Origin of the sequence: Nonomuraea sp. NPDC050022, assembly GCF_044460705.1 — a bacterium.
Classification (GTDB): domain Bacteria; phylum Actinomycetota; class Actinomycetes; order Streptosporangiales; family Streptosporangiaceae; genus Nonomuraea.
The window spans coordinates 55,041-166,966 of the sequence record NZ_JBITKE010000008.1 but is presented as its reverse complement, the minus strand read 5'-3'; the positions used below and the strand labels follow the sequence as shown (position 1 = coordinate 166,966).

General features: G+C 69.9%; 112 protein-coding genes (1 of these 112 only partly in view). 65 read left to right on the top strand and 47 right to left on the bottom strand.

Annotated elements, in window-relative coordinates:
• The 5 genes from ACIBO2_RS33125 to ACIBO2_RS33105 all read left to right on the top strand — a co-directional run.
• Nucleotides 1-182, top strand: the 3' portion of a protein-coding gene (locus tag ACIBO2_RS33125; protein WP_397301959.1) for an ATP-binding protein. It extends 3,070 nt beyond the left edge of the window; the window shows 182 of its 3,252 coding nt (coding positions 3,071-3,252); its start codon lies off the left edge, out of view; the stop codon is at nucleotides 180-182.
• A gap of 235 nt (nucleotides 183-417) precedes the next feature.
• The gene (locus ACIBO2_RS33120; RefSeq protein ID WP_358543507.1) at nucleotides 418-1,005 is read left to right on the top strand and encodes a CHRD domain-containing protein; all 588 of its coding nucleotides are present in this window, start codon (nucleotides 418-420) and stop codon (nucleotides 1,003-1,005) included.
• An 87-nt stretch (nucleotides 1,006-1,092) separates the two neighbouring features.
• Entirely contained in the window at nucleotides 1,093-1,527 is a 435-nt protein-coding gene (locus ACIBO2_RS33115; RefSeq protein WP_397301956.1) for an MEKHLA domain-containing protein, read from the top strand.
• 52 nt (nucleotides 1,528-1,579) lie between these two features.
• Nucleotides 1,580-2,464, top strand: a complete 885-nt coding sequence (locus ACIBO2_RS33110) for a helix-turn-helix transcriptional regulator (protein WP_358543513.1) — start codon at nucleotides 1,580-1,582, stop codon at nucleotides 2,462-2,464.
• A 101-nt stretch (nucleotides 2,465-2,565) separates the two neighbouring features.
• A complete protein-coding gene (locus tag ACIBO2_RS33105) occupies nucleotides 2,566-3,009 on the top strand; it encodes a Clp protease N-terminal domain-containing protein (RefSeq protein WP_397301953.1) in 444 nt (147 codons plus the stop codon).
• On the opposite strand, the gene ACIBO2_RS33100 is transcribed toward ACIBO2_RS33105, so the two are convergent.
• Genes ACIBO2_RS33100 through ACIBO2_RS33090 form a run of 3 tightly spaced genes read right to left on the bottom strand, consistent with a single transcriptional unit; the run spans nucleotide 3,002 to nucleotide 6,699 of the window.
• The gene (locus ACIBO2_RS33100) at nucleotides 3,002-4,786 is read right to left on the bottom strand and encodes a DUF2264 domain-containing protein (protein WP_358543516.1); all 1,785 of its coding nucleotides are present in this window, start codon (nucleotides 4,784-4,786) and stop codon (nucleotides 3,002-3,004) included. The two genes, ACIBO2_RS33105 and ACIBO2_RS33100, sit on opposite strands and share 8 nt — an antisense overlap.
• Nucleotides 4,787-4,812: 26 nt before the next feature.
• Nucleotides 4,813-5,895 (bottom strand): LacI family DNA-binding transcriptional regulator, encoded by a 1,083-nt coding sequence (locus ACIBO2_RS33095; protein WP_358543519.1) that lies wholly within the window; start codon nucleotides 5,893-5,895, stop codon nucleotides 4,813-4,815.
• A gap of 27 nt (nucleotides 5,896-5,922) precedes the next feature.
• Nucleotides 5,923-6,699 (bottom strand): sugar phosphate isomerase/epimerase, encoded by a 777-nt coding sequence (locus tag ACIBO2_RS33090; protein ID WP_358543522.1) that lies wholly within the window; start codon nucleotides 6,697-6,699, stop codon nucleotides 5,923-5,925.
• 192 nt (nucleotides 6,700-6,891) lie between these two features.
• On the opposite strand from ACIBO2_RS33090, the gene ACIBO2_RS33085 reads away from it, so the two are divergent.
• The 7 genes from ACIBO2_RS33085 to ACIBO2_RS33055 are packed head-to-tail and all read left to right on the top strand — an operon-like array spanning nucleotide 6,892 to nucleotide 14,459.
• Nucleotides 6,892-8,346 (top strand): extracellular solute-binding protein, encoded by a 1,455-nt coding sequence (locus ACIBO2_RS33085; RefSeq protein ID WP_358543525.1) that lies wholly within the window; start codon nucleotides 6,892-6,894, stop codon nucleotides 8,344-8,346.
• A 23-nt stretch (nucleotides 8,347-8,369) separates the two neighbouring features.
• Nucleotides 8,370-9,374 (top strand): sugar ABC transporter permease, encoded by a 1,005-nt coding sequence (locus ACIBO2_RS33080; protein ID WP_358543528.1) that lies wholly within the window; start codon nucleotides 8,370-8,372, stop codon nucleotides 9,372-9,374.
• A complete protein-coding gene (locus ACIBO2_RS33075; protein WP_358543531.1) occupies nucleotides 9,374-10,228 on the top strand; it encodes a carbohydrate ABC transporter permease in 855 nt (284 codons plus the stop codon). Before ACIBO2_RS33080 ends, ACIBO2_RS33075 begins: the two co-directional genes overlap by 1 nt.
• Nucleotides 10,229-10,232: 4 nt before the next feature.
• A complete protein-coding gene (locus ACIBO2_RS33070; RefSeq protein ID WP_397301947.1) occupies nucleotides 10,233-11,381 on the top strand; it encodes a hypothetical protein in 1,149 nt (382 codons plus the stop codon).
• Entirely contained in the window at nucleotides 11,381-12,367 is a 987-nt protein-coding gene (locus ACIBO2_RS33065) for a hydroxyacid dehydrogenase (RefSeq protein WP_358543536.1), read from the top strand. Before ACIBO2_RS33070 ends, ACIBO2_RS33065 begins: the two co-directional genes overlap by 1 nt.
• Nucleotides 12,364-13,332: a D-2-hydroxyacid dehydrogenase gene (locus ACIBO2_RS33060; protein ID WP_397301944.1), complete on the top strand. Its 969-nt coding sequence runs from the start codon at nucleotides 12,364-12,366 to the stop codon at nucleotides 13,330-13,332. Before ACIBO2_RS33065 ends, ACIBO2_RS33060 begins: the two co-directional genes overlap by 4 nt.
• The gene (locus tag ACIBO2_RS33055; RefSeq protein WP_397301941.1) at nucleotides 13,332-14,459 is read left to right on the top strand and encodes a mandelate racemase/muconate lactonizing enzyme family protein; all 1,128 of its coding nucleotides are present in this window, start codon (nucleotides 13,332-13,334) and stop codon (nucleotides 14,457-14,459) included. Before ACIBO2_RS33060 ends, ACIBO2_RS33055 begins: the two co-directional genes overlap by 1 nt.
• Before the next feature lie 21 nt (nucleotides 14,460-14,480).
• Here the strand turns inward: ACIBO2_RS33055 and ACIBO2_RS33050 are convergent, their stop codons facing one another.
• A complete protein-coding gene (locus ACIBO2_RS33050; protein ID WP_358543543.1) occupies nucleotides 14,481-15,173 on the bottom strand; it encodes a TetR family transcriptional regulator in 693 nt (230 codons plus the stop codon).
• Between the two features lie 135 nt (nucleotides 15,174-15,308).
• Here ACIBO2_RS33050 and ACIBO2_RS33045 point away from each other — a divergent pair, with 135 nt between their 5' ends.
• Nucleotides 15,309-16,514 (top strand): DUF3500 domain-containing protein, encoded by a 1,206-nt coding sequence (locus ACIBO2_RS33045; RefSeq protein WP_358543545.1) that lies wholly within the window; start codon nucleotides 15,309-15,311, stop codon nucleotides 16,512-16,514.
• Nucleotides 16,515-16,742: 228 nt separating this feature from the next.
• On the opposite strand, the gene ACIBO2_RS33040 is transcribed toward ACIBO2_RS33045, so the two are convergent.
• Nucleotides 16,743-17,546: an IclR family transcriptional regulator gene (locus ACIBO2_RS33040; protein ID WP_358543547.1), complete on the bottom strand. Its 804-nt coding sequence runs from the start codon at nucleotides 17,544-17,546 to the stop codon at nucleotides 16,743-16,745.
• A gap of 133 nt (nucleotides 17,547-17,679) precedes the next feature.
• On the opposite strand from ACIBO2_RS33040, the gene ACIBO2_RS33035 reads away from it, so the two are divergent.
• Both ACIBO2_RS33035 and ACIBO2_RS33030 read left to right on the top strand, forming a co-directional pair.
• Nucleotides 17,680-18,789, top strand: coding sequence for an aminotransferase class V-fold PLP-dependent enzyme (locus ACIBO2_RS33035; RefSeq protein WP_397301936.1), 1,110 nt, complete (start codon nucleotides 17,680-17,682; stop codon nucleotides 18,787-18,789).
• Nucleotides 18,786-19,205, top strand: a complete 420-nt coding sequence (locus tag ACIBO2_RS33030; protein ID WP_358543551.1) for a RidA family protein — start codon at nucleotides 18,786-18,788, stop codon at nucleotides 19,203-19,205. The genes ACIBO2_RS33035 and ACIBO2_RS33030 overlap by 4 nt, the downstream gene beginning before the upstream one ends.
• A 73-nt stretch (nucleotides 19,206-19,278) precedes the next feature.
• Here the strand turns inward: ACIBO2_RS33030 and ACIBO2_RS33025 are convergent, their stop codons facing one another.
• The 3 genes from ACIBO2_RS33025 to ACIBO2_RS33015 form a co-directional block, all read right to left on the bottom strand.
• Complete coding sequence (locus ACIBO2_RS33025) at nucleotides 19,279-20,091, bottom strand: class I SAM-dependent methyltransferase (protein WP_397301932.1); 813 nt, start codon at nucleotides 20,089-20,091, stop codon at nucleotides 19,279-19,281.
• 9 nt (nucleotides 20,092-20,100) lie between these two features.
• Entirely contained in the window at nucleotides 20,101-20,487 is a 387-nt protein-coding gene (locus ACIBO2_RS33020; RefSeq protein ID WP_358543555.1) for a hypothetical protein, read from the bottom strand.
• 230 nt (nucleotides 20,488-20,717) lie between these two features.
• Nucleotides 20,718-21,101 carry an Lrp/AsnC family transcriptional regulator gene (locus ACIBO2_RS33015; RefSeq protein ID WP_358543557.1) on the bottom strand — a complete coding sequence of 128 codons (384 nt, stop codon included), beginning with the start codon at nucleotides 21,099-21,101 and terminating at the stop codon, nucleotides 20,718-20,720.
• A gap of 35 nt (nucleotides 21,102-21,136) precedes the next feature.
• Between ACIBO2_RS33015 and ACIBO2_RS33010 the strand changes: the two genes are divergently transcribed.
• Together ACIBO2_RS33010 and ACIBO2_RS33005 are read left to right on the top strand one after the other, a co-directional pair.
• Nucleotides 21,137-21,466, top strand: a complete 330-nt coding sequence (locus tag ACIBO2_RS33010) for a hypothetical protein (RefSeq protein ID WP_397301929.1) — start codon at nucleotides 21,137-21,139, stop codon at nucleotides 21,464-21,466.
• Complete coding sequence (locus ACIBO2_RS33005) at nucleotides 21,459-21,833, top strand: nuclear transport factor 2 family protein (protein ID WP_397301926.1); 375 nt, start codon at nucleotides 21,459-21,461, stop codon at nucleotides 21,831-21,833. Before ACIBO2_RS33010 ends, ACIBO2_RS33005 begins: the two co-directional genes overlap by 8 nt.
• Nucleotides 21,834-21,837: 4 nt before the next feature.
• Here ACIBO2_RS33005 and ACIBO2_RS33000 read toward each other — a convergent pair whose 3' ends face one another.
• From ACIBO2_RS33000 to ACIBO2_RS32985, 4 genes are all read right to left on the bottom strand, one after another.
• Nucleotides 21,838-22,635 (bottom strand): MerR family transcriptional regulator, encoded by a 798-nt coding sequence (locus ACIBO2_RS33000; RefSeq protein WP_358543564.1) that lies wholly within the window; start codon nucleotides 22,633-22,635, stop codon nucleotides 21,838-21,840.
• 23 nt (nucleotides 22,636-22,658) lie between these two features.
• On the bottom strand, nucleotides 22,659-23,489 hold the full coding sequence (locus ACIBO2_RS32995; protein WP_397301923.1) for an alpha/beta fold hydrolase: 831 nt from the start codon (nucleotides 23,487-23,489) through the stop codon (nucleotides 22,659-22,661).
• A gap of 48 nt (nucleotides 23,490-23,537) precedes the next feature.
• Complete coding sequence (locus ACIBO2_RS32990) at nucleotides 23,538-24,479, bottom strand: RNA polymerase sigma-70 factor (RefSeq protein WP_358543569.1); 942 nt, start codon at nucleotides 24,477-24,479, stop codon at nucleotides 23,538-23,540.
• 189 nt (nucleotides 24,480-24,668) lie between these two features.
• The gene (locus ACIBO2_RS32985; RefSeq protein ID WP_358543571.1) at nucleotides 24,669-25,640 is read right to left on the bottom strand and encodes an NAD(P)-dependent oxidoreductase; all 972 of its coding nucleotides are present in this window, start codon (nucleotides 25,638-25,640) and stop codon (nucleotides 24,669-24,671) included.
• Nucleotides 25,641-25,768: 128 nt separating this feature from the next.
• Here ACIBO2_RS32985 and ACIBO2_RS32980 point away from each other — a divergent pair, with 128 nt between their 5' ends.
• Nucleotides 25,769-26,164, top strand: a complete 396-nt coding sequence (locus ACIBO2_RS32980) for a hypothetical protein (protein WP_358543574.1) — start codon at nucleotides 25,769-25,771, stop codon at nucleotides 26,162-26,164.
• Between the two features lie 148 nt (nucleotides 26,165-26,312).
• Nucleotides 26,313-27,545, top strand: coding sequence for a glycosyltransferase (locus ACIBO2_RS32975; RefSeq protein WP_358543577.1), 1,233 nt, complete (start codon nucleotides 26,313-26,315; stop codon nucleotides 27,543-27,545).
• 51 nt (nucleotides 27,546-27,596) lie between these two features.
• Here the strand turns inward: ACIBO2_RS32975 and ACIBO2_RS32970 are convergent, their stop codons facing one another.
• Entirely contained in the window at nucleotides 27,597-28,334 is a 738-nt protein-coding gene (locus ACIBO2_RS32970; RefSeq protein ID WP_358543580.1) for a helix-turn-helix domain-containing protein, read from the bottom strand.
• A gap of 319 nt (nucleotides 28,335-28,653) precedes the next feature.
• Here ACIBO2_RS32970 and ACIBO2_RS32965 point away from each other — a divergent pair, with 319 nt between their 5' ends.
• From ACIBO2_RS32965 to ACIBO2_RS32940, 6 genes are all read left to right on the top strand, one after another.
• On the top strand, nucleotides 28,654-29,883 hold the full coding sequence (locus ACIBO2_RS32965) for a serine hydrolase domain-containing protein (protein ID WP_358543935.1): 1,230 nt from the start codon (nucleotides 28,654-28,656) through the stop codon (nucleotides 29,881-29,883).
• 205 nt (nucleotides 29,884-30,088) lie between these two features.
• Nucleotides 30,089-30,379, top strand: a complete 291-nt coding sequence (locus ACIBO2_RS32960; protein WP_358543582.1) for a hypothetical protein — start codon at nucleotides 30,089-30,091, stop codon at nucleotides 30,377-30,379.
• A gap of 170 nt (nucleotides 30,380-30,549) precedes the next feature.
• The gene (locus ACIBO2_RS32955) at nucleotides 30,550-30,720 is read left to right on the top strand and encodes a tautomerase family protein (RefSeq protein WP_358543585.1); all 171 of its coding nucleotides are present in this window, start codon (nucleotides 30,550-30,552) and stop codon (nucleotides 30,718-30,720) included.
• Nucleotides 30,720-31,625 carry a DUF4331 family protein gene (locus ACIBO2_RS32950; RefSeq protein ID WP_358543588.1) on the top strand — a complete coding sequence of 302 codons (906 nt, stop codon included), beginning with the start codon at nucleotides 30,720-30,722 and terminating at the stop codon, nucleotides 31,623-31,625. Before ACIBO2_RS32955 ends, ACIBO2_RS32950 begins: the two co-directional genes overlap by 1 nt.
• Nucleotides 31,626-31,712: 87 nt before the next feature.
• Nucleotides 31,713-32,744 (top strand): nitronate monooxygenase, encoded by a 1,032-nt coding sequence (locus ACIBO2_RS32945; protein ID WP_358543591.1) that lies wholly within the window; start codon nucleotides 31,713-31,715, stop codon nucleotides 32,742-32,744.
• A gap of 131 nt (nucleotides 32,745-32,875) precedes the next feature.
• The gene (locus tag ACIBO2_RS32940) at nucleotides 32,876-33,196 is read left to right on the top strand and encodes a hypothetical protein (RefSeq protein ID WP_358543594.1); all 321 of its coding nucleotides are present in this window, start codon (nucleotides 32,876-32,878) and stop codon (nucleotides 33,194-33,196) included.
• Nucleotides 33,197-33,298: 102 nt separating this feature from the next.
• Here the strand turns inward: ACIBO2_RS32940 and ACIBO2_RS32935 are convergent, their stop codons facing one another.
• Nucleotides 33,299-34,375, bottom strand: a complete 1,077-nt coding sequence (locus ACIBO2_RS32935) for a LacI family DNA-binding transcriptional regulator (protein WP_358543597.1) — start codon at nucleotides 34,373-34,375, stop codon at nucleotides 33,299-33,301.
• A 148-nt stretch (nucleotides 34,376-34,523) separates the two neighbouring features.
• Between ACIBO2_RS32935 and ACIBO2_RS32930 the strand changes: the two genes are divergently transcribed.
• From ACIBO2_RS32930 to ACIBO2_RS32915, 4 genes are read left to right on the top strand one after another with little or no spacing between them, the layout of a single operon-like run.
• The gene (locus tag ACIBO2_RS32930) at nucleotides 34,524-35,885 is read left to right on the top strand and encodes an ABC transporter substrate-binding protein (protein ID WP_397301915.1); all 1,362 of its coding nucleotides are present in this window, start codon (nucleotides 34,524-34,526) and stop codon (nucleotides 35,883-35,885) included.
• A gap of 5 nt (nucleotides 35,886-35,890) precedes the next feature.
• The gene (locus ACIBO2_RS32925) at nucleotides 35,891-36,799 is read left to right on the top strand and encodes a sugar ABC transporter permease (RefSeq protein WP_358543601.1); all 909 of its coding nucleotides are present in this window, start codon (nucleotides 35,891-35,893) and stop codon (nucleotides 36,797-36,799) included.
• Nucleotides 36,796-37,620 carry a carbohydrate ABC transporter permease gene (locus tag ACIBO2_RS32920; RefSeq protein WP_358445907.1) on the top strand — a complete coding sequence of 275 codons (825 nt, stop codon included), beginning with the start codon at nucleotides 36,796-36,798 and terminating at the stop codon, nucleotides 37,618-37,620. Before ACIBO2_RS32925 ends, ACIBO2_RS32920 begins: the two co-directional genes overlap by 4 nt.
• A gap of 2 nt (nucleotides 37,621-37,622) precedes the next feature.
• Nucleotides 37,623-38,816, top strand: a complete 1,194-nt coding sequence (locus ACIBO2_RS32915; protein WP_358543604.1) for a glycoside hydrolase family 68 protein — start codon at nucleotides 37,623-37,625, stop codon at nucleotides 38,814-38,816.
• Here the strand turns inward: ACIBO2_RS32915 and ACIBO2_RS32910 are convergent.
• Nucleotides 38,800-39,591 carry an alpha/beta hydrolase gene (locus ACIBO2_RS32910; RefSeq protein ID WP_358543607.1) on the bottom strand — a complete coding sequence of 264 codons (792 nt, stop codon included), beginning with the start codon at nucleotides 39,589-39,591 and terminating at the stop codon, nucleotides 38,800-38,802. The two genes, ACIBO2_RS32915 and ACIBO2_RS32910, sit on opposite strands and share 17 nt — an antisense overlap.
• A gap of 140 nt (nucleotides 39,592-39,731) precedes the next feature.
• Here ACIBO2_RS32910 and ACIBO2_RS32905 point away from each other — a divergent pair, with 140 nt between their 5' ends.
• A complete protein-coding gene (locus ACIBO2_RS32905; RefSeq protein ID WP_397301910.1) occupies nucleotides 39,732-40,586 on the top strand; it encodes a helix-turn-helix transcriptional regulator in 855 nt (284 codons plus the stop codon).
• Here ACIBO2_RS32905 and ACIBO2_RS32900 read toward each other — a convergent pair.
• Nucleotides 40,577-42,151: a hypothetical protein gene (locus ACIBO2_RS32900; protein ID WP_397301907.1), complete on the bottom strand. Its 1,575-nt coding sequence runs from the start codon at nucleotides 42,149-42,151 to the stop codon at nucleotides 40,577-40,579. The genes ACIBO2_RS32905 and ACIBO2_RS32900 overlap by 10 nt on opposite strands.
• Nucleotides 42,152-42,266: 115 nt before the next feature.
• Between ACIBO2_RS32900 and ACIBO2_RS32895 the strand changes: the two genes are divergently transcribed.
• Nucleotides 42,267-42,929, top strand: a complete 663-nt coding sequence (locus tag ACIBO2_RS32895) for a response regulator transcription factor (protein WP_358543617.1) — start codon at nucleotides 42,267-42,269, stop codon at nucleotides 42,927-42,929.
• Nucleotides 42,930-42,997: 68 nt separating this feature from the next.
• Nucleotides 42,998-44,110, top strand: a complete 1,113-nt coding sequence (locus ACIBO2_RS32890) for a HAMP domain-containing sensor histidine kinase (protein WP_358543620.1) — start codon at nucleotides 42,998-43,000, stop codon at nucleotides 44,108-44,110.
• Between the two features lie 233 nt (nucleotides 44,111-44,343).
• Here ACIBO2_RS32890 and ACIBO2_RS32885 read toward each other — a convergent pair whose 3' ends face one another.
• On the bottom strand, nucleotides 44,344-45,309 hold the full coding sequence (locus ACIBO2_RS32885) for a site-specific integrase (protein ID WP_358543624.1): 966 nt from the start codon (nucleotides 45,307-45,309) through the stop codon (nucleotides 44,344-44,346).
• Between the two features lie 318 nt (nucleotides 45,310-45,627).
• Between ACIBO2_RS32885 and ACIBO2_RS32880 the strand changes: the two genes are divergently transcribed.
• The 9 genes from ACIBO2_RS32880 (at nucleotide 45,628) to ACIBO2_RS32840 (ending at nucleotide 53,039) form a co-directional block, all read left to right on the top strand.
• Complete coding sequence (locus tag ACIBO2_RS32880; protein WP_358543627.1) at nucleotides 45,628-46,386, top strand: urease subunit gamma; 759 nt, start codon at nucleotides 45,628-45,630, stop codon at nucleotides 46,384-46,386.
• A gap of 79 nt (nucleotides 46,387-46,465) precedes the next feature.
• Nucleotides 46,466-48,280, top strand: coding sequence for an urease subunit alpha (locus ACIBO2_RS32875; RefSeq protein ID WP_358543630.1), 1,815 nt, complete (start codon nucleotides 46,466-46,468; stop codon nucleotides 48,278-48,280).
• An 85-nt stretch (nucleotides 48,281-48,365) separates the two neighbouring features.
• The gene (locus ACIBO2_RS32870) at nucleotides 48,366-49,040 is read left to right on the top strand and encodes an urease accessory protein UreF (protein ID WP_397301902.1); all 675 of its coding nucleotides are present in this window, start codon (nucleotides 48,366-48,368) and stop codon (nucleotides 49,038-49,040) included.
• Nucleotides 49,041-49,086: 46 nt separating this feature from the next.
• Nucleotides 49,087-49,800 (top strand): urease accessory protein UreG, encoded by a 714-nt coding sequence (ureG, locus tag ACIBO2_RS32865; RefSeq protein WP_358543636.1) that lies wholly within the window; start codon nucleotides 49,087-49,089, stop codon nucleotides 49,798-49,800.
• A complete protein-coding gene (locus tag ACIBO2_RS32860) occupies nucleotides 49,797-50,609 on the top strand; it encodes an urease accessory protein UreD (RefSeq protein ID WP_358543639.1) in 813 nt (270 codons plus the stop codon). Before ureG ends, ACIBO2_RS32860 begins: the two co-directional genes overlap by 4 nt.
• 358 nt (nucleotides 50,610-50,967) lie before the next feature.
• Complete coding sequence (locus ACIBO2_RS32855) at nucleotides 50,968-51,753, top strand: transposase (protein WP_358543642.1); 786 nt, start codon at nucleotides 50,968-50,970, stop codon at nucleotides 51,751-51,753.
• 115 nt (nucleotides 51,754-51,868) lie between these two features.
• Nucleotides 51,869-52,249, top strand: coding sequence for a Mu transposase domain-containing protein (locus ACIBO2_RS32850; protein ID WP_358543644.1), 381 nt, complete (start codon nucleotides 51,869-51,871; stop codon nucleotides 52,247-52,249).
• On the top strand, nucleotides 52,225-52,545 hold the full coding sequence (locus tag ACIBO2_RS32845) for a hypothetical protein (RefSeq protein ID WP_397301897.1): 321 nt from the start codon (nucleotides 52,225-52,227) through the stop codon (nucleotides 52,543-52,545). The genes ACIBO2_RS32850 and ACIBO2_RS32845 overlap by 25 nt, the downstream gene beginning before the upstream one ends.
• A complete protein-coding gene (locus ACIBO2_RS32840; protein WP_358543648.1) occupies nucleotides 52,542-53,039 on the top strand; it encodes an ATP-binding protein in 498 nt (165 codons plus the stop codon). Before ACIBO2_RS32845 ends, ACIBO2_RS32840 begins: the two co-directional genes overlap by 4 nt.
• A gap of 22 nt (nucleotides 53,040-53,061) precedes the next feature.
• On the opposite strand, the gene ACIBO2_RS32835 is transcribed toward ACIBO2_RS32840, so the two are convergent.
• Nucleotides 53,062-54,051 carry a WD40 repeat domain-containing protein gene (locus ACIBO2_RS32835; protein ID WP_397301894.1) on the bottom strand — a complete coding sequence of 330 codons (990 nt, stop codon included), beginning with the start codon at nucleotides 54,049-54,051 and terminating at the stop codon, nucleotides 53,062-53,064.
• Nucleotides 54,052-54,504: 453 nt separating this feature from the next.
• Complete coding sequence (locus ACIBO2_RS32830) at nucleotides 54,505-54,723, bottom strand: hypothetical protein (protein ID WP_358543652.1); 219 nt, start codon at nucleotides 54,721-54,723, stop codon at nucleotides 54,505-54,507.
• Here ACIBO2_RS32830 and ACIBO2_RS32825 point away from each other — a divergent pair.
• A complete protein-coding gene (locus ACIBO2_RS32825; protein WP_397301891.1) occupies nucleotides 54,703-55,398 on the top strand; it encodes an MFS transporter in 696 nt (231 codons plus the stop codon). The genes ACIBO2_RS32830 and ACIBO2_RS32825 overlap by 21 nt on opposite strands.
• Before the next feature lie 94 nt (nucleotides 55,399-55,492).
• On the opposite strand, the gene ACIBO2_RS32820 is transcribed toward ACIBO2_RS32825, so the two are convergent.
• Both ACIBO2_RS32820 and pdxA read right to left on the bottom strand, forming a co-directional pair.
• Nucleotides 55,493-56,320, bottom strand: a complete 828-nt coding sequence (locus ACIBO2_RS32820) for a DeoR/GlpR family DNA-binding transcription regulator (protein WP_397301888.1) — start codon at nucleotides 56,318-56,320, stop codon at nucleotides 55,493-55,495.
• Nucleotides 56,321-56,357: 37 nt separating this feature from the next.
• The gene (gene pdxA / locus ACIBO2_RS32815) at nucleotides 56,358-58,700 is read right to left on the bottom strand and encodes a 4-hydroxythreonine-4-phosphate dehydrogenase PdxA (RefSeq protein WP_397301885.1); all 2,343 of its coding nucleotides are present in this window, start codon (nucleotides 58,698-58,700) and stop codon (nucleotides 56,358-56,360) included.
• A gap of 359 nt (nucleotides 58,701-59,059) precedes the next feature.
• Here pdxA and ACIBO2_RS32810 point away from each other — a divergent pair, with 359 nt between their 5' ends.
• Genes ACIBO2_RS32810 through ACIBO2_RS32770 form a run of 9 tightly spaced genes read left to right on the top strand, consistent with a single transcriptional unit; the run spans nucleotide 59,060 to nucleotide 67,980 of the window.
• A complete protein-coding gene (locus ACIBO2_RS32810) occupies nucleotides 59,060-60,586 on the top strand; it encodes an ABC transporter substrate-binding protein (protein WP_397301883.1) in 1,527 nt (508 codons plus the stop codon).
• 3 nt (nucleotides 60,587-60,589) lie between these two features.
• Nucleotides 60,590-61,525, top strand: a complete 936-nt coding sequence (locus ACIBO2_RS32805; RefSeq protein WP_358445935.1) for an ABC transporter permease — start codon at nucleotides 60,590-60,592, stop codon at nucleotides 61,523-61,525.
• Nucleotides 61,522-62,484: an ABC transporter permease gene (locus ACIBO2_RS32800; protein WP_358543664.1), complete on the top strand. Its 963-nt coding sequence runs from the start codon at nucleotides 61,522-61,524 to the stop codon at nucleotides 62,482-62,484. Before ACIBO2_RS32805 ends, ACIBO2_RS32800 begins: the two co-directional genes overlap by 4 nt.
• Nucleotides 62,481-63,350 carry an ABC transporter ATP-binding protein gene (locus ACIBO2_RS32795; RefSeq protein WP_358543667.1) on the top strand — a complete coding sequence of 290 codons (870 nt, stop codon included), beginning with the start codon at nucleotides 62,481-62,483 and terminating at the stop codon, nucleotides 63,348-63,350. The genes ACIBO2_RS32800 and ACIBO2_RS32795 overlap by 4 nt, the downstream gene beginning before the upstream one ends.
• Nucleotides 63,347-64,210, top strand: coding sequence for an ABC transporter ATP-binding protein (locus tag ACIBO2_RS32790; RefSeq protein ID WP_358543670.1), 864 nt, complete (start codon nucleotides 63,347-63,349; stop codon nucleotides 64,208-64,210). The genes ACIBO2_RS32795 and ACIBO2_RS32790 overlap by 4 nt, the downstream gene beginning before the upstream one ends.
• Nucleotides 64,207-65,166, top strand: coding sequence for an aldo/keto reductase (locus tag ACIBO2_RS32785; RefSeq protein WP_358543673.1), 960 nt, complete (start codon nucleotides 64,207-64,209; stop codon nucleotides 65,164-65,166). The genes ACIBO2_RS32790 and ACIBO2_RS32785 overlap by 4 nt, the downstream gene beginning before the upstream one ends.
• Nucleotides 65,167-65,226: 60 nt before the next feature.
• Nucleotides 65,227-66,045 (top strand): HpcH/HpaI aldolase/citrate lyase family protein, encoded by an 819-nt coding sequence (locus ACIBO2_RS32780; RefSeq protein ID WP_397301876.1) that lies wholly within the window; start codon nucleotides 65,227-65,229, stop codon nucleotides 66,043-66,045.
• A complete protein-coding gene (locus tag ACIBO2_RS32775) occupies nucleotides 66,042-67,274 on the top strand; it encodes an exo-alpha-sialidase (RefSeq protein ID WP_358543677.1) in 1,233 nt (410 codons plus the stop codon). The genes ACIBO2_RS32780 and ACIBO2_RS32775 overlap by 4 nt, the downstream gene beginning before the upstream one ends.
• A gap of 1 nt (nucleotide 67,275) precedes the next feature.
• On the top strand, nucleotides 67,276-67,980 hold the full coding sequence (locus ACIBO2_RS32770) for an SDR family oxidoreductase (protein WP_358543680.1): 705 nt from the start codon (nucleotides 67,276-67,278) through the stop codon (nucleotides 67,978-67,980).
• A gap of 40 nt (nucleotides 67,981-68,020) precedes the next feature.
• Here the strand turns inward: ACIBO2_RS32770 and ACIBO2_RS32765 are convergent, their stop codons facing one another.
• From ACIBO2_RS32765 to ACIBO2_RS32735, 7 genes are all read right to left on the bottom strand, one after another.
• Nucleotides 68,021-68,743, bottom strand: coding sequence for a carbohydrate ABC transporter permease (locus tag ACIBO2_RS32765; RefSeq protein WP_397301872.1), 723 nt, complete (start codon nucleotides 68,741-68,743; stop codon nucleotides 68,021-68,023).
• A gap of 85 nt (nucleotides 68,744-68,828) precedes the next feature.
• Entirely contained in the window at nucleotides 68,829-69,773 is a 945-nt protein-coding gene (locus ACIBO2_RS32760; RefSeq protein ID WP_397301869.1) for a carbohydrate ABC transporter permease, read from the bottom strand.
• Nucleotides 69,774-69,780: 7 nt separating this feature from the next.
• Nucleotides 69,781-70,182, bottom strand: a complete 402-nt coding sequence (locus ACIBO2_RS32755) for a hypothetical protein (RefSeq protein WP_358543689.1) — start codon at nucleotides 70,180-70,182, stop codon at nucleotides 69,781-69,783.
• 15 nt (nucleotides 70,183-70,197) lie between these two features.
• Nucleotides 70,198-70,854, bottom strand: coding sequence for a pyridoxamine 5'-phosphate oxidase family protein (locus tag ACIBO2_RS32750; RefSeq protein ID WP_397301866.1), 657 nt, complete (start codon nucleotides 70,852-70,854; stop codon nucleotides 70,198-70,200).
• Between the two features lie 142 nt (nucleotides 70,855-70,996).
• Nucleotides 70,997-71,719, bottom strand: a complete 723-nt coding sequence (locus ACIBO2_RS32745) for a CBS domain-containing protein (protein WP_358543693.1) — start codon at nucleotides 71,717-71,719, stop codon at nucleotides 70,997-70,999.
• Between the two features lie 5 nt (nucleotides 71,720-71,724).
• The gene (locus ACIBO2_RS32740; protein ID WP_358543695.1) at nucleotides 71,725-72,321 is read right to left on the bottom strand and encodes a CBS domain-containing protein; all 597 of its coding nucleotides are present in this window, start codon (nucleotides 72,319-72,321) and stop codon (nucleotides 71,725-71,727) included.
• Nucleotides 72,322-72,323: 2 nt separating this feature from the next.
• On the bottom strand, nucleotides 72,324-73,007 hold the full coding sequence (locus ACIBO2_RS32735) for a CBS domain-containing protein (protein ID WP_358543698.1): 684 nt from the start codon (nucleotides 73,005-73,007) through the stop codon (nucleotides 72,324-72,326).
• Nucleotides 73,008-73,218: 211 nt separating this feature from the next.
• On the opposite strand from ACIBO2_RS32735, the gene ACIBO2_RS32730 reads away from it, so the two are divergent.
• The gene (locus ACIBO2_RS32730; RefSeq protein WP_397301861.1) at nucleotides 73,219-74,205 is read left to right on the top strand and encodes an Acg family FMN-binding oxidoreductase; all 987 of its coding nucleotides are present in this window, start codon (nucleotides 73,219-73,221) and stop codon (nucleotides 74,203-74,205) included.
• A 9-nt stretch (nucleotides 74,206-74,214) separates the two neighbouring features.
• Here the strand turns inward: ACIBO2_RS32730 and ACIBO2_RS32725 are convergent, their stop codons facing one another.
• The 5 genes from ACIBO2_RS32725 to ACIBO2_RS32705 form a co-directional block, all read right to left on the bottom strand.
• Nucleotides 74,215-75,117 carry a universal stress protein gene (locus tag ACIBO2_RS32725; RefSeq protein WP_397301858.1) on the bottom strand — a complete coding sequence of 301 codons (903 nt, stop codon included), beginning with the start codon at nucleotides 75,115-75,117 and terminating at the stop codon, nucleotides 74,215-74,217.
• A gap of 106 nt (nucleotides 75,118-75,223) precedes the next feature.
• Entirely contained in the window at nucleotides 75,224-77,908 is a 2,685-nt protein-coding gene (gene fdhF, locus ACIBO2_RS32720) for a formate dehydrogenase subunit alpha (protein WP_397301856.1), read from the bottom strand.
• Nucleotides 77,905-79,581, bottom strand: coding sequence for an NAD(P)H-dependent oxidoreductase subunit E (locus tag ACIBO2_RS32715; RefSeq protein WP_397301853.1), 1,677 nt, complete (start codon nucleotides 79,579-79,581; stop codon nucleotides 77,905-77,907). The genes fdhF and ACIBO2_RS32715 overlap by 4 nt, the downstream gene beginning before the upstream one ends.
• A 169-nt stretch (nucleotides 79,582-79,750) precedes the next feature.
• Entirely contained in the window at nucleotides 79,751-82,276 is a 2,526-nt protein-coding gene (locus ACIBO2_RS32710; RefSeq protein ID WP_397301850.1) for a cation-translocating P-type ATPase, read from the bottom strand.
• 168 nt (nucleotides 82,277-82,444) lie between these two features.
• The gene (locus ACIBO2_RS32705; protein ID WP_397301847.1) at nucleotides 82,445-83,143 is read right to left on the bottom strand and encodes a DUF305 domain-containing protein; all 699 of its coding nucleotides are present in this window, start codon (nucleotides 83,141-83,143) and stop codon (nucleotides 82,445-82,447) included.
• A gap of 274 nt (nucleotides 83,144-83,417) precedes the next feature.
• Between ACIBO2_RS32705 and ACIBO2_RS32700 the strand changes: the two genes are divergently transcribed.
• Nucleotides 83,418-84,260: a universal stress protein gene (locus ACIBO2_RS32700; RefSeq protein WP_397301844.1), complete on the top strand. Its 843-nt coding sequence runs from the start codon at nucleotides 83,418-83,420 to the stop codon at nucleotides 84,258-84,260.
• A gap of 57 nt (nucleotides 84,261-84,317) precedes the next feature.
• Nucleotides 84,318-84,974: a CBS domain-containing protein gene (locus tag ACIBO2_RS32695; RefSeq protein WP_397301841.1), complete on the top strand. Its 657-nt coding sequence runs from the start codon at nucleotides 84,318-84,320 to the stop codon at nucleotides 84,972-84,974.
• A 33-nt stretch (nucleotides 84,975-85,007) separates the two neighbouring features.
• Here ACIBO2_RS32695 and ACIBO2_RS32690 read toward each other — a convergent pair whose 3' ends face one another.
• Entirely contained in the window at nucleotides 85,008-86,705 is a 1,698-nt protein-coding gene (locus ACIBO2_RS32690; RefSeq protein ID WP_397301838.1) for a GAF domain-containing protein, read from the bottom strand.
• Nucleotides 86,706-86,962: 257 nt separating this feature from the next.
• On the opposite strand from ACIBO2_RS32690, the gene ACIBO2_RS32685 reads away from it, so the two are divergent.
• The 3 genes from ACIBO2_RS32685 (at nucleotide 86,963) to ACIBO2_RS32675 (ending at nucleotide 89,006) form a co-directional block, all read left to right on the top strand.
• Nucleotides 86,963-87,487: a hypothetical protein gene (locus tag ACIBO2_RS32685; RefSeq protein ID WP_358543721.1), complete on the top strand. Its 525-nt coding sequence runs from the start codon at nucleotides 86,963-86,965 to the stop codon at nucleotides 87,485-87,487.
• 221 nt (nucleotides 87,488-87,708) lie between these two features.
• On the top strand, nucleotides 87,709-88,539 hold the full coding sequence (locus ACIBO2_RS32680) for a universal stress protein (RefSeq protein WP_397301835.1): 831 nt from the start codon (nucleotides 87,709-87,711) through the stop codon (nucleotides 88,537-88,539).
• Nucleotides 88,539-89,006 carry a CBS domain-containing protein gene (locus ACIBO2_RS32675; RefSeq protein WP_358543726.1) on the top strand — a complete coding sequence of 156 codons (468 nt, stop codon included), beginning with the start codon at nucleotides 88,539-88,541 and terminating at the stop codon, nucleotides 89,004-89,006. Before ACIBO2_RS32680 ends, ACIBO2_RS32675 begins: the two co-directional genes overlap by 1 nt.
• Nucleotides 89,007-89,020: 14 nt before the next feature.
• Here ACIBO2_RS32675 and ACIBO2_RS32670 read toward each other — a convergent pair whose 3' ends face one another.
• Nucleotides 89,021-89,680 (bottom strand): response regulator transcription factor, encoded by a 660-nt coding sequence (locus ACIBO2_RS32670; RefSeq protein ID WP_358543728.1) that lies wholly within the window; start codon nucleotides 89,678-89,680, stop codon nucleotides 89,021-89,023.
• Between the two features lie 167 nt (nucleotides 89,681-89,847).
• Between ACIBO2_RS32670 and ACIBO2_RS32665 the strand changes: the two genes are divergently transcribed.
• Nucleotides 89,848-90,504 (top strand): CBS domain-containing protein, encoded by a 657-nt coding sequence (locus ACIBO2_RS32665; protein ID WP_397301831.1) that lies wholly within the window; start codon nucleotides 89,848-89,850, stop codon nucleotides 90,502-90,504.
• 135 nt (nucleotides 90,505-90,639) lie between these two features.
• Here ACIBO2_RS32665 and ACIBO2_RS32660 read toward each other — a convergent pair whose 3' ends face one another.
• The gene (locus ACIBO2_RS32660; protein WP_358543734.1) at nucleotides 90,640-90,810 is read right to left on the bottom strand and encodes a hypothetical protein; all 171 of its coding nucleotides are present in this window, start codon (nucleotides 90,808-90,810) and stop codon (nucleotides 90,640-90,642) included.
• Between the two features lie 269 nt (nucleotides 90,811-91,079).
• On the opposite strand from ACIBO2_RS32660, the gene ACIBO2_RS32655 reads away from it, so the two are divergent.
• Together ACIBO2_RS32655 and ACIBO2_RS32650 are read left to right on the top strand one after the other, a co-directional pair.
• A complete protein-coding gene (locus ACIBO2_RS32655) occupies nucleotides 91,080-91,205 on the top strand; it encodes a hypothetical protein (RefSeq protein WP_397301827.1) in 126 nt (41 codons plus the stop codon).
• A gap of 1 nt (nucleotide 91,206) precedes the next feature.
• The gene (locus tag ACIBO2_RS32650; protein WP_397301824.1) at nucleotides 91,207-91,860 is read left to right on the top strand and encodes an ATP-binding protein; all 654 of its coding nucleotides are present in this window, start codon (nucleotides 91,207-91,209) and stop codon (nucleotides 91,858-91,860) included.
• A 22-nt stretch (nucleotides 91,861-91,882) separates the two neighbouring features.
• On the opposite strand, the gene ACIBO2_RS32645 is transcribed toward ACIBO2_RS32650, so the two are convergent.
• The 4 genes from ACIBO2_RS32645 to ACIBO2_RS32630 form a co-directional block, all read right to left on the bottom strand.
• Nucleotides 91,883-92,083 (bottom strand): hypothetical protein, encoded by a 201-nt coding sequence (locus tag ACIBO2_RS32645; RefSeq protein ID WP_358543741.1) that lies wholly within the window; start codon nucleotides 92,081-92,083, stop codon nucleotides 91,883-91,885.
• A gap of 89 nt (nucleotides 92,084-92,172) precedes the next feature.
• Nucleotides 92,173-93,651, bottom strand: coding sequence for an apolipoprotein N-acyltransferase (locus ACIBO2_RS32640; protein WP_397301821.1), 1,479 nt, complete (start codon nucleotides 93,649-93,651; stop codon nucleotides 92,173-92,175).
• A 135-nt stretch (nucleotides 93,652-93,786) separates the two neighbouring features.
• Nucleotides 93,787-94,449 (bottom strand): response regulator transcription factor, encoded by a 663-nt coding sequence (locus ACIBO2_RS32635; RefSeq protein WP_358543746.1) that lies wholly within the window; start codon nucleotides 94,447-94,449, stop codon nucleotides 93,787-93,789.
• Between the two features lie 4 nt (nucleotides 94,450-94,453).
• The gene (locus ACIBO2_RS32630; RefSeq protein WP_397301819.1) at nucleotides 94,454-95,578 is read right to left on the bottom strand and encodes a sensor histidine kinase; all 1,125 of its coding nucleotides are present in this window, start codon (nucleotides 95,576-95,578) and stop codon (nucleotides 94,454-94,456) included.
• A gap of 142 nt (nucleotides 95,579-95,720) precedes the next feature.
• On the opposite strand from ACIBO2_RS32630, the gene ACIBO2_RS32625 reads away from it, so the two are divergent.
• Nucleotides 95,721-96,122 (top strand): hypothetical protein, encoded by a 402-nt coding sequence (locus tag ACIBO2_RS32625; protein WP_397301816.1) that lies wholly within the window; start codon nucleotides 95,721-95,723, stop codon nucleotides 96,120-96,122.
• A gap of 10 nt (nucleotides 96,123-96,132) precedes the next feature.
• Here the strand turns inward: ACIBO2_RS32625 and ACIBO2_RS32620 are convergent, their stop codons facing one another.
• The gene (locus tag ACIBO2_RS32620; protein WP_397301813.1) at nucleotides 96,133-96,831 is read right to left on the bottom strand and encodes an NAD(P)-dependent oxidoreductase; all 699 of its coding nucleotides are present in this window, start codon (nucleotides 96,829-96,831) and stop codon (nucleotides 96,133-96,135) included.
• Nucleotides 96,832-97,143: 312 nt separating this feature from the next.
• Between ACIBO2_RS32620 and ACIBO2_RS32615 the strand changes: the two genes are divergently transcribed.
• From ACIBO2_RS32615 to ACIBO2_RS32605, 3 genes are all read left to right on the top strand, one after another.
• The gene (locus ACIBO2_RS32615) at nucleotides 97,144-98,574 is read left to right on the top strand and encodes a hypothetical protein (RefSeq protein ID WP_397301810.1); all 1,431 of its coding nucleotides are present in this window, start codon (nucleotides 97,144-97,146) and stop codon (nucleotides 98,572-98,574) included.
• A 107-nt stretch (nucleotides 98,575-98,681) separates the two neighbouring features.
• Nucleotides 98,682-99,176 (top strand): SRPBCC domain-containing protein, encoded by a 495-nt coding sequence (locus ACIBO2_RS32610; RefSeq protein ID WP_358543759.1) that lies wholly within the window; start codon nucleotides 98,682-98,684, stop codon nucleotides 99,174-99,176.
• A 40-nt stretch (nucleotides 99,177-99,216) separates the two neighbouring features.
• A complete protein-coding gene (locus ACIBO2_RS32605; RefSeq protein WP_358543761.1) occupies nucleotides 99,217-99,795 on the top strand; it encodes a dihydrofolate reductase family protein in 579 nt (192 codons plus the stop codon).
• On the opposite strand, the gene ACIBO2_RS32600 is transcribed toward ACIBO2_RS32605, so the two are convergent.
• From ACIBO2_RS32600 to ACIBO2_RS32575, 6 genes are all read right to left on the bottom strand, one after another.
• A complete protein-coding gene (locus ACIBO2_RS32600; protein ID WP_358543764.1) occupies nucleotides 99,767-100,225 on the bottom strand; it encodes a hypothetical protein in 459 nt (152 codons plus the stop codon). The two genes, ACIBO2_RS32605 and ACIBO2_RS32600, sit on opposite strands and share 29 nt — an antisense overlap.
• An 85-nt stretch (nucleotides 100,226-100,310) precedes the next feature.
• Nucleotides 100,311-103,628 (bottom strand): BTAD domain-containing putative transcriptional regulator, encoded by a 3,318-nt coding sequence (locus ACIBO2_RS32595; protein ID WP_358543766.1) that lies wholly within the window; start codon nucleotides 103,626-103,628, stop codon nucleotides 100,311-100,313.
• Between the two features lie 722 nt (nucleotides 103,629-104,350).
• The gene (locus tag ACIBO2_RS32590; protein ID WP_397301806.1) at nucleotides 104,351-104,647 is read right to left on the bottom strand and encodes an ArsR/SmtB family transcription factor; all 297 of its coding nucleotides are present in this window, start codon (nucleotides 104,645-104,647) and stop codon (nucleotides 104,351-104,353) included.
• Between the two features lie 45 nt (nucleotides 104,648-104,692).
• A complete protein-coding gene (locus ACIBO2_RS32585; RefSeq protein ID WP_397301803.1) occupies nucleotides 104,693-105,418 on the bottom strand; it encodes a hypothetical protein in 726 nt (241 codons plus the stop codon).
• Between the two features lie 47 nt (nucleotides 105,419-105,465).
• Entirely contained in the window at nucleotides 105,466-106,629 is a 1,164-nt protein-coding gene (locus ACIBO2_RS32580; protein ID WP_397301800.1) for a glycoside hydrolase family 97 catalytic domain-containing protein, read from the bottom strand.
• 7 nt (nucleotides 106,630-106,636) lie between these two features.
• Nucleotides 106,637-107,635, bottom strand: a complete 999-nt coding sequence (locus ACIBO2_RS32575; protein ID WP_397301798.1) for a LacI family DNA-binding transcriptional regulator — start codon at nucleotides 107,633-107,635, stop codon at nucleotides 106,637-106,639.
• Nucleotides 107,636-107,809: 174 nt separating this feature from the next.
• Here ACIBO2_RS32575 and ACIBO2_RS32570 point away from each other — a divergent pair, with 174 nt between their 5' ends.
• Nucleotides 107,810-111,844, top strand: a complete 4,035-nt coding sequence (locus ACIBO2_RS32570) for a glycosyl hydrolase 115 family protein (protein ID WP_397301795.1) — start codon at nucleotides 107,810-107,812, stop codon at nucleotides 111,842-111,844.
• Nucleotides 111,845-111,926 lie beyond the last annotated feature (82 nt).

The window sequence follows — 111,926 nt, the reverse complement described above, 5'->3', positions numbered from 1 at the left end:
AGGGCCTGCTCCTCCTGCTGCGGGCGCGACTGCTGCTGGCGGAAGGGGAATCCGTCGCCGAGGTGAGGGCCGTCGCGGAGAGATGCCGCACACTGTCCACCGAACGCGGGACCCACCTGTTCGCCCGGCGCGCCGAAGAGTTCCTGGCCACGCTGGACGGTGGCCATCTTGAAAATGGTTGAGCGGCGAATTCAGTAAATATTCACTCGTTATCAAGACGCTTATTGAGAGCTCCGGTCGGCGAGTGCGAATTCCACTTTCTGTTCAGTATTCGTCAAGAACGCATCTGCCCTTGTAGTAGCCCTGTGGCATTGCTCACATGCCGAATGTGTATTTTTACGCAGAACGACCACTATTGTCTTTCATATGGTCTGCAGCGATCAAAGAGTCACAACTGCGAGTCAAAAAGGAAAGGCAATGATGAGCACGTTAAATCAGGCGGGCAACGGACGGATCTCGTGGCGCCGGGTAATTGGCGGCGCGGCGGCGGCAGGAGCGGTCGCGGTGGTGGCCGCCACCGCGGTGACCGCCACTCCCGCGGCCGCCGCACCGGAATGGCGGTTGCCCCACTCCGCCGAGGCGAGTACGGTCACACGGGCTCCCATGGCCAGCACGTCCAGGAAGTACTACTTCGCCGCCGGGCTCCTCGGCAGGAACGAGGTGCGCGAAGCGGGCAAGAAGGTCGATGACCCGGACGGCGTGGCCGTTGCCAAGTTCCGCATCAACGGCAACCGCTTCTACTACTTCGTCCAGTGGCGGAAGACCGGCAAGCCCACCGCCTTCCACATCCACCGCGGCAAGGCGGGCGTGAACGGCCCGGTCGTGATCGACCTGCTGTCCAGCGGCACCATTCGCGGCAACACCAGCTTCGGCTCCGTCCGTGTCAAGAGCAGCCTGCTCAGGGACATCAAGAAGAACCCGAAGAACTGGTACGCCAACATGCACACGGCCCAGTTCCCCGACGGTGCGGTCCGTGGCCAGCTCCACAACGGCGGCCACTGGTAAATCGCCCTCTTCGGCGGGGCATTCCACTGGCAGTGGAATGCCCCGCCTGGAGGCCGACTCCACGACAGGACAAGTGACGGCTGTTACGTGAATCCCGACTTCTTCGACCTGCTGGCGGGCTGCCACCAGCGGCTCGTCGGTACCCCGCTGGCCGGTCCTGAGGCCACGGCGCGCTGGTTGTACGAGGACGCGCCCTTCGGCGTGCTGGCGCACGACGCGGCGCGCGACCCCCGCTTCGCCTACGCGAACCGCACCGCCCAGCGCTGCTTCGAGTACGACTGGGCGGAGTTCGTCGGCCTGCCCTCCCGGCTCTCGGCGGAGCCGGACCGGCGGGAGGACCGTCAGCGCCTGCTGGACGCCGTGCACCGGAGCGGCTTCGCGACCGACTACCGGGGACAGCGCATCGCCAAGTCCGGGCGCCGGTTCTGGATCGAGGACGTGACGATGTGGAACCTCACGGACGGCGACGGCGTACTCGTGGGCCAGGCGGCCACTTTCCAACGCTGGGAGGCTGTGCTGTGAGAGGTACTGGCAGGGACCCCCACCTGTGGCGGAGTCTGCTTACCCTGGCGGTATGGACAACCGGGACGAAATCAGCGCATTCCTCCGCTCCCGGCGAGACAAGATCACGCCTGAGCAGGCGGGGCTGCCGGTGTACGGCCAGCGGCGGGTGCCCGGCCTGCGCCGGGGCGAGGTCGCGATGCTCGCCGGAGTGAGCGTGGAGTACTACACGCGTCTGGAGCGCGGCAACCTCCGGGGCGCGTCCGACAGTGTGCTGGGCGCCCTTGCCCAGGCTCTGCGCCTGGACGACACCGAGCGCATGCACCTGTACGACCTCGCCCGAGCCGCCGGGCCCGCGCCCCAAGGACGGGCCAGGCAGCGGGAGACCCGGCCGGTGGTGCGTCCGGGCGTGGCGCGGATCATCGAGGGCATGCCGCAGCTGCCGGCGTTCGTGAAGAACGACCGTCTGGACACGCTGGCCGCCAACCCGCTGGGTCGTGCGCTCTTCTCGCCGATGTACGCCGATCCGACGTCCGGGGCGAACAGCGCTCGGTTCGCCTTCCTCAGTCCCGCCGCCCGGCAGTTCTACATCGACTGGGAGCGCGTCACCCACGAGGCCGTCGGCGTGCTGCGCATCGCGGCGGGAAAGAATCCCTACGACCGGGAGCTGTCGAATCTGATCGGTGAGCTGTGCACCCGCAGCGACGCCTTCCGCGTGATGTGGGGCTCCCACGACGTGCACGTCTTTCGCGAGGGCACCAAGCGGCTGCGCCATCCGGTCGTCGGCGATCTGGAACTCGATCACGAGTCTCTGGCCCTGCCGGACGAGAACGGGCTGAGCGTGGTCGTCTACAGCGCGCCGCCCGGAAGCGCCACGGAGGACGGCCTGAAGCTGCTCGCCAGCTGGTCCGCCACCGCGGGTCAGGAACAGGAGGCCGACACCCCGTCCACGAGCTGACCAGGAAACAGGTGGCAAGGCATGGTGCTGTGGTGACGGGTGTGACGCACTAGCATGCGCAAGGACAAAACCTGACTGACTGCTTTGCGAGGAGTGGCGGGATGTTCGAGAAGTTCACCGACCGAGCGCGGCGCATCATCGTCCTGTCCCAGGACGAAGCCAGAACGCTCAACCACGACTCCATCGGCACCGAGCACGTTCTGCTTGGTTTGATCCGTGAAGATGAGGGTGTGGGGGCCCAGGTTCTCAAGAACCTGGGCCTCACCCTTGAGGATGTGCGCCGGCAGGTTGAGGAGAGCCGGAGCCGAGGCCAGTCCGCTCCGTCGGGCTACCTTCCGTTCACGCCGGCGGCCAACGAAGTGCTCCAGGCGGCGAACCAGGAGTCCCTGCGACGCGTCCTCGATTACATCGGCACCGAACACCTCCTGCTCGCACTCACCCGCGACCGTGCGAGCGTGGCCGCCCAGGTGCTGGTCAAGCTCGGCGTCGACCTCGACCAGGTCGGGCCGACCACGGACAAACTCCTCCAGCAGTACGTCAACTAGGGCCGATCAGCGGCTCGATGCTCTCCCACGCGGGCGGCTCCGGCCACCCGGCCGCCGCGTCCGGGCCCGTGGGCCCCAGGCCGAGCACCGCGCAGGCCAGCAGGTGCTCGCCGGGCGGCAGGTCACCCCTCAGCGTGGGGATCGTGGTGCGCGGCGTGAGCACGTTCGTGCCGGGCAGGGCCGTGACCAGGTCGCCCTCCCGCTCGCCGGTCAGGTCCTCGATCACGCACAGGCCGTGGGGCGCGTCGAGCCGGGCCCGGCCGGAACCGATGTCGACCCGGATGGGCGGCCGGTCGCGGTCGAGCGCGAAGGCGCCCTCGGCCGTGCGCAGCGCCCGCCCGGTCGTGATCCGGTGCACCCGTACGTGCCACGGGGGCAACGCCACCAGCCAGGTCTCGATCTCCACGTCCTCCCACGGCGTCCAGCGGGAGTGCAGCACACCGTCGGCGGCGGAGACCTGGTCCGGCAGCTCGCACGGCCGCCAGTGCTCGCCGTCCTCGCTGAGCGCCAGCGTGCTGTCGAAGGCGCCCTGCTCCAGCTTCAGCGTCCCGGCCGGCACGCTGAAGCCGAACCGCGTGGAGTAGGCGAACTTGGCGTACTTGGCCGCGCCGTGCCGCGCCCACGGGTTGCGCTGCCCCGCGCTGAGCAGCACCACGTGCCGCCCCTCCTCGCAGCGCATCAGCGCCACGCCCGCCTCCGGCTGGGTGCTGACCTCGGGCAGCGGGGGAGCGTCGGCCTCCTTGGCGGTCCAGAACGGATGCTCCGCGGGCAGGGCGAGCGGCAGGAACGCCTTCATGGCCCAGTACGGCGAGCCGGGCGCGTTGTACTGCTCGGCCATGTGCGGCTGGGGGTAGCCGTAGCCGATGGTGAGCACTCCCGCGTTGTCGCGGATCGGCCGGCGGTCCCACCAGCGCAGGTTCCGCAGCAGGTGCCCCTTGGTCACCTCCCACGGCAGCGCCTCGACGTCGGCGAAGGCCAGCGCCCCCCAGAACGCCGACTGCGCGAACCGGTAGGTCAGGCTCCTGCCGAACGGGACGGCCACCCCCTCGCTGCTGAACCAGTGTTGGAAGTCCTGGGCGAACGCCGCGGCCCGCTCACGGAAGCGCCCGGCCCGGTCCTGGTCGCGACCGAGCGCGGCGTAGATGAGGCCGTAGTAGTGCATGGCGAACGGGATGTAGTAGTCGCGCTGCCACGTCGGCCCGTCGGAGTACCAGCCGCGCCCGAGGTCGAACTCCTCCAGCCGGTCGAGCCTGGCCGTGTTGGCGTCGTGGTCGTGGGAGATGCCGACGCGGTCGAGCCCGAGCCCCACCATGACCGGGAAGAACAGCCAGTTGTTGTCGTTCGGCTCCACGGTGACGGAATGCCGTAGCCAGGCGGCCACCGTGTCGCGCTGCGGGCCGGTCAGCGGGTCCCAGATCCGCTCGGGGGCCAGGGCGAGCGCCAGGCCGAGGGCGGCGGTCTCGACCAGTCGCTGGTTCTTGTCGAAGGCCGCGCCCCAGTAGTCGGGGTGCTCGGGATCGGTCCCGGCGGCGAGCCCGGCGCTCCAGAGGTCCCAGTGGTCGAACGCCCCGCCGCCGGCCGCCAGGGGCGCCAGCCCCCACAGCGGGCGTGCAAACGCTTCCAGCTCGGCGGACGCCAGGTCGTAGTGCGCCGTGTGGAACCCCAGCCGCAGCCGTCCCCGCCCCGGACTGAACCGCGAAATCAGGGGCGTGACCAGGTCCAATACCTGACGCGCCAACTCTTCTCGATCGCCGCCGGGCCGGTCGTCGGTGTGCACGGGGTCTCTCTTTCGCTGGGAAAGCGCTATCCCGAGCTAGGTTTCCCGCCGTCGCCCGCACTTGTCAACACCCCGGCGCCCTCGCCCGTCAACACCGCGGGAACCCCGGGCGGGGCGGTGCTGTCGCGGACCTGCAGCTCCATCGGCAGCGTCACCGGCGCTCCGTCGTGCCCCTCGGTCATGAGGGCCACCAGCATCTCGGCCGCCTGCCTGCCGAGCTGCCCCTGGGGCACCGACACCGTGGTCAGACCCGTGTGCGCCACGTGGTCCAGCGCGATGTCGTCGAACCCCACCACCGACAACTCCTCGGGAACCCGCACCCCGAGCTCGCGCATCCGGGTCACCGCCCCCAGGGCCACCAGGTCGTTGTAGGTGGTGAGCGCGGTGGCGCCGGTGCCGGCCACCGCGGCGGCCGCTTCGTACCCGCACTGGCTGGTGGACCCGCACGGCAGGATCGTGACGGACAGGCCGAACGCCTTGGCGGCCTCCAGCGCCCTGATCCGCTCGGAGTTGGCCCAGGACACCTCGGGCCCGCTCAGGTAAGCGACCCGGCGGTGGCCCAGCTGCGCCAGGTGGCCGCAGATCAGCATCATCCCGCCGAAGAAGTCGGCGGAGACGGCGGGCGCGGCCAGGCCGGGGACGATCCGGTTGAGCAGGACGAGCGGGTGGCCCCGGCCGGTCAGGGCGGCCAGGTCGGCGCGCTCCAGGCGGGAGGAGGCGAGCAGCACGCCGTCGCAGCTGCGCATGAGGTCCTCGACCAGGTCGTGCTCGATCGAGGGGTCGTCGTCCGACTCCATGACCATGACGCGGCGCCCGTGGGAGCGGGCGACGGCCGAGACCGCCTTGAGCACGCCGGGAAAGTAGGGATTGGCCAGGTCGGGGACCAGCACGCCGATGGTGCCCCACTCCCCGCGCGCCAGCCCCTGCGCCGCCGCGTTGGGCCGGTAGCCCAGCTGCGTGACCGCGTCGTGGACCCGCGCCGCCAGAGCGGGATCGACCTTCGTCGTGCCGTTGAGCACGCGGGAGACGGTCGAGGCCGACACCCCCGCGGCCGCCCCGACGTCGCTGATCGTCACCCGGCTCCCGCGGCCCTGCCGCAGATTACGCACCCGCTCCTCCTGCCTGCCGTGCGCCCGTCAGCCGAGCAGCCCGCGCAGATGATCCAGATCTCTCCGTACGGCCGCCACCGGGTCGGCCGCCGGGTAGTGGACGTGCAGCGACAGCACCCCGGCGTAGCCGCGTTCGCGCAGCCCGGGGATGATCTCCGCCCAGCGGACCACGCCCCCGTCCGCGAACGGCTGCCAGTCGCACGTCCAGCCGTCCGGGCCCGATCGCCAGGCGGCGTTCTTCACTCCCATGCAGGCCATCCGATCGCCCAGCAGCTCGACGTTGAGCGCCCATGCCTCGCTGCCCTCCTTGGCCTGGTTGCCGGGGTCGGCGTAGAAGCGCACGTCATTCAGGTCGCCCGCCAGCGCGAGGGCGAGCGCGGCGGATGGATGGATCGTACCGTGATGCAGCTGGATCGCCACCCGCACGCCGTGCCGGGCGGCGAGAGCGGACAGGCGGGTCAGCGCGGCTCTGGCCTCCTTCAGCTGATGGTGGTAGCCGATGGCGGGGTCGTAGCGGTAGAAGCCCGTCCGTACGAGGGGGACGCCGGCCTCGCCGCAGGCCGCGATGAGCCGTTCGGCGTCGGCGTCGGCGTCGAGGAAGTCGGTGGTGACGACGTCGAGGGTGAGCCCGCGACGCCCGAGTTCCGCGGCGACGACGGCGATGCCGTCCGGGTCTGTGGGGCTGACCGTCTGGCCCTCGCGTACGAGGAGGTCCGCCCCCTCGGCGCCCACCGAGGCGACGGCCTCGGCCAGCTCGGGGGCGTCGATGGAGCCGAAGGGCTTGGTGAAGGCGAGCAGGCGCACACGTACTCCTGAAGTTGAGAAAGCGCTTGTACATCTTGGGCCAGACAGACTTCACGGCTGAGCATCCATCTGAAACCGCTTTCTCACAAGCCTTGAATCGGGGAATGAGGCGGGCTACTCTCGACCCACCCTCGGGTAAGCGCTTACCAGCTACCCGACCCCCCTCTGACCTCCGCCTCTTTAGGAGGGTCCATGATCCCTCGTCCGCGTTTGACCGCCGTGATGGCCACCGCAGCCATGGCGTCTCTGCTCGTGTCGGCGTGCGGCACCTCGAGCAACCCGAGCGGAGGTGGCTCGCAGACCACATTGCGGATCTGGGACTTCTCCGCCGAACAGGTGAACTTTCACAAGGACATCGGCGCCCAGTTCACCAAGGAGCATCCCGACATCAAGATCGAGTGGCGCTCGATCACCCAGTCCGAGTACATGAAGACCCTGCCTCTGGCCTTCCAGAGCAACCAGGCGCCGGACATGTTCTACTGGAACGCTCTCGGGCTGTCCCAGCTGACGGACCAGAAGTGGATCCGCCCGCTCAGCCCGAGCGGGACCGTCCCCGCCGACTTCACCAAGCGCTGGCCGGACGGGTCCTTCCTGGAAGGCATCAACATGCAGGACGGGAAGACCTACGGCTTCCCGTTCTCGGAGAACCTGTACTGGGGCTCCGGCTACATGTTCCTCAACAAGAAGGTCTTCCAGGATGCCGGGCTGGACGTCAACAGCCCGCCCAAGACCTGGACCGACCTCAAGAACGCCTGCGCGCAGATCAAGGCCAAGACCAAGGCGCAGTGCATCGCCGCCCCCACCAAGGGCGTGGACATGCAGCGCATCTGGTACGGGCTGATCGGCAGCGTCTCGACGGACGAGTTCTTCGACTACAAGACCGGCAAGTTCGACGTGACCCAGCCCGCGCAGACGAAGACCTTCGCCTTCATCCAGGAGCTCAACAAGGCCGGCTACCTGGCGCCCGGCACCAACGACAAGAACTTCTCCCGCCAGCAGTTCGCCGCCGATCAGGCCGGCATCATGTTCGACGGCACCTGGCTGCCGAGCGTGTGGGCCAGCCAGGGCTTCAGCAGCGACAAGTACGTGGTGGCGCCACGCGTCAACCCCGACAGCGGGCAGACCGGCGCGGCCGGCCGCAAGTACGACAACAACAAGTACTGGGTCAGCTCGCAGACCAAGCATCCCGACGCCATGTGGACCTTCATCCAGTGGATGACCGACCCCAACGGCTACTTCGTCAAGCAGTACTACAAGAGCGCCTTCGGCACGCTCGCCTACGTCGACAACCAGAAGATGGTCACCGACCCGGCGCTCAGGCAGATCATGGAGATCGGCGGAAAGCCGGGCTACCGGGTCCAGCTTCCCGTGCCGCTGCTCAAGTGCCCCGACATCGCCAAGTCCAAGGCGTACGTCAACGCGGTGGCGAAGACCCCCGACGGGGAGTGGGAGGCCATGGGTGAAGCGCTGACCAGCGGCAAGCCTCTGGAGACCACGGGCGCCGCCATCGCCCAACAGCGGCAGACCGCTCTGGAGGAAGGGCTCAAGCAGGAGGCGGCCGGCGGCCTGAAGGTGTCGATGGACTGCTACACCTTCTCCGACTGGGAGTACACGAAGGACTACACCTCGGACATGTACCGCAACTGACCGGACTCCTCGTGAGGACATCCATGACAACCACCGCTCCCGCCCCCAGGCGGGAAAGGGTGCCGGACAGGGACCGGTCGCCCGCCAAGCGGGTGCCAGAGCGCCCCGATCACTCCCGCGAGCGCGTCCGCGGCATCGAGAGGGTCTGGCTGCTCGTCTTCCTGGCCCCTTTCCTCCTGCTCTACCTCGGCTTCACCATCTGGCCGCTGATCGCGACGATCTACTACTCCTTCTTCGACTGGTCGGGCGTCGGCCCCATCAATGACTTCGTCGGGGGCGGCAACTACGGCACGATCCTGGCCGACCCGCTGTTCTGGCTCTCCGTGGTCAACACGCTGGTGTTCGCCCTGCTGACGACCGTCATCAAGCTGCCGATCTCGCTGCTGGCGGCGATCCTGCTGACCCGCAAGTGGCTGCGCGGCAAGCGGTTCTTCCGGACCATGTTCTTCGCGCCGCTCATCATCCCCGTCGCCATGGCGGGGCTGGTGTTCACCTACCTGCTCAACCCGTCCAACGGCGCGCTGAACGCGATTCTGCGCGACCTCGGCCTGGTCGACCAGGGGTTCGACGTGTTCGCCAACCGGTGGAGCGCGCTGGTCGTGCTCGTGCTCGTCTCCATCTGGCAGATCTTCGGCCAGTACATGATCTACTGGATCGCGGCGCTGCAGAACGTGCCCGAGGAGGTCTATGAGGCGGCCGCCATCGACGGCGCGGGGGAGTGGAAGAAGCTCACCCGCATCACGCTGCCGATGATCAGGCCGGTCGCCGTGATCATCGCCCTGCTCGGCCTGGTGAACGCCATGCACGTCTTCGGGCTGGTCGTCACGCTCACCGCGGGCGGGCCGGGCACCAGCACCTACGTGGTGTCCTACTTCATCTACCAGAACGCCTTCGGCTCGGTGCCGTTCGCCTACGGCTACGCCTCGGCCGCGGCGCTGCTGTTCTCCGTCATCGCCTTCGTCCTGGTCTCCGCCCAGGGCCTGGCGGTCCGCCGGGCTCAGCGACTCAGGAAGGAGTACGGCGTCTGATGGCAGCGACCACTCGTGCGGCCCGGCGCAGCCACGCCGTGCGGGCCAATCTCATCGCCCTGCCGATCCTGCTGGTCATCGGGCTCGTGTGGGTCTATCCCTTCCTGTGGACGATCTCGGCCGCGTTCAAGACCCAGGCCGGGATGTTCACCAGCGGCGCGAGCCTCCTGCCCGACCAGCTGAACTTCGACAACTTCGTCCGGGCCTGGGTCAACGCCGGGTTCTCCGGATACTTCTTCAACACGGTGCTCTACTCGGTCGCCTCGACCCTGGTCGAGCTGGTCAAGGCGGCCCTGTGCGGCTACGTGCTGGCCAGGTACGAGTTCCCCGGCCGGACCCTGCTCTACCGGATGATCGTGGGGACCCTGTTCATCCCGGTCGCCTCGATCATCGTCCCGCAGTTCGTGCTGATCGAGAACCTCGGCCTGCTGAACACCCGGGCCGGGGTCATCCTGGCCATGTCCGGCGGCGCCGGCGCGCTCTACGTCCTGCTGTTCGTCGGGTTCTTCTCCAGCGTCCCGGCCGACCTGTTCGAGGCGGCCAAGCTCGACGGGGCCGGTTTCCTCAAGACCTTCCGCCTCATCCTCCCGCTGGCCAAGCCGGTCATCGCGGTGGTGGTCATCTTCCAGTTCATCAGCAGCTGGAACGAGTTCAACATCCCGCTGGTGTTCACCCTCGGCCAGCCCGAGTTGCAGAACCTCGCCGTCGGGATGCTGTCCTTCCAGGGCGAGCACGCGACGGACTGGACCGGGTTCGCCGCCGGGATGACGATCTCGTTCCTGCCGATGCTGATGATCTTCCTGTTCTTCCAGAGCTACTTCACGCGCGGCCTGGCCGGCGCCACGAAAGGATGACCGCGTGAGGCATGGGGCGTTCGCCTACACCTGGGACGTCGTGGGCGACCCCGCGGCGGCCGAGCGCATCGCCGGGCTGGGCGTGAGCACGGTGACCCTGCAGGCCGCCTACCACTCGGTCCGGGGCGTCACCCCGTGGCATCCGCGTCACCGGATCGTGCAGGCCGACCACGCGGCGGCCTACTTCCGGCTGCGTCCCGAGCGCTGGCGCGGGCGGCTGCGGCCGTACCCGCCGAGCTGGGGCGTGGCCGACGAGGACCGGTTCGGCACGGCGCTGGCCGCGCTGGCCGGGGCGGGGCTGCGGACGGAGGCCTGGCTGGTGCTCACGCACTCCTCGGTGCTGGGCCGCGAGGCGCCCGACCTGACGGTCACGAACGCCTACGGCGAGTCCTACCCCTACGCGCTCTGCCCCGCTCAGCCCGCCGTCCACGACTACGCGCTCACTCTCGTTCGCGAGGTGTGCGAGCAGTACGACGTGCCCGCGCTGATGCTGGAGGCGTGCGGCTGGCTGGGCATGGAGCACGCCGGTCACCACGAGAAGACCGCCGGCGCCGGCCTGTCCGCCTGCGGCAAGGCGCTGCTGTCCCTGTGCCTGTGCCCGCCCTGCCGGGCCGGGCTGGCCGGGCGCGGCCTGGACGTGGAGGAACTGGCGCGCGACGTGCGCGCCGCCGTCGACGGGGAGCTCCAGCGGGGCGTCCCGGCCGGGACGAGCCTGGACGAAGTGCTCGGTCGCGAGCGTGCCCAGGCGGTGTACGGTCACCGCGGGCAGGTCATCGCCGGCCTGGTCCGGGACGTGGCGGCGCTGGCCGGCGGCCGTGAGCTGCTGCTCATGGCCACCGACGACCCGCAGGTCACCGGCCCCGACGTGGGGATCGACCTGGCCACCTTCGACGCGCCGGTCGACGCGTACGTGCTCAAGTGCTGGGGCCAGGAGGAGGCGGCCCTGGCCCAGATGAAGGCCGCGGCGAGCCGTACCGAACTCCCGCTCGTCGCCAACCTGACCGTGCTGGAGGACGAGCACCATCGGATCCCGGCTTTGGCCGCCGACCTCGTCGCCGGGGGCGCGCGGCAGCTGCGTTACTACCACGCCGGGCTGGGCTCACCCGCCCGCCTGGCAAGTTTGCGGGCGGCGGCTCGCTTGAAGGAGAAATAATGCTGAACGGCTTGTACGTGATGGACCCGAATCGCTTCGACGACGTCTACGGCCCGGATGCCCGGACCGCGCTTGAGCGGCATTTGGCCATCGGCTCGCCCTTGCTCACCGCCGACCGGCTCACTCCCGACGTGCTCGGCGGCATTGAGGTGCTGGTTACCGGGTGGGGCGCGCCCAAGCTGGACGCCGACTTTCTCGCCGCCGCGCCCAAACTCTCACTGGTGCTGTACGGCGCGGGCTCCATCCGCTCGATGGTGACCCCGGAGATGTGGGCCAGGGGAGTGCGGGTCACCACGGCGGCCACGGCCAACGCCGAGCCGGTCGCGGAGTTCGCCCTCTCGCAGATCCTGTACGCGCTCAAGCACGGCTGGCGCTACGTGCTGGCCGCGCGCGCCGCCGCCGCCACCGCCCCGCGCGGGCCCGAGCTGGGCGCCTACGGTGCGACGGTCGGGCTGGTCTCGCTCGGCGCCACGGGCCGGGCCACGGCGCGGCTGCTCGCCCACCACAAGCTCGACGTGCAGGCCCACGACCCCTATGCCGACCCGGCCGAGGCCGAGCGGCTCGGGGTGCGCCTCGTCGGCCTCGAGGAGCTGTTCGCCACCTCCGACGTGGTCAGCCTGCACGCGCCGCTCACCCCCGAGACGAACGGCATGGTCGGCGCCGCGCTGCTGGAGTCGATGAAGCACGACGCCACCCTGATCAACTCGGCGCGCGGCCAGCTGGTCGACGAGTCCGCGCTCGTGGACGTGCTGAGCCGGCGGACCGACCTGTTCGCCGTCCTCGACGTCACCCACCCGGAACCGCCCGTCGCCGGGTCGCCGCTGTTCACGATGCCGAACATCGTCGTCACCCCGCACGTGGCGGGCAGCCTGGGCCACGAGCGGCGCCGCCACGGCGAGGCGATGGCCGAGGAGCTCGTCCGCTACCTCGCGGGGGAGCCGCTGCGGTACGAGATCACCGAGTCCGGCCTCGCGAGAAGGGCGTGAGCACCACCCTGGTGCTGTTGCCGCCGCACGATCCGGCCACCGCGAGCTGGCGGGCCCGGCTGGAGCAGGCGGTGCCGGAGCTCGTCGTCCGCCGGCCGGAGACCCCGGCGGAGGCGGCCGAGGCGCTGGCGGAGGCCGACGCCGCCTACGGCACGCTGCCCGCGGACCTGCTGGCGCACGCCGGACGGCTGCGCTGGTTGCAGGCTCCGCAGGCCGGGCCGCCTCCGGCGTTCTACCATCCGGCCCTGGTCGCGCACCCCGTACAGGTCACCAACATGCGCGACACCTACACCGACCACGTGGCCGCGCACACGCTGGCGCTCGTGCTCGCGCTGGCCAGGGACCTGCCCAGGTACGCCCGCGAACAGGCCCGCGCGCGCTGGGCGCCCGACTGGGACCCCGGCGCCGTGCTGCCCCTGAGCGAGGCCACGGCCCTGGTCGTGGGGGTGGGCGCGATCGGGGCCGAGGTCGGCAGGCTGCTGGCGGCGTTCGGCACCAGGGTCGTGGGCACGGACGCCCGGCGCGGCGGCCCCGTGCCGGGCTTCGCCGAGGTCCTGCCGCCGGACGCGCTCGACCGGCTGCTTCCCGAGGCGGACCTGGTCATCCTGACGATCCCGCACACCCCCGCCACCGAGGGCCTGCTGGACGCGCGCCGGCTGGCGTTGGCCAAGCCGGGGGCGTACGTGGTCAACGTCGGCCGCGGCCCCATCGTCCGGCTCGACGACCTGGCCGCCGCCCTGTCCTCGGGCCACCTGGCCGGCGCGGCCCTGGACGTCTTCGAGACCGAGCCGCTCCCCGCCGACCACCCGCTCTGGCGGCGTCCCGACGTGATCGTCACCCCGCACGTCGCGGGCGTGGGACCGCACGCCTCGGAGCGGTGCTTCGCCGTCCTGCTGGAGAACGCCCGCCGCTTCGTGGCCGGGCGCGAACTGATCAATGTGGTGGACAAGTCGGAATGGTACTGATGAACCGTATTGCACGCGTCGAGACCTTCACCGTGGCCCTGCCCTCGCTGCGCGACTTCGCGGTCGCGGGCGGATCCGTGGTCCAGAGCGGCCGCCCCGCCATCAGGGTCCTGGTGAAGGTCACGGCCGACGACGGCGCCATCGGGTGGGGTGAGTCCACCCCGATTCCCTCATGGACGTACGAGACCACCGAATCCATCGTCTCCACCATCGAGGGCTACCTGGCCCCGGCCGCCGTCGGCCGCCCGCTGTGGGACCTCGACGGACTCTGCCGTACCTTCGACCGGACCATCAGCAAGGGGTTCTCGATCGGCATGCCGCTGGCGCGCGCGGCGGTCGACGTGGCCTGCCACGACGCCTACGCCCGGAGCCTGGGCGTGTCCCTCGGCGAGCTGTGGGGCCGGCGCAGGCGCGACACCATCGAGCTGGCCTGGATCGTGTCGGGTGAGTCGGCGTCCGAGGCCGCGGACTCGGTGGCCGAGGGCCGCGCGCACGGCTACCGCCACGTCAAGGTCAAGCTCGGCCTGCACACCGAGGACGAGGACGTGGCCATCGTGACCGCCGTACGCGCCGCCGCCCCCGACGCCGTGCTCTGGGTGGACGCCAACCAGGGCTACACGGCCGCCGCCGCGCTCCGGGTGGCCAGGCGCCTGACCGATCTGAACGTAGCCGTCTTCGAGCAGCCGGTGCCCTCCAACGACCTGGCCGGCCTGCGCCGCCTGCGCGACGCCAGCCCCATCCCGGTGGCCGTGGACGAGAGCCTGCGCCACCCGAGCGACCTGGCGACCTTCGTCCGGCTCGACGCCATCGACGTCGCCGTCGCCAAGGTGCAGCGCTGCGGCGGGCTGACCCTGGCCCTGCGCCAGTGCCAGCTCGCCGAGGACAGCGGCCTGGCCGTCATGGGCTCCGGGCTCACCGAGTCCGACATCGGGCTGGCCGCCTCGCTGCACCTGTTCGCCGCGTTCGGCGTGGACACGCCCGTCGACCTCAACGGCCGCCAGTTCATCACCAGCCCGTACGCCACGGACCCGGTCATCACCGTCGCCGACGGTGTCGCCCACGTGCCCACCGGCCCCGGCCTGGGGATCGGCGTGGACGAGGAGGTGGTCCGCTCGCTCGCGGTCTGACAGGCGAGTCTCGCGGCGGGCTCAGCTGAGGGGGCCCGCTCCCAGCGGCAGGTCTTCTCCGCGGGCGAGAAGGCCGGAGATGGTCACTTCCAGTGCTTGGCGTACCAGGTCGGTGAAGTCGACCTGCATGGGGGCCAGCGCCGGGTCGGAGGTGTAGGCGGCCAGTAGTGCCTCTGTGGGCCGGCTGTACGGCCAGGCGGCGCTGACCGTCAGCGTGGCCAGTCCGACGAGCCGGAAGGCGTCCTGCGTGCCGAGTTCGGGCAGGTAATGGAGAGACAGCCGGACCAGGCTTTGGAAGGCGCGCAGGGTGGCGTTCTTGTGCCGGATGGCGACCTCGGTGGACACGTTGTGTTCCAGCACCGCGGCTTGCGTGCTGATCAGGTCGCACAGCACCGGCCGCCCGGTGATCGACTTGGCCAGGATGGCGGCCAGCTGGTCTCCGCGTTGCCGCGGAGTGCCGCTGGTGGGTTCGAGTGACTGCTCCAGTTCGGCGATCCAGTCGTGGATCTCTGTGTCCAGGAGCTGGAGCAGGACCGCCTCGCGTGATTCGAAGTAGCGCAGCACGTTGGGTTTGGCCAGGCCGGCGCGGCGGCTGAGTTCGTTCAGGCTCAGTTTCGCGACCGGCATCTCGGTCAGCATCGCGGCGGCGGTGTCGAGAATCTGCCGCCGTCGTTCGCCGCGCTGCTCGTCGTTGCGGGCGCGCTTGAAGGTCACGGCCACATCCTACATACCGGCGGTCTTTTTACTAGGTCGCCGATGGTTCGAAGGCTATGCTCGATGTCGCGGAACCGGACGTATCGCCGCATGACTCCGGAAAGGGACCATTTCGAGAGGGATGAGGTGGGTCTGGTGGGCGAGAAGGTCACCGATCGCGTGGAAGCAGCAGGTCTGGTGGATGGCGGGGGAGCGGCGGGTCCGGGCGACGCGGAGCGGACGCTCGTGGACGACATGGTCCGCGTCGCGACCGAATTCCTCGACTCGCTCCCGGAAGCGCTGTCCGCCCGAGCGGTGCGGACCCCCTTCGGCGCCCCGGCCGTCGAGGCCGAGCGGGTCCGGTGGTTCTACACCCCCACCGACCACGGTGGGGTGCCGCTCGGCGAGCTCTCGCCCCGGCAGCAGGGCCTCGCCATGCGGCTCCTGGCCAGTGGCCTGACGCGCCCGGCGTACGCCACCGCCTGCGTCATCATGGGGCTGGAGAACGTCCTCGACGAACTCGAGGGGTGGGGCGTCGACTGGGGCCGGGAACGTACCCGCGACCCGGGGCTGTACTGGGTACGCGTCTTCGGCCGTCCCGGTGACCCCCTGTGGGGGTGGCGTGTCGGCGGCCACCATGTGTCGGTGAACCTGCTGATTCACGAGGGACGGATCGCGGCGTCGACACCGTCGTTCCTGGGCGCCAACCCTGCGACATCGCCGCTGCTCGCCGGGACGCTGCGCCCACTCGGCGGGGCCGAGGACCTGGCTCGCTCCGTGATGGGCTCGCTGCGCAGGCCGGACCAGGCGCGGGCGCTGCTGCACCCCCGCGCGATCTCCGACATCGTCTCGGGCAACCGCGCCCGCGTACGCCCCGGAGACCGCATGATGCACCTACAGGACCTGTTCCGCGGACCGCTGGCCAGGCCGGAGCTGTCCGCGCTCGCCCACCGGCTCGACGAAGCCGCCGAGCGCGACTCCGGTTACACGGAGCAGGACCACGAGACGATGGCGCTCACCCAAGACCCCCAAGGGGTCCCCGCCCACGAGATGACGGGGGAGCAGCGCGGGCTGCTGCGCGAGTTGCTGGCGGCCTACACCGACCGCTCTCCGGCACCGGTCGCCGACGCCTACCGCCGCCACTATCTCGTCGAGAGCAACCTCGACCGCGTACATTTCGGCTGGGCCGGCAGCGTCTCGCCGGGCGAGCCCCACTACTACCGGCTCACCGGCCCACGCCTGCTCATCGAGTACGACAACACCCAGCGCGCCGCCAACCACGCGCACTCCGTGTGGCGGGACCCGGACGGGGACTTCGGGATGGACCTGCTCGCCTCGCACCGGACCGAGATCCCGCACTGACCGCCCGCCGCTAGCCGGCCTGGTGGGCGATCTGGATCAGGTTGCCGCAGGTGTCGTCGCGACCAGTTCTGGTCACTGCACGCTCGCGCCCCCAGAGGGCACTGGCAAGCCGCTACTTGCATGTCAAGCGAGCGAGGGGTGGCCGTCGTCACCGGCGGCGCCAACGGCGTCGGACTGGCGTGCGTGAACGGCGTCGACTGGCGTGCGTGCGACGGCGCGGGTAGCCGGTCAGTCGCGGCTGGGCGCCGCGAGGTGATGACCGCGCAGGAGGTTCGTCGCGATGGCGGCGGCCTCTCGCACCGCGGCGACCAGGTCGCGCTGGGCGGCCCTGAACCGCGTGACGGGCACCGACACCGTGTACGAGCCAGCCGGAGCACCGTCGTGATCGAAGTAGGCGGCGGCGGCGCAGCAGACGCCCTCGCTGAACTCCTCCAGGTCGAGCGCGAAGCCCTGCCGGCGGATCTCGCTGAGCTCCACGGTCAGGCTGTCGACGTCGCCGTGGGTGTGCGCGGTCAGCCGCCGGAGCTCGACCCCGCGGAACATGATCTCGATCTGCTCGCGCGGCAGGTGCGCCAGCACCGCCTTGCAGGAGGCGCGGGCGTGCAGGTCGCCGGTGTAGCCGACGTCGAGGCCGCGCACGCCGAGCGCCTGCTCACCGGCGATGAACTGCAACAGGGTGATGACGCCGTGATGCCAGCCGCTGACATAGGAGGTCTCCCGCGTCCGCGCGTGCAGCCTGGCCAGGACGGCGAACAGTTCGGGAAGGGGCTCGAACCTGGCACCGAGCCGGCGGCCGAGGGAGGCGCCGTGCGGGCCGACGTCGACTCGCCCACCGGGCAGTCGCACGATGTAGCCGCCCGCCTTCAGCGTGCGCAGGATGTGGTAGCAGCGGCCGAGGCTGAGGTCGAGCTGCCGGCTGATGCTCTTGGCCGTGGCCTGTCCGCCCATGTGGGCAACGGCCCGCAGCACGTCGAGGCCGCGCAGCAGGGTCTGCAGGCTGCCGTCCCCGGTGATCTCGGCGTTCTCAGTCACGGGGCCATCGAAGCTCTTCGACCATCAAGTTTTCGACTATAGCGAAAAAGGCAAGCGCTCCTTGAGTCGATGTGCTCGGCGAAGGTCATGCTGCGATGCGCCATAACCGACACATCCGCTGAGGAAGGATCACATGCTCAGCTCCGAGCAGTTCCGGTCACACTTCCCCGCGTTGCAGCGCCACGTGTGGCTCGACACACCGGCGAGCCCGCCCGCCGCGCTCGGCGTCGTGCACGCGCTGCGGGCGGCCCTGGACTCGTGGCTCTACGGGGAGCACGACTGGCGGGAATGGGACCACGCCCCCGCCGCAAGCAAGAGATCTGTGGCCCGGCTGCTGGGCATCGCCGAGGAACTGATCGCCGTGATGGGCTCGACCGCCGAGGCCGCCGCCACCGTGGCCAAGTCGTTGCCGCCCGGACGGATCGTGGTGCCCGCCCAGGAGTTCCGGAGCAACCTCTTTCCCTGGTGGCAACTGGAGGCCGCCGGACACGAGGTGGTGCTGGTGCCGCCCAGGGACGGTCACACCCATACCGAGGACCTCGTGGCCGCGCTCGACACGCGTACCGTCCTGCTCGCCGTCAGCGACGTGTTGTCGATCGACGGCCACCGCGCCGACCTGCCGGCGCTGCGCCAGGCCACCGACGGGGTGGGCGCCCGCCTGTTCGTCGACGCGACCCAGTCGCTCGGCGCGCTCCACCTCGACATGGAGCGGGTGCGCCCCGACTACCTCGCCGTGCACGGCTACAAGTGGATGCTGTGCCCGCGCGGGGCCGCCTGGCTGGTGGCAGCGCCCGAGCACATCGACGGACTGGTTCCCCTGCTGCCGAGCTGGCGGTCCACCGAGCCGCCCTACGGGTTCTTCGGCGGGCCGTACGTCCGCGCTGACAGCGCGGCGCGCTGCGACACCTCACCCGCCTGGCTCTCCTGGGTCGGCGCGCTGCCCGCACTGGACCTCCTGCTCGACCTCGACGCCGAGCGGGTCGAGCGCCATTGCCTACGGCTGGCCGCCGACTTCCGGGCTCGCGTGGCTGAGACGGGCGCCGGCACCCTCCTTCCCAGCTCCCGGAGCCACATCGCGGTGGTGCGCGTCATCGATCCGGACGCGGTCCGGGCCCGCCTGGCGCGAGACGGTGTCCGCGCGACCCTGCTCGGCGACCGGCTGCGGGTGGGCTTCCACTACTTCAACAACAGCTCCGATGTCGAACGAGCCGCGAACGCGCTGGGAGATACGAAGACCCCATGACGAAGCGCTGGAACCCGGTCGGCGTGCCGGCACCCATCGGCAACTACAGTCACGTGGCCACGGTGCCGGAGAACACCACGTTGGTGTTCGTCTCGGGGCAGGTGGGGAACCTGCGAGACGGCTCACTCGCGGGCCCGGACGCCCTGTCGCAGACCCGGCAGGTGTTCGCCAATCTGCGGTCCGTACTCGACGAGTTCGGGGCGACGCCGGACGATGTGGTGAAGCTGCTGACCTTCGTATCGGGCACCGAGCAGCTGCCCGGCTTCTTCGCCGCCCGTGACGAGGTTTTCGCCGAGTGGTATCCCGATGGCGACGTCCCGGCGCACTCCCTTGCTGTCGTCGCCGCACTCGCCGCTCCGGAGCTCACCGTGGAGATCGAGGCCGTCATCGCGGTACGTGGCGACGCCCGAGCATGAGCGCCGGCCGGGTCGCCCTGGTGACCGGCGGCGCCTCCAGCTACGGCGCCGCCCGAGCTCGGCTTCCTCGCCGTCAGAACCGATAGCGGAGAATGCGCGCCCCTTGCCGCGACAAGGCCGTGCTGCGGGCGGTGAGACGGGTCAGCGCGCGTAGCGGTTGCGGGAACCGGGCTACTTCCGGTGCGCGGGTGAGGATCCGCTCCTCGACCAGTTCGAGGTCCGCGCCCCAGGACTCGGGTTCGCGCGCGTCGTCGAAGCCCTGGGCGGCGGTGATGCCGAGCGCCTTGATGGTCGGATGGTACTTCATGGCCCAGGCCGCGAAGCGGGTGTAGCCGTTGAGCGCGAGCTCACCTGAGGGGAAATGGCGGGTCAGCTGGCGAGTCATCATCTGGAAGGAGTCGCCGGGCATGAAGGGCAGCAGCCCTTCGGCGACGATGACGGCGGGCCGGTCGTCGGGGATGGCGGAGAGCCAGCCGGATTGGGTGAGGTCGGCTCCGACCAGGTGGGAACGGCTGGGCAGATGCTCGGATCGCAGTTTCACCACTTCGGGGAAGTCGACGTCGTACCAGTCGACGCCCGGCGGGGGAGCACAGCGCGGCATCCTGGTGTCCAGGCCACAGCCCAGGTCGAGCACCACACATCCGGGGTGAGCGGCGGTGTAGGCGCGTACGACGTCGTCGAGCTTCTTGGCGCGCAGTGCGGTGGTGAGGACGAGATTGGGTTTGACCTTCAGCTTGCGGAAGTCGTAGTCGATTCCGCCGGCGAGGTCGGCGGAGAGCGTGTCGCCGAGGATCGGGCTGGGCAGCTCGGCGTCCAGGGCTCTGGCATAGAGGGTGAGCAGCAGTGTTTCCTGGATCAGCCCAAGCTTGGGTTGCCAGCGGTGCATGGCGGTTCCTTAACGGCGTAGCGGATGGCGGGCTGCGAGGTCCTGCAGCCATGTCAGGGAGTCATGGGCGGCCTTGATGCGCTCAGCGCGGTGCTCCTCGCCGCCGACGAGGTCGAGTCCTTCATCGGCGATCTCGCCGAACGCGCCCAGGCTGTCGAGCTTGCGCTGGATGACCTTCTGCCAGACGCCCCAAACCCCGATCCGCTCCGGCTGTATCTCGGGGCGGGTCTGCAGGTAGGACACGGCGCTGCGGAAGTCCTCGGCCTGCCGTTCCGGGTAGTCCAGGCCACGTGGCTCGCCTTCGCTGGAACCGACCGTGCGGTAGTCGATGGCCAGCACCGCGAACCCGGCCTTCACGAAGTACGGCGCGAAGAACGCCAGCGCCTCCTTGACCATCACCCCCGCTGTGCCCGAGCACCAGCCCGGGGACCGGGTCGCTCGTCTGTGGCAGATACAGATCGCCCGCGCAGCGGGTGCCGAGGCTGTTGAAGGTCACCTGTTCCATGGTCTGCTCCTTGTGAGGTTGCTAGTTATTTCAATCATGACTGAAACGACTAGCAACGTCAATCCGAGCGTCATGCCTGTGAGGAAGGGGAACGAATGTCGGCCGGGCGAAACGATCTCTTTCAGTGCCGCTGCCCGGCATCGATGGTGATCGGTCGTTCGAAGACGGTGCGCAGGACGACCGTGGAGTTGGTGTGTGAGATCGCCGGGATCGCGCGGATACGGTCGAGCGCGTCGGCCAGCTCGACCGTGGCGCCCACCCTGACCTTGATCAGGTAGCAGTCTTCGCCTGCCACCTCGTGCACCTCCAGCACGCACGGCTCCCGCTCCAAGGCCGCGTTGACCTCCGCCTTGGCTCCGGGCTCGGGGTTGAAGCGGAGTGCGACGAACGCGGCCGTGCCCGCGCTGACCTCCGCCGGTTCGACGATCGCGCCCGCAGCGTGCGTTTCCTGCGGCGGGCCGAGCTGGGTGACTGGGCGGTCAAGCTCTACACGATCGCGTCGCACGGGGACCTGCCCGCGCGGAAGTCGCCGAGGCCGCCTTGCGCACCGCGCGAACGGTGTTCCCCGCGCCTGCCGTCGCGCCCGACCGGTACGGTGTCGGGTTCGTCATCGCCCATGACGCGCCCCGGCTCTGCTATGCGCTGGCCTGCTGGTGGGCCGAGAAGAACGAGGTCCACCAGCGGATCCTTTCCGCGCCCGCCGACCGGCCCGAGCACCTGGCGCCACACCCGAGTCCGGCGGCCGGGTGCGTGTGGGAGCTGAGCGTCACCGACTTCGAGCGGCGTGCCTGGATGACGCACGTCCTCGCCAACCCCGGCGGGCCCGACCTGGACGCCTACCTCGCACAGGAGTACAACGACGATGTCTGAGTTCGAGACGAGCCCGCGTGACTGCCTGGCCCGCTTCGCCGACGCCTGGGCCAGGCGCGACGCCGACGCACTGCTGGAGCTGATGACCGAGGACGCGGTCTACGCCGCGTCGGTCGGTCCCGAGCCGGGCCGCACCTTCCGCGGCCATGCCGAGCCGGCCGATGGCTTCCGTGCCATGTTCGAGCACGACGCCGGTGCGGTCATCGAGCAGGGTGAGCCGCTCATCAACGGCGAATGGGCCGTGTGCACCTGGACGTACCACCTCGTCTCCGACAGCGGCTCGCCGTACTGCGAGTACGGCATCGACCTGTGGCGTTTCCGCGAGGGGAAGATATGCCTCAAGGACGCCTACACGAAGACCCGGTAGCGCGTCAAAGGTCCGGCGTCCTTGTCGCCCGCGCGGGCTCCACGCGCTCGAGCTTGGTCCAGCCGGTCCAGCCTCGCTTCTTCAGCAGCTCAATCAGCCGACGGGCGGGCGGCACAGTCTCGAACGCCAACGTGTCCATCAGCTGGACGAGCGGTGGCTCGATGTCGATGTCGTCGACGTAGTCCTCGCCCCTCTCCTCAGCCAGCCGCGTGATGTAGACGGCCAGCTTGTCAGCCAGCTCGACCAGCCGTGGGTCGCCGGCGCGCCGGTCGAGTGCCTGGCTCAGGGTGAGAAAGAAATCGATCAGCCGCGGGTCGGCGATCTGCTCCCGCTTGCGTGCCATCCACTCCGGGACCCGCTGGGGGGAGTGCGCGGCCAGCAGGATCCAGCCGTCGCGCTCGGCTTGGACGATCCGCTCGTCGACCCCGAGCGCGCGCAGCCGGTCGAGATAGTCGACCACCTCCGGGGGCAGCGTCAAGCTGTCCCCGGAGGCGAGCCGGGCGATCCGCTCACGGTGGCGCTGTCGCTGCCGGATCTCCGCCCGCAGCCGCTCGTCGATGTCCGCGACCGCCGTGGCGAACTCCGCCTCGTCGGCCTGGAGCAGCTCGCGCACGCGCGCCAGTGGGACTCCGGCCTCGGCGAGGGTACGGATCTTGATCAGTTCGACTGCGGCGCCGGCGTCGTATCTGCGGTAGCCGGAGTGGTCTCGCTCCGGCTCCGGCAGCAGTCCTTTGGCGTGGTAGTGCCGCACCGCGCGTACCGTCACTCCGGCGTAGGACGCCAGCTCGCTGATGGTCAGCATCAGAGCAGCATCCCAGGGGTTGCTTAAGAAGTCGCCTGGCTGGCTTGGGTATTTCGGATGATCTGGGCGATTTCCGGGGCGTGGGTGAAGACCAGTTGGTGGTCGGCGTCGAGCCAGGATATGGCGAGGTGTGGCTGCTCACGGATCAGCCGCTCGACACCGGCGCGCCAGTTCCGGTTGAACCGCGGCGCGTGTCCTTCGCCGCTGTCGCCGCCCATCGAGGTCGACATGATGAGGCTGATGGGCCGGTCGATTTTCTCGTACCGGTGGAGGATCCTGGATCGGACCGCATCGATCTCGATGTTCAGGTCGAGAATCTCCTGGGCGGTGAGCAGCACCTGACGCGCGGTCCCCCGCTCGGCCTGCTGCCGCGCCGCCAGGTCCGCCCACATGGCGCGGAACTCCGGCAGGAGGGCCTCGGTGATGAACGGTTCTGGCACCGGGTTCGCCCCGTCGATGAGGACGAGGTCGGCGACGGCGCCCGGATGCTCGGCGGCATAGTGGACGGCCAGGTCCGCGCCCAGCGAGTAGCCCACAAGCGTGGGCGCCGCGTCCAGCTCCGCCAGTACGGCGGTCAGATCGCCGAGGAACGCCTCGAAGGAGTAGTGGTCGGCGGCCGAGGCGAGGCCATGGCCCCGCAGGTCGAAGGTCACCACGTCGTGGTCGCGCCGGAGCAGCTCGGTCAGTTCGTGAAGGTGGGCCTGGGTCGAGTTCAGTCCGGGGCACAGGACCAGCGGTCTTCCCCGGCCACCGCGAGTCACTGGGAGCGTGACGCCGTCGTGGTGGACCGTGAAGTGCCGCATCGTCCTGTCGCCTCTCGTCGCCTGCTCTCCATCGCCGTACGCGTTGGTCATGCCGCCATGCTGGGACATTGACCCTGCGGCAGGGTCAACCGTCGCGGGTCATCGCAGCGTGAGCGGGGTCTCTGATGCGATGCGGGTCAGCTTCCGCGGGTTGCGGACGTAGTAGAGGCCGGTGATGCGGGCATCCTCGACCTGGACCGCTATGACGCCGTCGATCTCGCCGTTCACGCGAAGGACGAGTGCCGGGTTGCCGTTGACCACGGTGGGGTCGCCGGTGAGTGTGACCTGGGCCTTGCCGAGGCCGCCGACGATGAAGCGGGCCGCCTTCTCGGCGCCGGTGATCGGCCGTGGCGCGGCCTGCTTGACGCCGCCGCCGTCGCTGATGAGGACGACGTCGGGGGCGAGCACGTCGAGCAGGCCCTGTAGATCGCTGGTTTCGAGCGCGCGCTGCAACGAAACCAGAGCTGCCCGGGCCTGACTGGGGGAGATCGCTTCGCGTGGGCGGCGGGCTTGGACGTGCTGGCGGGCGCGGTGCGCGATCTGCCGTACGGCGGCGGGGGTCTTGCTGACGGTGGTCGCGATCTCGTCGTAGCTGACGTCGAAGACCTCGCGCAGGACGAATACGGCGCGTTCGGTCGGCGAGAGCGTCTCGAGGACGAGCATGAGTGCCATGGACACGCTCTCGGCCAGTTCGAGGTTCTCGGCCACGTCGGGCGTGGTGAGCAGGGGTTCGGGCAGCCAGGGGCCGACGTAGGCCTCCTTGCGACGCTTCATGGTGCGCAGCCGGTCGAGCGAGCGCCGGGTGGTGATCCGGACCAGGTAGGCACGCTGGTCGTGCACCTGCGTCAGGTCGACCGTCATCCACCGGAGCCAGGTTTCCTGGAGGACGTCTTCGGCGTCGGCGGCCGATCCGAGCATCTCGTAGGCGACGGTGAACAGCAGGTTGCGGTGGGTGACGAACGCCTCGGTGGCGGGGTCCATCTGGGCGGGACCGGCGAGCGGCTCGGCTGTGCCTGTCGTTGGCTCGTTGCGCTCGTTCATGGCCGGCTCCTGCCTGTTCGCTTCTCAAGTGCGTTGTCCGCACAAGACGCCGGTTCTCGCCGCTGTGTGACATCCGTGATCGGTGGTGTACGTCACATGCCGCTCGGCGCGGTCGCCGGAGGGCAGCCTGCCGGCGACCCGGCCGCGGCGCTGCCCAAGCTCGTCGAAGCAGCCGGCGACCGCGGGAAGCTATACGACGAGGGGACGGTCCACCTCGAGCCGGCCGTGTTCGATGAGCCAGCGGACGGACTCGAGTACTGCGGCCTCGGGCTCGTACCTGGGTGAATAGCCGAGAAGTGTCTTGGCCTTGTCGATGGTGAGGCAGTGGCTGCGGTAGAGGTGTTCCCAGCTCACCTGCGCGTGCTCGTCGGTCGTGGTGGCGCGGAACTCCTCCCAAGACACGCTCTCCAGCGAAGCCGTCTGCCCGAACCAGCTCGCTGCTTCGTGGGCGAACCCTCGGACGTTCAGGGCCGTTGGGGCGACGACATTGAAGTCCTCCCCGCCTGCCGTGTCAGGATGCGCGATCGCCTTCTCGAAGGCCTGAGCGACATCGTCGGCGTGAACGTGATGCATGAGCTCGACGCCGAGTCCGGGGATCTTCAGTGGCCGTCCGGCCGACAGTGTGCGCCAGACAGCGGGGTCCAAGTTGCCGATCGGTCCGATCGGGTCCCAGCCCGGGCCGACGATGTGCCCGGGATGCAGCGACGTCGTCACCACGCCGCCGCCGGCGGTCTCGTCCTTCAGCATCCGCGCGATTCGATCCTTCTGGATGCCGTAGTCACCGAATGGTTCCGTCCCTGTCCCTTCCGCGATGGGCGACTTGTGGCTCGGCCCGTACCGCCACACGGATCCGCAGTGCAGCAGGTGGCCCACCTGCCCGCGGAGTCGTTCCACGAGGGCGACGGCGGATTCAAGGGTGAAGCACACCAAGTCGACGACGACGTCCGGCCGCAGCCCCGCCACTCTGTCGCCGAAAACGCCCTCGGCGTCCTCTTGCTGGCGATCCGCCGTCACTTGCTGTACGTGCTGCCATTCAGGGGCCTCGGCATAGGCGACCCGGCTTCCCCGGCTGATGTTGAGCACCTCATGACCCGCGCGTACGAGCCGGGGGATGAGGAATGTGCCGATATGACCGCTTCCCCCGATGACGACAACCCTCATACTGCTCCTCTAATCAGATGTAATACGACTTCCTGTGCTTCGTCCCCGAAGCAAGGCGGAAGTCCGGATGCTGTCTGTCCCACGTGAAGCTACCAAAGCTCCCGACAATGACCATGAGGGAACGGCCAGTGACGATAGACGACATTCAAGGCCGGCTGGAGAGCCGCGGATGGCAGGCCGAGAGCGGCGAAGGGTGGCGTTGGGTAGACCATACATACCGGGATGACACCATCACGCTCCGGATCAGATGTCTGCCCGACGTCAACGTGATCCGATTCGACTTCGCATCCGAGGAGCACCTGGCGGGGCTCTCCATCTCCTTCGACGACCACCTGGACCAGATTCTCGATCTGATCATCCGCGTCCAGTCGTCACTGTCCGCGGAGACCTGGCGGCCCTTCATCGCTTCGCTGATCGAGCTGTCTCCCCAGGTCCTCTCGCTGGGCGACGAGGACGGCGAGGACGCGGTGATCACCGATCCGGACGAGGGCATGGCCGCGCTGCGCGAGATCGACTGTGAGTGAAGGGCGGCCCGACGGGCGGTAGCAAGGAGGGATGACCGCTCCTTCCACTTCTAACCTATAGCGCATGGGGGGCCTTGCCACAAGGCCCGGGTCATGCCGCACAATCACCCCTCGACGCTGGAAACGTACGAAAAATGGGGGTCGTGGAATGCGCGTTGTGCTGGTGACCTACGGGTCGCGCGGGGACGTCGGGCCGATGACGGGCCTGGCGGTGCGGCTGAAGGCGCTGGGCGCCGAGGTGCGGGTGTGCGCGCCGCCGGACTTCGCACAACTGCTGGACGGCATCGACGTGCCGCTGACTGCTCTCGGCTGGCCGATCCGCGCGCTGGCGACGGGGGCGGTCCCCGGCAAGACGAGCCTGTCCGACATCGCCGCCGAGCTGACCGCCATGGCCTACGAGGCCGTCACCGGGCCGGCCGAGGGCTGCGCCGCGGTGGTGGCCACCGGCTCGTTCCCGGCCGTGGCCGGTGCGCGGGCGGCGGCCGAGAAGCTGGGCGTGCCCTATGTGTTCACGTCATTCTCTCCGAGCTACCTGCCGTCGCCGCACCGTCCGCCTCGCCCCTGGCCGGGGCAGGAGGTCCCCGCGGGGGTGACCGACAACCGGGCGCTGTGGGATCTCGACGCCGAGCACAAGAACGCGCTCTTCGGCGAGATGATCAACACCCACCGGGCCTCGATCGGCCTGCCGCCGGTGGACGGCGTCCGCGACTATGCCTTCACCGACCGCCCGTTCCTGGCGGCCGACCCGGTTCTGGGCCCGTGGCAGGAGACGCCGGACCTTGACGTGGTCCAGACCGGTGCGTGGATCCGCCCGGACGAGCGCCCGCTGCCGGCCGATCTGGAGGCGTTCCTGGCCGCCGGCGCGGAGCCGGTGTACGTGGGCTTCGGCAGCATGCCCATGCGGGGCGCGAGCGCGCGGGAAATCTCCCAGGCCGTCATCGAGGCGGTACGGGCGCAGGGCCGCCGGGTCCTGCTCGGGAGTGGCTGGGCCGATCTGGCCCTGGTCGACGACCGGGACGACTGCTTCGTGGTCGGCGAGGCCAACCATCAGGAGCTGTTCGGCCGGGTGGCCGCGGTCGTGCACCACGGCGGCGCGGGCACCACGGCGACGGCGGCCCGTGCCGGGGCGCCGCAGGTGATCGTGCCTCAGGTCGCCGACCAGCCGTACTGGGCGGGCCGGGTGACCGAGCTGGGCATCGGTACGGGACACGACGGTCCGACGCCGACCGCCGAGTCGCTGTCGGCCGCGCTCAAGATCGCTCTGGCTCCCGAGACCGGTGCCCGCGCGGCCGTCGTGGCGCAGACGGTCCGCACCGACGGGGCGGAGGTGGCCGCCAACCTCGTGCTCGACATGATCGGCCGGATGGGGTCCGCGGGCTGATCCGAAGGCCCGCACGGACAGGCGCTTCGCGCAGGTCCGCGGTGGCGCGCGTCAAGAAGAGGTGGTCGGCGCGTGGACGCTCCGGGCGGTCTGGTTCCGCAGCCACTCCTCCATGACCTGCCGGAAGGCTCCGCTCAGGAGGAAAAGAAGTTCGGCGGATGACTCGAAGCGGGCGCCCGCCGGGGTGGTGGCCCCGAGAATCTCGGCTCCGCGCTGCGATGCGACGGCCAGGGCCTCGTTCATCCGCAGAGCCGCGCGGAGCGTCCCGAGCCAGATCTGATCGTCGATGACATAGCGTTCGCGGCGCGCGCCGGGGGCCCGTTCGCGGCTGAGCATGCCCTGCTGTTCGAGGAAGGCGATGGCGTGTGAGATCGACGCGGGGCTGACGCGGAGCCGCTGGACCAGGTCGGCGGCGGTGAGAGCGCCGGAGTCGGTGATGTACAGGCAGGCCAGCACCCTGGCCTCCATCCGGGGCAGGCCCTGCTGAACGAGGAGAGCGGTGAAGGACTCCGTGAAGTCCCGCACCGCTTGGGGGTCACGCCCGTGGCCGCTGTCGGGGATCGGCGGCGCCGGAGGCTGAGCCTGCTTGTGCCGGCGCGCACGATGCCGGGTGGCCTCGTGCGCCTGCTCCGCCCCGTAGTCGTCGGGTCCGCCGTTGCGGGTGACCTCCCGCATGATGGTCGAGGCGGGCCGCCCTAGACGCCGGCCGATCTCCGCGTATCCGAGCCCCTCGGCCAGCGCCGCCGCGATGCGCTGACGGTCCTCATTGGTGAGTCTGCCTCCGGGCATCGGTGCTCGTCTCCTGTCTCTCGACATGCGCGGGCCGCACACCCACCGCAACAGTATGTATTCGCTCGCTTCCCATTGCAATGCAAGTCTGATCACCCTTTGCATTCAGTCTCACAGTCATTGCAAAGAAGGCCATGTTTACTAGATAGAGCAGGTGAAACGGGCTCTCATTGCTTGTTGACTGATTTATAAACGCAATGTAGTGTCGCAGGCGTTCAGGGTTTTCCGAACGGCACCGGTGGCGCCGCTGAGGGTGACCCATGACCGAGCCCCAGGCAGGGCTCGCAGAGATCGAACACTGTGCGCGAGGAGATTCATGATGGGAAACGGCAACGGCGGCTTCTCCGAAGCGGGGCTGCGCCGACTGCGTGACGTGCTGGGACGGCATGTCGAGTCCGGGAAGATTCCCGGGCTGGTCGCCCTGGTCGGCCGGGGCGAGGAGACGCACGTCGAGGCGATCGGGACGATGCGCCATGACGGTGGCGCGCCGATGCGCCGGGACACGATCTTCCGGATGGCCTCGACGTCCAAGCCGGTCGCGATGGCGGCGGCGATGGTGCTGCTGGATGAGTGCCGGCTGCGACTGGATGACCTGGTGGAGCCGTGGCTGCCCGAGCTCGCCGATCGGCAGGTGCTCAAGCGGATCGACGGCCCGCTGGACGACACGGTGCCCGCGCGGCGGCCGATCACCGTACGGGATCTGCTGACCTCCACGTTCGGGCTCGGCATGGACATGACGGCGCTGGGCACGCCGATCATGGGCGCGATCTTCGAGCGGGGGCTGACGCCCGATCTGCCGGAGCCGATGCCCGGGCCGGATGAGTGGATGCGCCGTCTGGGCGAGCTGCCGCTGATGCACCAGCCTGGAGAGCGCTGGCAGTATCAGATCAGCCACGACGTGCTCAGCGTGCTGGTCGCCAGGGTCACCGGCCAGTCGTTCGAGGAGTTCCTGCGCGAGCGTATCTTCGAGCCGCTGGGCATGAAGGACACCGGCTTCCACGTGCCCGCTGACCAGATCGATCGGCTGCCGGACCTGTACGCCCCCGACCCGCGGAGCGGGGAGTTCCACGTGTGGGACGCGGCCGACGGGGGACGCTGGAGCAAGCCTCCGGCCTTCCAGGGCAGCGGCGGTGGGCTGGTCTCCACCGCCGACGACTACCACGCCTACTTCCGGATGCTGCTGAACGGCGGCACGCACGGCGGCGAACGGATCCTGTCACGGCCCGCCGTCGAGCTGATGACCACCAACCGCCTCACCCCCGAGCAGCAGGCCGCCCGGCACGCCATGGCCGTCAACAACGTCCATGTGTCCTTCGGCCAAGGCCAGCACGGCGGCTGGGGCTTCGGGATGGCGGTGCGCACCTACCGCGGCGACTACGCGCCCATCGGCCAGTTCGGCTGGGACGGCGGAAGCGGCACCTCGACCTACGCCGACCCCGCCAACCAGCTCACCGGCATCATGCTCACCCAGGTCGGGATGTCCGTCCCCAATTCGGCGCGGCTGATCCACGACTTCTGGACCACCCTCTACCAGGCGCTCGACGACTGACCCGCCTGCCTGGTCGAGCGTCCGTGGCCGGGACGGGGCGAGAGAAGTGTTCTCCACTGAAGATGGCTCGCATCGCAAACAATCGTCGGATGTGAAGCCCGATGCGAGCCTGATGTCCTCCCATCGCCGCCACGCCTGCTCCGAGTGGGCGGGTGGAGGCCCACTCGCCGCGAACACGCGAGCCTCCCTCGGCCCAGGAAGCGTCATGCCCCACGTCCGCAGGTTCCGCCTTGCCCTGATCTCGACGATCGTCGCCTTGGCCGTACTGACAGCCGGATGTTCCAGGCAGAGCGACACCGGCGCATCGCCCGGTGCCTCCGGAGACGCGGGCCGCAAGCTGTCCGTCGTCGTGGTCTCCGGCCCGCTGAGCGATCCGTTCTTCGGCGCCATGAAGAGCGGGTCGGACGCGGCCGGCAAGGAGCTGAACGTCTCCACCGAGTACATCAGCCCCACATCGACGGACGTGTCAGGTCCCACTCTCGCCAAGCTCATGTAGGCCGCTGACAGTCCACGGGGCGACAACCGTAACGGGGTGCTGGGGTCAAGCACCCGTAAAGCTCTTCTTCCCTGAGGTGCAACAAGACGGTGGCCGCCCTTGTTTTCCGAGCTGGGGGGGAATGTCCAGGATCGTGAGGGGCGGCCTCACCTCGCGATTGGAGCACCGACATGCCCCTGGTAGGCATCGACATGGTCCGCGGACGCCGCCCCGACCAGGTCAAGGCCGTCGTCGACGCCGTCCATCACGCGCTGGTGGAGGTCTTGGGGATCCCGGTAGGAGTACGTCGACGGGGAATCGCCGATCCCCGGCTGGCGGCCATCGCCGAAGGAGGCTCCTGATGTCCGATCATCTCGATGCTCCGGGGATGAAGCCGCCGCATGGCGATGCCCGGATCGACATCACCGACATCTTCGCCTTCCGGCAGCCCGGTGACCAGGACCGCTCGGTCCTGATCATGTGCGTCAACCCGCTGGCACCGACCATGGGGGAGCGGTTCCACCCGCGGGCCGTGTACAACCTGAACCTGGACACCAACGGCGACGCCGTGGCCGACCTGACCTTCGCGGTCACCTTCTCCGGCGAGGCGGAACAGACGGCGAGGGTGAAGCTGGACGGCGAGGTGCTCTTCGCCGGTGCCCCGGTGTGTTTCGGGCCGCGGGCGCAGACTTCCACCGAGGGGGAGTACCGCTTCTTCGCCGGGCTCCGCAGCGATCCGTTCTTCTTCGACCTGGAGGGCTTCAAGGCGGGCATGGCCTTCACCGGGGCCGACTTCTTCGCCGACAAGAACGTCTTCGCCATCGTGCTGGAGGTGCCCAACAGCCTGTTCCTGGAGCAACCGGTCGGCTACTGGACGACGGTGCTGCTGGAGGGCACGCAGGTCGAGCGGATGGGCCGGCCGCTGATGAACATCGTCTTCACCAAGGACAAGGACAAGAACGCCTACAACGCCGGCGCGCCCGCCGACGACCGGCGCGACCACACCGGCAAGATCGTCGGGGCCCTGCTGGGCGCGGGCGGCGGCTACACCGAGCACGAGGCCACCGAGGTGGCCGGGCAGTTGCTGCCCGACCTGCTCACCTACGATTGCACCGATCCGGCCGGCTACCCGAACGGCCGCCAGCTCGCCGACGACATCATCGACGCGCAGCTGGCCATCCTGACCAAGGGGAACGCGCCCTCCCAGGGGATCAAGCCGCACAGCGACACGCTCACGGTCTTCCCCTACCTGGGCGCTCCGAACTGAATTTCCCAGTCACTGGTCCCACCTCCTAACCTCGGAGCCGAGGACGGCGAAGGGCCGGATCCGGCACCGGCAGGAGAGCAGGCCACCATGAACAGCGCACTGACCGCCATCGGCCTGTCCGTTCCAGTGCTGGCCGCACCCATGGCCGGCGGCGCCACCACGCCCCGGCTGGTCACCGCCGCCGCCGAAGCCGGCGGCCTCGGGTTGCTGGCCGGCGGCTACAAGCGCCCGGAAGCGCTCGCGGAGCAGATCGCCGAGGTACGAGCGGCCGCCGTCCCGTTCGGCGTCAACCTGTTCGCCCCCAACCCGATCCCAGCCGCCCCCGCTGCCTACCGCCGCTACGCCCGCACCATCCAGCCCGAAGCCGACCAGTACGGACTCGACCTCGCCACCGTCGCTCTCACCGAAGACGACGACCATTGGCGCGACAAGATCGACCTCCTCCTTGCCAACCCCGTCCCGCTGGCCGGCTTCACCTTCGGCATCCCGGATCCGGCGGTCATCAAGGCGCTGCGCGCCGCCGGCACGCTTATCGCACAGACGGTCACCTCTGCCGAGGAAGCGCTCCGCGCCGCCAACGCGGGCGCCGACCTCCTGGCCGTACAGGCGGGCGCGGCCGGTGGCCACTCGGGCACCCTCACCCCCGACCGCCTTCCCGCGGCGACACCGATCACCCAGCTGCTGCGCGAAGTGGCCCAGGTGACCGATCTCCCGCTCATCGCCGCAGGAGGTCTGGCCACCGGCGATGCCGTCGCCGAGGTCCTGCGGGCCGGCGCTGTTGCCGCCATGGTGGGCACCGTCCTGATCCGCGCCGACGAAAGCGGCGCCTCGAAAACGCACCAGGACGCTCTCGCCGACCCGGCCCGAGACCGGACGATCGTCACCCGCGCGTTCACCGGCCGCCCCGCACGCGCGCTGCGCAACGCCTTCACTGACAGCTACGACCACCTCGCCCCGGCCGGCTACCCCGCGCTGCACCACCTGACCAGCCCGCTGCGCCGAGCCGCGGCCGCCGCCGGTGACGCCGAACGCCTCCACCTGTGGGCCGGCACCGGTTACCGGCACGCGTCCGCCGAGCCCGCGGCGCGCATCCTGGCCCGCCTCGCGGCGAACCTGTAGCACGCCGTTAGTTCTCTCCGGGAGACGGCTCCCATCGCCAACAATCGTTGGACCCGAAGATAACGGCGCGCTTAACGTCCCCTCTACCGCTGGTCAGCCGGCCAGGAGGCCCAGCCGAAGGGGACATCAGCTTGTTGCCGAACAACCGCCGCACCGAATCTCCCGAGGTCGAGCAGACCTCACCCCGCGATCTCCGCCGCATCATCGTCGCCGGGCTCGTCCTGGCCGCGCTGACCTTCCTGCCGCTGTACGCGTGGATGAAAGCGGCCGCAGGTAATCACCAGTACGCGCAGATCGTCATCGCCGTGCTGCTGCAGATCGTGTTCTCGGCGATGATCTACGGGCCGACGGCCGCTTACCTGACCGAGCTGTTCCCTCGTCCACCGGCGCCGAGCTCGCCGGTATCGCTCACCCGATTGACGTGGCGGCACTGTCGGCGCTGGTCAGTGTGACGCTGTCGCGCAACGGCCGGAGGAACCGCGCGGTCAGCGGCGTCTGGGGCCGCTTCGACCCGGCTCCATCCCTGGAGACGCCGGCCGGCACGTGATCAACGGTCAAGCCGGCGACGGCGAGACGGATTCGCGACTGCGGACCGGCATCGGGACCCGGTGCACCTCGCCGGCCCGGTCGGTGTCCGCATGCTCGCGGTCGGCCTCGGTGAACCGGTCGATTTCCGTGAACAGCACGTCGACGGCCTTGCGGCCCAGTTCGTAGTGGGGCAGCGCCACGGTGGTCAGTTGGGGCCGCATCCACGAGGCGAGGGGGTGGTCGTCGAAGGAGACGATGGAGACGTCCCCCGGCACCTTGAGCCCGAAGTCGTCGAGTGCCTGGTAGGCGCCCATGGCGATGCGGTCGTTGAAGCAGATCAGCGCACGCGGCCTGGCGGTGCGCAGGAGGTCGCGCGTCGCGGCGAGGCCGTACTCCGGCTGCCAGTCGGGACAGGTGCGGGCGCCCGCCACTTTGACCCCCGCCGCGCCGAGCGCTTCGCGGATACCGACGAGCCGCTCCACCGCCGCGAGGCTCTGCGCGGGCACGTCGCGCAGGCGCGGGCCCGCGCCGATCAGGTAGATGTCGTCGCGATGGCCGGCGTCGAGCAGGACACGGGCCGCGCGGCGGCCGGCCTCGGCCTCGTCGGGGATGACGGCGGGCAGGGGAGTGGGCTGCTTGGGCAGCGCGTTGAGCAGCACTGCGGGCGCGGCCGTGATGCCCTTGGGCACCTTGATGGTCCTGGTGAACATCGAGGCCAGGATGAGCCCGTCGACCTGGCGGTCGTGCATGGCCTGCAGCAGGAGGCGTTCAAGTTCGGCGTCGCCTTCGGTCTCACCGATGAACAGCATGAAACCGCGCTCACGGGCCGCCTCCAGCGCGCCCTTGATCATGTCGCCGGCCAGCCGCGAGGTGGCGACGGTGTCGGAGACGAAGCCGATCGTCCGGCTGGTGCCCGTACGCAGGCCCACGGAGACGATGTTGGGCCGGTACTGCAACTCCTCGGCCGCCCGCAGGACCCGCTGCTCGACGTCCTGAGAGATACGCAGCTCACGGCCGCGGCCGGACAGCACCAGCGAGGCGGTCGGGCGGGAGACACCGGCCGCCTTGGCCACATCGGCCAGCGTGACCCGTCGTGGGCTCACCCAGGACCTCCGATCGTCAAGAGAGTGGTACGGGGGGTTGACATCGTATGACGCGCGCCGTGAGACTATCGGGCGCTAACCCGATTTAGCAACGGAAAGCGGGACATCAGCCCGGTGCCGATCGTCCCAAGCAGCAGAGGAGATGCACATGGCACGCCGAGTTCGCCCCGGCAGGTCCGGGGCCGCGCTTGTGATCGCCATGGGGACGCTGGCCGCCGCCTGCGCGGCTCCCGGCAGCGACAGCCCGCGACCCCAGGCCACCAGCGCCTCGCCGGTGTCCGCGGCGCCCACCTGCGGCACCGCGCCGATCACCATGAACGGCTACTTCGAGACCGGCTTCCCCCTCCCCAAGGCGCTGACCACCGAGTTCACCAAGCAGCACCCGAACGTCACGTGGAACATCCGCGAGGACCAGTTCGCCGTCATCACCCAGAACGCCCCGCGCGTGCTGGCCGACAACCCGCCCGACCTGATGCGCCTGCCCCAGGTCTCCGAGCTGGTGAAGGACAATCTGCTGAAGAACCTGGACGGCTATGCGACGGCGTTCGGCTGGGACAAATGGCCGGCCTCGCAGCTCCAGCAGCTGCGCCTGGGCCCGGGCGGCCGGCCGCGCGGCGAGGGCTCGCTGTACGCCCTGGGCCTCAACTTCAGCATGACCGGCGTCTTCTACAACAAGAAGCTCGCCGCGCAGGCCGGGATGTCCGCGCCGCCCGCCACGCTGGCGGAGCTCGACGCGGTGCTGGCCAAGGCCAAGAGCGCGGGTATCACGCCCATCGTGCAGTTCAACGGCGGCGCCACCGGCGGCCTGGCCTTCCCGCTGCAGAACCTCATGGCCTCCTACGGACCGCCCCAGCCGATCAACGACTGGATCTTCCAGAAGCCCGGCGCCACCATCGACACCCCGTCGAACCTGCAAGCCGCCCAGCACCTGGAGCGGTGGATCAAGGCCGGCTACTTCCAGAAGGACGTCAACGCGGTCGACTACGCGACGATGATGAGCCGCTTCATCGGCGGCAAGGGCCTGTTCATGTTCAACGGCGACTGGGAGTCGGGCAACCTCGACAAGCAGATGGCGGGCAACGTCGCCTTCTCCCTGATGCCGCCGGTCCAGCAGGGCGGCAAGCGGGCCGCCATGTCGGCGCCTCTGACCTTCGGGATCGCCGCGAACGCCAAGAACGCCGACTGCGCCGCCTTCTTCCTCAACTGGGTGGCCACCGACAAGCGGGCCCGCGAGATCGGCGTGGAGGTCGGCGGATCGCGTCCGATGGGACCGGCCGACGCGTACATGCCCGCCGTCGAATCCGGCACGGTCACCGCCGGCACGCTGGCCGCGGGGGCGGACATCGCCAAGGACAACGGCGCGATGGACTTCATCGCCAACGCCACCGGCGCCATCTACGCCAAGAGCTGGACCCCCCAGCTGCAGAAACTCGTCGCGGGACAGCAGACGCCGCAGGAACTGCTGAAGAGCGTCCAGGCCGACTACGCCGGCCAGCTCGAAGGGAACTGAGGCAGGTGGGACTCTCGCACCGGCGGCCGGCCGTGGCCAAGCTGCGCGGCGCGCGCGGCTTGGCCGGCTGGCTGTTCGTCGCCCCGGCGCTCGCCTTCTACGCGGTGTTCGTCCTGCGCCCGATCGCCCTGACCGTTCAGTACTCGCTCTACGACTGGGACGGCATCGGCCCGTCCACCTGGGTGGGCCCGGCCAACTACGGCAAGGTCTTCACCGACCCGGACCTGTTCGACTCGCTGGTCAACGCCGTCAAGCTGATCGTGTTCTTCAGCGCGATCCCGGTCGTGCTGGGCCTGGCCATCGCCGCGACGATCCGGCGGATCTCCGCCAGCAGACTCGCCCTGATCGCGCGGACCGTGCTGTTCCTGCCGCAGGTCATCCCGCTGGTGGCGGCCGGCATCGCGTGGAGCTGGCTGCTGGCCTCCACCGGCGTGATCAACCAGTTGCTCTCGCTCGTCGGCCTCGGGGGAGTGACCCGGGCCTGGCTGGGCGACTTCGCCACCGCCCTGCCCGCGGTCGGCATGATCGGCGCGTGGGTGCTGCTCGGCCTGTGCACGCTGCTGCTCCTGGCCGGCATGAGCAAGATCGACCCGGCGCTGTACGAGGCCGCCCGGCTGGACGGCGCGGGGGCGTGGCGGGAGTTCGTCTCCATCACGGTGCCGAGCCTGCGCCAGGAGATCGCGGTCTGCGTCACGGTGACGGTGATCGCGGCCCTGGCGAGCTTCGACATCATCTACATCTCCACCCAGGGCGGTCCCGGCAACACGACCATGGTGCCCGGCCTGCAGATCTTCTACCTGGCCTTCTCCGAACGCGAGGTGGGCATGGCCTCGGCCCTGGCCGTGGTGCTCATGGTCCTGGTGATCGCCTGCGCCCTGCCCATCCAGTGGTTCGCGAAGGACGGCAACCGATGATCACCGCCTCGCGGGAAGCCTGGACCGGCAGGCTGCTGCTCGTCCTCATGATGGCGGTCACGCTCCTGCCGTTCCTCAGCCTGTTCGTCACCGCCCTGCACCCCTCGGGCACCTACCCGGCGGGGCTGGCCTGGCCGGACCACCCGCAGTGGGGCAACTTCCCGCGCGCCTTCGAGGCCGCGAAGATGGGGGAGCTGCTGAAGTCGAGCGCCCTCATCGTGCTCGGCGTGGTCCCGATCTCGATCCTGCTGGGTACGATGGCCGGCTTCGCCATCGGTCACCTGCGCGTGATCGGCGGCCGGGTGATCTTCCTGCTGTTCGTGCTCGGCCTGACCCTCCCCTTCGAGGGCATCATCACGCCGCTGTATTACCAGATCCGCGACATGGGGCTGCTCAACACCCGCTGGGCGATCATCCTGCCGCTCATCGGCCTGTTCATGCCGTTCAGCGTCTTCTGGATGCGCGCCCACTTCGTCAACATGCCCGGGGAGCTGTCGGAGAGCGCGCGGATGGACGGCGCCAACGTGTGGCAGCTGTTCCGGCGCATCCACGTCCCCCTGGCGATGCCGGCGATCTCGTCCTTGGGCATCCTGCTGTTCCTGTGGACCTGGAACCAGTTCCTGCTGGCCATCGTCCTGGTCGACGATCCCACCAAACGCACGATGTCCGGCGCCCTGGGCGCCTTCCAGGGACAGTGGGGCACCGATATCCCGCTGCTGTGCGCCGGGTCGCTGCTGATCCTGACGCCCACGCTGGTGATCTTCCTCATCTTCCAGCGTCACTTCGTCAAGGCCCTGCTCCAGGGCTCCTTGAAGGGATGACCATGCTCCATCCGGCACGCTGGACCCGCCGGCACCTCGACCTGCTCGCCGAGGCCGCCACGACCTCGGCGCCCGTCATCGCCCCCGCCTCCGTGCCACCGATCCTGCCGGGCCACGACCTGTGGGACCTGTGGCCGATCCAGGACGAGGACGGCTCGACGAGCGTGCTCGGCGGCCGGGAGCTGTGGATGGCCCTGTCGGCCCCCGCCGCCGGCCACCCCGAAGAGCGCCATGACCAGGCCCGGATCCGCCTGCTCGCCCGACGCGGCGACGAGTGGGAGGACCTGGGGAACGCCTTCGCCGACGGCGCCGCGCCCGGCAGCCGTGAATGGTCCGGGTCAGCGGTCCGGTGGCCTGATGGGACCGTGTCGGTGTACTACACGGCCGCCGGACGGCGCGGCGAAGCACGACCGACGTACCGGCAGAGCGTCATCGAGGCCCGCGCCGCCCTGATCGCCGACGACGGCCGGATCTCGTTGAGACCGGACGCCGAGCACAGGGAGGTGCTGCGCTCCGACGGCCGGATGTACCTGCCGACAGAGGAGGGCGACGGAGCCCCGGGCCTGCCGGTGGGGGAGGGTGACGGAGCCCCAGGCCTGCCGGTGGGGGAGGGTGACGGAGCGCCGGGCCGTATCAGGGCCTTCCGCGATCCCGGCTGGTTCCGCGACCCGGCCGACGGGCGCGACCATCTCCTCGTCGCCGCGTCCACCGCGTGGCAGGACGGCTTCACCGGCGCGATCGCCCTGGCCGAGCGACAAGCGGGCACCTGGTCCCTCCTGCCGCCACTGCTCGTCGCCGAAGGTATCAACCACGAGCTCGAACGACCGCACGTCATCGTCCGTGACGGCCGGTACTACCTCTTCTTCTCCACCCAACGCCACACCTTTCACCCGGCCGGCCGCGCGCCCACCGGGCTCTACGGCTTCGCCGCACCGAGCCTGACCGGGCCGTACGAGCCGCTCAACGGGTCCGGGCTCGTGATCCAGAACCCCGCCCGCGAACCCGACCAGGCATACGCCTGGCTGGTGCTGCCCGACCTCCGTGTGGTCAGCTTCGCCAACTACCGCTCCTGCCAGGGCGCGGATCCGCGATCCGCGCCGGCCGCGCGGGCACGGGCCGGCTTCGGCGGCACCATCGCCCCGATGCTCAAGCTCAGCCTGGACGCGATGACCACCTCTGTCATCCCGTGTGGATGAAGTCGCGGACGAGCTTCACCAGCTCCGTCGGCCGCTCGGCCATCACGATGTGTCCGCTGTCGACTTCCTCGTACGAGGCACCCGGGATGGCGGCGGCCAGCTCGCGGGAGTACTCCGCGGAGATCAGCGTGTCGCGGGCGCACCCGATCACCAGCGTCGGCGCCTGAATCCGCGGCAGCAGGTCGCGGACGTCCAGCCGAGAGGCGAGATCGATCTGCCGGAGCCGGCCCGCATGGGGCCGGAAGGCCGTGGCGAGCTCCGCCACGGCCGCCGGGCCGATGGAAGCCAGATGCTCACGGCTGAAGGCGATCAGCATCGTGTACCGCGCGAAGGTGTCGCCATCACCGGCGAGATCGCGCCAGACGGTGAACGCGTTGCGGAGGTACGCATCGCCCCGCCCGGCCCAGCCCGTGACCGACACGACGCTGCGCACCAGATCCGGCCGTACGGCGGCCAACGCGGCGACCACCGAAGCCCCCATGGAGTGCCCGACCACGTCGGCGGGCCCCTCCCCGAGGTCGGAGATCACGGCGGCGACTTGTTCGACGAGCAGCTCGACCGTGAGCTCGCTCCCGTCGTCGCGCGCCGCGTCGCTTCCCGAAAGATCCGGCAGTACCACCGTGCTGGTGCCCGTGAACGCCCCGGCCACGCCGTCCCATGCCTTCGAGCCCGGACTGCCCCCATGCACCAGGACGAGCGGGCGGCCCTCGCCCATCACCCGGTACGGCACGTGCGCGGCGCCCACTGTGATCTCTCTCATGTCGATCTCTCTCATGTCTGTCTCCCCTTCTCATCGCTGGACACCAGGGACGATGCCACGGGCGTGCGGTGATGAGGAGGGGAGCCGATTGCCTAGGATCGGCCCTCCTAGCGTGCGCGGCCCGCGCAGCTCGTCGGGCGGCGAGGATGGATGACATGAAGATGGACCGCGTCAAGCTGGCGGACTTCCTCCGCCGTTCCCGCGAACGGCTCCGGCCGCAGGAGGTCGGCCTGGCCGCCGGACCGCGGCGCCGCACGCCCGGCCTGCGCCGCGAAGAGCTGGCCCAGCTGGCCGGGGTGTCGGCCGACTACGTGATGCGGCTCGAACAGGCGCGCAGCTCCCAGCCGTCGGTCCAGCTACTGAGCGCGCTCGCCCGGGCATTGCGGTTGACCGAGGATGAACGAGATCACCTTTACCTGCTGGCGGGTCACCGGCCGCCCGAAGGGGCGCGCGCCGGAAATCACGTACGTCCCGGCCTGCTCTACCTTCTCGACCGGCTGGGCGACACGCCCGCCCAGCTCCTGACCGACCTCGGAGATCTGCTCGCGCAGAACACCCTGGCCGAGGCGCTGTTCGGGTGCGTGTGCAGGATCGAGGAACGGGACCGGAACATCGTGTGGCGCTGGTTCACCGACCCGTTCGTGCGCCAGGCGTACCCCGCCGAGGAACACGACCGCCACAGCCGCCTGCGCGTCGCCGACCTGCGCGCCGCCGCGACACGCCGTGACTACGATCGGCCCTCGAGCGCGCTGATCGACCGGCTCGGGGCGGCCAGCGAGGAGTTCGCCGACCTCTGGCAGCGGCACGAGGTCGCCGTGCGCCGCGAGAACCGGTTGCGCGTCGTGCATCCGTCCGTCGGGCTCATCGAATTCGACTTCGAGATGCTGCAGACGCAGGCCGCCGACCAGCGCCTGCGCCTGTTCACGCCGCCGCCCGGATCCAAGAGCATCGAGGCACTCGAGCTCCTGCGCGTCATCGGCCCGGAGACCGCCCACCGCAGTCACCGATGATTTTTCCCGCGGTGCACGGCTATCGCCGCCCCGAGGGCGAGGGCGGCGTACCCGCAGGTCACGGCCAACCCTGCCCAGGGCGGGAGCGGGTAGTAGCTCCCGAACAGTGACGGGCCGACGTCCACATGCGCGAACGTGGGGACGCTCTGCGTGATCGCGAACCCGGCGGCAGGGGTGATCACCAGCAGCCATGGCGCCAGACCCGCGGTCGCCAGCAGGTACGGCACGACGACCAGCGCGATGGCCAGCCCGATGGCGACGATGGCCCGCTTGACCAGCGCGGCCAGGCCCAGAGCCAGTACGGCGGCGGCCGCGGTCAGCGCCGCGAAGCCGACGATCACCCGCAGCTCGGTACCCAGGGTCAGCGGCTGAATCGGGTTCTGATGGGCACGCAACAGCGCCAGACCCCCGGGCACCACGATCCCCGAGGTCATCAGCCCCGCCGCGAACGCGACCGCGCCGACCACCGTGGCCTTGGCCGCCAGCAGCCGCACCGGACGCGGTCCGACCAGCGGCCCGACCAGCGGCCCGACCAGCGGCCCGACCAGCGGCCCGACCAGCGGTCCGACCGGCGGCGCGAGCGGCTGTGCGTGCTGCGGGTCGGTCCTGATCAGCCCGCGCCGGAGGTCTGCCGTGTAGAACGTGACCGCCACCCCGAGCACCAGAATCAGCCCGATGACCCCGCCGAGCAGCGTGAAGTCGGCGCGCAGACCGCCCTCCACCGTGGCGGGCCCGATGTCGCCACCCCCGGTCACGATGAGCTTGTCACCGGACTCGACGACCCCGCCCGGGTGATGCGGGGTCTTGCCGTCGGACTCCAGGGCGACGCCGACGTCGTCGCGGCGCCACGAACCGTTCGCACCCTGCAGTTTGATCTGGTCGAAGGTGGCGGTGGCCTGGGCGAAGGCCTCCGCCATGTCCCACAAGGCACCTGGTGAGGCGGCGAACAGCCCGATCTCGACCGTCTCCGGCAGCCCGGTCAGCTTGACCGTGCTGACCTGGGTCCACGTCTTGCCGTCGTCCGACTCAAAGCCGGTGACGGTATCGCCAGACCTGGTCAGCCGTAGCCACTGCGGGCCGTTGTGCGGTCCGCCGGCCACGTCGTGGGTGTAGTTGTACTGCATCCGCACGCCGTGATCTCCGGTGAGCATGACGGCGGCGTACGGTGTGCCCTGCTTGAGGCTCTGCCGCACGAGGAGCCCGGCCTTCGCCCACGGCACCACCCCCTCCTTGATGTTGCGCACCCCGGGTACGGCGTCCGGCAGCCGCATCTGCCCGGTCATGTCCGCCACGCGGGCGGTGATGCCGCCGTTCCCCTTGAGCGGCTGGTGCACGAAGTAGTACTTGTCCTGCACAGCCGTGCCATCGGGTCCCAGCAAGGGCGCGGGGCAGGGGCCTTCGCCCTTCCCGGTCACGCAGCTGCTGCGGACGCCTCCGGCGATCAGCAGCCCGAGCGACACGGTGACCAGCATGGAGGCCGCCATGGCGAGCACCCAGCCTCGCCCGGTGCGGAACCTGGTCCACTCCGCGTGCAAGCCGGATCGGAACGGCGTAGATGGATTCATGCCGAAGGTTGTACGCGGCACCCGGTTCCAGCCGGGTCGCAGCGGCTGCGACCTGGCTGCGACCGGGGATCTGGGATCGTTGAGGCATGGCACCTCAACCAGGCGGTGGGGGTCGGTGAGGGTCCTGGTCGTCGAGGACTTCGAGATCCTCGCCCGCTCCATCGGAACCGGGCTGCGCCGCGAGGGCATGGCCGTCGACGTCGTCCTGGACGGCACCGCCGCCCTCGACCGCCTGGCCGTCACCCGCTACGACGTGGTGATCCTCGACCGCGACCTGCCCGGCGTCCACGGGGACGAGATCTGCCGGCGACTGGCCCACGGCCGCTGTGAGACCCGCGTGCTGATGCTCACCGCCTCCGGCACGATCGAGGACCGCGTCGACGGGCTCAGCCTCGGCGCCGACGACTACCTGCCCAAGCCGTTCGCGTTCGCCGAACTGGTCGCCCGCGTCCGTGCCCTGGGCCGCCGTGCCACCCCGCCGCTGCCGCCCACCCTGGCCTGCGGGGACATCACCCTCGATCCGGCCCGCCGTATCGCCTTCCGGGCCGGCCGGCGCCTTGAGCTGAGCCCCAGGGAGTTCGGCCTGCTGGAATGCCTGCTCGCCATGCCAGGGCTGGTCATCTCCGCCGAGGAACTGCTGGAGCGCGTCTGGGACGAGGCCGCCGACCCCTTCAGCAGCGCCGTCAAGCACACCATGCACCGGTTGCGGGTCAAGCTCGGCGACCCGCCGGTGATCGAGACCGTCCGCGAAGGCGGCTACCGCATCGGACCGTCATGACCTCCCCGCACGCTCAACCGCATCGGACCGTCATGACCTCCCCACACGCTCAACCCCATCGGACCTTCATGACCTCCCAGACGCCCACCAGAAGGTCGCTGCAGACGCGGCTCGCGCTGGCCTACGCGGCGGGCATCTACGCGGCCGGGACCTTCGTGCTCATACTCGTGGACATCCCGCTGGTCAGCATCCAGCAGACCACCCCCAAAGGCCCATCCGGCCCGATCACTGAAACCGGGGCCGGGATCAGCCTGCCCCAACTTCTCACCGGATCCGCCGTCGCCCTGGTCATACTGATTCCCGTCGCCCTGGCTCTCGGCTGGTACGTCGCCGGCCGGTTCCTGCGCCCGCTGCGCGCCATCACCACCACCGCCAAGATCATCTCCGCCGGGGACCTTCACCGGCGCCTGGACCTCGGCCAGCCCGCGGACGAGCTGACCGAACTCGGCCACACCCTCGACGACCTGTTCGCCCGCCTGCAAGCCTCCTTCGACGCCCAGCGCCACTTCGTCGCCAACGCCTCCCACGAGCTGCGCACCCCGCTCGCCGGCCTGCGTACCCTGCTCGAAGTCGCCCTCGCCGACCCTGACGCCGACGCCGAGACCCTGCGCTCGGTCTGCCAGGAGGCCCTCACCCTGGGCGAACACCAGGAGCGGCTGGTCCAGGCGCTGCTCGCCCTGGCCACCAGCGAGCGCGGCGTCACCCGCTGGGACGCCCTCGACCTCACCCAGATCGTCGCGGGAGTGCTCGCCTCCCGCCGCGACCAAGCCGCGCAGACCGGCATCGACCTGGCCGAACACCTCATGCCCGCGGTGACGGCCGGGGACCCGAAACTGATCGAAAGCCTCGTCGCCAACCTCATCGACAACGCCATCCGCCACAACCGCCCGGACGGCCAGGTCAAGATCACCACCCAGACCATCGGCACCCAGGTGGCCCTCACGGTCACCAACAGCGGGCCGGTCATCCCCGGCGACCAGATCCAGCGGCTCTTCCAGCCCTTCCAGAGACTGGCGCCCGATCGTCACGGCCGCCGCGACGGCTACGGCCTCGGCCTGGCCATCGTCAACGCCGTCACCCAAGCCCACCACGCCACCCTCACCACCAGCGCCCGCCCCGAAGGCGGCCTGTCCATCACCGTGCGGTTCGCCCACGGAGCTCATCCGAACCATCCCCGCTGACCGGGCACGCGCGGGGGCAAGGTTCTACCGCGGCTTGAGGCTTTCGCGCCCCTATCTGTGACTTGGATCGTTTGAGGTCGTGCTTCTTGGATCGGTATTTGTCGTTGGGGTCGCCGTAGTGACCGGGGGGCTCCTCCCGAACAAGTCCTGAACCCCAAAGACATCCCTGCATGACGTCGTGGAACCGGCCGCAGACAAGAAGTGTCGCTGAGGTAGGTCGGTCTGGCCTGACCTCAGCGGGTGCGGCGGAGTGCAGCGGGGTCGTGCTCGGCGGTGATGCGGGCGGAGGTCTCCTCGCCGAGGCGTACGTAGTGGCCAAGGCTGGCAAGGTTTTGGTGGCGAGATTTGGCCTGCAGTTCAGGGGCGGTGCGGCCGGCGGCGGCCAGGTGGGTCAGCGCGCTGTGGCGCAGCTGGTGCAGGGTCCAGCCTTCACCGTGCGGGTCCAGTTCGGCGGAGGCGGTCTTGAACAGGTACTCGGCGCGGGGATAGGACAGCCGGCCCCGTCTGGTGAGCGGGCAGATGTCGGCGGCCGCGGGTGCGCGGCGGCCGGAGGTGGGGGCGCGTCGGTCGGCCAGGAAGAGCGGGCCCGCGATGCGGCCTTGAAGCAGACGGGGCAGCAGGCGGGCGGTGCCGGTGGCCCAGTGCACGTACTCGATCGCCCCGCCCTTGGAGACGACGCGGGCGCGGCGGAACTCGGGGTCGAGATCCTCGACGTTCAGGGACAGGATTTCCTCGGCCCGGGCGGCCGTCTCATACAGCAGCCGCCACAGGACTCGCTCCCGCACAGCGTGGCGGTCGTCGGTGAACAGGGCCTCCAGGCGGGCCTGCGGGATGGTGCGGTCGCCGCGGCGGGTGGTCTTGCGGCGTTGCAGCCGACGGGCGGGGTTGGTGGCCAGCAGGTCCTGGCGCTGGGCCCAGGTGGTGAAGGAGACCAGGGCGGACAGGTGCCGGTTCCAGGTGGCCGCGGCCGCGGTGTCCCAGCCGGTCATGACGGCGGCGTAGTGCTCGGGCTGCAGCGCGGCGACGGGGGGGTTTGGGCCGGTGACGGCGGTCAGCTGAGCGAGGGTGCGGGCGTAGCTGGTGCGGGTGGTGGCCGCGCCGAGCGAGTCGAGGAAGTGCGCGACCGCGTCGGCGACGGTGGCGCCGGAGTGCCCGTTACTGGCCGGGCTGGGCGCGCCGGGAAACGCGACGACCGGCATGGATGGACCTCCCGCGAAGACGATGTGACAGATAACGCTACCGAGTCGGCCCGGACGGAGCGGGTGCCGAGCTGGCCGGACGGCACCGGCTCGCCCGAAGAGTGACAGATATTGTCAATTCTCTGTCGCTGGTGATGGACTCCTCACCGTCACGCTACGTCGCTCCAAGTATTCGTCAAGTTACGTTCTGTGGGCAGCGGGGTGTTGATCTGTTAACGCCTCGGGTCGCCTTGCGGGGTCACCAGTCCGAACTGGCGCTCCTGTGGGCGCACAGGCGGGAGCTCCGGTTCCCACCTGGAGCGAGCGGACGGCCGCCGCATGGCTGAGGCCGGTCGGTGTCCGTGGTGGGCCTCGGGAGAGCCCGGGGCGGAGCGAAGGCGAGGTGGCGGAGTGCATCTGACTCCGCATGAGCAGGAACGTCTGATGATCCATGTGGCCGCGGACGTGGCCCACAAGCGGAAAAAGCGGGGGCGAAAGCTCAACTACCCGGAGACGGTCGCGATCTTGACCGCGTATGTGCTGGAAGGGGCCCGGGACGGCAGATCCGTCGAGAACCTCATGGAGCTGAAGCATCAGCCGGACGACCTGCCGCTGCCCACGTACGAAGAGGTCATGCCCGGCGTGGCGGAGATGATCGGCGATCTTCAGATCGAGGCCACCTTCCCCGACGGCACCAAGATGGTCACCCTTCGCAACCCCATCCAGAAGCTGGGCATCCTCCCTATTCCGGAGGGGAGCAAGGAGGCGGCACCGGTTCACCCCGGGAAGATCGACCATCCGCGCGACGCCGGCCCGGTGGCCTTCAACGCCGGTCGCGAGGTCACGATCGTGACGGTCACCAATACCGATGACCGTCCCATCCAGGTGGGCTCGCACTTCCACTTCTACGAGGTCAATTCCCGCCTCACCATCGAGCCCAGCCGCGAGGCCGCCTACGGCAAGCGGCTGAACATCCCCGCGGGCAGCTCGGTGCGTTTCGAACCCCCTAACCCGCTGGAGGTGGAGCTGGTGCCCATCGAGGGCAAGCGCATCGTCGAGGGCCTGAACGGCAAGGTCGGAGGCAAGCTCCGTGACTGACTCACCAACACTTGAGCCGCCCGCACCTGAGCCGCCGGCGCCGCTGCCTGAGCCGCGGACAGAGGGAAGGCATCAGCCGTTGAGCCGGGTCGACTACGCCGACCGGTTCGGGCCCACCGTGGGGGATCGCATCCGGCTGGCCGACACCAATCTGCGGATCGAGATCACCGAGGACTGGTGCGGCGGTCCCGGCCGCAGCGGCAACGAGGTCATCTTCGGCGGCGGCAAGGTCGTGCGGGAGTCGATGGGCCAGTCGTGCGCGCCGCGCGACTCCGAGCGGTTCGGCGCCCCACAGCCGCCCGACACGGTCATCACCGGCGCGGTCATCCTGGATCACTGGGGGATCGTCAAGGCCGACGTCGCCATTCGCGACGGCCGGATCGTCGCGCTCGGCAAGGCCTACAACGACGAGACCATGGACCGGCTGCACGACGGGCATGCCACGGCGACGGACTTCGTGATCGGCCCCGAGACGGAGGTCATCTCGGGTAACGGCAAGATCCTCACCGCGGGCGGTGTCGACACCCACGTGCACTTCATCTGCCCCGAGCAGATCAATGAGGCGCTGGCATCCGGGGTGACCACGCTGATCGGTGGCGGTACCGGCCCCGCCGACGGCAGCACCGCCACGACCGTCACACCCGGCTCCTGGCACGTCGCCCGGCTGTTCGAGGCGCTGGACAGCTTCCCGGTCAACATCGGGCTGCTCGGCAAGGGCAACACCATGTCCACCGAGTCGCTGTACAACCAGGTGGAAGCGGGCGTGCTCGGCCTGAAGATCCACGAGGACTGGGGTGCCACCCCGGCCGTGCTGCGCCGCTGCCTGCAGGTGTGCCAGGCGACCGGCGTGCAGCTCGCCCTGCACGCCGACTCGTTGAACGAGGCCGGCAACGTCGAGGACACCATCGCGGCCATCGGCGACCATCCGATCCATGTCTTCCACGTCGAGGGTGCCGGCGGTGGCCACGCCCCCGACATGCTGACCATGGTGGGCCTGCCGAATGTGTTGCCCGCCTCCACCAACCCGACCCGGCCCTTCACCGTCAACACGGTCAAGGAGCACGTCGACATGGTGATGATCGCCCATCACCTGAATCCGCTGGTGGCTGAGGACCTGGCGTTTGCCGAGTCGCGGATCCGGCCTTCCACGATGGCCGCCGAGGACATCCTGCACGATCTCGGCGCGATCTCGATCATGTCGTCGGATGCTCAGGCGATGGGCCGCATCGGCGAGATGGTCATGCGGACGTGGCAGACCGCGCACGTGATGAAGGAGCGGCGCGGCGTACTGGACGGCGACAAGGCGGGCCAGGACGGGCACGACAACCGTCGCGCCCGCCGCTACGTCGCGAAATACACCATCAACCCGGCCCTCGCGCACGGCATCGACGACGAGGTCGGCTCGGTCGAGGTGGGCCGGCTCGCCGACCTGGTGCTGTGGGAGCCGAAGTTCTTCGGGGTCAAGCCGCACCGGGTGATCAAGGGCGGGCAGATCGCCTACGCGCAGGTCGGCGACGCCAACGGTTCCATCAGCACCCCGCAGCCGATCCTGCCGCGCCCGATGTGGGGAGCGACCGGCCGGGCCCCGGCCGCCAACTCCGTCAACTTCGTCACCGCGGCCGCCATCAAGGCCGGGCTGCGCGACCGGGTCACCGTGCGCAAGACGTTCACGCCCATTCGCGACACCCGCAAGGTCTTCAAGGCCGACATGCGGGAGAACGACGCCATCCCCGACATCCGCGTCGATCCCAACACCTTCGAGGTGGTGATCGGCTTGGAGGACGAGAACGTGAACAGGACGGAGATCGCCACGACCGAGGAGATCGAGGAGATCGCCGACCGCGACGAAGGAGCCAGTGAGCTGCCGATGGCGCAGCTGTACTTCCTCTTCTGACCGCCACCTGGTGATCGCCCACTTGATCGCGCCCGTGAACGACTGCCCCGCGCATGACCCGCGCACGAGAGGTGAGCCGCGTCCGATGAACCGTGCCGCGCTACTCGTCTTGGCCGACGGCCGCTTTCCCGCCGGCGGGCACGCCCACTCCGGCGGGGCTGAGGCGGCCGTCACCGCGCGACGCGTGCGCGACGTGGCGAGCCTGCAGGAGTTCTGCCGCGGCCGGCTGCACACCAGCGGCCTGGTCGCGGCGGGCCTGGCCGCCGCGGCCGCCGCCGGCTGCGACCCGCTCCTGCTGGATGAGGCCGCCGACGCCCGCACCCCCTCACCCGCCCTGCGCCAGGCCGCGTGCAGGCTCGGCCGGCAACTGCTGCGCGCCGCCCGCGCCGCCTGGCCCTCGCCCGAGCTCGACGCCCTGGCCACGGCCCGGCCCCGCGGCGCGCACCAGCCCATCGTCCTCGGCCTGGCTGCCCGCTCGGCCAACCTGACGCCGCTGGACGCCGCCTACGCGGCTGCATACGAGAGCGTCAGCGGCCCGGCCACCGCCACCGTACGCCTGCTCAGCCTGGACCCCTTCGACACCACCGCCGTCCTGGCCCGCCTGGCCGCCGACATCGACCACCTCGCGCAGCAGGCCACCGAAGCCGCGCAACGCGTCCAGGCCGACGGCGTGCAGGCGTTGCCCGCCGCCTCGGCACCACTGCTCGACATCACCGCTGAACAGCACGCCGCCCGCCCGATGCGCCTGTTCGCCTCCTGACCACCTCGCCTCCCCGACCGTTCGCCTCCCGAGCACCGGAGCAGCCATGCACCTGCACCACAGCCACGCCTTCGCCGAGAATCACCTCCACGGTCCCGGCGGTTCCTCCCCCGGACGCCCTGACGGACGCCCTGACGGCCGCCGTCGCGCGCTGCGCATCGGAGTGGGCGGGCCGGTCGGCACCGGCAAGACCGCCACCGTCGCCGCCCTGTGCCGCGCGCTGCGCGATCACCTGTCCATCGCGGTGGTCACCAACGACATCTACACGCGCGAGGACGCCGAGTTCCTGCTGCGCGAGGCCGTCCTGCCCGCCGAGCGCATCAGGGCGGTCGAGACCGGCGCCTGCCCGCACACCGCCATCCGCGACGACATCTCCGCCAACCTCGAAGCCGTCGAGGACCTGGAGGAACAGCTCGGCCCGCTCGACCTGATCCTCGTCGAATCGGGCGGGGACAACCTCACCGCGACCTTCTCCAGGGGCCTGGTCGACGCGCAGATCTTCGTCATCGACGTTGCGGGCGGCGATGACATCCCCCGCAAGGGCGGCCCCGGCGTGACCGCCTCCGACCTGCTCGTCATCAACAAGACCGACCTCGCCCCGTACGTCGGCGCAGACCTGGAGGGCATGGCCCGCGACGCCAAGGCCCAGCGCGGCGACCTGCCCGTCGCCTTCACCGCCCTCAAAACTGAAGGCGGCGTCACGCCCGTGTCGGACTGGGTCCGCGCGCGCCTGGCCGACTGGACCGCGAGCGCCGCGTGATCCTCGCCTCCCAGGCCGCTGCGGCCGGGTGCACCAGTTCGGGCGTGCATGCCACCGCCCGGATCAGGGCGATCAGCGTGGGAGAAGAGACCGCGCTTCCCGTCCTGGCCGGCGCCGGCCCCTTCGACCTGCGCCGCCACCGCCCGCAGGGAAATCAGGCACGGGTGTGCATCCTCGGCGTGATGAGCGCCCCGCTCGGCGGCGACCGGCTGCGCCTCGAAGCCGCCGTCGAACCCGGCGCCCACCTGCACGTCACCACGGCCGCCGCCACCATCGCCCTGCGCGGCCCCACCCCCGGACACGCCACCTACGACGTGCACCTGAGCGTGGGCGAACAGGCGAGCCTGCACTGGCTGCCCGAGCCGCTGATCTCCGCCGCCCGCAGCAACCTGCGCCAGAGCTGCACCGTCGACCTCGCCGCCGGCGCACGTCTCGTCCTGCGCGAAGAACAGGTCCTCGGCCGCGCCGGCGAACCCCCGGGCCGGCTGACCACCCGCCTCACCGTCCGGCACGACCGACGCCCGCTGCTGGACCAGCAGAACACGTACGGGCCGGACGCACCCGGCTGGGACGGACCCGCCGTCCTGGCCGGCCACCGCGCCGCCGGCCAACTCCTCGTCGTCGACCCGGCTTTCGACGACAAGCCGCCGGACGTGCGGCTGTTCGGCGACGACCCGGCCCACGGGCAGGCCGTGCTGACCCCGCTCGCCGGCCCCGCAGTCCTGGTCACCGCCCTCGCCCCGGACGCTCTGCGGCTGCGCCGCCTCCTCGACGCGGCTTACCCCATATGCGGGGGACGCTTCTGGTGATGGGCAGGAGGAAGGCGGCGCCGAGAGGTGGCGCCACAGGGAGACGCCGACAGGGCCGAGGACTCATCGGTGGCGCCTGGTTCGGCGGAGGTGGCGACTGGGTTCCGGCACCTGCACCGTCGATGGAGGCGACACCGTCAGTAGCTGCTGACCCCGCCCATGCACACGGGCGCGCCGGATGTCCGGCGCGCTCGCCGTACCCCGGCACCCATCCATGCCTGCGCCTGCGCGGCCTCCGGCGCCCGAACAGCCTCTGCGGCAGGGGGTACGGTTTGTGCTGGCCGTGGCATGAGCGTGGCGTCGAAGCGGATGGTCTCTGCGGCGCGCGGGGCCGACGATGACATGGTGAGCACCGCGAGTGAGGAGCCGCAAGAAGCCGAGGCCGCGACTACCCCGGCCCGATCCGGGGCGGGCCGCCGCCGAGCCTGGCAGTCGTGGGTCGGCGATGGCCCGCTATGAGCTGCTGGCCCCGCATCTGCATGAGGGAGTGCCCCTGGCCCGGCTGGCGGCGGGGCAGGGCGAGAGCGGTGTCACCTACCGGACGTTGCAGCGCTGGCTGGCGGCCTACCGGCGGGGTGGGCTGGAGGCGCTGGCCCGGGCCGGCCGAAAGGACAAGGGGCTGCGCCGATTCCCCGAGGAGTTGGTGGCCTTCATCGAGGGGATGGCGCTGCGTACGCCGCGGCCGAGCGTGGCCACGATCCACCGGCAGAGCGCTTCCGTCGCCGCCGCCCGCGACTGGCCGATCCCCACGTACTGGACTGTGCATAAGATCGTCAGCTCGCTGGACCCGGCGCTGGTCACCCTCGGCGTGCAGGGCACCAAGAAGTACCGCGAGACCTACGAGCTGGTCTACCGGCGCGAGGCCGCCAAGCCCAATGAGATCTGGCAGGCTGACCACACCGAGCTGGACATCTGGGTGATCGACGACAACAACAGCCCCGCCCGGCCGTGGCTGACCGTGATCGAAGATGACCACTCCCGCGCGATCGCCGGCTATGCCGTCAATCTGGAAGCGCCCTCGGCGCTGAGCGCCGTCAACGGACGCGCCCGCCGCTTCTACACCTCCCTCGGCGGAGTCCTCGCGGGCGAGGTGCCACCCGATGAGGTCTTCTACTCCTGGCCGGAGATCGCGGCGGTCCTCTGATCCGGCGACCCGACACCTGGTTTCGTCCGCGTGTAGCGGCAACGTTTGTTGATGAGTTTGGGCAACACCCCTGAAGGGACAGATCGGGTGGTTTCGCCGCAACCACTTCGTCCCGGTGCCCGAGGTCGACTCGCTGGCCGAGCTGAACCAGATGGTGGACCGCTGGGACGAAGAGGACGAGCAGCGGCGGATCCGGTCGCGTCCCCGCACGATCGGCGAGCTGTTCGCCGTCGAGCGTCCGCTGCTGCGGCCGTTGCCGGACGAGCCGTTCGAAACCGGTCGGCACTTCTCGCTGCGGGTGGACCGCCACAGCCAGATCAGCGTCCGCACCAACCGCTACTCGGTGCCGGTCCGGTTGATCGGCCGGATGGTGCGGGTGGTGCTGCACGCCTCGGAGCTGGTCGTCTATAACGGGCGCGAGGAAGTCGCCCGGCATGAGCGGCTCAAGGCCAAAGGCGCGCCCTGGTCCAGGTGCTGCTGCTGGGCCGCCACATGAACCACGAGCACATCGTGGCCGGGATCGCCGCCGCGCTCCAGGCCGGGGCGTTGACCGCTGACGCGGTCGCATTGGAAGCCCGCAAGGCTGCCGAAACTGAGGACGCGGCCGACACCGGCAAGGCCGATCAGGCGGCATCGGCCCCGGCCGCGACCGTCACCTCGCTGACCGCTCGGCGGCTGGCCCAGCTGCCTGTCGATCGGCGGCCGTTGCCGTCGGTGGCCTACTACGACCAGCTCTTGCGCCGTCGCCCATCCGGGAGACAAGGATCGACCAGCCAGGGAGAGGTTCAATGACGACCAATCGCCACCGCGGACTGACCGAACAAGCCGCCGAAACCGCTGTGAACAGCGCCTGCCGGATGCTGCGGCTACCCACCGTCCGGGCCAAGTTCCCCGAGCTGGCCGAGGCCGCCGCCCGCGATCAGATGACCTACCGAGGGTTCCTGGCCGAGCTGCTGATGGCCGAGTGCGACGACCGCAGCCGACGTCGCTCCGAACGCCGGATCAAGGCCGCCTCGTTCCCTCGGCAAAAGGCGCTGCGCGAGTTCGACTTCGACGCCAACCCCAACATCGATCCAGCCGTCATCCACACCCTGGCCTCCTGCGAGCCAAGACCTTCACCGACCCGCGTCTTTGCGCGGCCATTGTCGACCGCCTCACCTTTGGCGGAACCATCCTCGAGACCGGCACTGACTCCTACCGGCTCGCCCAGACCCGCGCCCGCACCGAACAAGCCACTGGCTGACCACTGCCACCACCTACACCATCACCCCTCAAGCCCCGTGTGACCCGTTGGTGAGCACAGATGTCTCATTCGGTGAGCTCTGAGAGCGCCGGCCACACCTCCACGGCCGCGAAGGCGCCGGGGAAGGAGTACACCAGCCGGCCGTCCGGGGTGAAGGTCATGGTGCTCACTGGTATCCACCCCGGCCCCGGTTCCGGTCCCATCACTGCGAGTGGTTGCCCGCCTGGGTCCAGGAGGTATACGCGTCCGCCGTAGTCGACGGCCACGGTCCCGTCCGCCGGATTCAGCGCCGCCACGCAGGTGTGCACCATGTCCTTTCCTGGGATCATGTGCACCCTGTCGTGTCGAGGTATCGTCTCCCAGTTCGCCAGGGGACCCCGGCCGTCGAGGCCGCCCACGCACAGTTGACCGTCGGCCGCCAGCACGCGACCGCGTACCGAGTCCGCCAGGACGGTCCGGATCCAGACCCCGTTGTCACTCGCGGGCGAACTCAAGGCTGGAAATCGGGCGTCGGCCTCCCGCAGCGTCCGGATCGGTACGCCTGCCCGCAGGCCCCAGAGCACGATCGAACGATCCCAGCTCATCGTGATCACATGGCGCTCGTCGTGGGTTACCGCGACCCACATCACCTCTTCTGTGCCCGGCAGCGTGAATCTGCAGGATCCCTGGCGCAAATCCCAGATCCGCGTACCGTCCCGGGCCGCCGTGACCACGATTCGACCCACCGCCGACACCGCCAGGATCGGGTGGCTGTGCCCGGGCAACTCCGTGGTTACCGTCCAGCTCGCCACGTCCCAGATCCGGATGCCGTACTCGCCGAAGGCGTGCATGCTCGTGGCCATCAGCCGGCCATCTGGGGTCACCGAAAGCGCGGAGACCCCCAGCGAGCCCGACTCCACTCGGACCACTTCGCTGGTGGACAGCGAGACGGTGAACAACTGGCCGTAGGCGTCGACGACCACACAGGTGTCCCCGTCAGGGAGGACCGTTCGAGCCTCGGGGATGTACGCCTGCTTGATCCTTATCTTGCGAATCGGTGTCAGAACTTCGATCAACGGCTTGCTCCAGGGTCGGTGACAGCACGCCGACCGCTGCGACCCGGACCTCGAAGCGATTTGGCGATCAAGTGCCGCCAACCATAGCGGTCAAGATCGACAGATGCCTCCGTCTTGTTGACACACGCCTACAGGTGCCTCGGCTTCGATGGCGATGCCTCAAGTTCGGTGGCAGGAGGCAGATCAATACCACGCCCGCGCTTTACCTATGCATGCCCCATGACACTGTCGCTATATCTCATCGACATCACCGCCCCCGACGACCACGCAGCCGTCGCTCAGACCAGCGAACAAACGTTGCTGCTTCTCACGGCCACAACCAGACACCAGCCGCGTCACCAATCGAGGACCTTGGTGACAACAAGTCCGCCTCAGTGACAAGCAGCATGCTTCGGCTCACCAACCACCGCAGCCAAGCCGACCACGACAAATACCGATCCAAGAATCACGACCTCAAGCGATCCAAGTCACACCCCCATCCGCCCAGCACTGTCGACGACAGGCGGGGAAAGCCTTCGGGAACAGTTCAACAACAGCCTTGAAGGCATGAGTCCTGACGATCACGAACAGCTCGGCGGCGTCGAGCCCGCCATCCACACATTCGTCGTGGAGGTGGGCGCGTGAGCCGGTATCACGCTGGCGCTGCTGCTGATGGCCGGGTTCGTCGTCCATGAGCGGCGCAGCGAGCTGCGGGTCTTCCCGCGTACGACATACCAGAGGGGTTCGTCATTGAAGTGGGTCTACCTGACGCTGGGGCTGCTGGCCTTCGGCGTCGCCGTCGAGCCGTTCCTGCCGCTGTTCGGCCAGCGGCTGGCCGGGCTGCCACCCCTCGTCGCGGGGTTCTTCGCCGCGGCGATCTCGCTCGGCTGGTCGCTCACCCAGATCGGCGGTTCGTCGGTGACAGGACGCCGGGCGGTACACCGGTTGCGTGTGCTCGGCCCGGTGCTGCTCGCCGCCGGCCTCCTCCTTCAGGGGCTGCTGCAGCGTGCGGACACGCCGAGCTGGCTGGTGCTCGTCTGGATGCCGGTGCTGCTCGCCGCCGGTGCGGGCATCGGCCTGGCCTATCCGCATCTGTCGGTGGCCGCGATGTCCAGCACTCGCGATCCGGAGGAAGGCGGCCGGGCGGCGGCGGCGATCGCCACCGTGACGAGCCTGTCGATCGCGTTCGGTACGGCGGTGGGCGGCGTCCTGGTCAACCTGGGCGGCGCCTCGATGCTCGACTCGGCACAGTACGTGCTGTTCGGCATCGCGATCATCTGCGCGATCGGCGCCCTCACCGCCCACGCCGTAAATCGCACAAGCCAGACGGAACCTGCCGATGAGGCCACGCGCCACCAAAAATTGTGACCGGTTGCCCAAGTCAGCGCGGCATGATCGGCCGTGCCACCAAAGATTGTGACCGGTTGCCCGGCTCAGGGCGGCATGATCGGCCGCGCTGCCCTCACCCTTGCGGGGCGCTCGGCTGATCCGCGGCCGGCTTCGGCTTGCTGACCTGGCCCTCGACGTCGACCACGACCACCTCGACACCCTCTCTCGAGAACGGGGCCAGCGCGTCTTCCGAGGCCGTGTCGTCGGTCACCAGCGTCCAGGGCCGGGGGAGCCGCACCCAGGCATGGAACGGACCGCGCCCGAGCTTGGCCGCGTGCGCCAGTACGTAGGTCTTGCGGGAGTTGCGGGCCATGAGCTCCTTGAGCCGGGTCTGCTGGAGGTCGGCCTCGCAGATCCCTCGGTCGGCGGTGACTCCGTCGGCCCCGAGGAAGACGCGGTCGAACGACATCCGTTCCAGAGACGCCTCGGTGGTGGGGCCCACGAACCCCTGGCTGAGATGGCGCAGCCGGCCGCCGAGGCACTCCACATGGAGGCTCTCGACGTCGCCGAGCTCCTTGAGCACGGTCAAGCTCGTGGTGGCGATGAAGAGCTGGGTGCTGGAGCGCAGCTCGTGGGCGAGCGCCGCGACGGTCGAGCCGGCGTCGAGCAGCACGGATTCGCCGGCTCCGATCTGCTGAGCCGCCCATCGGGCGATTCCGTGTTTGGCCTCGAAGGCCTCGCCGACGCGCTGGCGCACCGAGTCCTCGGGGTGGGCGACGACGGCCATCGCGCCGCCGAAGGTCCGGGTCAGCAGGCCTTGCGTGGTCAGCCGGGCCAGGTCACGGCGAATGGTGGAGGGCGTCACAGCGAACGTCGAGGACAGTTCTTCGACACTGGCCAGACCACTGGTCGTGGCCAGGCGCACGATCTCGGCGCGCCGACGGTCAGAGTTCCTGGACAACGCTCCTCCTTCTCGGCTTGCGTTCAACGGTCCCGAGTCAGCTCGCCGGACTGGGAGACATCTGGGCGGCTTGCCGCAGCGCCTCGATCATGCTACCGACCTCAGCGATGCCCTTCCCCGCGATGTCGAAGGCGGTTCCGTGATCCACGGACGTGCGGATCACGGGCAGGCCCACGGTGATGTTCACTCCGGCCTCGATGCCCAGGATCTTCACCGGCCCGTGTCCCTGGTCGTGGTACATCGCCACGATGAGGTCGTAGTCACCGCGTCCCGCGACGAAGAACGCCGTGTCGGCGGGTAGCGGCCCCTGCACGTCGATGCCGTCGGCCTTCAGGACTTCGATGGCGGGAACGATCTTCTCGGCCTCCTCGCCGTAGCCGAACAGGCCGTTCTCGCCGGCGTGCGGGTTGATGCCGCACACTCCGATGCGCGGGTTCTCGATCCCGGCCCGCTGGAGCGCCTCGTGACCCCGGCGGACGGTCCGCTCCACCAGGCCGGGTTCGATCTTCGCGATGGCGTCGATCAGTCCGATGTGCGTGGTGACGTGGATGACCCGGATCTTCGGCGAGGACAGCATCATGGACACCTCGCCGGTCTCGGTCAGGTGCGCGAGGAGTTCGGTGTGGCCCGGGAAGATGTAGCCGCCCGCGTGCAGGGCCTCCTTGTTCAGCGGCGCCGTGCAGATCGCCTGCACCTCCCCGGCCATCGCCAGCTCGCTGGCCACGCGGACATAGTGGTACGCGGCCGCCCCCGCCACGGGGGAGATCTTCCCCCAGGGCAGGTCCGCCGGCAGGAGCCCCAGGTCGATGACGTTGAGGCGGCCCGGCTGGAACACGGCGTCGGCCACTGTGTCGATCGCGACGATCTCGGTGTCGATCCCGAGGATGTCGGCCGCCTGGCGCAGCCGTACGGCATCGCCGATGACGATCGGACGGCAGAGTGCGGCGGTGCCGGGGTCTTGGAGGGCGCCGACGATGACTTCCGGACCCACACCGGCACCGTCACCCATGGTGACGGCGATGATCGGAGTGGCCGCGGTGCGAGGCTGTCGGCTGACGCCGGCAGTGCTGATGCTCACTTCGGGACCTTTCACTTGGTTCTGAGAGATTTCGCGTTGGGAGAGGGTGGGGTGAAGAGATTCGAGGGAGTGCGGGGCCAGGGCCCTGACGATCTCGACGAGCGAGTCGGCTTCCCCGAAGCTGCCCGGGCGGGTGACCACTGAACGGCCGTCGGCCGTCCGGGAGTGGACGGCTCCAGGGTGCACCTGCCCGACCGGGGTCAGTTCCCGCACCTGGAGGGCATCAAGGACGCGCCGGGCGGTCTCGCCGCCGGTCAGGACGAGGTCCACCGGCCTCTCGTACGCGCGCACCGCGTCCGCGACGGCCTCGGCCAGCCGACTCGCGATGTCACGGGAGGCGGCCGGGAGGACGACGCCGGCGGAGTCGAGGTAGGCCACGACCGCTCGGTCGCCGAGGGGGATGTGGGGGAGGGGTTCGCGGCCGTCGGGTGTGCCGAGGAGGGCCGCCAGAGGCAGGGCCACGGGCACGGCTCCGGCCTCGGTCAGCCGGCGCACCTGTTCGGCCGCGACCGGCTCGGCACTGCCCACCACGACGAGCGCCGCCGGGCAGCCCACGCCACCGTGCCCTGGAACAGGCGGATGCTCCCCGGCAGCCGGGCCGAGACTCCGCAGGTGACGCCCGAGCGCGTCGGCGAGCCCGCCGGATCCGACCAGCCGTACCGACGGCACGGTCAGCGCGGCACGCAAGATGGCGTCCAGGTCCTGATCCGTCTCCGCGTCGCACAGCGCGATATGCGCATCCCGCGCGCAGGAGGCGATCGCCTCGGAAAGGCGATCGGATCGCACGGTCGCGAGGTCCAGCACGCGGGCTGGGAGCGGCGCCAGAGCCGACTCCACCGATGTCGGAGCCGGGACGCCGTCCACCGCCCAGGCATTCGCCTGGTGGAGGGCGGCACCGGCCACGTACAGCACGCCGCCGCGTATCACCCGATCCAGGCCGGGCAGGGCGGGGGCGACGACGACGGCGGCGCCGGGCGTCGCGAGCGCGGCCACCTCCGCCGCGACGTTGCCGCGCAGGAGAGAGTCGATCTTCTTGAAGATCAGCCGCGGCCGCCCGGCTGAGGCCAGGGCGACCGTGGAACGCACCGCCGCGGCGGCTTCGGCGGGCTGCCGGTGCCGGGAGTCGGTGTCGACGACCAGGATGTCGGCGAGTTCGCGCTCGCCGCGCACGGTGTCATGGGTGAGAAGAATCCTCGTGCGTGTTCCGCGCATCATGACTCGTGCTGCGGACTCGGCTGCCCCCGACAGGTCGTCGGCCACGATGAGGACACCGTGCGCGGCCGTGCTGGGATTGGGCCTCAAGGAACCCCCGGTGTGATTGATCTTTGCAGGTCAGAAGGACTCTCGCGGCGTTCGCGAACCCATATGCGCGATCCGCTTCCGAGTGAGGCGGACGCGTCGACATATCCTTCGTCTTGACTGGATGATGTCACAGCTTGCACAAAATGCGCTAGGCCCCTTGCGCGAAATGCGCAGTCGTGTAATGGTGCAGCAACGTCGTTGTGACGTGGGAAACATCCGGTCCTGGCAGACGGCCGCTGCTGAGCGGCGTACCACTGCGGACGGTTCAGAAAGCGAGAAGCCCAGTGACTCATCCCGGAAGCGGCCCCCAGTTCTCCCGTCGCAGTCTTCTCCGTCTCGGCGCTCTCACGGGTGCGGCCATGACCCTGAGTCCCCTCGCCGCCTGCGCGGGACCGGGGAGTGCGCCGGGCGTGGGCTCCAGCGGCGGGCCCGCCGGCGGCTCCGGCATCACCCTGGCGCTCAACCGCTCGCTCGTGTCGCTGGACAACAAGCTCAACCAGTTCGACGCCGCCGTCACCGTCCAGCGCGGCGTCCGTCAGGCGCTGACCTTCATCGACCCGAAGCTCACCGTGCAGCACGTCCTGGCCGAGCGGTTCGAGCTGACGGCTCCCAACGAGTGGACGGTCAAGCTGCGCGACGGCGTCCGCTACTCCGACGGCAGCCCGGTCACGGTCGAAGACGTCGCAACCGCGCTGGAGATGTACCAGAAGGTCCCCGGATCCTTCCTGGCCGGCCTCTTCCCCGAGTGGCCGACGGTCACCCCCGTCGACGCCGCCACCTTCAAGCTCGTCACCAAGCATCCGGTGCCGACGCTCGACTACCTGATGGCGAACATCCTCATCACCCCCGCCGCCGCCAACAAACCGGAGGAACTCCAGGGCGGTGTGGGATCGGGCCCCTACGTCGTCACCGCCGCGAACCGGGGCACCGGCGAGTACACGCTGCAGGTCAACGACAAGTACTGGGGCCCCGCGCCCGCGATCAAGACCGTACAGGTCAGGTTCCTGCCGGAGGAGGCGAACCGCGTCGTCGCGCTGCGCAGCGGCGAGGTCGACGTGATCGACGCGATCTCCCCCGATGCGATCAGCCAGCTGTCGGGGCTGGGTGACGTGGAGGTGCAGCAGGTGCCGAGCACGCGGATCACTCAGCTCTTCTACAACTTCCGCAAGCCCGCCGGGCACCCGCTGGCCGACCCGCGCGTACGTGAGGCGCTGAGCTACGCCATCAACGGCCCGTCCCTGATCAAGGACGTCTTCGCCGATTCGGTCTCCCCCGCTCGGGGCGTGGTGGCCGACACCCTGACCGGCGCGGTCCAGACGGGCGAATACGTCTACGACCCGCAGAAGGCCAAGCAGATGCTCGAGGCCGCCGGAGTGAAGGATCTCAAGATCAAGATCATCTGGGAGACGGGCGAGTTCGCCAACGACACGAGCGTCATGGAGGCGGTGGTGGAGATGCTCAAGGCGGTCGGCGTGCAGGCCGAACTCCAGCAGTTCCAGCCGGGCGGCGACATCTCCAAGTGGCGGCAGGGACGGGGCGGCGACTGGGACGTCCTCGGCAACGGCTACCCCGGCCCGACCGGGCTGGCGCTGACGCCGCTGCAGGGCATGTTCGCCGGCACGAAGGAGAAGGAGGCCACCCGGGACACCTACCAGGGCTACGTGTTCCCCAAGATCGCCGCTTTGCTGGAGAAGGCCTCGCAGGAAACCCACAAGGCCGCCCGGGAGAGCATCCTCGCCACCGCCCAGAAGGAGATCTGGAACACCTGGCCCTGCATGTGGGCCTTCGTCCCCAAGACCGTCATCGCCCGGCGCAAGCGCGTGGAGAACGTGCTGCTCAGTCCCACCAACTCCTACGAACTCGCATCCGTGCGACTGAATGGATGAATCGTGGTCCGCTATGTTGCGCAGCGTGTCGGGCAGAGCATCCTGGCGATCTTCCTGACCGTCTCCACGGTGTTCGTCCTCGTACGGCTGGCACCAGGGGATCCGGCGGCCGCCTACGCCAGCCCGCTGGCCACCACGGCTGAGCTCGACCGCATCCGCGCCCAGTTCGGCCTGGACAAACCGCTCATACAGCAGTACGGGATCTTCGTCCAGGACCTGTTCCACGGCAACCTGGGTACGTCCTTCTCCTTCCAGGCCCCCGCCCTGGATGTCGTCCTCAGCCGGATGCCGTACACCATCATGCTCGCCGTGTCCGCCATCCTTTTCGCCGCGGTCGTGGCCATCCCGGCCGGTGTCTGGATGGCCAGGCACGCCGACACCGCCCGTGAGCTGGGGGCCAACGTCGCCATGATCGCCGGGCAGTCCATGCCGGAGTTCTGGAGCGGCATCATGCTGCTGACCATCTTCGCGGTGCTCGTCCCCGTGCTCCCGGCATCCGGTTTCACCAGCTGGGCCGGCCTCGTCCTGCCCACCGTGACCGTCGGCATCCTGCAGATCGCGCTGATCTCCCGCCTGGTGCGCCGGGAGATGGGAGCCGGGTTCGCCGCCCCCTATCTGACGATCGCCCGCGCCCGCGGCATCTCCGAACGCGGCCTGACCTGGCGCTACGCCTTGGGCAACTCGGCCGTTCCGCTGGTGACCGCGCTCGGCACCCGCTTCGCCGCCATGCTCAACGGCGTGGTGGTGGTCGAGGTCGTCTTCGCCTGGCCAGGTGTCGGATCGCTCGTCGTGCGCGCGCTGGAGACCAGGGACTACCCGCTGATCCAGGCGACCGTCCTGGTCACGGCCATCCTGACGGTGCTCGTCCAGCTCCTCATCGACCTCACCTACCCGCTGCTCGACCCGCGGGTACGACTCGGGAAGGCGGTGGCCTCATGACCGCCACGACAGTCGGCCCCGCCGACGGCTCCGGCAGCCGGGACACCGCGGCGCCGCCCGCGCGGCCCAGCGCGGTGACCGCCAAGGATCTCGCCCGATCCGCGGCGGCCCGCCGCCGCAAGAGCGCGCGGCTGAAGATATGGGTCGGCTCGGTGGCCGTGGCCCTTGTCGTCCTGCCCGTCGTCCTGGCCGGCCTCCTGCCGATCCCCGGACCGGACGCGCAGAGCCTCAGCCTGCGTCGCCTGCCACCCCTGACCGACGGGCACCTGTTCGGGACCGACCAGCTCGGCAGGGACCTGCTCTCCCGGGTCCTGCACGGCGGCCAGGTCTCGCTCACCGTCGGTGTGCTGGCCATCGTCGTGTCCGGCGTCATCGGCCTCATCGCCGGCGCGGCGGCCGGATTCTTCGGCGGCTGGGTCGACACCGTGGTCTCGCGCCTGCTGGAAGCGCAGCTGTCGCTGCCTCTGCTGCTGATGCTGCTGCTCGTCGTCGCGCTCTTCGGCCCGTCCATTCCGGTCATCACCTTCGTGATCGCCTTCGCGCAGTGGCCGGAGGTGGCCCGCCTGACGCGTTCCCTGGTGCTCGTCGAGCGGGAGAAACCGTACGTGGCCGCGGCCCGGGTGCTCGGCCTGCATCGCATCACCACCCTGCTCCGGCACGTGCTGCCCAACGTGGTCAAGCAGGCCTCGCTGGTGATCCTGCTGCTGCTGGCCCAGGCCGTGCTGCTGGAGAGCGCGCTGAGCTATCTGGGCGCCGGCCCGCAGCGCCCGTTCGCCACGTGGGGCCGCATCATCGCCGACGGCCAGGACTACATCACGACGTCGTGGTGGCTGGTCACGCTGCCCGGACTGGTCATCGTGCTGCTCGTCGTCGGTGTCAACCTGCTCGGAGACGGCCTGCGGGACCGCGCTCGCCGGCGCAAGGGCCCGCAGACGGAAGGGAAGGTGAGCCGGGCATGACGGCCGAGTTCGACGAGGCCGACCGCCCCCTGCTGGAGGTCGAGGAGCTGCAGATCGAGCTGATGACCGAGGCCGGCATCGTCCGCGCCGTCGACGGCGTCAGCTTCCTCATCCGCCAGGGCGAAACCGTGACGATCATCGGCGAGTCGGGATCCGGCAAGTCCACCACGGCCATGGGCATCCTGCGGCTGCTCCCCCCGGAGCTGGCGGTCCTCTCCGGCACGGCCCGCTTCCAGGGGGTCGACGTCATCGCCGACCCGCGCGCGGTGCGCGACGTGCGCGGGCGTACCGTCTCACTCATCCCGCAGGATCCGATGACGGCACTCAGCCCCGTCCACACCATCGGGCAGCAGCTGCGCGAGGCCGTACGGCTGCGGCACCGCGGCCTGACCAGGACGGAAACCGTCTCCCGCTCCGTCGAGCTGCTGGCCCGGATGCACATCCCGGACCCCGCGTCCCAGCTGGGCAAGTATCCGCATCAGCTGTCGGGCGGCATGCTGCAGCGCGTGCTCATCGCGATCGCGCTCGCCGGATCGCCCGTTCTGCTCGTCGCCGACGAACCCACCTCCGCCCTGGACGTCACCGTCCAGGCCGGGATCCTCGGCCTGCTGCTCGAAGTGCAGGAGAACACCGGTATCGGCATCCTCATGATCACGCATGACATCGGCGTGGCCCGGCTCGTCTCGGACCGCATCCATGTCATGAAGGACGGCCGATTCGTCGAGTCGGGTGAGGCCGAGCAGATCGTCAACGCGCCCCGCGACCCGTACACCAGGAAGTTGCTGGCGGCGGTCCCACGGCTCGGCCCTTGGGACGAGGACGGCGAGTCTCCGGACGCGCCCATAGCGCTGGGAGAGTCCCGATGACCGATGACACGTTGCTCGAGGTCGACGGCCTGGTTGTGGATTACCCCGTCGCCCATGGCGTGTTCCGCGCGGTCGACGACGTCAGCTTCAGCGTCCGGCGGGGCGGCACCCTGGCCATCGTGGGGGAGTCGGGCTGCGGCAAGTCCACGATCGCCCGGTCGATCGTCCGGCTGGTCAAGCCCACCGCGGGACGCATCGTGGTGGGTGGCACCGATATCGCCCGGCTGAGCGAGAAACAGCTGCGCCCCATGCGCAACCGGGTGCAGATGATCTTCCAGGACCCGTACGGATCGCTCGACCCGCACCTGTCCGCGCAGGAGATCGTCGCCGAACCGCTGCGCGTGCGCGGAATGCGCGACAAACGCGCGCGGGCCAAGGAGGCGGCCTCGCTCATCGACCAGGTCGGCCTGCCGGCCACGGCCCTGGAGCGGCGCCCGCCGGAGTTCTCCGGTGGCCAGCGCCAGCGCATCGGCATCGCCAGAGCCCTCGCCTCCAAGCCCGACCTGCTGGTCTGCGACGAGGCGACGAGCGCGCTCGACGTGTCCGTGCAGGCGCAGGTCCTCGCCCTGCTGATGAAGATCCAGGCCGAGACCGGCCTCACCTATGTCGTGATCTCCCACAACCTCGGTGTGGTCAGGGAGATCAGCGAGGAGATCATCGTCATGAGCAAGGGGCGGCTGGTCGAGTCCGGCCCGACCCGCAAGGTGCTGGCCGCACCGGCCGACCCCTACACCCGTGCCCTGCGCAGGGCCGCGCTGGATCCGACCGCGATCCAGGGACGTAAGCCGCGCGAGCTGGTGCGAGCCCCGGCCACCACGCGGCTGCCCGCACCACCCGTTCAGCGAGGAACCGACCAATGACATCACCCGTCCGGCTGTCCCAGTTGGTCTTGGGGACCATGACGTTCGGTGACACGGCCGACGCGAAAGAGGCCGAGCGCATGCTGGACCTGGCGCTCGAGTCCGGCATCACCGGTGTGGACACCGCGAACGCCTACGCGGGTGGCGCGACCGAATCCATTCTCGGGCCGCTGCTGGCCACCCGGCGCGACCGGATCGTCCTCGCCACCAAGGCCGGCATGCCCCATCCGGACGCGGGCGATCACGCTCCGTTGTCCGCCCCAGGGTTGCGCGCGAGTCTCGAAGGCAGCCTGCGCCGCCTGAACGTCGACCACGTCGACCTGTTCTACCTGCATCAGCCCGACCGCCGTACGCCGCTGGCCGAGACGCTCGGCGTCGTCGCCGAGTTCGTCGCCGAGGGCAAGATCGGCGCGCTCGGCGTCTCCAACTACGCGGCCTGGCAGATCGCGGAGATCAACCACACCGCCGACGCCGTCGGCGCGCCGCGGCCGGTCGTCGCCCAGCAGCTGTACAACCTCCTGGCCCGCAGGGTAGAGGAGGAATACCTGGAGTTCGCGCGGAGCACCGGCCTGACCACCATGGTCTACAACCCGCTCGGCGGGGGCCTGCTCACCGGGCGGCACACCTTCGAGCAGGACCCCGCCGCCGGCCGCTTCGGCGACTCCAAGCTGGCGCCCATGTACCGGCAGCGCTACTGGAACGGTGCGCTGTTCGAGGCCGTCACCACCCTCGGCGAGATCGCCGCGCAGGCGGGCCTGTCCCTCATCGACTTGTCCCTGCGGTGGCTGCTGCATCGCGACGGCGTGGGGGCCGTCCTACTCGGCGGCTCCAAGGCCGAGCACCTGCGCGCGAACATCGCGACCGCCTCGGCCGGACCGCTTCCCGAGGACGTCGTGGCAGCTTGTGACCGTGTGGGCGCGGCACTGCGCGGTCCCATGCCCGCTTACAACCGATGAGAGCCGACCCCTTTGAGAGCCGATCCCTTTGAGAGATGACCACCGAGGAGAACGCCAGCAGTGAGCATCACCGACTTCACCGCCAGGATCCGGGCCAGGCAACCCGCACTGGGCTACTGGTCCGTCCTCGATTCGCCGGTGTCCACTGAGCGCATCGCGCGCCTCGGCTACGACTACGTGTGCCTGGACGCCCAGCACGGACTGCTGGGCTACTCGGGTCTGCTGAACAGCCTGACGGCGATCGACGCGGGCGGCGTGTCCGCGGGCCTGGTCAGGGTCGAGGCGAACGATGCCGCCCGCATCGGCCGAGCCCTCGACGCGGGCGCCGCGGGCGTCATCGTGCCGCTCATCGACACCGCCGACGACGCCGCCGCGGCCGTCTCCGCGACCCGCTATCCGCCGAAGGGGCGCCGCTCGTACGGGCCGATGCGCTCGGCGCTGCGCATCGGACCGCGCCCCGCCGACAGCGACGCCACCGTGTTGGTCCTGGCCATGATCGAGACGGCGCAGGGCTTGGCCAACATCGACGCGATCTGCGCCACCCCCGGCCTGGACGGCGTCTACGTCGGCCCATCCGATCTGGCGCTGGCCCTGGGCGCCGCCTTTCCCGGCGACCCCGTGATCGCCGCCCGGTTCGAGGACGCGCTGGTCACGGTGCGCGAAGCCGCCAAGTCCGCCGGTATCGCGGCCGGGATACACACGCCCGACGGCGCCATCGCCGCCAAGCGCCTGGCCGAGGGATACACCTTCGCGTCCATCGCGTCAGACCTCGTCCACCTCGAATTGGTGGCGAAATCCCACCTGACCGACGCCCGAGCCCAGTCTTCCCGCGGGGAGCAGCCTCACCGCGGAGACCAGTCCTCTCAAGGAGAATCGTGAGCGAGCCCCAGCCCGCCGTCGCCGACCTGCCCATGGACGGCGTGATCCGCGTACACGACGCCGATCCGGACCGCCACGAGGCGTACCTGATCGCGCCCGCCGTGCAGAACCACGCGGCCAACATCATGGCGCTGGGCAACGGCGATCTCGGCTGCGTGTGGTTCGGCGGCACGCAGGAAGGCGTCGCCGACATCTCCATCTGGTTCTCCCGGCTGGAGAAGGGGGCGGAGGCCTGGTCCACGCCGGCGCGGCTGTCCGACGATCTGACGCGTTCCGAGCAGAACCCCGTCCTGTTCCCCACTCCCGCCGACGAGCTGTGGCTGCTGTACACGGCCCAGCGCGCCGGCAACCAGGACACCGCCGAGGTCCGCTGCCGCATCTCGCGGGACGACGGTCACACCTGGGGACCCGTACGTACCCTTTTCCCCGCCACGAGCCGCGGTGGCGTCTTCGTCCGGCAGCCCGTGCTCGTGCTGCCGTCCGGCCGATGGCTGCTGCCCGTCTTCAACTGCGTCACCACACCGGGCAAGCGCTGGGTCGGCGACCGTGACACCAGCTCTCTCATGATCTCCGACGACGAGGGGCGGACCTGGCGCGAACAGCCCGTCCCCGAGAGCACCGGCTGCGTCCACATGAACGTCCACCTGCTGGCCGACGGCACGCTGCTCGCGCTGTTCCGCAGCCGCTGGGCGGATGCGGTCTACGCGAGCCGGTCGGCGGACGAGGGCGAGACCTGGAGCGCTCCCGCCGCCACCGAACTGCCCAACAACAACTCCTCCATCCAGTACGTCACCCTGAGCGACGACCGGCTGGCACTGGTGTTCAACGCCAGCAGCGCGGCCGACGCCGTCGAGCGCCGGGCGTCCCTGTACGACGAGATCGACGACGACGGGCTCGCCGCCACCCCGGCGAGTCCGACGGGCGAAGAGCCCGCAGCAGCCGTAGAGGGTGATGAGCGGACCGCGTTCTGGGGCGCTCCGCGTGCGCCCATGACCCTCGCACTGTCCGCGGACGGGGGTCGCACGTGGCCGATCCGCCGCGATCTCGAAGTCGGCGACGGCTACTGCCTGACCAACAACTCTCGGGACGGACTCAACCGGGAGTTCTCCTACCCCTCCATCCAGGAAACCGCCGACGGTGACCTGCACATCGTCTTCACCTACCACCGCCGCGTCATCAAGTACGTCCGGGTACGACCCGAATGGGCCGCCCAAAGCGATGGGCTCTGAGGTGCCGACGCAAGCGGACGAGCCACAGCACGCGGTGGTGACCGGGGCCAGCTCCGGCATCGGCCAGGCCATCGCCGCGCGCCTGCTCTCCGAGGGGTGGAGAGTCACCGGGATGAGCCGCACCCGCCCTCCGGAGTGCGAGCGGGACACGCCGGCCTACTCGTGGATCCAGGCCGATCTGACCGACCTCGACCAGCTGGCCGACGCATCGGCCTCGGTGGGCGCCGTCGACGCCGTCGTCCACGCGGCCGGTCTGCAGCGCTCCGCGCCGCTCGGCGGTCTGTCGGCACAGGACGGCGCCCTCATGTGGCGGGTCCACGTCGAGGCGGCGACCGTCCTGGTGAACGCCCTCGTCGGCGCGATCCGCCCCGGTGGTCGCGTCGTGCTGATCGGAAGCCGCACGATGGCGGGCGCGGCGGGCAAGAGCCAGTACGCGGCGACCAAGGCCGCGCTCGCGGGCTTGTCCCGTTCGTGGGCCATGGAGCTGGCTCCGCGTGGCATCACCGTCAACGTGGTCGCGCCCGGGCCGACCGACACGCCCATGCTGCGAGACCCCGGACGTGCCGCCACCCCACCACGGGTTCCGCCGCTGGGCCGCTTCATCCGGCCCGAGGAGGTGGCGGGGCTGACGGCTTTCCTGCTCGGCCCGGAAGGAGGGGCGGTCACCGGCCAGCACCTGGTGATGTGCGGCGGGGCGTCATTGTGAACCTTCGGCCCCGCCGGTGGCGCGCTCCGGTCGCGCGGGCTCAGCCCTTGACAGCGCCCGAGAGCATGCCGCGGATGAACTGCCGCTGGAAGAACAGGTAAAGGCAGACGATGGGCAGCGACATGAGTACCGCCGCGGCGGCCAGCAGGTTGACCTGCACGAGGTAGCGGCCCGAGAACGCGCCGAGCCCCAGCGTCAGCGGCTGGTTGCCGGAGTCGGCCACGAGGATCAGGGACAGGAAGTAGTTGTTCCAGGTCCACATGAAGCTGAGCACCACGAACGTCAGGATGGCCGGCCGGGAGATCGGCAGGTAGATCCGCCACAGGCACGTCCAGGAGCCGGCACCGTCGAGTTCGGCGGACTCGGCGATGCCGGCCGGCACCGTGCGGAACGCCGCGCGCATCCAGAACGCGCCGAAGCTCACGCCCATGCCGACATGCGCGAGGATGATGCCCTGGTAGCCGTCGGTGAGGCCGAAGGACAGGAAGTCGTAGTACAGCGGCACGATGATCGACTCCATCGGGATCATGATGCCGAGGAGCATGAGCGGGAAGATGGCCTTCTCCCCGACCACACCGAGCACGCCGAACGCGTACCCGCTCATCACCGCCAGCACGGTGGAGACCAGCACGACGGTCGCGGTGATGATCACACTGGAGCGCAGGTAGTGCGCGAAACCGGCCTGCTGCCACGCGGCGGCGAAGTTGGACCACTGCGGATGGGCGAGGTCGAGCGTGCCGCTGGTGCTGGGGCTGAGGGCCACGCCGAGGATGTACCGATCGGGAACAGCACGCTGGCGGCGAGGAGCGTCAGGAACGCGTAGTTGAAGAGCTTTTCCCGGGTGGAGATCATCGGGTTCCGTCCTCGGAGAGCCGTACCACGACGAGCCCGATGAGCAGGGAGACGAGCGCCAGGACGACACCGATGGCGGAGGCCGCCCCGACGTCGGGATTGGCGAAGGCGCGCTGGTACATGACGATGGTGGGGGTGATGGTCGAGGTGCCGGGGCCGCCGCGGGTGGTGAGCCACACGATGTCGAACACCCGGATCGCGCCCAGCACCGTGAGGGTCACGGCGATCGCGAGCTGCCCGCGCAACCCGGGGAGGGTCACCGTGCGGAACTCGCGCAGGGGGCCCGCGCCGTCCACCCGCGCCGCGTCGTACAGCTCCGACGGGATGGCCTGCGTGCCGGCGATGAACAGCACCATGCACAGGCCGAAGGCCGCCCCCGTGCCGGCCAGGCCGATCGCGGGCAGCGCCCAGTCGTAGTCGCCCAGCCAGCCGTGGGCCAGGGAGTCGAGGCCGAAGGCGCGCAGCACCGAGTTGATCGGCCCGTCGGGGGCGTAGACGCGCTTCCACATGACCGCGGTGACCGCCGGGGTGAGGACCTGCGGCAGGAAGATGATCCAGCGGTGGACCGCCGCGCCCCTGACGTCCTTGCGGGCGGTGAGCGCGGCGCTGGCCAGGCCGAGCGTGATGGGCAGGACAGAGAAGAACACGATGAAGAACAGGGTGTGCTCGATCGCCTGCCGCAGCGCCGGGACCTGGAGGAAGCCGAGGTAGTTGGCCAGGCCCGCCCACGTCGCCGCGGTGATGCCGTTCCAGTGGTAGAACGACAGCCACACGCCCTGGACCGCGGGAACGAGCACGACGATCCCGTTCACGAGCAGGGCGGGCGCCAGGTAGGCCAGCCCCAGCCACCGGCGCCTGCGGCGATGGCTGGAGGATGCCTGCGCGTGCCGCACGGTCCGGGCGGGCGCGCCGCGCGCCGGGAGTTGCTTCACGGTCACCATGGCGCGGCTACTTCCCCAGCGTCTGCTGGAACTTGTCGTAGTCGGCCTGCGCCGATCGGACGACCGCCTCCGGCTGGACCTTGCCGGCGAGCAGGTCCTGCATCTGCGTCTGGATCGTGGTGAGCAGGGTCGGCGTGGCCCAGTCGAGGTACGGGACGGAGGCATCGTCGGCCGAGAGCTGAGCCGCGGCGGCGACGTCGTCGGCGAACAGCGGGTCGTCGCCGGCCGGTTCGACGGCGGCGAGCAGCGGCATCGTGGTGTGGTCCACGGCGATCCGCGCGGCCTCCGGGCCGGCCGCGAAGTTCAGGAACGCCGCGGCAGCGTCCGGGTGCGCGCTCTTGGCGGATACGGAGAGGTTGCTGGCCGACGACGCGGTCGCGACCGCGTGGCCGCCGTCCGCGCGGGGCATCAGGAACCATGACGGTCAAAGGTGGTGGATGCGGCGGCCCGTGATCTGGTGCGGGACGATGCGGATGTACAGCTGCCGCTCGCCGCCCGCCCACGGGGTGACGTCGGATTCGGTGACCTCTGACAGTTCGCCGGGGGATATGTGGTGGGCGGGGCCCTGGATCAGGACGCTCCATCCCTCGCGCTGGGCGTCGTCGATCCGGTCCACCTCGAACCCGACCTTGATCTCCACGCCTTCCACGCCGGTGCGCAGGTCCTGGTCCATGGGGCCGCCTGGCGCGGTGCGGAAGACGATGAAGCCGTGGTGGAGTCTGTAGTTGACGGGCAGGACGGTCGGGCCGTGGGAGCCGTTGAAGGCCACCCGGCCGATGCCGCCGGGCTCGATCAGCTTGAGGCATTCTTCGGGGTCCAGACTCTCCAGAGTCGGAGCCGCCTTGGCGCGGCCACGGCCGGGCGGCCGATCGACACCTCCGCCGAGGAGGTCGTCGACGGTGGTCTCCAAAGCTCCGGCCAGGCGGTACATGGTTTCCGCGGTGGGTGTGCCGGGACGTTCCTCCAGGTACTGGAGGTAGCCGGGGGACATCTCCGCGCGTTCGGCGACCTGGTCGAGGGTCAGGCCGAGTCGCACGCGGTGATAGGTGATGCGACGTCCGAGGTCGCCGGTGCTTGTCATGATGGGTTCTCCTTGCCGCCTGGTGAAAGGCTCGCGGGAAAAGGGGTCGCGCCGCGCGTGGCGAAACGGCCGTTGCCCAGCGTGCACAGCGCCTCGCGCTCGGAAGCCGGATCGAAACGCCCGCAGGACAGCGCCCATGGGTTCATGGCGGGCTCGCGGGGGCGCCGCCCCACATCGGGACTTCGAGGACGTCGTCGTGCTTCCAGATGAGCTCGTCATGGACGGCGACGACGCCGTCGATGCTCTCGGCCATGCGGACGGCGGAGATGGCTTCGGTGTGCCTGCTGACGATCCCGTTCAAGGTGACGACGCCTTCGGTCACCTTGACGTCCAGGCCCTTCGGGTCAGTCCACATGGTGCTGGTCGGGATCCCGGCCAGCACCAGCTCGCGGATCTCCTCGTCGGCGCGGACGAACGCCTTGAGCAGGTCGCGGCGGCTGACGATGCCGACCAGCCTGCCGTCGGCGTCGATGACGGGCAGCCGCTTGACGCCGTGGGTGTCCATGAGGCGGGCGGCCAGCACGATGGGGGAATCGGGTGTGGTGACGTGGGCGGGTGCGGTCATCAGCTCGCCGGCGGTCTCGCCGAGCGCCTTGTAGGAGCGGGTGCCCTCGCTGCCCATGACGTGGCGGATGCGGGCGCGTAGCGGCGGCCGGTAGGCGTCGTCGTAGTAGAGCTCCTTGAATTCCTCCTTGGCCAGCAGGTCGGCCTCGGATATGACGCCGAGCACGTGGTCGTCGTCGTCGAGGACGGGCATGCCGCTGACGGCTTTGCTGATGAGCAGGTCGGCGACGGTGTGGAAGGAGGCTTGGTGGTTGACGGCGGCCACGTCGGTGGTCATCACGTCCTGGACGGTCATTCTCATGGCGATCACCTCAGGTGTCTGACCCGGACGATGCCCGGCACGGTGCGGGCCAGCACGTCGGCGATGTGGTCGGCGTGCTGGTGGGGTGGCCCGCTCAGCTGGGCCACGCCGTCGCGGACGGCGACGTCCCAGCTGGGGCCGAAGGGGTAGTGCTCGCGCAGCGCGGCGATCACGTCCGTGCGCAGCCGCTCGTCCGAACGGGCGAGCATCGCCATCAGGTCGCGGCGGCTGAGCATGCCCACGATCCGCTCACCCCGTACGACCGGCAAACTCTTGATCCGCTTGCCCACCATCAGATCGATGGCCGCGGTGACGTCGGTGGTCTCGGTCACCGTGACGACCTCGCGGGTCATGACCTCCATGACCCGGCGGGGCGGCGGTTCGGCGGACGGATCGACGGGCCGTACCGATGCTCGCGGGTCGGGCTCGAACTCGCCGCGCAGCAGGTCGAGCTCGCTGACGACGCCGACCAGGCGGTCGGCGTCGTCGACGACGGGGGCGGCGGTGATGTCGTGGCCGTGCAGTGACCGGATGGCCTGCCGTACCGGGTCGGTGCGGCGTACGGTGATGGCCGGGCTGCTCATGACCTCGCGCACGAGCATGGCTATCTGGCCTCCCAGGTGGAGTCGTCGTGTTTCCAGGTGAGCTCGTCGATGACGTCGACCACGCCGTTGACCCGGCCGGTCATTCGTACGGCGATCGCGGTCTCGGTCTTGCGGTCCATCTGGCCGCTCAGTGTCACCACGCCGTGGCGTACCTGGACGACGACGCCTGAGGTGTCCACCCACAGTCCTCGGTCGAGGATGTCCTCGCGCACTTCGGCGGCGATGTCGTCGTCGGAGCGCAGGAACAGCTTGATCAGGTCGCGGCGGGAGACGATGCCGGCCGGCCGGCCGTCCTGGTCGACGACCGCGAGCCGCTTGACGTCGTGGGCGTCCATCAGCCGGGCGGCGGAGACGGCCGGGGCCTGGGGCGAGATGGTGATCGGCGGGCTGGTCATCAGCTCGGCCGCGGTGTCACCGGCGGCCTTCTTCCTGCCTTTGGGGTGGCGCAGCCGGGCGCGCAGCGGCGGCTGGTAGCCCTCCCGGTAGAACTGCTCGCGGAACTCCTCCTTGCGCAGCAGGTCGGCCTCCGACACCATGCCGATGACGTGGCCGTCGTCGTCGATCACCGGGACGGCGCTGATGCCGCCGGCGATCAGGGTCTCGGCGATGTCCTTGAACGGGGTTCTCGCGGTGACCGTGACGACCTTGTCGGTCATCACGTCGGCGACGGTCCTGCGCTTCACGGCTCAGCCCTTCTCCTCGGCTGTTGTTGTACCTTCATCACAGCTCCGACGGCGGCGCGCCTGGTAGGGCCGTAAGTCCCGACGGCGATGGTCGTTGGTCAATGCGGGCGGCGCGGCGGGCCGAGGCCTCTAACGAGGTGGGACCTTCGGCCCTGCCCCGCTGCCTCCCCGATGTGATGCGCTGGGGTCGTCACCGATCGGAGGCGCTGTCATGGCCACTCGTACGGCACAGCATCGGGAGCATGCCATCCAGGCGGCACTGAAGGCCGCTCGCTGGGCCCCTTCCGTGCACAACACGCAGCCCTGGTCCTTCGGCGTGTCCGGTGCGGAGATCAGTCTGCGGGCCGACACCGACAGGAAGCTGCTCTTCGGCGACAGCACCGGCAGGGAACTGCTGATCAGTTGCGGAGCCGCCCTTTTCACCATCCGTACGGCGCTGCGATGCGCGGGTTATGAGCCGTCCGTCCGTGTGCTGCCGGACCCGGACCGTCCTTCGTTGCTGGCCACGATCAGCGTGGGCACGGAACTGGAGGCCGACCAGCACACGCGGGCGCTCGGCGCGGAGATCGAGCGGCGCCGCACCCATCGGGCCGGGTTCACCGACCTGCCCGTGCCCGAGCGGCTGGTCGATGGGCTGGTCAAGGACGCGAGGAGCGAGGGGGCCAGGCTGACGCCGGTCGGCTCGCCCGCCGCGGTGAGCATCATCGCGGCGCTCACCCAGGCCGCGCAGGCGGCGCAGGCCCAGGACCGGGTGCTCAGCCTGGAAGTGATCCGCTGGGCGCGGCCACCGGGCAGCGTCCGCAAGGACGGCGTGCCGGCCGAGGGTTACCCGCGCCGTGCGGCCCGGACTGACCCGCACTTCCCGCAGCGCGACTACGCCTGGCGCCACGACTGGGGCAGCCAAGCGGACCAGCGCGCCTCCACGGCCACCGGAGTCGTGGCCCTGCTCACCACCCAGGGCGACACCCGACAGGAATGGATCGCGACGGGACAGGCACTGCAAAGCGTCCTTCTGCACGCCTCCGCGTACGGTGTCAGCGCCGCCTTCCACACCCAGGCGCTGGAGATGCACCACCTGCGGGAGTTCCTCAGGCAGGAGGTGTGCTCGCAGGAGTATCCACAGATGATCATGCGGCTCGGGATCACCTTCGACGACAAGGAATCCGTCCGGCGTCCGCTGCCCGACATGCTGGCATGAGGACCGGGTTCATCCCGGTGGGAACAGCGGTCTCAGATTGACGGTGGGGGTCACCGCGACCGGGCACCAGGCTTCGAGCAGCGCGGTCTGGGTGACCGGTCCCAGCAGAAGGCAGGCGGGTGATTCGTTTCCCCGGTTGCCGAGCACAAGGAGCGTGGCGTCCTTGGTCGCGTCGATCAGCGCGCGCTGGGGCCGCTCGGTCACGAAGTCCGCCGTGACCGGTACATCGGGGTGCCTGCGAGCCAGCTGGGACGCGACCTCATAGAAGCGGGCTTCCGCTCCCTTGCGCAGCGCGTGCGAATCCACGAAGGGAAGCGGCTCCTGCCACGACGATGATCGGCAATCTCCCCAGCAGCACAGGGCCGTCAGGGAGCCGCCGCGCAGCGCGGCCTCGTCCAGAGCGAGATCGAAGGCCGCCAGGCTCGCGGGTGAGCCGTCGATGCCGACCACGATCCGGACGTCCTGGCCGCTCCGTCGCGGGAGGGGCCGTACGACGACGACCGGCCTGACACTGTGCGCGGGCACCTGCACGGCGGCCGACCCCACCTGAAGGCCGTCGAACCCGCCCCGCCCGCGCGACCCGAGCACGGTCATCTCCGCCTCGCGCGTGGCCTCCAGGAGCACGGCCGAGGGGGTACCTCTCCCCAGCAGCGGCTGGGCATCCACCTCCGGAGCCAGGGCCCGGGCACGGTGGACGCCCTCGTCCACGACGGCGAGGGCGACTTGCTCGATCTGCGTCAGGACCTCCTGTGCGACAGGCCTGAGCACATAGGGCCAGTGCAAAGCATGACAGACCAGTACGGGTAGTCCACGCAGCCGCGCCTCTTCGACCGCCCAGTGCAGCGCCTCATGGCTGCCAGGCGAATCGTCGTAGCCGACCAGAATGGGCCGACCAGCGTATCGATCGCTCACCGCGCCGCCTCCTGGAAGAGGAATTTCTCGGTCCATGCGGCATTTCCCCCAAGCCGATGAGATGAGACCCATGGGCGATGAAACTCTTGGCCCTGTCTCGCTTGCCTTAGTCCACCCCGGACGGCGCTGTCAGCCGCACGGCGGTGACCTTGTATTCGGGGCACGACGTCACGGTGTCACCCCACCCGGAGATGAGGGTGTTGACGCCGCCGGCGGGGAAGTGGAAGGCGCAGAAGAGCTGGCCAGGCGCCATGTCGTCGGTGGTGCGGGTGACCAGCCTGGCCCGGCCGTGGCGGCTCTCCACCACGACGGGGTCGCCGTCGCGCAGACCGTGGCGGGCCGCGTCGGCGGGGTGGACGTCGAGCCTGTCCACGGAGTCGAGCCGGAGATTGTCCGTGCGCCGGGTCATGCCGCCGGAGTTGTAGTGCGCCCAGCGCCGTCCCGTGATCAGCACCAGAGGGTAACGGTCGTCAGGCTGCTCGCCCGGCGGCAGATAGGGCGCGGCGCTGAGCTGAGCCCGGCCGTCGGGTGTGGCGAAGCGTTCTCGGTAGAGGGTGGCCTGTCCGGGCCGGTCGGGGTCCGGACACGGCCACGCGACAGCGCCTTCGCGGTCGAGGCGCTCATGAGACAGCCCCGCGAAGACGGGAGCGATTCGGCCGCACTCGGCCAGCGCCTCCGCCGGCGTGGGACATCCCAGCTCGGCGCCGAGCACCGCGGCGAGCGCGTGGACGACCTCGAAATCGGTGATCGCCTCTCCCGGCGGGCCGAGGGCGGCTCGCACCCTTTGGAAGCGACGGTCGAAGTTGACGAAGGTGCCCTCCTTCTCCAGCCAGGACGCGACCGGGAGCACGACGTCGGCCCTGCGGGCGGTCTCGGACAGGAACAGCTCGTTGCAGACGACGAGCGGGCAGGCCTCCAGCGCCTGGATGACGTGCGTACTGTCCGGGTCGGTGGCGCACACGTCTTCTCCGATGACCCACAGCGCCCGTAGTTCCCCGGCGCGTGCGGCGCCGAACATCTCCGGGATGCGCAGTCCGGGTCGCCGGGGGACCGGCCTACCCCATACCTGCTCGGCTCGGGCACGGGCGGCGGGGTCGGTGACCTTCCCGTATCCGGGCAGGAGGTCCGGGAGCGCGCCCATGTCGGAGGCGCCTTGGACGTTGTTCTGGCCGCGCAGTGGGTTCACGCCGAAGCCGCTGCCGGTCCCGACCGCTCCGCGCAGGATCGCCAGGTTGGCCAGGGTGCGCACTCCGTCGGTGCCGTGCAGGTGTTCGGTGACGCCCAGTCCGTAGATGATCGCCGGTCGTTCGGCCCGGCCGAAGAGCCGGGCGGCGGCGACGATGTCGTCGGCGGGGACGCCGGTGATCTCGGCCGCCCGGTCCGGGGAGTAGTCCGCCAGCAGAGTGGTGAGCTCCGGCAGGCCGGTGGCTCGGCGGCGCAGGAACTCCTCATCGATCAGGCCCTCGGCGAGCAGCACGTGGGCCAGCCCGTGGAAGAGGGCGACGTTGGTGCCGGGCCGGGGCCGCAGGTGAACGTCGGCGTAGCGGGCCAGGCCGACCATCCGGGGATCCGCCACGACGAGCCGTGCACCGCGCAGGACCCGCTGGAGCAGCCGCGCGCCGACCACCGGGTGCGCCTCGACGGGGTTGGCGCCCACCAGCAGCAGGCAGTCGGCCGTCTCCACGTCGTCGAAGCGGTCGGTGCCCCCGGACAGGCCGAACGTCGCGGTCAGCCCGGCGGCTGATGGGGCATGGCACAGCCTGGAGCAGTTGTCGACGTTGTTGGTGCCGATCACGACGCGCATGAACTTCTGGATCAGGTAGTTCTCCTCGTTGGTCGCCCGAGCCGAGGAGATCGCCGCCACCGCGTCGGGGCCACCCGCGGCGACCGCGGCCCGTAGTCCTCGGGCGACGTGTTCGAGAGCGTCGTGCCAGCTCACCGGCTCCAGCCGGCCGGCGCGGCGCAGCAGCGGCCGGGTGAGGCGCTCGGGCGAGCGCAGGAAGCCGTGGGCGAAGCGGCCCTTGACGCACGCGTGCCCGCGGTTGACCGGGCCGTCGCGATCGGGCAGCACCGCGACCACCTCGCCGTCGCGGGTGAGCACGTCCAGCGAGCAGCCCACCCCGCAGTAGCCACACGTGGTGCGGGTATGTGCCGCCTCCGGTGCGCTGCCGCCGATGGGCAGGCCGGGCTCGGTGAGCGCGCCGGTGGGGCAGGTGTCGACGCAGCCACCACAGGCGACGCAATCGGAGTCCGCCCACGCTCCGCCGGTGCCGGGCGCCACCACTGTGTCGGAACCCCGCCCCACCAGGGTGAGCGCGAAAGTGCCCTGCACCTCGGCGCACATCCGCACACACCGGCCGCAGGCGATGCACAGGTCCCGGTCGAGGTGGACGTAGGGGTGGCTGTCATCGCGTCCCCGGCCGCCGAGCCCTCGGGCGGCCCGCGGCGCGATCCCCAGCGATTGGCAGACCCTGGACAGTTCGCCGCCGCCGGCGTCACCGATAAGAGCGTAGGACGGCAGAGCCGAGACGATCAGCTCGACCGCCTCGCGGCGCAGCGTCCGCAGATCGTCGGCCGCGACCTCGATCAGGGCGCCGTCGGTGGCCGGGGTCACGCACGCGGCCACCACCTTTCCGCCGGATCTCACCAGGCACGTACGGCAGGAGCCGACCGCAGTCAGCCGATCATCGTGGCACAACGTGGGCAACTCGCCGCCTACCGCGCGCACGGCATCGAGCACCGAGGCGTCATCCGCCACGTGAGCGGTCACACCGTCGACCCGAACTCTCACCGGTCCCACCCCGCCGGCCGCTCGCCGTAGGCGCGGGCGAGAGCGCGTACCGCCGCCGGTACTCGCCGACCGAAGGCACACAGGCTGGCCTCACCCATGACCCGGAGCAGCCGCGCGTACTCCTCACCTGGCGGTGCGCCGCTCCGGACGATCTCCAAGCCGCGCCGGGACCCGACCCGGCACGGCGAGCAGGCCCCGCAGCTCTCAGCGGCGGCGAACTCCCACAGATGCCGCAGCACCTGCTCGGGCTCGACATGCTGGTCGAAGGCGACCAGTCCGGCATGACCGAGCGCCGCGCCACGGCCGGCCAGGCCCGCCTCCGACAGCGGCACGTCGAGCTGGTCGGCGGCGAGAAACCCGCCCAGAGGCCCGCCGACCTGCACAACCGTCAACTCCGAACCCTCACGCGGGCCGCCGCCCAGCTCGGCGACGATCCTGAGCACCGGCATGCCCAGCTCGACCTCGTAGCAGCCAGGCCGAGCGAACCGTTCCGACAGGCAGACCAGCTTCGTGCCGGTCTCCGACGGTGTGCCGCGTGCGGCGTAGGCGTCCCCGCCGTGAGCGATGATCCACGGGACCGCGGCCAGCGTCTCGACGTTGTTGACCACCGTCGGGACATCCCACAGCCCTCGCCGCGTGGGGTACGGCGGACGCGGCCGGGCACAGCCGCGCCCCCCTTCGAGCCCGGCGACGAGGGCGGTCTCCTCACCCGCGACATAAGAGCCCGAGCCGGCGACCACCTCGACATCGAGATCGACATCAGTGCCGTGGATCCGCCGCCCCAGATGCCCGTCGGCTCGCGCCCGCTCGACCGCGATCCGCATCCGGGCCAGCGCGCGTGGATACTCCGACCGGACCAGCACCACGCCACGGCGGCTCCCGCAGGCGAAACACGCCAGCGCCAGCCCCTCCAGGACCCGTCCCGGATCAGCCTCCATCAACAGCCGGTCGGCGTACGAACCCGGATCACCCTCATCGCCATTGGCCACCACCACCGTGTCAGGCGAACCCCCCGCGGCGGCCCACTTGGCGGCCACCGGGAAGCCCGCTCCGCCGCGCCCGCGCAGCCCGGAGACCGACACCTCGGCAAGGACCCGCTCGGGCGTGCGCGTCCGCACGACGCCGGGCCACACCTGCCAGGCGTCAGCTCCCTCGACGACACCGGCCAGCAGCACGGGAGCGCCGGTGGCGTCGAGGGCCGGTATCGGGGGAGCCTGGGGTTCCGCGCGGCCGGAGAGCTGGTCGGCGAGCGTCGGGCCGGTACACGGCGTGTCGCCGTCGAGACAGGCAGGGCCCGTATAGCAGTAGCCAAGACAGCGGACGCTCTGCAGCGAGACCTCCCCGTCCGCGTCGACCTGGTCCGCCCGAACGCCGAGCACTCCCTCCACCTCGGAAAGATGCCGGCCCGCCCGGGCGGCGAAACAGGCCGCGGCGGTACAGATCCGCACATGACGGTGACCGTGCGGAGCCGCCAGGTCGGCGTAGAAGGTGGCCGGCCCGAGCCCCGACGCCGCCGGCAGGCCGAACCGCTCGGCTACCTCGGGCGCCCACGCCTCCGCGGGTCCCCGCCCAGCCTTCGCCGCCTCGGACAAAGACTCCAGCAGCCGAACGCCAGGACGCCCACGACGCTCAGCCAGGGCACGGAAAGCGTCGAATCGGCTGCCTGACCCCATGTTCCCCATCATGACCCCACACCTGTGAGTCACACGCAGGCGCTCGTCATCATTGGGCAAGGTCACGCCCACGATGGCCGTTGACCGGCATCGGCGGCACGCTCGACGAGGGCCGGAAACGCCGGCTGATGATGGCCGGGCTCACCATGAGCGGCTCGCCCCGTCCCGGTCAGTGCGATTTCACCGGCGGGCGGGAGGGATGCAGGATGCGATCAAGCCGGACGGCGGCGTAGCCGAGGGCGGACAGCGCGGTGACGATCAACAGCTCGCCCAGAGGCAGCGGTTCGGTGCCGAGCAGCTCGCGCAGCGGCGGCACGTACAGTCCGGCGAGCTGCAGGACGAACGCACCCGCGACGGCGAGCAGCAGCATGGGGTTGGCCAGCGAGCCGGGCCTGGTGCGGGAACCGAGCGCGACGCCGAGCTGGGTGGCGCCGAGTGCGAAGAAGGCCATGCTCTGCCACGGACGCCCCGTCTGGTGGGCCCAGACGGCGACGCCCAGAGTGACGGCGGTCAGGACGACGGCGATCCGGATCACGCGCTGCCACAGCCCGGCGCCCAGGATGCTCTGGGAGGGCGGCCGTGGTGGGGTGGTCATGGCTCCGGGCACGGCCGGCTCGCCGCCGAGGGCCACGCCCGGCAGTCCGTGCGTGAGCAGGTTGATCCACAGGATCTGGGCGGGAAGCAGGGGGAGCGCGAGGCCGGCGAACGGCCCCAGCAGCATCACCGCGATCTCGGCGGCCCCGCCCGAGAGGCCGTAGACCAGGAACCGGCGAATGTTGGCGTAGACGCGGCGGCCCTCCTCGACGGCCGCGACAACGGTGTCCAGGTTGTCGTCGGCGAGCACGAGGTCGGCGGCCTGGCGGGCGACCTCGGTGCCGCGTCTTCCCATGGCCACGCCGATGTCGGCACGGCGTAGCGCCGGTCCGTCGTTGACGCCGTCACCCGTCATGGCGAGGGTCTCGCCGCGCTTCCGCAGCTCCTCGATGATCTCGAGCTTCTGTTCCGGGGTGGCACGGGCGTACACCCCGGCCGCGGCCTGGCCGGGTGCTCCGGGATCCCGGCAGTCCACGACCGGGTCGCCGGCGGTGATGATGCCCAGCTCGGTGGCGACGGCTCGAGCGGTCCCGGGGTGATCGCCGGTGATGAGGAGCGGTCTTATGCCGGCCTGCTTGCAGGCGGCGATCGCGGCGGAGGCCGCCGGACGCGGCGGATCCAGGATCGCGACCAGTCCGAGCAGCGACAAGCCGCTCTCCCGCGCTGTTTCCGGAACGGTGTCCAGGTCGGCGCCGGCCACCGCCAGGACCCGGTATCCCGCCTGGGCGAGTTGCTCGGCCCGTTCGGCCGCGCGGGCCAGCAGTGCCGGGTCGTCGATCAGGACAGCGGGACGGAGCAGCGCTTCGGGTGCTCCCTTGCAGATCACTCGGCCCCCGCCATCGGGCAGGCGGTGCCCGGTGGTCATCCGCTTGCGTTCACTGTCGAAGGGACGCTCGGCGACGCGCGGGAAACGCCCCTGCAGTTCCTTGCGGTCCAGGCCGAGCTTGGCGGCGGCGGCGAGCAAGGCCGCCTCGGTCGGGTCGCCCAGCGCCGTCCACTCCTCGCCGGCGTCCCGCGGCGGCGACAATCGCGCGTCATTGCACAGTACGGCCGCCGTCAGCAGGTCGGTGAGGCCCGCTCCGCCCGGCGAGCCGTCGACCACGACCTCGCCGTCGGGCGCGTATCCGGAGCCGGTTATCGTGGCCTCCCCCATGGGGGTCCAGACGTGCCGGGCGACCATCCGGCCCTCAGTGAGAGTCCCGGTCTTGTCGGTGGCGAGCACCGTCACCGAGCCCAGCGTTTCCACGGCGGGCAGCCTTCGTACGAGAGCGTCGCGCGCGGCCATCCGGCGAGCTCCCAAGGCCAGGCTCAAGGTCACGACGGCGGGCAGCGACTCGGGCACGGCCGCGACCACCAGGCTGATCGCGGTCACCACCATCAGCTCGACCGGTTGCCCACGGACCAGCCCCAGGGCCAGCACCACCGCGGACAGCAACACCGTGACGCCGGCCAGCAAGCGGCCCACCCCCATGAGCCGCTGTTGCAACGGCGTCAGACCGGCTCCCTTGACCATCATGGACGCGATACGGCCGCTCGCGCTGGCCGCCCCGACGGCCGTGACCATGGCCCGGCCACGCCCTCTCACCACGACGGTGCCCGAGGAGACCGGATCGCCGTCGGCCTTGTCCACCGGCGCCGACTCGCCGGTCAAGGACGACTCGTCGATGAGCAATGCCGCCGACTCCACCACTCTGGCGTCGGCCACGATGACGTCGCCTTCGGCCAGCACCAGCAGATCTTCCACGACGACCTCGGCCGCCGGGATCCGCGCCTGGGACCCGTCGCGGACCACGCGGGCCACCGGGGCCGTGAGCTCGGACAATGCCGTGATGGCCCGGTCAGCGCGGATCTCCTGCGCGACCCCGACGGAGGTGTTTACCACGACCACGAGCATGATGACGGCGGTGTCGGCCCAGTCGCCCGAGACGATGGTCAACGCCGCCGCCACGAGCAGGACGACGATCAGCGGATCGCGAAGCTGGGCGAGCACCCGCCGCCACAACGGAACGGGCGGCTTCTGCGGGAGCAGGTTGGCCCCGTCCCGCTCCAGACGCACGGCCGCCTCCGCGGACGACAACCCAGAGGGTGCGGGTATCACCATGTCTTCCTCTCTGATCTGTCGTCGTCCGGTCGGCCGCATCGGGGCACCGCATCCTTTCCCTACCTGTTCTCGCAGGTGACGAGCTGTCAAACCAGCAACGAAAGTCCCATTCGGACAGGGCCGAATGGCAGGTGTCTCGCACAAGCGGCGGTGCCTGCCAGGCCGCGTTCACCAGCCCATCATTCCGCCCATGCCCGGCCACGACGTCGGTGAGGACCCGCCCGGCCGACCCCACATGTGGCCGGGCATGGTCGAACCGCCGAACCAGTCGGCCAGATACCGCTGCATCTGGAACATCTCGGCGTGCTGGGTGTCGCGGATCTTGGCGGCGAGGGTGGCGACCCGCGGATGCTGGGCGTGGCCGGAGGCCAGCAGGTACTGGGACATCATGATCGCGGTCATGTGGTGCGGAATCATGTCGCACAGGAACGTCTCATCCAGGGCATCGCCGGACAGCTTGGACAGGTCGCGCATCATCGGCTGGTAGCGGGTGCCCGTCGCCCGCCCCGGATACCAGGTGGCCAGCCACGTGTTCATGGTGGCGATCTCGGCGTTCTGCGTGGCGACGATCGAGGCGCCCAGGGCGCGCATCTGGGCCCGGCCCGAGCGCTGCAGTTGCTTGGCCGCGGCCACCGCTTCCTGGTGGTGGGCGACCATTTGGGTCAGATAAGCAGCCTCGTCGCTCACCCGCACGCCGTGCATCGGGCCGCCTGGCCCCATCATGCCCCAGCCGGTCTGGCAGACGGTGGACTGCCCGGCCGCCTGCCGCCCGATGGCATCGTCGGCGGTAGCCATGGCGATGCCGGTCGCCGCGGTTGCCGCCAGCAGCGATCCGGCCGTGATTCCGACCAGTATCGAGCGTTTCATCTCGGCCTCCGAACTCTCATCGAGGGGTTCTCCGCTACCCACGCTGAGGGAAGCTCGGTGCCCGGCACAGGGTCATAAGACCCGGATGGCCCGGACCAAGGCCACCAACCGGGCCCTTTGGTGAGGTTTGCGGGTGAATGGCCGCGGTGTCACCGATGCTGCTCACCCGTCACTGGGGCGAACAGGGTCCTTCGGCTCTTGCCTGACGGACTTCCGGCCCTGCACCGAGGCTGTGTGAGCGGGTCGGATGGAGAGGTGACGGAGGAAGGAAATCATGATCGTCGTGGGGGTGGATGGCTCGATGGTTGCGCGGGCCGCGGTGGAGTGGGCGGTCAATGACGCTCTGCGGATGGGGGAGTCGTTGCGGATCGTGCATGCCGTGGACCGTTCGCCGTATCAGATCGGCAGGTTCCCCAATGCCGCGGTGCCTGACGCGCTGTTGCGGGAGGGGCAGCGGATTCTGCGGGAGGCGCTGGCGCTGGCTCATGAGCGTCAGCCTGAGGTCGAGGTCACGACGTGGGACATCGAGGGCGCGCCGGCTGAGGTGTTGCGTGAGCAGGCCAAGGGGGCGGCTGAGATCGTGCTCGGTAGCCGTGGGCTCGGGGGGTTCGCCGGTGCGTTGCTGAGTTCGGTCAGTACGCATGTGGCGGGTCATGTGGGTTGTCCCGTTGTGGTCGTGCGTGGCGATCACCGGCCGGTTCGCGGGGAGGTGGTGGTGGGTGTGGATGACTCGCCCGGGTGCGAGCCCGCGCTGGCCTACGCCTTTGGGCAGGCCGGGCTGCGGGGGGCGGTGCTGAGGGTGGTGCATGCCTGGCAGTTGCCGGTGCATGCGTACGCGCCGGGGGTGCCGTACGAGATGGATGAGGTTCGTGGCGCGCAGCAGCAGATCGTCCGTGATCGGGTGGGAATGTTCACGGGGGGTTACCCGCAGGTGACGGTTGTTGAGGACGTTCGGCCGGCGCTGCCGGTGGAAGCGCTCACCGACGCGTCCGCCGGAGCCGATCTGCTGGTGGTGGGCTCGCACGGCCACGGCACGGTGAGCGCGATGCTGCTCGGCTCGGTCAGTCGCGGCGTCCTGCACCACACCCGTTGCCCGGTGGCGGTGGTGCGCGCGTAGAGGGACGTTCGCCCATGCCACCCGTGGCGGCGTTACCAGAGAGATGAGGAGGCAGAGATGTCCATCAAGGTCAAGGATGTCATGAGGAACGTCGCCATCGCGGTTCGGGAGGACGCGTCGTTCGCCGAGATCGTACGTACGATGCGCCGGTACACCCTGGGGGCGGTCAGCGTGATCGATGCCGATGGCCGTCCTGTGGGGGTCGTTTCCGAAGACGACCTGTTGCTCAAGGAGACGGGCCCGGTACGGCGCAGTGCCTCGATCTTCGACGGCCGTAAGCGGCGTGCGGAGCAGGAGAAGGCGGCCGCGATCACCGCGTCGGCGCTCATGAGCACGCCCGCGATCACGGTGACCCCGGGAACCTCGGTTCGTGAGGCGGCGCGGCTGATGCACGACAAGCGGATCAAGCAGTTGCCGGTGATCGACGTGGTCACCGGGCGCATCACCGGCACCTTGCACCGATCAGACGTGCTGCGCGTCTTCAGCCGTTCGACGGGCGAGCTGGAGAGAGAGATCAGGGCCGTGATCGGTGACCTGAGGTCGGTGTCGGCAGGCGTCTCCGGTGGTGTGGTGCGGCTCAGCGGCCGGGTGACTCGCGGCTCCGAGGCCATCCGGTTGGTGGAGGAGATCCGCCGGGTGGAGGGCGTGATCGACGTCGTCTCGGAGCTGACCTACGACAGGGCCGACCAGATCACCGTCCCGCCACTGCTGTAGGAGCCGCGATGGCTGCTTGTGCGTCTGCCTGATTCAGACGGGTACGGTCCAGGTCAGCCGCGTGCCTCCCTGCCGCGGTACGTCCAGCTTCGCGGAGCCGCCGAGCTGGGCGGCGCGTTCCTCGATGTTGCGCAGGCCGCTTCGACGGCCGCCCTGCCCGATGCCGACGCCGTTGTCCGATACCACGAGCGTGAGCCCGTTGCCGTCAACCTCGATGGAGACATCGGACTTGGCCGCCCTGGAGTGGCGTACCAGGTTGGACAGGGCCTCGCGGAGGACGGCCAGCAGGTGTTCGGCGACGGGTTCGGGTACCTGGTTGTCGATCTGGCCCTCCATGCGCAGGCCGGGCATGAAGCCCAGGTGTTTGCCGGCGTCCTCGATGAGGTCGACGATGCGTCCGCGCAGGCTGGGCTCGCTGTCGTCCCGGGGCGCCTGCAGGGCGAAGATGGAGGAGCGGATCTGCCGGATGGTCCCATCCAGTTCGTCGATGGCGTGCTGGAGGCGTTTGGCGCCCTCGGGCCGGTCTACCAGGCGGACGGTGCTCATCAGCGTCATGGCGGTGGCGAACAGGCGTTGGATGACCACGTCGTGCAGGTCTTTGGCGATGCGGTCGCGGTCTTCGAGCAGCCCGAGACGTTCGGCGTCGCGGCGGGCCTCGGCCAGCTCCAGCGCGATGGCTGCTTGGTCGGCGAAGGCCTGCAGCATCCTTTGGTCGGCTCCGCTGAACGGCAGCCGGCCCGAGCGTTTGGTCACCGCCAGGACGCCGCGTACCTCGGGCGCGGCCCCCAAGGGCACCATGAGCCCTGGCCCGTAGCCCAGCTTGCGCAGTGGCGAGTCGGGGTAAGGAGCGCTCTGCATGTCGCCCTCCACCATCGGTTCGCCGTTGGTGAACACCTCGCCCGCCAGCGTGCTGGCGATGTGGAAGCTTGTGCCGATGAGCTCCTCGGCGCCTGAGCCTTCGGCGACCGCGACGGCCAACGACTGCCCGGACCGGTCGGGTAGCAGTACCTGGACCAGATCGGCGTCGATCATCTGCCGGGCTCGGCGGGCCATCAGGGTGAGCACCTCGTGTGGGTCGTCGCCGGACAGCAGGCTGGTGGTGATCTCGGCGGAGGCCTCCAGCCAGGTCTCGCGCCGTCGGGTCTGCTCATACAGGCGGGCGTTCTCCACCGCGACGCCCGCCGCCGTGGCGAGCGCGATGACGATGGCCTCGTCCTCGTCGTCGAACTCGGCGCCGTCGCGTTTTTCGGTCAGGTACAGGTTGCCGAACACCTCGTCGCGTACCCGGATCGGGACACCGAGGAAGCTGCCCATCGGCGGGTGGCCGGGCGGGAAGCCGTAGGACTCGGGATGGTCGGAGATCCGCTTGAGCCGCAGCGGGCGAGCGTCCTTGATCAGCAGGCCGAGCAGCCCGAGCCCGTGCGGCCAGTGCTCGATGCGGGCGATCTCCTCCTCGCTCAACCCGACCGGGATGAACTCGAGCAGGGTATTGTCCTGCCCGACCACCCCCAGCGCGCCGTAACTGGCATCCACCAGCGTGGTCGCGGTCCGTACGATGCGCCGCAGCACCGTCTCCAGGTCAAGATCACTGCCGACCGACACGACGGCTTCGAGCAGCGCGTGCACCCGATCCCGGGTGGCCAGCACGGCATTGAGCCGCACCTGCAGCTCGGCCAGCAGGTCATCCAGCCGCATGTGCGGCATGAGGGGATTGCCCTCGGACTCGGCCATAGTCGCGAGTTTGGCATCTGGACGGCATGACGCCTACCCCGATTCGGTGGCCGGGCGGCGTGCGGCGCGTGGTAGCTGGAGCGCCTGCCCCGCGCGTAGCCAGTCCAGCGGCTCGTCCGTGGCGGTGGTTGCGTCGGAAGCCGCGAGGGGACCAAGGTCCTCAAGCCGCGGGTCGTACGGCACTGCCCCGGCAAGAGGGCAAGCGGTGTGCTTTGGAGGTGACGAGAACGACGAACCCGCACTGAAAGGGGGCCATCATGGTCGCCACCGTCAACAAGCCCGTTTTGGAGAACGGCCCTGTCGCCGCGCACCGCCCCGTCGACTACGTTTGGGCGATCACCCGAATCTCGATCGGGTGGATCTTCCTGTGGGCGTTCCTGGACAAGACCTTCGGCTGGGGCTTCGCCACTCCGGCCGGCAAGGCCTGGATCTCGGGTGGCAGCCCGACAACCGGCTTCCTCAAGGGCACCGGAGAGAACGCGCTCGGCGGGTTCTTCAGCTCGCTGGCCGGCCAGCCGTGGGTGGACTGGCTGTTCATGCTCGGCCTGCTCGGCATCGGCGCCGCGCTCATCCTGGGTGCCGGCACCCGGATCGCCGCGGTCACCGGCACGCTCATGCTGGTCCTGATGTGGGCCGCCGAACTGCCGCTGGCCAACAACCCGTTCCTGGACGAGCACCTCATCTACTCCATCGTCCTGGTCGGCCTGGCCCTGGCCAACGCCGGCGCCACACTCGGGCTGGGCACCCTGCCGATCGTCCGGCGTACCGCCTGGCTGAAGTAGCCGCCCACGACCAAGCGCCCGCCTCCGGCAACGGAGGCGGGCGCTTGGCGTCATCCGCGATGGCCGGCCCGGTCCGCGCGCCACTATCCGGCGCTGCCGTCAACACGCTGTCCGCTGATTCGGGACCAAAGGCACCTGTATCGAGGACTTCGTCCCCAGGTGGCGGTGGGCCTGTTCTGTGAGGCTGGAGGTGGAAGGAAGCCTTGCGAAGGAGACGCGTGATGGCCAGACGGATCGTGGTGGGCGTGGACGGGTCGGTGCCGTCGGCGGCGGCGGTGGAGTGGGCCGCGGCCGATGCCGAGCGCAGAGGGCTGCCGCTGCGGATCGTGCACGTGTGCGAGCAGTGGCCGCACAGCCCTGGTGGGTCCGCCTACTGCGCCAAGGCGCTGGAGGTCGCGGCGACGCGGGCGCGCGGGCTGGGCGCGGAGGTGACGACAGAGACGCTGACCGGGAACGTGATCGACGACCTCATCGGTGAGTCGGCGCCGGCGGACAGCGTGGTCCTGGGCAGCAGGGGACTGGGCGGGTTCGCCGGACTGGTGCTGGGCTCGGTCAGCCTGGCCGTGGCGGGGCACGCGGTCGGCCCGGTGGTGATCGTCCGCGCGCCCACGCAGGCGCGGCACGGCCGGGTAGTGGTCGGCTACGACGGGTCGGAGCACTCGCGGGCCGCCATGGAGTACGCACTGGCGCAGGCCCGTGCCCAGGGCGCCGAGCTGCATGTGGTGTACGGGTGGCGGACACCGATGTTCTCACCGTACGCGGCCGTGTCCGGCAGCCTGCTGGAGGACGCCTTCCAGCAGCAGGTACGGATGGCAAGCGAGCGGGTGGCCTCCTGGCGCGAGGGCAACCCGGACGTCAAGATCACCGACGCGGAGGTGTGTGAGCACCCGGTGGCGGCGTTGATTCAGGCCTCACAGACGGCGGACCTGGTGGTGGTCGGCTCGCGCGGGCTGGACGCGTTCGCCTCCGCGGTGCTCGGGTCGGTCAGCCACGGCGTGCTGCACCACGTGACCTGCCCCGTCGCGGTCGTACGTCCACGAGAGGAGCGGTGATGAACGTCGAGTCGCTGACAGCGAAGCAGGTGATGAGCCGGATCCTGGTGGCGATCAGGCCGGAGGAGTCGTCGCTGATGGCCTGGGAGCTGATGCGCCGGGGCGATGTCCATCACCTGCCGGTCGTCGAGGACGGGCACGTGCTGGGCGTGCTGACCCGCGAGGACGTGGCCGCGTCCTGGTCGGGCGGCCCTGAGGAGCAGTTCAGGCGCCAGGTGCGCGGGCTGCTGGGCAGCAGGCGCAGGCCCCGCGTCCAGCCGGACATGTCGCTGTCGGAGGTGGCGGCCGTGATGCTCGACGCCGGGTGCGACGCGCTCCCCGTGGTCTCGGAGGAGGGGCTGATCGGGCTGATCACGGCCAGGGATGTGCTCGCCGCGGTTGCCGGCCGGGTCAGGGCCGTCGACAGGCCGGGCGAGGTCGTCACCGGGATGTTCCACCTCGACCCTGTCCTGCCCGCGGGCGACTGAGCGGCTGGTCACGGTCAGGAGCGAAAGTCCTGGGAATCGCGCCGATCCGCACGCAGCCGGGCGGCCAGCGCGGCGGCCTGGGTACGGCGTTGCATGTCGAGCTTGGACAGCAGGTTGGACACGTAGTTCTTGACCGTCTTCTCGGCCAGGAACATCCGCTCGCCGATCTGCCGGTTGGTGAGCCCCTCGCCGATCAGGTCGAGGATGTTGCGTTCCTGATCGGACAGGGCCGCCAGTGGGTCCCTCCTGGCGGCCTGCTCCCGCAGTCGTTGAAGCATCGCCGCGGTGGTCTGCGGATCGAGCAGCGACTGCCCGGAGGCGACCGTGCGCACGGCGCCGACCAGGTCGGAGCCGTGGATCTGCTTGAGCACATAACCGGCGGCGCCCGCCATCACCGCCTCGAACAGCGCGTCGTCGTCGGCGTAGGAGGTCAGCATCAGGCACGCCAGCCCGGGCAGGCGGGAGCGCACTTCACGGCACACGTCCACGCCGTTGCCGTCCGGCAGCCGGACGTCCAGCACCGCCACGTCCGGCTTCAGGGCCGGGATGCGGGCGATCGCGGACTCGGCGGTGCCGGCTTCGCCGATCACCTCTATGTCGTCCTCGGAGCCCAGCAGGGCGGCGACTCCCCGCCTTACCACCTCGTGATCGTCGACGAGGAACACATGAATCATGGGACAGACGGTAGTCACCACGCGCCGCTTCTGGAAGGGACCAAAGACCTTGGCAGGCCATGTCGTCGCGTTTCGCGTGTAGAGGACCTACGACGGGATCATCCGGGCCCTTCGTCACTGCCGGTCGGAGCCGGGACGAGGGACGGTGGGGGTGGAGGTGAAGGGTTATGTCCATCCAAGTCAAGGACGTCATGGGCCGGGTCGCCATCGCCGTGCTGGAGGAGGCGTCGTTCGCCGAGATCGTGGCCGCGATGAAGCGGTTCGCGGTGGGCGCGGTCACCGTGATCGACGCCGACCGCAGGCCGGTGGGTGTGGTCTCGGAGGACGATCTACTGCTGAAAGAGGCCGATCCGGTACGGCACAGCGTGTCCATGTTCGAGTCCAGGAGGCGGCGGAGCGAGCACGAGAAGGCGGCGGCGGTCACCGCGGCCGAGCTCATGACCTTTCCGGCGATCACCGTCACGCCGGGCACCGCCGTGCGTGACGCGGCTCGGCTGATGCACGACAAGCGCCTCAAGCAGCTGCCCGTGATCGACCCGGTCACCGGGCGGATCGTCGGCACCCTGCACCAGCGCGACGTGCTGCGGGTCTTCACCCGGCCCGCCGCCGACCTGGAAGCCGACGTCAGGGCCGTGCTGCCTGACACCGGAGCGTTCTCCGTCGAGGTCGACAACGGCGTGGTGACCGTCGGCGGACGGGTGCGGCACAGGTCTCAGGCCATCGCGGTCACGGAGGCGGTCCGCAAAGTCGAGGGCGTGGTCGACGTGGTGTGCGAGGTGTCGTTCGAGAAGGAAGACCTCCTCATCGTCCCTCCGCTGCTGTAGGCGCGTTCCGGGGGATCGGCAGGACGAGATTCGACATACCGTTCGCGGCGCTGGACGCCCAGCGCCGCGAACGGTTCACTGTTGCCGACAGGCAGGCCAAGAGGTGGAGCCGGCCGAGCGGGTGGAGCCGACGGCTCAACCTGTGGCGACGAGGTCGCTCCGAAGGCTCTCCACGGCGCGGACCAGGGCCAGATTCGCCGCGGTCAACGTGCGTACTTCTTCCTCTAGCTGGTCGACCCGCTTCTTCAGCGCCAGCAACTCGGCGTCCAGCGCTGAAGCCTCCGCGATCATCCGTCCACCGATCATGATCGATCACACCTCCGAAATGTCTTCATGATGATGCTCGCCGCCCCCCGCGCTTCCGTACAGCGGCGAACGTCCTCATTCGCCGGGACCAACGACACTGTCCACGTCCAGCGGACAGCACGCGCTCGAAGGGAAAGGAGATCCGGGCGGAGAAGACCCGGGAGGGTCCTGACCCGGACCCGTCCCGCGGCCCAGGGAGGCCGAAGGTCCCACCGCATGGGGGACCGACGCCTCTAAGTGCCCGGCGGGACGCGCCGGACGATACAGGCATGAGACTCGGTTTCAATGGTTTCGGCGGGATCGGCCGGGCCGTCCCGCGGCGCGCGCTCCGCGGAGACCCCGACATCGCCGACTGGTACGACAACGACGCCAACCGCCTCGTCGAGATGGCATGACATGGATACCACCGCCGTGCTCGCCAGGCATTTCGACGGGAGGTGTCTGGCGAGCACTCGCACCGCCGTCTTCCACGCGGCGTCGGACCAAGGGCTCGCGGGCGAGCCGCTCACCGACTTCCTCATCGCGGTCAACGAGTGCGTGACCAACGCGCTGGCGCACGGTGGCGGCCGGGGCAGCCTCAGCCTGTGGCGGACGAACGGCGGCCTGCTGTGCGAGATCACCGACACGGGGCCGGGCATCCCCGCTCGGGCGCTCACCGAGGGCCCGCTCCCGCCGCCGGGCGCTCCCGGCGGGAGAGGAATCTGGCTGACGCGCCGGCTGGCCGACCAGGTCTCCTTCCTCACGGGTCCCGCGGGTACCACCGTGCGATTGAGCATGCGCGTGAAGCGTCCAGAAGCCCGCGAACGCCGTCGAGAGCGCCAGAGGAGTGAAGGGAGCGCGCCGATGCGCTGGAACGAGATGTCGAAAAGGCAGCAGGGCACATTGATAGCGCTGGCGTCCGTGGAGGTCGCACTCACCGCGGCGGCCGCCGCGGATCTCTGCTTACGGCCCGCCGGCGATGTGCGGGGGCGCAAGGGCCTGTGGTGGATGGCGATCTTCGTTCAGCCGGTCGGCCCCCTCGCCTACCTGTTGTGGGGCCGGCGGCCATGAAGGCTCTGAGCGGGTTCTGGCCTCACCAGTCGTGGATCGTGCCGTCCTGGAGCCGGTTGAGCGGCAGGTAGGACGGCTCGTACGGGTGCGCGGCCGCCAGTTCCTCGTCGAGGTCGACGCCGAGCCCCGGCGCTTGTCCCGGATGCAGGTGGCCGTCGGTGAAGGTGTAGGCGTGGGGGAGCGACAGATCATCGCCCATCCGCGCTGGCAGGTCGGTGGGCATGCACCGAGGATACAGGAGGGGCCGACGGCGACGGATCCACCGGCGGAAGCCGGCGAGCGGTGGCGCGAACCGTCCGTCTCCGTCTCCGCCTAGGAGACCGGCGCCGTCCGTCTCCTTGCACTCCCGGGCCGAGGTGCCTCTGGCTTCGGCCCTCGACCAGAAACGAAGCGCACCGCGAATATCGCGACCAGCAGGAGGGCGCAGATCCATGCGAACCAGTCGCCGAGCCTGGTGTACAGCGTCGGCACCGCGCGATCCGGCAGGTCCGCGGTCACCGACACGAAGGACGCGCCCGTCGTGCGTGCCTCGGCCAGGAGGCGGCCGTGCGGGTCGCTCACGGTCAAGGCGCCCTGCCGGGCCGCCCGTGCCACCACCAGGCCGTTCTCGATGCCGCGCGTGATCGCCATCCGGCTGTGCAGCCACGCGTCGGCGCCGAAGTCCCAGGCGGGTACGAACAGCGCGCTCGCCCCGTCGCGCCGATAGTCGCGGACCAGGTCGGGGAAGTCGAGATCGAAGCAGATCGCGATCGCCCATCGCCGGCCGGATCCGGGCACGAACGCCTGCGCCTGACCGGCCGCGAAATCGCTCTCCAGGCCGGGGACGAGGTGGCGTTTGACGTACTCGACGGGCCGTCCGCCATCGGCGGGGAAGTCGATGGCCGCGTTGTACTCGCGCCCGTCCCTCGTGAGGATCAGCCCCGCGACGATGTCGACGCGGTGGCCGGAGGCGAGCCGGGACAGCGGTCCGGCGAGCGACGGCAGGTCCGCCTCATCCACCCGGAACGTCTTCTCGGGAAGGACGACGACGTCGGCCCCGCGCTCGGCCAGGGCCGGGATGCGGCTCACGTAACCGGCCAGCAGGTCGCGCCCCTCAGGATCGGTCACCGCCACCGGGTCGATCGACCGGTCGCTGGCCACCAGTGCCACCTTGACCGCTGTCCCGGCCTCGGCCGGTCGCAGCTGCCACCACCCGTAGCCCGCCACCAGGGCCGCGACCGTCGCGGCGGTCACGGCGACCCGCACCCGGCCGGCCGCACCGGGCCGCAGCAGGGCGGCGGCCGTGGCCGCGACGCCCATCAGCACGAACGTCACGCCCCATGCTCCGGTGACCGAGGCGATCTGGATGACGGGAAGGACGTCGGCCTGGGTATAGGCCAGGCTCCACCAGGCGCCGTTCGGCGTGATCAGCGACAGCGCGTACTCGATGACGACCCACGCGGCCGGGACGACGCCGACGGCCATCAGCGGGTGCCCGCGCAGCGTCAGACCGCGGTAGGCGAGCACCACCAGACCGAACAGCAGCGCCGAGCCGACGAGCAGGAGCACGACCATCGTCGGCGGGATCTGCACTGTGTTCAGGAAATATCCCCACATGGGGGTCTGGCCGCCGAGCCATGCGAGGGACGCGGCGGCCAACGCCGCACGCGCCGAGCAGCGCGGCGCCAGGACAAGGACCGGGATCGGCGCGATCCACGTACACCAGGGCACCGGGTTCAGGCCGGTACCGAACAAGAACAGCGTGGCCGACAGCACTCCCGCGCCGATCGACCACCATCGTTGCGATCTCATCGAGCAGACTCCTCCGCCAGGGAAACTGCCTCGATCCTCCACACCGGCGCCCCGCGCCCACATCGGCGGCGAGAGTGAACTCCGCGCTCCCTCTCACGGACCGCTCAGACGCTTTATGGCCCCCTCCAGGAGCGCTCAGGCGTCGCCGGCGACGACGAGTCCCGACTCGTAGGCGAACACGACCGCCTGCACCCGATCGCGCAGCTCCAGCTTCGTCAGGATCCTGCTGACATGGCTCTTCACGGTGTGTTCGCTGACGACCATCTCGCCGGCGATCTCCGCGTTGGACAGCCCCCGGGCCACCAGCCGCAGCGTCTCGGCCTCACGGCCGGTCAGCTCGGCGAGGCGGGCGGCCAGCCGGGGCGCCACCCCATGGCCCGGCCGGAGGATCAGATCCTCGATCAGGCGTTTGGTCACCGTAGGCGCCAGCAGCGACTCTCCCGCCGCCACCACGCGCACCGCCGCGGCCAGTTCGTCGCGCCGGATGTCCTTGAGCAGGAAGCCGCTGGCCCCGGCGCGTAACGCGTCGTAGACGTACTCGTCCAGATCGAACATGGTCAGCACCAGCACCTTGGCGGATGTCGTCGCGCAGATCAGCTCGGTCGCCTCGATCCCCCCCATTCCGGGCATCCGGACGTCCATCAGTACGACGTCCGGCCGCAGCTCGGTGGCTGCCCGAACGGCCTGCGCGCCGTCGGCCGCCTCGCCGATGACGGTGATGTCGGCCTGGGCGTCGAGGATCATGGCGAAGCCGCCGCGGAACAGATCCTGATCGTCGGCCACGAGTACGCGGAGCATGTGCCTATCCAACCGGGAGCGAGGCCGCCACGACGAAGCCTTTCGCTCCCCGGCCGGCGCGCAGCGTCCCACCGCAGGCGGCGGCCCGTTCGCGCATCCCGATCAGGCCATGCCCCTGGCCGTCGGTGCCTTCGCCGTCCGCGCCCTTGCCGTCGTCGGCCACTTCGACCGCCAGAACGCCCGGCGTCCAGCGCAGTCGCACCTGAGCGGTGCGCGCGTCCGCGTGGCGCAGCACGTTCGTCAGCGCCTCCTGCACGATCCGGTACGCCGCGACGTCGACCTCGACGGGGATCGGCCGCGGCACGCCGTCGCTGGTCAAGGTCACCCGCAGCCCGGAACGGCCGGTCCGCTCGATGAGTTCCGGCAGGGCCGCGAGCCCGGGTTGCGGCTCCCGGTGATCGCTCTGGCCCGAGCGCATCGTGCCGAGCAGGGTTCGCAGCTGGGCGATCGCGCCCCGGCCGGTGTCGGCGATCGTGTCGAAGGCGGCCTGCGCGCGTGCCGGGTCGGACTGGAGCATCAGCGGCCCGGCTTCGGCCTGGACGACGATGAGGCCGACTGAGTGGGTGAGGATGTCATGCATGTCCCGGGCGATGCGCGCCCGCTCGTGAGCCGCGGCGATGGCTCGCTCCCACTCCAGCCGCAGAGCCCGTTCGGCCAGCTCGGCGGCCCGGGCGCGGCGGGCGCGGGCGCTGGTGCCCAGCGCGTACGCGGCGACGAACGCCGTACCGACCACGCGATAGGAGTCCAGCCCTTCCTGCGGCAGCGCGAGCGAGACGTACACCCCCGCGCCGATGACCGGAACGGCCGCCAGCCGCAGCAGCGGCGGGCTCAGCGCGGCGATGGTGTAGGTGCCCACCAGCGGCCCGTACGGCAGCATCGGCTTCTCCCACATCACCAGCGCGGTCATCGCCAGCCCGACCACGCAGGTCACCACGAGCGGTGCCCTGCGCCGCCACAGCACGGGCACCGAGGCCAGCACGGCCAGCGCCACCACCCACCATGGCTGCGAGGAGGGGACGAGCGCGGGGCCGACGGTGGCCGCCGACACGGCGACCGTGATCGCGACGTCCACCACTCGTGGCGGCACGTCCGTCAACCGGGTGCGCAGCCGCTCAGTAAGTCCGGACATCTCGCTCAGTATCGGGATCCAGGCCGCCCGGCGCATCCCTCCCACGACGGATAGCGCCGTTCACTCTCAGGAGTGACCGGCTGTCGGGGCCTCTCCCTAAGATCACGCGTATGAACAAGGACGAGACCGCCGCCCTCGCCAGGTGGCTGTGGATCCCGGCGACCGGTCCGGTGCGGTGCTGCGGCCACTGGCTGAAGGACGCGGCCGGCTGGTCCCGGTGGCGGAACACGAGCGGCGGTACGCGGGCGAGCGGGAATATCGCGGTCTGACCGTCCCCATCTCCTTGGCAGGCGAACCGGCCGCCGCTCTCCGGCAGCTCGGCGAGACGGTGGAGGACACGATCGGTCCGGCCGGCAGCGGGGTCACCGTGTTCGGCGGAAATCGCTGCGTGCTCGCCCTCCGCTCCGCCGAGCGGCTCACCGTCGAGGGCTGGTCCGAATATTTCTCGCCGGGCGAGGACCAAGGCTGGTCGCAGCGGCTCGAACGGACCGTCCGATCGTGGACGCCCGACGCGGGCGGCCCCGGCGAGGTGGATGGAGAGTGACCGCGTGTCCTCACGCGCGGCCGACGCGGAGCGCTTCTTTCAGGAACACGCGGTAGACGCTGGGCGTCCCCTCGGTGGTGATGACCTCGACGATGGAGCGGACGTCGCGATCGTCGACGGCCGCGCGGATGAGCGCGTCCGCGAGGTCACGACGTGAGGTGAACCGGCCGACCATCTGCGGTGGTCCGACGGTGTATCCGGTGATCGCGCTGCCGTCGAACAGTCCCGACGGGCGGATGACGGTCCAGTCGAGATCGGTCCGGGCCACGATCTGTTCCATGCGGGCGGCGTCCTCGTACAGCGGGCGCCCCATCCTGATGAGCGTCGGCACGATCACCTTGCGGTAGATGAGGGTCTCGCCGGGCGGGGGTTTCATCGGCACGCCGGTAGAGGTCACGCAGACCAGGCGCCGGACGCCGTGCGCGGTCATGGCCGCGACGATGTGCTCGGCGGACTTGGAGAACGTGGTGGTGGCCGCGGAGCCGTAGGGGACGCCGAGCGTCGAGAGCACCGCGTCATGCCCGGCCACCACCCGACGCACCGCCTCGGGGTCGAGGGCGTCCGCCTTCGCGACATTCAGCGCGGGGGCGCCGAGGGGGAAGGTTTCCGGATGCCGGGTGACAGCGGTGACGGTATGGCCCTCGGCGAGGGCTTGGGCGGTGGTGAGCCGTCCTGTCGGGCCGTTGGCCCCGAAGATCACGAGCTTCACGTACGTGGCCTCTCATGCACGCTATGTGGAGGCGCCAGTGATTTGACGCCATTAATATTCATTATAAGCAGCGTAAAGCACACGACTGCCGTTCGGGGCGTGGCGCGGGAGGCCGGACGTACGGGGCGTAAGTTCGGCGGCGTACGCACTCCCACGAGGACGCCGCTGATGCCGCCGTCCCGCTGCTGATCCCGGCCCGGCACTGAGAGCTTCCACCCGGGGCGCGCGCGGCTGAGCGCGCGCCCTCATCACCGCCATGCGTTGTCCTCGGCATGCGCGGACCCCTGTCATGCCGCCACGATCGGATTTCGCGTGCTCACCGACACCCGCGTGGCGCTGCCCTCGCAGCGCCGCCTCGCCGACCACCGATTCTTCGCCGCGTTGCTGCTCCTGGCCGCCGCGCTGCGGGTGGTGACGATGCTCGGCTATCGCCCCGTCACGCTCTACTGGTACGACTCCTTCACCTACCTCGATACCGCCGTGCACCCGGCTCCGTCGGCGACGTTCCATCCGATCGGCTACCCGCTGCTGCTGCGGGCGCTGCTGCCGTTCCACAGCGTGGAGCTGGTCGCGGCCGTCCAGCATGCCATCGGCCTGAGCACCGGGATACTGCTGTACGCGGTGCTGCGCCGCAGGTCGGCGCCCGGCTGGGTGGCGGCGTCGGCGACGGTGCCGCTGCTGTTCGACGCCTCCTTCCTGCGGCTGGAGCATGCCGTCCTGTCTGACACGCAGTTCATCTTCCTTGTCGTGGCCGGGCCGGCCATGCTGATGTGGTCGCCCCGGTTATCCGTGCGCGCCGCCGCCGGAGCGGGCCTGCTGTTCGCCACGGCCGCGCTGACCAGGACGATCGCGCTTCCGCTGCTGCTGCTCATCGTGCTCGTGCTGGCCGTGCGGCGCGTGGGATGGCGGCCACTGGCCGCGCTGGTCCTGGCCGGTTCCCTACCTCTGGCCGGCTACGCCGCCTGGTACGCCCAGCACCACGGCCGTTTCGCCATCAGCGGCGCCGACGGCGTCGCCCTGTGGGCCCGCACGATGACCTTCGCCGACTGCGCCCGCATCCAGCCGCCGCCCGATGTGGCCCGCCTGTGCCCCAACGGGACGAAGGTGGACGCGGCCTCCGAGTACGTGTGGGCTCCCGGGGCCTCGCTCAACTCGCTGCCCGGCGACCGGTTCACGCACAACGACCTCGCCCGCTCGTTCGCGATCGACGCGATCCTCGCCCAGCCGCTGGACTACCTGGCCGAAGTCGTACGCGACACCGCCATCGCCTTCTCCTGGACCCCGATCCCGCACCCCGACCGCACCACCCCGGCCTTCGGCTTCAGCGGCGGGCATGGGGAACTGCCCGACCAGCCGCTGATCGACAAGGTCAAACGGGAGTACGACCCGGCCATCCGCGGTCTGTCGTCGGTGTCTCCGTACGCGGACTTCCTCATCGCCTACCAGTACGCCGCCTACCTGCGCGGCCCGTTCCTGGGCCTGATCCTCCTGCTCGGCGCGGTCGCCGCGGTGCGGCGGCCCCGCGTGGCACTGCTGCCGTGGGCCGTGGCGATGGGCCTGCTGATCGGCCCGGTCGCGGTCCTGGACTTCGACCACCGGTACGTGCTGCCCGTCATACCCGTCGCCTGCCTGGCCGCCGCCTTGGCTTTCCACCGTCGCCCCTGGCCCGCGCGACACACTCACGGCAGGGGGAGGCATGGGTTTTCTGTGGGATGCCCGTCATGCCCCGAGTACGTCTTCTGATTTTTTCCGCAGTGGGTGTCGGATGGCGTCGAGCCCGTTCGTAGCCAAGATGAGAGACCGGCGACGGGCCGGCTCGCCGAGATGAGAAGGCAAGGAGCGTGCACACCATGGACCAGGAGAACGTGAGCGCCACACTGACCGTCGTCGCGCCCGCCGCGAGGGTGTTCGCGGTGCTGGCGGACCCGGCTGCCCATGCCGCGATCGATGGCACCGGCTGGGTTCAGGAGCCTGCCGACCGGGCGCCGCTGACCGAGGTGGGGCAGGTTTTCCGGATGGCCATGTATCACGCGAAGCATCCAGACGGTGACTACCGGGTGGCCAACAAGGTCGCGGTGCTCGACCCGCCGCGCTCCATCGGCTGGCTGACGGGGACAGAGGAGGAGGACGGTCGCCTGGAGCTCGGCGGCTGGATCTGGCGTTACGACCTTACGCCGCTCGGTCCGTCCGAGACCGAGGTCACGCTTACCTACGACTGGTCGGCGGTGCCGCGGTTCAGGCGGGAGTACATCCAGTTCCCGCCCTTCGGCCCCGAGCATCTCATCAACTCGCTGCGCCACCTGGCCGAGCTCGCCGCACCGGCGTCACCCGACCGGACCACGTGACCCGCTCCACACACCCGATCCCGCGTTCGAGGAGAGCACCATGACCGCTACGTACACCTTCGACGTCTTTATGAGCCTCGACGGCTTCGGCGCTGCCGGCGGCAACTGGGGCGGCTACTGGGGCAAGCAAGGCCCCGAGCTGCTGGAGCACCGCCTCGCCCTGCACAGCGAGGAACAGCGGATGGTCTTCGGGGCCAACACGTATCGGGCGTTCGCGCGGATGCTGGCCTCGAGCACCGAGGACTCCGACGTCCGTGACCCATGGGTCACCCGGATGAGGAACCTGCCCGCAACCGTGGTGTCGACCACACTGAGAGGACCCCTCGACTGGCCGGACGCGACCGTCGTGAGCGGCGACGCCGTGGACGTCGTCGCCCGGCTCAAGGAGGAGTCCGAGGTCCCGTTGCGCTCACACGGCAGCCTGTCGATGAACCGGGCGCTGATGGCCGCCGGTCTGGTCGACCGCGTCCAGGTGACGCTCTTCCCGGTGATCACCGGCCAGACCGGAGCGGACCCGATCTTCCAGGATGCGGCCGACTTCGACCTCGAGCTGATCGAGAGCCGGACGCTCGACGGCCGTACCCAAGAGCTCATCTACCGGCCCACCCTCCATATCTGAGTCCGTCCATGTCGTAGCGGGGCGTGACGAACCGCCAGCCGTCAGGCAGGCCCGACAGCAGCAGTCCGGGCACCACGTGGGCCTCCAGGAGCGGGAAGCGGCCGTGCGGGAGATGCTGCGGCCCGGCGCGGAGGTCTCCTTCGCGGTGGCCGACCTCACCTCCAACGACGGCTGGGCGGTTCCTGGCCGCCGCCGGGGTGATGTCGCTGCCGGAGATCGCGAACCTGCCGCGGGTACGGCTCGGCCCGGCGGCCCGCCGAGTGCCGACCCGGACGGCATCGGACTGGGCGATCCGCCTTGGCGCGCTGGTGAGCCCTCGCTTCGCGACGGTCGTTCCGGACCTGGGCGTGGCACGCCAGGCGTCTAGCGCGAAAGCGCGTGAGGTTCTGGGCTGGCGGCCCCGGCCGATCGAGGAGACGATCCTGGACACCGCGGCCGGCTTGGCCGGCCTGGGCCTGTCCGCAACACAACGCGAATGGCCGACGCGTAGCCGACCCCATCTCACCGCATCGCGATCAACATCCTGCCGGATTCTGGTCGAGATCGGCCAGGAACCTCTCGGCGCGGCGGGCGAAGAGGTGGGCCCCGCGTTCGCCGGATCGGGCGCGGGCTTCGTCGGCGGCGGCTCGCACGACGTCGACGGGTTCGCCGCGGGCGTGCAGCAGGCGGGCGCGCAGCAACAGGAGAAGTCCTTCGGCATAGCGTTGGCCGTGGGCCTGGACGGCCTGGTCGGCCCGGTCGAGGGCGGTCGCGGCCTTGTCGGGCATCTCGGCTGCCAGCCACATCTCGGCGATCAGTCCGTACCAGTAGGCAAGGCCCCATCTCGGCGGGTCGAGCAGGGTCGCGGCCAGGAGATGTTCGGCCTTGGCCGCGGTGCCGGCAGGGTCGTCGCCGGTGAGGGCACGGGCCCAGTACCAGTCCAGCCATATGTAGGCTTCCTGCGCGACGCCGGGACGGTCGGCGCTGGCCGCGACCCACCGCTCGGTCGCGTGCATCGTCCAGGTCGTGTCACCGGCCATCGTGGCGGCCATGGTTTGGTAGCGGGTCCAGCCCGACATCTCAAAGGGGTCTCCCTCGGCCTGGTACACCGTGCCGAGCAGGGAACGCCCCGTCTCGACATCCCCATGCAGCGTGGTGATCACGGCCAGATAACCGACCCACTCATCCTGGATCCGCCAACGTCCGAGGTCGTCGCGGCGTCGAGCCGGGACGCCCCCGACCCGGCTGGCAAGGTGGTACATGCTTTCCTGAGCCGGCCCCGGGTGCGGGTCGGCTGAGTTCGCGAGCAGCGAGGCAATGCCGTCCGCAGTGGTACGGCCTACCCAGCTGAAACACTGATACGCCGCGCCGATGTCGCCGATGTCCCATTGGTACAGGCCCCAGGCCTGCCGGCCGTACGCCTGGATGATCGGGTCCGCGGACGCCTGGCCTTGCTCATGCAGCCGGCGAGCCCACACCCCACGGTCTTTCTCGGTGGAGACGTAGGCCCCGGTCATCCGAACGAAGAGAAACTCGGCCTCGGCCGTCTCGCGGCCGAGTCTGCGGGCAAGATATGCGCCTCGTTCCAGCAGATCGAACGTCGAGCCGCCCATTCCCGGGGGCTCGACGGCCAGGAGGTTGAGCAGCGACAGGACGGACAGTTCCAGCTCCAGCAGCCCCGCCGTCCGGGCGATCTGGACGGCCGATTCCAGGTTCCGATAGGCGGCCGCGAACGCGAGCTTGGTCGCCGCGCGGCGGCCGGCGCGCGCCAGTGCCTCCGCGGTGCGAACCGGGTCGGCCAGGGGGCCGGCGCCCCGCAGGTGGTAGGCGAGGCGTTCGGCGACGGACTCGTCGTCCGCATGGATGTGTTCGAGGGCGTCGGCGACGCGCAGATGCAGCTGGACGGCCTGCCGCCGCGCAATGGTCTCGGTGACCGACTCGCGGACCAGGTCGTGCGCGAAGCGCCACGAGAACGGGTCTTCCGGCTTGGTCTCCAGGAGACCGAGTGCTTGCAGCGGTTCGAGGCGTTCGAGGCAGTCCGCGACATCGACGCCGATCGCGCGGGCGAGCAGGTCGAGGTCCACGTCGCGGCCGATGACCGCGGCGATGCGCAGCAGGCCGTGAGCGCTGTCGTCGAGACCGGACATCCGATCGCGGACGACGTCTCGCACGGTGGCCGGCACCCCGGCCCGTACTGACGCGCCGCCGTCGCCGAGCGAGCCGCCGTCGCTGAGCAGCCGGGACAGCTCCTGGACGAAGAACGGATTGCCGGCGGTGCGGGCATGGATGCCGCGGGCGACTTCGGCACCGGGATCGTGGCCGGTCTCGCGGCGGATTAGCTCGGTCACGTCGGTCAAGCCGAGCGGGCCGAGGCGGATCCTGCGGTGGCCGGGCAGCCGGCTGGCCGCGGCCAGAACCCGCGACAGATCAGAGCCGGGTGTGGGTGCGCGATCGCGTAGCGCACCGATGATCACCGTGCCGGCGGGTAGCCGGGCCGTCAGGTGGCCGAACAGTTGGAGCGAGGCGGCGTCGGCCCATTGGAGGTCATCGACGATCAGCAGCGTGGGCTGTTGCGCCGAGGCCTGCCCAACGGCGGTGACAACCTGCTCGAACAGGCGAAACTGGGCGCCGCTGTTGGGAATGGCCGGCGCGGCGGCGTAGTCGTCTCGCGATTCCAGGAGACTGCCGAGCTCACTGGCGAGCCACTTCTCCCGCAGCGGCGCGGGCAGGCTGTCGAGAATCGGGCGGAGCGTCTGTTCCCAGGGCCACATCGACGGTGTTCCGTCGCCTTCCAGGCACGAACCCCAGACGACCAGCGCGCCACGCCGGCTCGCTTCGGTGGCGATCTCTCGTACCAGGCGGGTCTTGCCTACGCCCGGCTCGCCTTCGACGATACGGAGCGCAGGGCGGCCGGTGAACGCCATCTCGACGGATTGCCGCAGTAGGGCGAGTTCCTCGGCCCGGCCGACCAGCCCGGCTGTCGTTCGCGCCGACGCGCCGTCATCCCCAACGTCCGTACGCGCCACGAGCGGCGACGCCGAGGGCTGCGACAGCACTCGCAGGTGTGCGGCTTGCAGCTCCGGGCCAGGATCGATACCGAGCTCGTCGGCAAGGCGGGCGCGGACCTCGCGGAACACCGACAGTGCCTCCGCCTGGCGTCCCGCCGCCCCGAGGATGGAGATGAGGCCGGCCTGTACGGGTTCGTGGAACGGCGCCATCGATGCGGCCAGCTGCAACGCCGGCAGCACCCCCGCCGGTCGGCCCAGCGACACCGCCAGTTCGGCCGCTTCGGTGCACGCGGCGTGAAACTCGTCGTCGAGGGCGGCGAAGGTCGGCAGCGCGGTCGATCGGTGCGTGAACCCGTCGCCCGCACGGCCCCGCCAAAGGCCAAGCGCTTCGACATAGCGATCGAGCGCCGTTTCCAGGCGTTGCCGTGCCAGGGCCGCCTTGGCGGTCTCGACGAGTTCCCGGAAGGTGTGGAGGTCCAGGGTGCCGGGGGCGGCGGTGAACTGGTAGGAGCCGCCGCGGTGGTGCAGGTATGAGCCGGATTTACGGGCGGGGGTCGCGGGTTCGAGCAGTCGCCGCAACGCGCCGACGTGTTTGTGGATGATGTTGAGCGCGCTGCTTGGGACCTCGTGGTCCCAGACCAGGTCGATCAGCTCGCTCGTGCTGACCGGCGTGCCCACCCGGGCCAGAAGCAGGGCCAGCAGATAAGCCTGTTGCCGGGGACCGGCATCCAGTTCGACACCATCGCGCCACACCCGCAACGGGCCCAGGACCTGAAGGCGTAAGAGAGCGCCACCGGCCGGCTGATCGTCGACGCCTGGCCGGACGGGATGAACGGGCAGAGCCACCTCGGCTCCCGGGTGAGTCGAGAGATTGCCAACTAGCAAACCGTCCAAATCATATCGCAGCAGTGCGAAACCTACCGGTGCCCGAGAAGGTCAGGGCGGTCACCGACAATCGACGTGTTCTTGCTCGGCGGCCGCGGCGTAGGCGACGTCGAGGCGCTCGAACCCTGTCACCAGCGCGGGGTCGACGTCGGGCGGCGGCACCATCTCGGTGCGGCACCTCAGGTGGCGGCGGCATGGCCCCCAGTCCCACCCCGAGGATCTCCGCCGCGCGCTCCAGCGCCTTCTCCAGGTTCTTGCCCGATGTCGCAGCCGGACTCTTGCGCCGGCGCTCCAGGTCTGAGGCGCGCCTGCCGACGGGCACCTCCAGCAGCATCTGCGGGATCACCCGCTGGCGCGGCGACAGAATCCCGTACAAGGTGTTGTAGAGCCGGTCGGCCCCGAGCATTACGCCGCCGAGCTTGGCGGGACGGTCTTCGAGGTCTACCCGGCCTCCGGCCGCCGACCCCCCCACAGGCAGCCTGCGTCTGGGTGTCCGCGTCCCCGCGCACGCGGTCGTCCGCGAGCTCCCGACCGGCAGGCACCTTCTCACTGACCCAGACGGCCGCATGGTGGACCTGGAGATCACCGAGGAGACGAACATCAATGCGTAGCGCGCCTGGCGAGCCATGCGCGCGGGCTGCCTCCTGGCCGCCCTGGCACAGGTCCATGCCCCGTTCGATGGCTCAGCGGACACGCGGTCCGCCGGCCTGGTCCGCGGTGTCGGCGATCCGGTTGAGCAGGGCCGCCAGGTCCCGCAGGGGGGTAGGCCGCAGCGCGTAGATACGGCGCTGACCGGTGCGCTGTGAGGTGACGACGCCGGCGCGCTCCAGGGTCTGCAGGTGCTTGGTCGTCTGCGGCTGGCGCGCCTGGGCGAGTTGGGCGAGGACGCCGACCGGGCGGGGCCGCTCGGCCAGCAGGCTCACGAGCCGCCAGCGGGCCGGATCGGCCAGCGCGGTGAGAAGTATGTCCACTGCGTCCATGGCGAGAAGTATTCATCATGGAGAATATTCGTGTCAAGGAATATCTTAGGGCCTCCCCCTGGTCGCTGCGGGGTGTCGGTGGATGGCTCCGGGGCCGGGGTCGAGGGTGACGGAGTCCAGGTTGACGTTGCCGTTGTCGTTGGGGCCGAAGGCGAAGATCAGCGGGGTGGCCGGGGTGAGGAGGAGGCTGAGCTGGTGCTCCGACCAGGTGTCCCAGTTGGCCAGGGTGGGGAGCTTGAGCCGGCTGGACCGGGTGCCGCTGCTCAGCGTCATGGTCTGGGTAGTGCCCATGGCGTTGGCGTAGCGGAGGCGGAGGGTGTAGAGGCCGCCGACGGTGACCGGGGCGTTGAACCGTACGCTTTCCTTGGTCTTCATGCAGGCCACGAAGCCGGTGCCGGTGTAGCCGGTGTGGTCGGTACGCAGGCACGCGCCGCTGAGGAGTTGCGCGGATTCCGCCTCGATCCTGCGAGGCCCGGCGGCGAGCACTCCGCTGATGGCCAGCAGGTCGGCCGCGACGTCCGCCGGGATCGGTGCGGCCGTGACCAGGGCCGTGAACCGGTTGAGCGCTTCCCTCATCCCCGCCGGGTCGTCGGCGGCAGCGGCGGTGATCGAGGTTTCGACCTCGGTGCCGAGCCGGCCGGACAGTGCCGGGTCGAGGGCTCCGGCGTCGGTCGCGAGCCGCACCTTCAGCGCGAGAGAGAACAGCGCCTGCGGTGGGCCGAGCGGGGCGGCGAGCCGGTCGTCGATGGCGGTTCGGGCTTGCGCGCTCACCTCGGCGAGGGGAAGACCATACAGCGCCAGCCGTACTTCCTGGAGCCTCAGGAGACGGCGACGCTCCGCACCTGGCCCGCGGCGCGACCGTTGAACAGCCGGGTCTGGAATTCGGCCACCGTGCTGCCCTTGTTGGTCAGGGGAGCCTGCACGGTGAGCTGCTGGGTGGCCGGGTCCAGCACCGCTTCGGGGGTGCCGTATCCGGCACGGGGGTCGGCGTACCAGGGGAGTTGGTCGAGGTCCCGGCCGGTCACGGGTCTGATCCTGACGGCCTGCCCGCCGGCGGCGACCAGCGACATGGATAACCGGGTGGACGATCGGACCAGCGTCTTGCGGATCTCGACGGGCAGCGGGTCGCCCTTCCAGGTGGTCTCCTGGGCGTCGGCGTAGGTCTCCGCCACGAAGGTGCCTTGGGGGAGGAACGACAGCGGGACCTGGAGGGTCCGGTCGTTCTCGTCGGTGATCGCGCCGAGGTACCAGGTGCCCCCGTCGCGACGGGCCGTCACGGTGTAGTCCCCGATGACGCTGTCCAGGACGCGGGTCTCGTCCCACGTGGCGGGCATGTTCTTGAGGAAGGCGAATTCGGGGTGGGCGGCGTAGTTCCCGGGGGTGTCGGCGAGCATCTGCATCGGGCTGAAGAACGTCGGGTACGGCGCGAGCTGCGCGGCCGAGGTGGTCTGGACGCGGGTGCCGAGCCTGGCCGGGTCCCAGGTGACGTTCAGGACGCCGGGCGTGTAGTCGGCGGGTCCTCCGATGAATCGGGTGAAAGGGAGGATCGTGGCCTGCGCCGGCGGGTTGCCGTTGACGCCCATGTAGTTCTGCTGCTCCATGCCCGCGACGCCCTCGCCCGTCATCATGTTCGGGTAGGTGTGCGCCAGGCCGGTGGGTTTGATCGCCTTATGCGCGTCGATCGTGATGCGGTGCCGGGCCGCCGCGTCGATCACCCGCTGGTAGTGGCGGACGGCCTCCTGGTCGTAGTGGCTGCGGTTGACGCCGCCGAGCAGGAATTTGGTGGCGTAGCCCGTCTCGACCGCGTGGATGCCGAGTTCCTCGTACCGGGAGAAGATCTTCTCCAGGTTCTGGTCGTCGATGTCACCGCGGGTCTCGTTGTGGGCGATGTACCCGATGCCGTTGTCGCTCGCGTGGTCAAGGATGACGACGGCCACCGTCATCGCGAGGAGTCTTCGCCGCGCCGCGTCCGCTCGCTTCATGCGCACCTCATTTGCTGGGAAGGCACTTCGCCGGGCCGGACGACTCGCGAAGTACCAGCTCGGTGGGCAGGCGGATCGCCTCGCCCTCGCGTTGTGATCGTGCGGCGAGCCGCTCGATCAGGAGCTCCACCGCGAGCCGACCGGCATGCGAGCCGGGCCCGGCCAGGGTGGTCAACGAGGGATGGACGAAGTCGGCGGCGAAGATGTCGTCGAACCCGATCACGCTGATGTCGGCCGGGACTCGGACACCGCGCTGGGCGAGACGTCGGATGATTCCGATCGCCAGGAGGTCGTTGTGAGCCACGACCGCCGTCACACCGGTACGCAGTGCTCCGTCGGCGGCGGCCCCGCCGTTGGCGACGTTGGGGGCGTACGGACCGATCCGGTGCGCCGTCAGACCGTGCGCTTCGGCCCCGGCGCTCAGTGCGGCCCAGCGCGCCGCACCTATCCAGGAGCTGGGTGGCCCGGCGCAGTAGGTGATGCCCTGATGTCCGAGCGAGGCCAGGTGTTCCAGGATCTGCTGACAGCCGGCGCCGGTGTCGAACGTCACGCTGGTCAGCCCGGGCAGCTCTCGGTTGAACAGCACGATCCGGTGCAGTTTGGCGAGGTCGCGCAGGACCTCGTCGTCGAGTCGGCTGGAGGCCAGTACGAACCCGTCCACGCCGGTGGCCAAGCCGCGAATCTGGTTCTCCTCGATGCGCCGGGATTCCTCGGCGTTGACGATCACCAGCGTGACATCGGATGCCTTCGCGCGCTGCTCCGCGCCGCGGATGAGCTCGAAGAAGTGGGGATTGGTGATGTCGGAGAGCACCATGGCGACGGTGCGGTGGCGGACACCGGCGAGAGCGCGGTTCTGTGGTCTGTGCTGGTAGCCGAGCTGCGCGGCGGTGGCGATGATCCGCTGTCGCGTCGCTTCGTTGACCCGGCCGGGTTTGTTGAACGCCCGGGACACCGTCGACGCGGCCACGCCGGCGGCTCGCGCGACGTCAAAGATCGTGGGCTCCACGAACGCATCTAGTCACGCGATGGAAATTCTGGCAACACCTTGCAGAAATTGTCGTCTGGTACCTACGTTCCGATCATGCCGGCCACGTCGGGCCGTGTCGGGCGAGAGGAGCGAGGGATGTCGCAGCCCGGACAGAGACTGCCGCACATCGCGGGTCGGGCCAGGCGATGGTCCGTGGCTGTGACGATCGGCGCCCTGCTGGCCGCGTCGCTGACGTGGGTGGGGGTGACGCCGGCGCAGGCGTCATCGACCGGCTTCACCATCTTCGACGGGCGTACGACCGCTCCGATCCTGATCGACCCGTCCTATGGCGGCGATCACGCCGATCGGGACTACACGCAGATCCGCCGCGCGGTCCAGGACCTGCGTCAGGATGTCGCCATGGTGACCGGGGCGATCGATCCCGGCGAGGTGCAGAGCCTGTTCGTCGACGACACGCCCGCCAGGCAAGCGCGGCTGGCGAAGGCCGACCAGCGCAAGCTGCCGGCCCTGCGGACCAAAGCCGCGGGCCAGAAGACCGCGATCATCGTCGGCCAGCTCGGTCAGAGCCGGCTGATCGACGCGATCGTCGCGGCCGGCAAGTTCGACGAGGCCGCCGGGATCAAGGGCAAGTGGGAGGCGTACGCGACCAAGACCATCAAGAACCCGGTTCCCGGGGTCGGCGACGCACTGGTGATCGCGGGCAGCGACGCCCGCGGGACGATCTACGGGATCTACTCGATCTCCGAGGAGATCGGCGTCTCGCCGTGGTACTGGTACAGCGACATGCCGGTCAAGCGGCGCGATGACATCGAGGTCGAAGGCAAGGCCAGGGTCGACGACGGGCCGGACGTCAAGTACCGCGGCATCTTCATCAACGACGAAGAACGCACCATGGTGTGGGCGAAGAAGAAGTTCCCCACCGGCAACGGCACGCCTGATGTCAACTACTACCGGCACGTCTATGAGCTGATGCTGCGGCTCAAGCTGAACACGTTATGGCCGGCGATGCACCTGGCCTCGAGGGCGTTCAACGCGGTCACCGACACCGGGACGTACGACAACGGAACCCCGGTCAATGCTCGCGAGGCGTCGGCGTTCGGCGTGGTCGCCTCCTCCTCTCACGCGGAGCTGATGCTGCGCAACAACGAGGGGGAGTGGCGGCAGTGGTACGACCGCAACAAGGACGCGCTCGACATCAAGGGCGCGGACGCCGTGGCGGCCTACGACTATTCGATCAACAAGCCCGCGATCCTGGAGTACTGGCGCCAGCGGGTGGTCGCCAACTCCGGCTTCGAGAACATCCTCGCCCTGGGTATTCGCGGGGTGCACGACAGCGATCCGGTGTTCACACCCGGCAACCCGTACGGGTTCAAGGACAAGATCGAGATGCTGGCCGACGTCATCAGCGAGCAGCGCAAGCTGATCGCGGCGGTCTACGGCAGCGCCGACGCCGTGCCGCAGGTGTTCATCCCCTACAAGGAGATGAACGATCTCTACAACGCCGGGCTGAAGAACTACATCCCCGGTGACGTGACCCTGATGTGGGCCGAGGACAACCAGGGCTACCTGCGCCAGGTGCCCACCCGTACCGAAGCCGCCCGGTCCGGCGGGAACGGCGTCTACTACCACATCTCCTACTGGGGCGAGCCGAAGAGCTACCTGTGGCTGAACTCCACGCCGATGTCCTTGATGGTGCAGCAGCTGCACCGGGCGTGGAACTCCGGCGCGGGGCGCTACTGGATCCTCAACGTCGGGGACATCAAGCCCGGCGAGATCAAGCTCGACCTGTTCGCCAAGCTCGCGTGGGACGTCAAGGGCTATGACGACACGAACATCGGGAGCAGGTTCCTCACCGAGCAGGTGCGGCGAGACTTCCGGCTGAAGGGCGACGACGCCGCCGTGGTCACCGACGCGCTGGAAAGGTTCGACGCGCTCGAGAGCACCAAGCGCGCCGAGTTCTGGGGGGAGATCAACTCCTCCAACGCGAGCTCGGGAAGGATCCACAACGGTCAGGTCTTCCCGTTCAGCGCCACCTCGGACGGGGATGAGCTCCAGCGCTACATCAACGAGTCCAACAAACTGGTGGCGATTCTCGAGGGTGTTTCCGCGAAGCTCGACCCGCGCTATCGCCCGGCGTTCTATCAGCAGGTGCTCCACCGGGTCCGGTCCTACCGCAACATGGCCGAGCAGATCGGCTACTACTGGAAGAACCAGCTCGCCGCCGCCCAAGGCCGCTACGCCGGCGCGGGAAGCTACGAGCTGCTCTCGAAGCAGGCCCGTGAGCGCGTTCTCACCGACGAGGACTACTGGAACACGATCAGCGGCGGCAAGTGGGACCACGCTATCGGCCACAGCCATCCCGAAGGCTTCCCGAACGAGGGCACCGTCATGCTGACCAACGACCGGTACGCCCGGGTGGCCACACTGGCCGACGCGGTGGGCGCCGCCGCCGAGGGGAGCAAGGAGCCTGGCCGTGGCACGCTGGCGTTCAACTCGGCCGCGCCCGACGACAAGCGGTTCTTCGACGTGTTCTCCCGGGACGACGCGGCCAGAGCGCAGGAGTGGGTCGCCGAGGCGGACGCTCGGTGGATCACCCTTTCCCAGCGCTCGGGCACGACCGCGACAGAGCAACGGGTCACGGTGACCGTCGCCAAGAACCACCCGGCCGCGACGGGGACGATCCGGGTCTTCAACGCCGTCAACAGAGCCAAGGTCGGCGACCCGGTCGCGACGTTCACGGTCGAGGCGGCGCGGGCGGCCGTGGACCTGCGCTATGCCGAGCGCGGGCACCTGGAGGCCAACGGATACGTGGCCCTTGAGGCCGAGCACTTCGCCGAGAACGTGCCCGGAACCGACGGGAGCCGGTGGGCCCCCCTTGAGGGCGTGGGTCAGCGCGGGGCGTTGATGGGCGGCTTCCCGGAGATCGCGCCCCGGGTCGACTCCGGCTTCGAGACGACCGCCCGCCTGAGATACCGCGTCTACTTCACCTCCACCGGGAAGTTCACCGGGACCTTCTACCGCATTCCAACCCTGAACGAAGGCACAGAGGACAACGGCACGCCGCGAACCGCGCGTACGGCGATCGGGCTCGACGCCCAGGCGCCCGGCCTGCTGCGCGGCAACTCTGTCGCCGGTACGAGCACCAGCCCCTGGGGCTTCAACATCATGCGTCAAATCGAACCCCTGAACTTCACCATCGACGTGACCACACCGGGCTGGCACGACCTCGTGGTCTACCGCTCGGACGCGGCGATCCTCTTCGACCGCATCATCATCGAGACCCGCGCCGGCGCGGCCGGTGACGGCCTGGTCGGCCCGCCCGAGAGCCCGAACAACATCGCCCCACCCCAGAAGGCCACCGTGGCGCCTGTTCCTGACGAGATGCCGAGGCTCCGGCGGCTGCCCGCGATCCAGACGTCGGTGGGCGAGACGAGCACGATCACGGGTGTACGGGATGTGGCGGCCGCGGAGTCCGACAACGAGACCGCAGTGTCGGTCGCAGTGAAGGACGGTCAGGTACAGGTCACCGGACACCGGGCCGGGAAGGCCGAGCTGTCCATCACCGCCGCCGGCGGTGAGGCCTGGGTGGCGCCTGTCACGGTGGGCAGAGCCACTGGGGCACCGGTCGGCGCCTATCTGGAGCGGAACGGTTCGGTCGTCTTCGACGCGGCCGACGCGCTGGAGAAGAGCGCTGCCGCCAACGCGGCCGACAGCAACAACGGCACGCACGGCTGGGCGCTGGCCCGCAACGGTCTCCAGGTCGTCCCGCCGGCCGACGCCAGTGCGAAGGCGCAGTGGCTGGCGACCTCGGCTGCCCAGGCCGAGGCGTTGTTCAAGGCCGGCCCGACACAGAAGGTCAACGGGAGCTCCGCGGCGGGAGCACCACCGCGGCTCGACTTCACCGTCGACATCCAGACCGGTGGCACGTACTACCTGTTCGTCAACACCAGCAACCCGAACGCCGACGCCGACTCCTACCACGTGGTCGTCGACGGGCAGTGGAGATACCAGTCGAACAAGTCCGGGCCGGAGACCGGGTTCGAGACCTGGTACGGCAGCACGAGCGTCGCCGCGGCCGCGCTGGCGCTCGGGCCGGGCGAGCACACGATCTCGCTAGCGCCTCGCGAGGCCGGGCTGGTGCTCAACCAGATCGTCCTGACCACGGACGACACACCCGGCCTGACCGGCTTCCAGACCCCCAGCGGCCGGAAAGCGAGCGCTTCATGACGCTCTGACGTGGCCGGAGTCACCCGATGACCTTGCCGGCCTTCCGGCGGCGGCCGTCGACGGTGACGGTGCCCGAGGCGAT

Coding starts and splice junctions, on each gene's coding strand:
- ACIBO2_RS32630 (WP_397301819.1), bottom strand. CDS start 95,578: ATGTCCGGACTTACTGAGCGGCTGCGCACCCGGTTGACGGACGTGCCG.
- ACIBO2_RS32990 (WP_358543569.1), bottom strand. CDS start 24,479: ATGAACGAGCGCAACGAGCCAACGACAGGCACAGCCGAGCCGCTCGCC.
- ACIBO2_RS32590 (WP_397301806.1), bottom strand. CDS start 104,647: ATGGACGCAGTGGACATACTTCTCACCGCGCTGGCCGATCCGGCCCGC.
- ACIBO2_RS33000 (WP_358543564.1), bottom strand. CDS start 22,635: ATGCTGACCATCAGCGAGCTGGCGTCCTACGCCGGAGTGACGGTACGC.
- ACIBO2_RS32900 (WP_397301907.1), bottom strand. CDS start 42,151: ATGAATCCATCTACGCCGTTCCGATCCGGCTTGCACGCGGAGTGGACC.
- ACIBO2_RS32730 (WP_397301861.1), top strand. CDS start 73,219: ATGGCCACTCGTACGGCACAGCATCGGGAGCATGCCATCCAGGCGGCA.
- ACIBO2_RS32930 (WP_397301915.1), top strand. CDS start 34,524: ATGGCACGCCGAGTTCGCCCCGGCAGGTCCGGGGCCGCGCTTGTGATC.
- ACIBO2_RS32690 (WP_397301838.1), bottom strand. CDS start 86,705: ATGGCCGAGTCCGAGGGCAATCCCCTCATGCCGCACATGCGGCTGGAT.
- ACIBO2_RS32885 (WP_358543624.1), bottom strand. CDS start 45,309: ATGCCGGTCGTCGCGTTTCCCGGCGCGCCCAGCCCGGCCAGTAACGGG.
- ACIBO2_RS32985 (WP_358543571.1), bottom strand. CDS start 25,640: ATGAGGGTTGTCGTCATCGGGGGAAGCGGTCATATCGGCACATTCCTC.
- ACIBO2_RS32800 (WP_358543664.1), top strand. CDS start 61,522: ATGACCGCCACGACAGTCGGCCCCGCCGACGGCTCCGGCAGCCGGGAC.
- ACIBO2_RS32945 (WP_358543591.1), top strand. CDS start 31,713: ATGAACAGCGCACTGACCGCCATCGGCCTGTCCGTTCCAGTGCTGGCC.
- ACIBO2_RS32950 (WP_358543588.1), top strand. CDS start 30,720: ATGTCCGATCATCTCGATGCTCCGGGGATGAAGCCGCCGCATGGCGAT.
- ACIBO2_RS32635 (WP_358543746.1), bottom strand. CDS start 94,449: ATGCTCCGCGTACTCGTGGCCGACGATCAGGATCTGTTCCGCGGCGGC.
- ACIBO2_RS32790 (WP_358543670.1), top strand. CDS start 63,347: ATGACCGATGACACGTTGCTCGAGGTCGACGGCCTGGTTGTGGATTAC.
- ACIBO2_RS32995 (WP_397301923.1), bottom strand. CDS start 23,489: ATGACCAACGCGTACGGCGATGGAGAGCAGGCGACGAGAGGCGACAGG.
- ACIBO2_RS33055 (WP_397301941.1), top strand. CDS start 13,332: ATGAACCGTATTGCACGCGTCGAGACCTTCACCGTGGCCCTGCCCTCG.
- ACIBO2_RS32685 (WP_358543721.1), top strand. CDS start 86,963: ATGGTCGCCACCGTCAACAAGCCCGTTTTGGAGAACGGCCCTGTCGCC.
- ACIBO2_RS33025 (WP_397301932.1), bottom strand. CDS start 20,091: ATGCACCGCTGGCAACCCAAGCTTGGGCTGATCCAGGAAACACTGCTG.
- ACIBO2_RS32710 (WP_397301850.1), bottom strand. CDS start 82,276: ATGGTGATACCCGCACCCTCTGGGTTGTCGTCCGCGGAGGCGGCCGTG.
- ACIBO2_RS32705 (WP_397301847.1), bottom strand. CDS start 83,143: ATGAAACGCTCGATACTGGTCGGAATCACGGCCGGATCGCTGCTGGCG.
- ACIBO2_RS32785 (WP_358543673.1), top strand. CDS start 64,207: ATGACATCACCCGTCCGGCTGTCCCAGTTGGTCTTGGGGACCATGACG.
- ACIBO2_RS32840 (WP_358543648.1), top strand. CDS start 52,542: ATGACGACCAATCGCCACCGCGGACTGACCGAACAAGCCGCCGAAACC.
- ACIBO2_RS32680 (WP_397301835.1), top strand. CDS start 87,709: ATGGCCAGACGGATCGTGGTGGGCGTGGACGGGTCGGTGCCGTCGGCG.
- ACIBO2_RS33020 (WP_358543555.1), bottom strand. CDS start 20,487: ATGGTCAAGGAGGCGCTGGCGTTCTTCGCGCCGTACTTCGTGAAGGCC.
- ACIBO2_RS32610 (WP_358543759.1), top strand. CDS start 98,682: ATGGACCAGGAGAACGTGAGCGCCACACTGACCGTCGTCGCGCCCGCC.
- ACIBO2_RS32645 (WP_358543741.1), bottom strand. CDS start 92,083: ATGCCCACCGACCTGCCAGCGCGGATGGGCGATGATCTGTCGCTCCCC.
- ACIBO2_RS32880 (WP_358543627.1), top strand. CDS start 45,628: ATGGCTGAGGCCGGTCGGTGTCCGTGGTGGGCCTCGGGAGAGCCCGGG.
- ACIBO2_RS32910 (WP_358543607.1), bottom strand. CDS start 39,591: ATGAGAGAGATCGACATGAGAGAGATCACAGTGGGCGCCGCGCACGTG.
- ACIBO2_RS32740 (WP_358543695.1), bottom strand. CDS start 72,321: ATGCTCGTGCGCGAGGTCATGAGCAGCCCGGCCATCACCGTACGCCGC.
- ACIBO2_RS32825 (WP_397301891.1), top strand. CDS start 54,703: ATGGCCGGGTTCGTCGTCCATGAGCGGCGCAGCGAGCTGCGGGTCTTC.
- ACIBO2_RS32905 (WP_397301910.1), top strand. CDS start 39,732: ATGAAGATGGACCGCGTCAAGCTGGCGGACTTCCTCCGCCGTTCCCGC.
- ACIBO2_RS33030 (WP_358543551.1), top strand. CDS start 18,786: ATGACGAAGCGCTGGAACCCGGTCGGCGTGCCGGCACCCATCGGCAAC.
- ACIBO2_RS32715 (WP_397301853.1), bottom strand. CDS start 79,581: ATGGGGTCAGGCAGCCGATTCGACGCTTTCCGTGCCCTGGCTGAGCGT.
- ACIBO2_RS32755 (WP_358543689.1), bottom strand. CDS start 70,182: ATGCCCCGCGCGGACGGCGGCCACGCGGTCGCGACCGCGTCGTCGGCC.
- ACIBO2_RS33110 (WP_358543513.1), top strand. CDS start 1,580: ATGGACAACCGGGACGAAATCAGCGCATTCCTCCGCTCCCGGCGAGAC.
- ACIBO2_RS32640 (WP_397301821.1), bottom strand. CDS start 93,651: ATGAGATCGCAACGATGGTGGTCGATCGGCGCGGGAGTGCTGTCGGCC.
- ACIBO2_RS32665 (WP_397301831.1), top strand. CDS start 89,848: ATGTCCATCCAAGTCAAGGACGTCATGGGCCGGGTCGCCATCGCCGTG.
- ACIBO2_RS32965 (WP_358543935.1), top strand. CDS start 28,654: ATGGGAAACGGCAACGGCGGCTTCTCCGAAGCGGGGCTGCGCCGACTG.
- ACIBO2_RS33065 (WP_358543536.1), top strand. CDS start 11,381: ATGCTGAACGGCTTGTACGTGATGGACCCGAATCGCTTCGACGACGTC.
- ACIBO2_RS32745 (WP_358543693.1), bottom strand. CDS start 71,719: ATGAGAATGACCGTCCAGGACGTGATGACCACCGACGTGGCCGCCGTC.
- ACIBO2_RS32810 (WP_397301883.1), top strand. CDS start 59,060: ATGACCCTGAGTCCCCTCGCCGCCTGCGCGGGACCGGGGAGTGCGCCG.
- ACIBO2_RS32580 (WP_397301800.1), bottom strand. CDS start 106,629: ATGAAGCGAGCGGACGCGGCGCGGCGAAGACTCCTCGCGATGACGGTG.
- ACIBO2_RS32955 (WP_358543585.1), top strand. CDS start 30,550: ATGCCCCTGGTAGGCATCGACATGGTCCGCGGACGCCGCCCCGACCAG.
- ACIBO2_RS33085 (WP_358543525.1), top strand. CDS start 6,892: ATGATCCCTCGTCCGCGTTTGACCGCCGTGATGGCCACCGCAGCCATG.
- ACIBO2_RS32970 (WP_358543580.1), bottom strand. CDS start 28,334: ATGCCCGGAGGCAGACTCACCAATGAGGACCGTCAGCGCATCGCGGCG.
- ACIBO2_RS33080 (WP_358543528.1), top strand. CDS start 8,370: ATGACAACCACCGCTCCCGCCCCCAGGCGGGAAAGGGTGCCGGACAGG.
- ACIBO2_RS32975 (WP_358543577.1), top strand. CDS start 26,313: ATGCGCGTTGTGCTGGTGACCTACGGGTCGCGCGGGGACGTCGGGCCG.
- ACIBO2_RS32830 (WP_358543652.1), bottom strand. CDS start 54,723: ATGGACGACGAACCCGGCCATCAGCAGCAGCGCCAGCGTGATACCGGC.
- ACIBO2_RS33035 (WP_397301936.1), top strand. CDS start 17,680: ATGCTCAGCTCCGAGCAGTTCCGGTCACACTTCCCCGCGTTGCAGCGC.
- ACIBO2_RS32660 (WP_358543734.1), bottom strand. CDS start 90,810: ATGATCGGTGGACGGATGATCGCGGAGGCTTCAGCGCTGGACGCCGAG.
- ACIBO2_RS33005 (WP_397301926.1), top strand. CDS start 21,459: ATGTCTGAGTTCGAGACGAGCCCGCGTGACTGCCTGGCCCGCTTCGCC.
- ACIBO2_RS33105 (WP_397301953.1), top strand. CDS start 2,566: ATGTTCGAGAAGTTCACCGACCGAGCGCGGCGCATCATCGTCCTGTCC.
- ACIBO2_RS32870 (WP_397301902.1), top strand. CDS start 48,366: ATGAACCGTGCCGCGCTACTCGTCTTGGCCGACGGCCGCTTTCCCGCC.
- ACIBO2_RS32650 (WP_397301824.1), top strand. CDS start 91,207: ATGGATACCACCGCCGTGCTCGCCAGGCATTTCGACGGGAGGTGTCTG.
- ACIBO2_RS32795 (WP_358543667.1), top strand. CDS start 62,481: ATGACGGCCGAGTTCGACGAGGCCGACCGCCCCCTGCTGGAGGTCGAG.
- ACIBO2_RS32695 (WP_397301841.1), top strand. CDS start 84,318: ATGTCCATCAAGGTCAAGGATGTCATGAGGAACGTCGCCATCGCGGTT.
- ACIBO2_RS32670 (WP_358543728.1), bottom strand. CDS start 89,680: ATGATTCATGTGTTCCTCGTCGACGATCACGAGGTGGTAAGGCGGGGA.
- ACIBO2_RS32915 (WP_358543604.1), top strand. CDS start 37,623: ATGCTCCATCCGGCACGCTGGACCCGCCGGCACCTCGACCTGCTCGCC.
- ACIBO2_RS33120 (WP_358543507.1), top strand. CDS start 418: ATGATGAGCACGTTAAATCAGGCGGGCAACGGACGGATCTCGTGGCGC.
- ACIBO2_RS32700 (WP_397301844.1), top strand. CDS start 83,418: ATGATCGTCGTGGGGGTGGATGGCTCGATGGTTGCGCGGGCCGCGGTG.
- ACIBO2_RS32920 (WP_358445907.1), top strand. CDS start 36,796: ATGATCACCGCCTCGCGGGAAGCCTGGACCGGCAGGCTGCTGCTCGTC.
- ACIBO2_RS32890 (WP_358543620.1), top strand. CDS start 42,998: ATGACCTCCCAGACGCCCACCAGAAGGTCGCTGCAGACGCGGCTCGCG.
- ACIBO2_RS33075 (WP_358543531.1), top strand. CDS start 9,374: ATGGCAGCGACCACTCGTGCGGCCCGGCGCAGCCACGCCGTGCGGGCC.
- ACIBO2_RS32675 (WP_358543726.1), top strand. CDS start 88,539: ATGAACGTCGAGTCGCTGACAGCGAAGCAGGTGATGAGCCGGATCCTG.
- ACIBO2_RS32605 (WP_358543761.1), top strand. CDS start 99,217: ATGACCGCTACGTACACCTTCGACGTCTTTATGAGCCTCGACGGCTTC.
- ACIBO2_RS32655 (WP_397301827.1), top strand. CDS start 91,080: ATGAGACTCGGTTTCAATGGTTTCGGCGGGATCGGCCGGGCCGTCCCG.
- ureG (WP_358543636.1), top strand. CDS start 49,087: ATGCACCTGCACCACAGCCACGCCTTCGCCGAGAATCACCTCCACGGT.
- ACIBO2_RS32750 (WP_397301866.1), bottom strand. CDS start 70,854: ATGACAAGCACCGGCGACCTCGGACGTCGCATCACCTATCACCGCGTG.
- ACIBO2_RS32960 (WP_358543582.1), top strand. CDS start 30,089: ATGCCCCACGTCCGCAGGTTCCGCCTTGCCCTGATCTCGACGATCGTC.
- ACIBO2_RS32760 (WP_397301869.1), bottom strand. CDS start 69,773: ATGGTGACCGTGAAGCAACTCCCGGCGCGCGGCGCGCCCGCCCGGACC.